The sequence below is a fragment of the Micromonospora endolithica genome, assembly GCF_003626595.1.
Lineage (GTDB): Bacteria > Actinomycetota > Actinomycetes > Mycobacteriales > Micromonosporaceae > Micromonospora > Micromonospora endolithica.
The window spans coordinates 56,906-171,176 of the sequence record NZ_RBAK01000013.1; the positions used below are offsets into that span (position 1 = coordinate 56,906).

Genomic DNA, 114,271 nt, shown 5'->3' on the forward strand with positions numbered 1-114,271 from the left:
GCACCAGAAGGGACACACGACCGGCGAGCTGGTAACCCGCAACTTCGGCATGGCCAGCCCGGCCGGGCACCGCAAGGCGCTGCGACTGATGCGACTGGCCGCACGCCTCGGCCTGCCGGTGGTGACCCTGGTCGACACCCCCGGGGCCGACCCGGGGGTCCGTGCCGAGGAGCAGGGTCAGGCGGCGGCGATCGCGGAGAACATCCTGGCCATGACCGTACTGCCCACCCCGGTGGTCACAGTGGTCACCGGCGAGGGCGGAAGCGGCGGCGCGCTGGCCCTGGCGGTCGCCGACCGGGTGCTGATGCTCCAGCACGCCGTCTACTCGGTGATCAGCCCGGAGGGCTGCGCGGCGATCCTGTGGCCGGACCGTTCGGCGGCTCCGCAGGCGGCTCGCGCACTGCGGCTGACCGCCGGAGACCTGTACCGGCTCGGGATCACCGACGAGGTCGTGCCGGAGCCCGAGCCGGCCGCGCACGCCGATCCGGCGGCGGCGGCCCGCGCGTTGCGGGAGGCGGTCCTGGCGAACCTGCTGCCACTGCTCGACGTACCGCCGGCGACGCTGGTGCGCCGTCGGCGGCAGCGCTTCCGCCGCTTCGGCGCCGCCAATCGGCCAGGTGTCCGGTGAGCGCGAGGAGTGAGCCGGGTTTGCGAGCCCCGCAGTCGCGAACGGAGGGCGGGCCGGTGAGCGCGAGGAGTGAGCCGGGTTTGCGAGCCCCGCAGTCGCGAACGGAGGGCGGGCCGGTGAGCGCGAGGAGTGAGCCGGGTCCGCCTGGCTCCCGCAACGGGTCCGGGCCGGAGGTCGCGGCGGACGACGGGCTGGCCGGGCTGCGCCGGCAGGTCCGACACCTGCTCGCCGAGCTGTCCGGTCCGGTCCGCCGGGTGCGGCTGGCCAGCGGCGACAGCGTACTGGAGGTGGAGTGGGCCGTTCCGTCGGTGCCCGCCGCGCCCGAGCGACCGGCGCCGCCGGCCTCCGTGGCCCACGGCCCGGGCGCGCCGGCGGAGCCGATCGCCGCGCCCCCGGCCGCGCCGGTGCACGCGCTCGCGGTGCGCTCACCCGTCGTCGGCACCTTCTACCGGGCGGCCGAGCCGGGCGCCGCGCCGTTCGTCGCGGTCGGTGACGTGGTCCGGCCCGGGCAGGTCGTCGGGATCGTCGAGGCGATGAAGCTGATGAACGAGGTGACCGCCGACCGGGCCGGCCGGGTCGTCGAGGTACTGGCCGGCGACGGCCAGCCGGTCGAGTACGACCAGCCGCTGCTCGCACTCGACCCGGCCTGAGACGGGGGGCCTGATGTTCGCGAAGGTGCTGATCGCCAACCGGGGAGAGATCGCGCTACGGGTGCTGCGGGCGTGCCGCGAGCTGGGCATCCGTACCGCGGTGGTCTACTCCACCGCGGACGCCGACTCGGCCGCGGTGCGCCTGGCCGACCAGGCCGTCCTGATCGGACCGGCGGCCAGCCGGCGCAGCTATCTGAACGCCGCCGCGATCGTCGAGGCGGCCCGCCTGGTCGGCGCGGAGGCGGTGCACCCCGGGTACGGGTTCCTCTCCGAGGACGCCGACTTCGCCGAGATCTGCGCCGACAACGGCCTGACGTTCATCGGCCCGCCGCCGGAGGTGATGTCGGCGCTGGCCGACAAGTCCTCCGCGCGGGAGCTGATGCGCCGCGCCGGCCTGCCGCTGCCGCCGGGCAGCGTCGCGCCGGTGCCCACCGCCGAGCAGGCGGCGCGGGTCGCCGCCGAGGTCGGCTACCCGGTGATCGTCAAGGCCGCCGCCGGGGGCGGGGGCCGTGGGATGACCGTCGTGCACACCCCGGCGGAGCTACCCCGGGCGTACGCGCGGACGCGGGCCGCCGCGCAGGTCGCCTTCGGCGACGACCGGGTGTACGTCGAGCGTTATCTGACCGATGCCCGGCACGTCGAGGTCCAGGTGCTCTGCGACGGCCACGGCAACGGCGTGCACCTGGGCACCCGGGACTGTTCGGTGCAGCGGCGGCACCAGAAGCTGGTCGAGGAGGCACCGGCGCCCGCCCTGTCGGCCGGCGCGCTGGAGGCGATCTCGGCGTGCGCGCTGCGCGGTGCCCTGGCGGTCGGCTTCACCGGCGCCGGGACGGTGGAGTTCCTGGTCGACGCCGAGGAACGGTTCCACTTCCTGGAGATCAACTGCCGGATCCAGGTGGAGCACCCGGTCACCGAGATGATCACCGGGATCGACCTGGTGCACGAGCAGTTGCACATCGCCGCGGGGGTGCCGCTGCGCTGGCGGCAGGAGGAGATCGTCCCGCACGGGGTGGCCATCGAGTGCCGGGTCAACGTCGAGGACCCGGACCGGGACTTCGCGCCCACGCCGGGCCGGCTGGAGCGGTTCCTGCCACCGGGGGGCCCGTTCACCCGCGTCGACACCCACGGCCGTCCCGGCTACCTGATCGGGCCGCACTACGACTCGTTGCTGGCCAAGGTGGCCGTCTGGGCGCCGGACCGGGAACTGGCGCTCAACCGGCTGGAACGGGCGCTCGAGGAGTTCGACATCGCCGGCCCCGGCATCCGCACCACCATCCCGTTCGTCCGCCGGGTGCTCGACGACGCCGGCTTCCGCAAGGGCCGCTACACGACCGGCCTGGTCGAGCGGCTGCTCGCCGTCCCGACCGACCCACCGCACAGGAGGACCCGATGACCGTCACCCACGGCCGACCACTGACCACCGAGATCACCGACATCCTGGTGACGCACTGCGGTCTCGACCCCGACGCCGCCGCCCGGGCGCCGGCGGCGTCGCTGGAGGAACTCGGCATGGACTCGCTGGCCCTGCTCGAACTGTCCGCCGTGGTGTCCGACCGCTGGCAGGTGCAGATACCCGAGGAGACCGCGCAGCTCAGCATCGCCGGTGTCGCGGACCTGGTCGCCCGCCGCGCCGACCCGCCCGGGCACACCGAGAACAGCGTCCTGATCGCCGCACCGCTGCCGCTGGTGTGGGCGGTCACCAACGACGTCGCCGGGTGGCCCGAGCTGTTCACCGAGTACGCCCGCGCGGAGATCCTGCACCGCGACGGGAACACCGTCCGGTTCCGGCTGACCATGCACCCGGACGAGAACGGCGTCGCCTGGAGCTGGGTCAGCGAGCGGACCGTCGACCCGACCAGCCACGAGGTCCACGCCCGGCGGGTGGAGACCGGCCCGTTCGAGTACATGCGGATCCACTGGCGCTACACCACCGAGCCCGGCGGCACCCGGATGACCTGGGTGCAGGACTTCGCGATGAAGCCGACCGCGCCGATCGACAACGCCGGCATGACCGACCGGATCAACACCAACAGCGCGGTACAGCTCGCGGTGATCCGGGAGAAGATCGAGCGGCTGGCCCGCGAGGGCGGTGCCGGCGATGAGTGAGCGGGCCACGGACGCGGCACGCCGCCCGGTCGCCGCCACCGACGTACCGGCGGACCGCCGGCGCGGTGGCGAACTGCGGGTGCTGCTCGGCCCGCGCACCGTCGGCAGCACCTCCGGCTTCCTGGGCGTGGCCACCCTGCGTCCGGGCGAGCGCATCGCCGAGCACTACCACCCGTACAGCGAGGAGTTCCTGTACGTGGCGCGCGGGGCCATCACCGTCGACCTCGACGACGTGCCGGTGTCGCTGGCCGCGGGCGAGGCGCTCTTCGTCCCGGTGAACGTCCGGCACCGGCTGCGCAACACCGGCGCCGAACCGGCCGAGGTGGTCTTCCACCTCGGACCCCTGGCCCCCCGGCCGGAGCTGGGGCACGTCGACACGGAACTCGTCGAGCAGCGGGGCGGGTCATGAGGGAGCGCCGCACGGTGGTGACCGGGATCGGGGTGGTCGCCCCGGGCGGCGTCAGCCGGGACCGGTTCTGGAAGGCGATCACCGAGGGGCGCACCGCGACCCGTCGGATCACCTTCTTCGACCCCACGCCGTTCCGCTCGCAGATCGCCGCCGAGTGCGACTTCGACCCGGTCGCCGCCGGCCTCACCGACGCCGAGTGCCGCCGCGCCGACCGGTACGTCCAGTTCGCGCTGGCGTGCGCCGCCGAGGCGGTCGCCGACGCCGGGCTGGACCTCACCGACGCCCAGCGCGAGCGCACCGGGGTGGTGCTCGGCACCGCGGTCGGCGGCACCATGGCTCTGGAGCAGGAGTACGTCACGGTGAGCGACGCCGGCCGGCACTGGCTGGTCGACGCGACGCTCGGCGGCCGCTTCCTGTACCAGGCGCTGGTGCCGAGCAGCCTCGCCGCCGACGTGGCCTGCCGGCACCGGCTGCACGGCCCGGCCCAGGTCGTCTCCACGGGCTGCACGTCCGGCATCGACGCCATCGGGTACGCCCACCAGCTCATCGCCGACGACGAGGCGGACGTGGTACTGGCCGGTGCCGCCGACTCCCCGATCTCCCCGGTCACCGTCGCGTCCTTCGACGCGATCAAGGCGACCAGCCCGGACAACGACGATCCGGCGCACGCGTCGCGGCCGTTCGACGCCGACCGGCGGGGATTCGTGCTCGCCGAGGGAGCGGCGGTGCTGGTGCTGGAGGAGGCCGGGCACGCCCGCCGGCGCGGGGCGCACGTCTACTGCGAGGTGGCCGGGTACGCCAGCCGCAGCAACGGCTACCACATGACCGGTCTGCGTCCGGACGGGCTGGAGATGGGGCTGGCGGTCAGCGCCGCGTTGAAGCAGGGCGGGATCGCGCCGGACCAGGTCTCCTACATCAGCGCCCACGGCTCCGGGACCCGGCAGAACGACCGGCACGAGACGGCCGCGTTCAAGCGCGCCCTGGGCCAGGCCGCGTACCGGGTGCCGGTCAGCTCGATCAAGTCGATGGTCGGGCACTCGCTCGGCGCCATCGGCTCCATCGAGATGGCCGCCTGTGCCCTGGCCATCGAGTTCGGGGTGGTGCCGCCGACCGCCAACTGGACCACCCGGGACCCGGAGTGCGACCTGGACTACGTGCCGAACGAGGCCCGCGAGCTGCCGGTGGACGTGGCGCTGTCGGTGGGCAGCGGCTTCGGCGGTTTCCAGTCGGCGATGGTCTTCCGCCGGACGTCGGGGGCGGTGGCGGCGTGACCGCCGGTGGCGATGGTGGCGGCGTGTCCGCCCGGGCCGTGGTCACCGGGATCGGCGTGGTCGCGCCGAGCGGGATCGGCGCCGACGCGCACTGGCGGACGGTGCTCGCCGGCACCCGTCGCACCGGTCCGTTGACCCTGTTCGACCCGTCCGGCTATCCCACCCGCCACGGCGGCGAGGTGCCCGGCTTCGACGCCGCCGGGTACGCCGACAACCGCCGGCTGGTGCAGACCGACCGGTGGACACACCTGGGTTTCGCCGCCACCCGGCTGGCCCTGGCCGACGCCGGCCTGCCCGAGCGCGCCCCCGACCCGTACGGCTACGCGGTCGCCCTGGCCAGCTCGTCCGGCGGCAACCTGTTCGGGCAGCGGGAGCTGCAACGGCTGTGGGGTGGATCGTCGCGCACCGTCGGGGCGTACCAGTCGATCGCCTGGTTCTACGCGGCCAGCGTCGGCCAGCTCTCCATCCACCACCAGTTCAAGGGGCCGTGCGGCGTGCTGGTCGCCGAGGCCGCCGGTGGCCTGGACAGCCTTGCCCACGCCGCCCGCGCGATCCGCAGGGGCACCCCGGTGGTGATCGCCGGGGCGACCGAGTGCCCGCTGAGTCCGTACGCGTTGGCCTGCCAGCTTCGCTCCGGGATGCTCAGCGACGTCGCGGACCCGGAGCGGGCGTACCGGCCGTTCGACGCCGCCGCCAGCGGCTACCTGCCGGCGGAGGGTGGGGCGGTCTTCGTGGTGGAGGAGCTGGCGCACGCGCTGGCCCGCGGTGCCCGTGTCTACGGCGAGGTGGCCGGCTGGGGATCCACCCACGACGCCGTCCACACCGGACCGGACACCGCCGGTGACCCGGTGCAGTACGCCCGGGCCATGCGGCTGGCCCTGGACCGGGCCGGCGTGCCCGCCGAGGCGGTCGACGTGGTGCTGCCCGACGCGCTGGGCGTGGCCCGCTACGACCGCAGTGAGGCGGTGGCGCTGCGCGCCGTGTTCGGCGACCGGTCGCCGCCGGTGACCACCCAGAAGCCGCTGACCGGCCGGGCGCACCAGGGTGGGTCGGCGCTGGACGTGGCGACCGCGCTGCTCGCCTTCGCGCACGACACGCTGCCGGCCTCGGCCGGCCCGGACGAGGTCGCCGACGGCTGCGAGCTGGACTTCCTGCGCGGGCACCGGCGGCCCCGCACCCGGGTCGCGCTGGTCGGCGCCCGGGGCTTCGACGGTTTCAACAGTGCGCTGGTCCTGCGCGGGGCGGCGCCGGTGAGGGGAGTGCACGGATGAGCGAGCAGCGGGCCCGGGTGGTCTTCCTGGTGCGGGTGCCCGAGGAGCGGACGGCGGCGTTCCTGGCCGCGTACGAGGCGGTGCGACACCTGGTCGCCGACGGGGTCCCGGGTCATCTGGTGGACCAGGTGTGCCGCTCGGCGACCGACCCGGAACAGTGGCTGATCACCAGCGAGTGGGCGCGGCTGGCCGACTTCGAGGCGTGGGAGCGCAGCCCGGAGCACCGGGACCTGGTCCGGCCGATGCGGGAGTGCTTCACCGACGCACGGTCGCTGCGGTTCCACATCCACGCCCAGACCCCGGCGCTGACCACCGCCTGAGCTGCTTCCCGGCGGGCCGGGGGCGTCGGTGCGGTGCCGGCCCACCCGGCTGCCGGCGCTTCCCGGGGTGGCGGCGCTTCCCGGGATGGCGCCGCTTCCGGGGTGGCGGCGCTTCCCGGTGGCGGTGGTCGGGCGCGGCATCGTGACGTTGGCCCTTTCGGGCTGATGTCGTGGATGGATCAGCGGTGGTGTCGTAGACGGCTCAGCTCGACAGCGTCACGCCGGCGTGGTTCCGGTCAGCGCCACCCGCGCCCGCGACCCGCCTCCGTGACCGCGACCCGGGCCCGTGATCGCGATCCGGGCCCGCGTTTCGCGTCCAGGCCCGGGTTTCGCGCCCGCGAGCCGCGTCCGTGGCCCGGCCCGGCCCGGCCCGTGACCGTGGCCCGGCCCGTGACCGCGACCCGGGCCCGCGTTTCGCGTCGTGACCGCGACTCGCGCCCCGGCCCGTGCGCCCGCGCCGTCCTTTCGCGAGCGCGAGCGCGGTCGCGCTCGCGGACCTCCACGCCTCGCGTCCGGCACGCTGGCGGCGCCAGTGTGGTCGGACGCCAAGGCCGGCGTGCCCGAGGCCACCGAGCCGTACCGGACCACGCGGTCGGACCACGCGCTCGGACCGAACGGCCGGGTGGGCTGGGCCGGTCGGCGTCCGAGCCGCGCCGGACGTACGAAGGGGTATCCGGCGGTGCCGCGAAGCCGGTGTACGCGCCCGATACTGCCCGCCTGATCGAGCCTCGGCAATACGGCCGGCCGCCATTTCTGATCTAGCCATTTGCACCTAGCAATGGATCTGAGGGCTGTCGTAGGGTTCCCCGCAGCAACCCGAGAAAATTTCTTATGGGCGGATTCGCCCTCTTTCGTGCTGGGCGGTGAACAGTAGTGGTCAGGCCCCCGTCGACCGACGATCCTACGGCGACAGACCCGGGATGGGTTGACGAAGTGCTGTTCGCCGGGCGATCGAGCGACGTATGCCTCAGCTTGCCCGACCCGGTGGACCGGGCCACCCTGCGTCGGCTGGTGACCGCCGCGCAGGAGCGGCTGACCGCCGCCGGACTCCGCTCCGGAGGTGCCGTCGCGCTGCGCCTGCCGCCGTCCCTGGCGTACGTGGTGAACCTCCTGGCGACCTGGCGGGCCGGGGGGCAGGCGATCCTGCTCGACCACCGGCTCACCGACCACGAGGTGGACCGGGCCCTGGAACGCCTCACCCCGCAGGTGGTCGTCGCACCGGTCCGTACCGGTGGCGGTGCGTTGCGTGTGTTCGTCGACGTCACCGAGGGTGTCACCCCGTACGCCGACCGTCCGGCGGTCAGCGGGCACGCCGTCATCCAGCTCAGCTCCGGCTCGACCGGCCCGTCCAAGGTGATCGGCCGGACGGCGGCCGACCTGGTCGCCGAGGTGCACCGCTACACCCGCATCGACGGGGTGGCCCTGCCCGGCGAGCGGATCGTGCTGCTGCCCTCGATGGTGCACGTGCTGGGCCTGGTCGGCGGCCTGCTCTACGGCCTGCACGCCGGTGTCGAACTCGTCCCGCCCCAGCGGCTCAGCGGCGACGCCGTCCTGGCCGCCATCGCCGCCGCCGACAGCCCGGCCACCGTCCTCGGCGTGCCGTTCCACATCGGACTGGTCACCGCCACCCGCCCGGACGGCCCGCTGCCACAGTTCCGGCGGATGACCACCGGCGGCGAGCTGGTCCCGGCCGCCGTCGCCCGGGCCTTCACCGACCGGTTCGGGGTGCCGCTGGGCAACATGTACGGGATGACCGAGGTCGGCGTCATCGGCACCGACCTGCACGGCCGGCACCGCCCGTCGATCACGCCCGCCCCCGGCATCGAGGTGCGCGAGGTCGGCGGCGAGCTGCACGTCAGCTGCCCGGCCTCGCCGTACGTGGGGCTGACCGACCCGACCCGGTGGTCCGCCGGCTGGCTGCACACCCGCGACGCCGGCACCGTCGACCCGGACACCGGCCTGGTGACGGTACGCGGACGGCTCGACTCGCAGGTCTCGGTGGGTGGCATGAAGGTCGATCTCACCGAGGTCGAGACCACCGTCGCCGAACTGACCGGCGTCGCCGCCGCCGTCGTGGTCTGGGACAACGGCATCACCGCGTACGTGCAGCCGGACGGCCCGCTGTCCGAGGAGGCGCTGGACACGCTGCTCGCCGAGCGGCTGGCCGGCTACAAGCGACCGCGCACCCTGCACCTGCTCGATCAGCTGCCCCGGACGACCACCGGGAAACTGGTCCGTTCCGTCGACGCGCTGCGGACGGCGGCCACGCCGTGACCGGACCCCTGCACCACCTCGACGACGACGTCGACCCCGCCCTCCGCACCGACCACCGCGACCGCGAGCACCAGGGGCCCGTCCACCCGGGGATGTCCCACCCGGACGGCCGGCAGGCCGGGCACCGGCCGCAGCACCCCGTCGTCGGGCTCCGGCATCGGCCGACGCAGTCCGCCGGCGCGCAGACCCACGCCGAGCGCCTTGCCGACGGCCTCCTTCGCGGTCCACAACCGCAGGAACCCCGACTCCCGGTCGCCGGCCGGCCGGCCGGCCAGGTGGGCCGCCTCGTCCGGGGCGTACCAACGCCGCGCCAGGGCCACGGCCGGCAGTGGGCGTACCCGCTCCACGTCGACGCCGACCGGCCCGCGCGGACGGGCGGCGACCACCACGATCCCGGCGGTACGACTGACGCTGACCGGCAGCGCGACCGGCCCGACGGGTCGCTCACCGCCGGGCGGATCGGCGACCCGGACCACCGGGGCGCCACCGGGCCGGTGCCCCACCACGACCCGCTCGGCTGGGGCGCCGAGCAGAGCGACACCCACCCGCCGCAGCAGCGGCCCGACCGGAACCGGCCGACCGCCGGCGTCCCGGCCGACCCACACGTACACGGTGTCCCGACCGGGCACCGGTAGCTGGCTCACGGAAAGAGGTTAACCATGAGAGCCGAGGTCCGCGCCTTCGTCATCGAGCAGCTCGCCGACATGAACTACGACGTGGAGGACATCGACGACGACACCACCCTCGGACCCTCCGGGGTGGACCTGGAGTCCCTCGCCCTGGCCGACCTCTCGGTGCGGGTGGAGGACCGGTACGGCCTGACCTTCGCCGACGACGAGTCGGAGAAGCTGGCCCTGATGACGGTCGGCGAGTTCACCACGATGGTGGCCGACCGGGTCGCCGGGGCGACGAGCGACCCCTCCTGATGGCCGGTCAGCCCGACCTGGGGCGAGCTGACCTGGTGACCATGCTCGCCGAACTGCACGCGCGACCCGCCGCCGAGGTGCCCGACCGGATCGGCTCGATGGAGCTGGCCTGGCTGGTGCACCTGGTGGAGCAGCGCTACGACCGGCAGCTCGACCTCACCGACGACCAGCTCGCCGGCATCCGTACCGTCGACGACGCCCTGGTGGTCTTCCGGACCTCCCTGACCGCTCCCGCAGATGGCTGAGCGGGGGGCCGTCCAGCTCACCGGTGTGCACGCGATCAGCGCCCTCGGCAGGGGAGCCGAGGCGCAGCTCGCCGGTGTGCTCGCCGCGACGCCGGCCTTCGCGCCGGTGGGCCGCTTCGACACCGGCCCGCGCCGGGTCGACGCCGCCGCGACGCTGCCCGACGTCGGCCGGCTGCCCGACGAACTGGCCGAGGCGGTCGAGGTCGCCTGCGCCGACGCCGGCCTGAACGCCGCCGGGCGGGCCGGCGCCGCGCTGCTGCTGGCGGTGCACGGCGGTGTCGGGGTGCCGGAGCTGGCCACCGGGCTGGCGCGGCGCACCGGACTGGGCGGGGGCACCCGTGCGTACACCACCGCCTGTGTGTCGGCGACCAGCGCGGTCGCCGCCGGCGCGGCGCTGCTCGCCCGCGGCGACCGCGACGCCGTGGTGGTCGCCGCCGGCTACCTGGTGGAGCCCGACCAGTACGCGCTCTTCGACACCGGTCGCGCGCTGGCCACCGACGGCGCGGTCCGCCCGTTCAGCGCCGGGCGCACCGGTCTGCTGCTCGGTGACGGCGTGGCGGCGGTGGTGCTGCAACGGGCCCGCTCGGCCCGCGACCCGGTGGCCGACCTGCTCGGTTGGGGCCGGACCGGCGACGCGTTCCACCCCTGCCAGCCGGAACCGTCCGGCCGGGGCCTGGCCCGCGCGGCCCGCGCCGCCCTGGACCGGGCCGGGCTGCCGCCGGAGGCGGTCGGGTACGTCAACGCCAACGCCACCGGCACCGCCGGCAGCGACGCGTCCGAGGCGGCCGCGCTGGGCGCCGTGTTCGGTGCCGCCGGCGTGCCGGTCAGCTCCACCAAGGCGGTGCACGGGCACGCCCTGGAGGCGTCCGGGCTGCTCGAACTGGTGGTCACCGTGCAGGTGCTGAGGCACGGCAAGCTGCCGGTCAACGCCGGATGGCGCGGGCCCGACCCGCACTGCCCGGTGGACGTCATCCTCGACGCGCCGCGCCCCGCCGCGACCCGGTACGCGCTGACCCTGAACGCCGCCTTCGGCGGGGCGAACACCGCCCTGCTGGTCGGTGCGGCGTGAGCGGCGGGCCGCCGGTGCGCGCGGAGGCGTCCTGGCCGGAACCCGGTGACGGCGCGCCGCCGCCGGTGCCCGGGTTCGTGCACTCGGACTTCAGCCCGCTGGTCGCGGCCGTGGCCGAGCGGTGCCTGAGCCGGGCGTACGGGCAGCGGCCCGCGCCGGACGGCGGGCGGACCGCGGTCGTGCTGGTCACCGCCGACGGTGACCGGGACAGCGCGGCGCACGTGCGCCGCACGGTGGCCGCCGGCGGGCGACCCGGACCGCTGTTCTTCTTCCAGTCGGTACCCAACAGCGTGGCCGGGCACGTGGCCGCCCGCTGGGGACTGGGCGGGCCGGTGGTCTGCCTCGCGCCGACCGGCGACCCACGACGCGACGGGGCGGCCGAGGCCGACCTGCTGCTGCACGACGGCGACGCCGACGCGGTGTTGCTGGTTCTGATCGAACAGGCGCCCGACGACGGTGGCGCGCGGGACCGGGCCCGAGCCGTCGCGGTGCTGCTGGGGGGAGGAGACAGACCATGAGGACCAGGGGACTGCGCGGCGCACTCGCCGCCGACGACCTGATCGGCGCCGGCAACGTCCTGGCCCGGGTGCTGGCCCACGGGGCCGACCCGGACGCACCCGGACTCACCTTCGACACCGCCGTCGACGGGCACCCCGCCGACCACCCGCTCACCCTCGGCCAGCTCGACGAGCGGGTCGCCGCCCGGGTCGCGTGGCTGCACGAACGCGGGGTGCAGCCACGCGACCCGGTGGCGGTGTGGGCGACCGCCGCCGCCGACATGGTGCTGAGCTTCCTCGCGCTGACCCGGCTGGGCGCGATCCCGGCGCTGATGAACGGCAAGCTGCGCCCGGAGATCGCTGCCGAGTACATCCGCCGCCTGCGTGGCGTGGGCGTGCTCGCCGACGACGCGCACACCGCCCTGCTCGCCGGGCACGACCTCGGCGTACCGGTGCTCGGCACGCCCGCCGAGGCGGGCTCCGGCGACCCGGCCGGGGCTCCCGCGCACTACCGGCACCACCCGGACGACCCGATCGTCATCACCCACACCTCCGGCACCACCGGCGTGCCCAAGGCGGTGCTGCACTCGCACGCCAGCCTCTTCGCCGCGACCCGGCACCTGCTGTCCATGCCGCAGGCGCAGGGCACCACCCGGATCCTCAACGCGCTGCCCGCCCCGCACACCGCCACCGTGCTGATGGTCAACCAGGCGCTGGGCAACTCGGCGGAGATGTTCCTCCTGTCCGACCAGGGCGGGGAGCAGGTGCTGGACGCGATCCAGCGGTGGCGGCCCGACGGGGTGTTCGGTTTCTCCGTCACCTGGGCGGAACTGGCCCGGTTCGACCTGTCCGCGTACGACCTGGACTCGGTGCGCCTGTGGTTCAACACCGGCGACAGCTCGCACGAGCCGCACATCCGGCGCCTGGTCGCGGTCGGTTCCCGGGACGTGGTGACCCGCCAGGGCATCACCCGGGTACCCGGGTCGGTGTTCATCGACGGGCTCGGCTCCAGCGAGATGGGCCACTCGATGTTCCACGTCACGCACACCCGGGACACCGACCGGTACGACCGCTGCATCGGCCGCCCGTACCGGTTCACCTCGGTGGCCGTGCTCGACGCGCACGGCGACCCGGTGCCGGCCGGCGAGGTGGGGTGGCTGGGCATCGACTCGCCGTCGCTGTTCCGGGGCTACTGGAACGACTCGGTGACCACCTACCGGTTCCGTCAGCGCGGCTGGTACCTCACCGGGGACCTGGTGTACGCCGACGACGAGGGCCGGTATTACCACATGGACCGGGCGGTGGACGCGGTCGACGCCGGGGACGGGAAGCGCTTCTACACCGCGCTGTCCGAGGAACGGGTGCTGGCCGCCTGCCCGGACGTCACCGACTGCACGGTGGTGATACTGCGCGAGGGCGACGCGGTGGTCACCGACGTGCTGCTGGAACTGGCGGCCGGCGCGGACGAGGCCGAGGACCGCACCGAGCGGGTGCGTGCCGCGCTCGGCGCCGACGTCGGCGCGACCCTGCGCCGGGTGGTGCCGGTGCGCTCGGACGACATCCCGGTCACCGTGACCGGCAAGGTCCGCAAGGTCGTGCTGCGCGAGCGCTATCTCAGCGAGACGCCGTCATGACCGCGGTGATCACCGGGATGGGGCTGTTCACCCCGGCCGGTCGGGGCGTCGACGCCACGTTCGACGCGCTGTGCGCCGGCAAGTCCGGGCTGGCCCGCCCGCCGGAGGACCACCCGGCCGCCGGTTCGCTGGAGGTCGCCGGGGTGCTGCCGGACGTCGACCCGCGTACGGTCGCCTCCGGCCCGGAGGCCAAGGTGCTGGACCGGATCGTCGTGCTCGCCCTGCACACCGCGGCCGACGCCCTCGCCGACGCCGGCATCGAGGTGGGCCGCGACGTCGACCCGGAGCGGATCGCGGTGGTCGTCGGCGGGGTGGGCGGTATGGCCACCCTGGAACGGCAGGTGCTGGCCCGGGCCGAACGCGGCCGGGCGGCGGTCAACCCGTACCTGCTCACCGGGATCCTGCCGAACATGCCGTCGGCGCGGATCGCCATCCGGTTCGGCATCCGTGGCTACAGCTCCTCGGTCGGCACGGCCTGCGCCTCCGGCGCGCAGGCGGTCGCCGACTCCGTCCGGCTGATCCGGGCCGGCGAGGCCGACGTGGTGCTGTGCGGGGCGAGCGAGGCACCGCTGTTCCCGACCTTCGCCGACACGTTCGGCAACGCCCGGGCCCTCGCCCGTGGCTGGGACGACCCCACCGCGGCGAGCCGGCCGTTCGACCGGCGCCGCAACGGGTTCGTGCTCGCCGAGGGCGCGGCGCTGCTGGTCCTGGAACGCGCCGAGCACGCGGCGGCCCGGGGCGCGACCGGGTACGCCGAGGTCGCCGGGTACGGGGTGACCACCGACGCGTACCACCCGACGGCCCCGCGCCCGGACGGCGCCGGCGCGGCCGGTGCCATGCGCCGCGCCCTCGCCGCCGGTGGGGTGCCCGCCGCCCGGGTCGGCTACGTCAACGCGCACGGCACCGGCACCAAGCTCGGTGACATCGCCGAGACCACCGCGCTGGGCGACGTCTTCGGCGTCGGCGGGGTGCCGGTCAGCTCCACCAAGGCGCTCACCGGCCACCTGCTCGGCGCGTCCGGGGTGCTGGAGGCGGCGGTGACCGCGCTGGCGCTGGGCCGGGGGCTGCTGCCGCCGACGTACAACCTGGACGAGGTGGACCCGGCGTGTCCGGCGGACCACATCCGCGCCGAGCCGCGGCCGACCGACGCGGCGTACGCGCTCACCAACTCCTTCGGGTTCGGCGGCCAGAACGTGAGCCTGCTGCTCGCGCGGGCCGCCCGAGCCCGCGGGTGACGACACCACCGGCAACGACGACCACGGGGGGAACTGTGGGAAGGGCTGGGACATTGGACATCCGTGGGATAGACCACATCGAACTCTACGTGGGGGACGCCCGGCAGGCCGCCTTCTACTTCTGCCGGGCGGTCGGCTTCGGACTGCTCGGGCAGGGCGGACCGGAGACCGGGCTGGCCGGGCAGCGGTCGCTGCTGCTGGGACAGGCCGACATCCGGATGGTGCTGACCTCCGGGCTCAGCGCCGATCACCCGGCGTCGCGCTACGTGCAACGGCACGGCGACGGCATCGCCGTGGTGGCCCTGGAGGTCGACGACGTCGCCGGGGCGTACGCGCGGCTGTGCGACCGGGGGGCGGTCGGGCTGACGCCGCCGACCACCTTCACCGGCGCGGACGCCGAGGTGGTCACCGCCGAGGTGGGGGGCTTCGGCGACGTGGTGCACCGGCTGGTGCAGCGGCGCGGCGACCGGCGCGACTTCCTGCCCGGCGTGATCGAGGCGGTCCCCGCCGACGGTGACGCCGACGGGGTGCTCGCCGAGATCGACCACCTGGCGGTCTGCGTGCCGCCGGGGCAACTGGCGGCCACGGTCCGGCAGTACCGGGAGGTGTTCGGCTTCGCCGAGATCTTCACCGAACGGATCGAGGTCGACGGGCAGGCGATGAACTCGACCGTCGTGCAGAGCCCGTCGGAGCGGGTGACCCTGGTGCTGCTGGAGCCGGATGCCACCGGCCGGGCGGGGCAGATCGACGCGTTCCTCGACCAGCACGCGGGGGCCGGGGTGCAGCACCTGGGCCTGCGTACCGACGACATCGTGACCGCGGTGGAGACGCTCGGCCGGCGCGGGGTGCGCTTCGCCGGCACCCCGGGCAGCTACTACGACGCGCTGGAGGACCGGGTCGGTCGGGTGGACGGGCAGGTGGAGCGGCTGCGTGACCTCGGGGTCCTGGTCGACCGGGACCACGGCGGGCAACTGCTGCAGATCTTCACCGAGTCGATGCACGTGCGCCGGACGCTGTTCCTGGAGCTGATCGAACGCCGTGGGGCGCGGACCTTCGGCAGCGGCAACATCAAGGCGCTGTACGAGGCCAAGGAACGGGAGCTGGCCGCCGCCGCGGCGGTGCCGCAGGGGGTGCCGGCATGACCACGACGGAGTTCTCGCCGACCCTGACCGCCGCGGAGGAGGCGCTGCTGCCCACCGACGCCGACGTGGCGTTCTACGCCGAGCACGGCTGGTACCTGTCGGAGAAGCTGCTCACCGACGACGAGGTGGACGCGCTGGCCGCCGCGGCCGAGCGCTACTACGCCGGCGAGCGGGCCCGCCGGCTGCCGGTACGCCCGCCGAAGCTGGCCTACTGGGAGCCGGAGAAGGGCGACGTGCAGCGGCACAACGACTACGTGCACCACGAGCACGACGGGCTGGCGGCGATCCTGCGCAAGCCGCTGATCGGCGCGGTCGCCGCCCGGCTGGCGAAAGCCACCGAGATCCGGATCTTCCAGTCCACGCTGATCCGCAAGCCGCCGATCTCCGGCGAGCCGTCGAACATCGTGCCCTGGCACTTCGACAAGCACTACTGGGCGTCGTCGTCGTCGGAGGACATGCTCACCGCGTTCATCCCGTTCCACGACTGCGGGGAGGAGATGGGCACGATCACCATGGTCGACGGCTCGCACCGGTGGAGGGAGATCGGCGCGGACGACACCGTGGTGCGGCACTTCGCCGAGCGGGACCGCGACCAGCTGGAGGAGATGCTGGCCGAGAACGCCGCGTACAACGGTGCGTCGATCCGCAAGGTGCCGATGGTCATCCCCAAGGGACACATGAGCTTCCACCACTGCCGCACCTACCACGGCAGCGGCGCGAACGTCAGCGGCCGACCCCGCAACGCGATCTCGCTGCACCTTCAGGACGGCGACAACGCCTGGCGGGAGTACCCGCTCTCCGACGGCACCGTCGCCGCGTACAACCACGACGTGCTGGTCCGCCGCACCCACGACGGGCGGCCGGACTACGCGGACCCCGAATACTGCCCGGTCATCTGGCGCGACCGCGCCCAGCAGGGAGGCTGACATGTCACGGTACGACTGGGGTAAGACCCACCCGGGGATCGAGCGGCTGGAGAAGGCGGTGACCGACCGCCGGGACGTGGTGGTGCGGCACCCGCTCTACGCCAACCTGGACACGCACGAGGCGCTGGTCACGTTCATGGAGCACCACGTCTTCGCGGTCTGGGACTTCATGTCCCTGCTGAAGTCGTTGCAGCGGCAGCTCACCTGCGTCACCGTGCCGTGGATCCCGACCGGACCGACCGGCAGCCGGCGGCTCATCAACGACATCGTGATGGTCGAGGAGAGCGACGAGCTGGGCGAGGGCTACATCAGCCACTTCGAGCTGTACGTGCAGGGCATGACCGAGGCCGGCGCGGACACCACGGCGGTGGAGAAGCTGATCGACCTGCTGCGCGCCGGCCGGCCGGTCACCGACGCGCTGACCGAGGCCGGTGTGCCCGGACCGTCGGCGGCGTTCGCCGCGACCACCTGGCGGATCATCGAGACCACCCCGGTGCACTGCCAGGCCGCCGCGTTCGCGTTCGGCCGGGAGGACCTGATCCCGGACATGTTCACCCAGGTCGTCGCCGTCAACGAGCGCAGCCAGAAGCTGCACAAGTTCGTCGACTACCTGGAGCGGCACATCGAGGTCGACGGCGAGCAGCACACCCCGATGGCGATGCAGATGCTCGCCGACCTCTGCGGCGACGACGACGCCAAGTGGCAGGAGTGCGCGGACACCGTCAACACCGCGCTCGCCGCCCGGGCGAAGCTCTGGGACGACATCCTGGCCGCGATCAAGGGTCGCGGGTGACCGACCCCGAGGAGGTCCGGCTCTACCGGACGGTCCGGCTGATCCGCCGCTTCGAGGAGCGCGCGATCGGCCTGGTCCGTTCCGGGCACATCGTCGGCGGCATCCACCCGTACCTCGGTCAGGAGGGGATCGCCGCCGGCGTGTGCGCCGCGTTGCGCGCCGACGACGTGGTGGCCGGCACCCACCGTGGGCACGGGCACGTGCTCGCCAAGGGTGCCGACCCGGCCCGGATGCTCGCCGAGCTGTGCGGCCGGGAGAACGGGCTGAACCGGGGCCGGGGCGGGTCGATGCACGCCGCCGACTTCGGCGTCGGCGTGCTCGGCGCGAACGCCATCGTCGGCGCCTCCGGGGCGATCATGACCGGTGCGGTGTGGGCGGCCCGCCGCCGCGGCGGCGACGTCGTCGGGGTGAGCTTCTTCGGCGACGGCGCGGTCAACGAGGGCATGCTGCTGGAGGCGTTCAACCTGGCCGCGCTGTGGCGGGTGCCGGTGCTGTTCGTCTGCGAGAACAACGGCTACGCCACCACCATGCCGGTCGACGGCGCGGTGGCCGGCACCATCACCGGCCGGGCCGAGGCGTTCGGCATGCCGGCGTCCGTCGTGGACGGCCAGGACCCCGAGGCGGTACGCGCGGTCACGGCCGCCGCCGTCGCGCGGATGCGCGCCGGCGGCGGCCCGGAGCTGATCGAGGCCCGCACCTACCGCTTCGACGCGCACCACACCTTCGAACACGCGGTACGCCTGGACTACCGCCCGCCGGACGAGGTGGCCCGGGGCCGGTCCCGGGACCCGGTGGAGATCGCCGGGGCGCGGCTGTCCGACGCCGACCGGGCGGCGGTGGACGCCGAGGTCGAGACGACGCTCGACGCGGCGGTGGAGTTCGCCCTGGCCGGGCCGGAGCCGGACCCGGCCGACGCGCTGGCGTACCTCTACGCCAGCGGCCTGACCGCCCGGGGAGGTGGCTGAATGCCGAGGTTGTCCTACCGCAGGGCGCTGACCCGGGCGCTCGCCGACGAGATGACCCGCGACCCCGACGTGTTCCTGCTCGGCGAGGACATCCGGGTCGCCGCGTCCAACGTCACCGCCGGGTTGCTCAAGCGGTTCGGCCCCGACCGGGTTCTGGACACCCCGCTGTCCGAGCAGGCGTTCACCAGCTTCGCCACCGGCGCGGCGCTGCTCGGCACGCGACCGGTGATCGAGTTCCAGATCCCCTCGCTGCTGTTCCTGGTCTTCGAGCAGATCGTCAACCACGCGCACAAGTTCCCGCTGATGACCGGTGGGCAGTGCGCGGTGCCGGTGACCTACCTGGTGCCCGGCTCCGGCTCGCGGACCGGGTGGGCGGGGCAGCACTCCGACCACCCGTACAGCCTCTTCGCCCACGTCGGGGTGACCACCGTGGTGCCGGCCACCCCGGCCGACGCGTACGGGCTGCTGGTGTCGGCGGTGCGCTGCGACGACCCGGTGGTGGTGTTCGCGCCGGCCGGGGCGATGGAGGTCCGCGCCGATGTGGACCTCGCCGCGCTGGTCCCGGTGCCGCTGGGCCGGGGCCGGGTGCACCGGGCCGGCGACGACGTGACCGTGGTCGCCGTCGGCCACCTGGTGCACGACGCCCTCGCCGTCGCCGAGGACATCGCCGACCAGGTGTCGGTGGAGGTGTTCGACCCCCGCACGCTGTACCCGTTCGACTGGGACGGCCTGTGGGAGTCGGTGTCGCGCACCGGCCGGCTGGTGGTGGTGGACGACTCCAACCGTGCCTGCGGCATCGGCGCCGAGGTGATCGCGGGGGTGGTGGAGCGGGTGCGGCTGGTCGCGCCGCCGCGCCGGGTGACCCGCCCGGACGGCGCGGTGCTGCCCTTCGCCCCGGCGCTGGACCGGGCCGTGCAGCCGGGCCGGGAGCAACTGCGTGCGGCCATTCAAAACGTGATGAAGGACGGGTGAGACATGCTCGACGTCGACTACCGCTGGCCGTCGGCCGCGCAGCCCTGGCTCGACCTGCCCGCCGACGTCCGCGCCGACATGGTGGCCGCCGGGGCGCGGTCCTGGCGGGAGGTCTTCGACGGGCGGGCCACGTACAACAAGCAGTGGCGGCTGGCCCGGCCCCCGGTGATGGACGAGACCACGCTCGGCGTGCTCAACGCGGTCTGTGACCGGCTGGCACAACTGATCTTCGAGGCGTGCCGGCGGCGGGCGGGCACGGCGGGGGAGCTGCGGCGACTGCTGCGGGTGCCGGACGGCGAGACCCGGCTGCTGGACGACGACGAGCCGCTGACCGAGGCGCTGCTGGACGCGTTCCGCCCGGACGTGCTGCTCTCCGACGGGGTGCCCAAGGTGGTGGAGTACAACATCGACTCCAGCCTCGGCGGGGCGTTCGACGCGGACACCACCGTGCGCCGGTTCGTCGACGTCTACCGGCGGCACGGCCTCACCGAGCGGATCCGCCTGGCGGCGGCGCCGTCGGCGGTGGACCGGCGGTTCGCCGCGATCCGCGCCGGGCTCGGCCTGCCCGACGGGGCGCGGGTGGCCATGCTGATCGACTTCGACGCCGAGTACCCCGGGCTGGACGACCCGGAGCGCTTCTTCCGGCTGCTCACGCCGGTGGTCGACCGGGCCGCCGTGTTCGGCCTGGACCTGGTCATCGCGCCGGTCTCCCAGGTGACCCTGGACGACCAATCCCGGCTGGTGGTGCGCGGCGGGCCGGTCGACGGGGTGTTCCGGCTGTTCGTGCCCAACCGGGTCACCCCCAGCGCCGGGGTGGACGCCCTGGAGGCGGCGCTGGCCGCCGGCACGGTGCCGATGTGGGTGTCCGCCGCCGCGTGGCTGATCGCGAACAAGGCCGCGTTCGCCTGGCTCTGGGACGACGCCGGCGACCTGCCGGCCGCCGACCGGGACCTGGTGCACCGGTACGTGCCGCAGACCTGGATGTTGACGCCGGACCTGGTGGACCGGGCGATCGTCGAGCAGCGCGACCTGGTGGCGAAACCGTCGGACGGCTCCGCCGGGGTCGACGTGCTGGTCGGCCGGGCGTGCGACGCCGACACGTGGGCCGGCGGGGTGCGGCGGGCCGCCGACCGGGGCGGGTTCATCCTCCAGCGGTACGTGAAGGCCGACGACGTCCCGCTGGACTTCGTGCACATCGAGACCGGCGACACGGTCTCCGCGGACGTCCCCTACAGCATCGCGCCGTACCTGTTCGGCCGCGAACCGGCCGGTGCCTGCATCCGGACCGGCTTCCCCGGCTGCGACGCCGTGCTCAACCTCGCCCGCGGCGTCCTCCTCTCCGGCCTCCTGGTGGTCGACTGACCGACCAGTCCACGGCCTCTCCGGTTGATCATGGATTGGCGGGTGGTTCGGAGATCGAATCACCCGTCAACCTCGTGATCAACGGCGTGGGAGGGGATGCGGTGGGTGGACAGGGCGCGGAGGGTCTGGGCCGTGGCGATGGCGTCGCTGCGGGCGCTGCCGTGACGGCCGTCGCTGCTGTAGATGGACGGGTCGGCGGTGAGTGGGTGGTCGGTCAGGTGCACGTGGACGGTGCCGAGGCGGTCGGCCAGGGCGCGGGTGTGCTCCGCCAGCCGGCGCATCCGCTCGCCGATGCCGGCGCGCAGGTGCTCCGGCACGGCCGGGCTGTGTGACACGTCGAACATGCCCACCGTGATCACGTCCGCGCCGGCCGCCCGCAGCGCCTCGATCATCGAGGTCAGCTCCGCGTCGACCGCGTCGGCGTCGTACGCCGGCCGGAACGCGTCGTTGCCGCCGCACACGACCAGTGCCAGGTCGGGACGGAACTCCCGCGCCGCCGCGAGCTGGGTGGCGCGCACCTCGTGCGCCCGCAACCCCCGCCGGCCCAGGTTCAGGTACGCCAGCTCGGGGCGTACGGCCCGCAGTTCGGCGGCGATCCGGTCGGCCCACTGCACGTCCGGGTAGCCCTCGACCGGTTCGCACAGCCCCTCGGCCACGCTGTCGCCGAGCACCACGAATCGTCGCCACGGGTGGCCACGCAGCAGCTCGGCACTCTCCCCGGGACGCAGGCACCACGGATCCGTAGCTTCGGTCAACGTCGATGGCATGCCCGGCAGGCTACGGCAAGGAAGGGCCCCCCGTTAACGCCTGCGGTAGAGCAAGGGCCCCCGCTTAACACCGCCGCCGGGGCCCGCTCCCGGGGCGGCCCGGTCGACCGGCGGAGTCAGCCCAGGAGCGTCAACAGGTCGCCGGGCTCACTCGCGGTCAGGTCGGCGAGTGCCGTCGGGTCGTACAGGTGACCCCAACCCGCCGCCACGGACAGGGCGCCGGCGCCGCGAGCCGCGCCCAGGTCCAGGGGTGAGTCGCCGACGTACGCGATCTGTCCGGGCTCGACGCCGAGTCGCCGGCAGGCCAGCAGGACGCCCGCGGGGTCCGGCTTGGGCCGGTCCACCTCGTCGCCGCCGACGATCACCGCGACGTGCTCCGCCAGGCCGGTCCGTCCGAGCAGGATCCGGGCGGCCTCCGCGCTGGCACCGGTGAACAGGCCGACCGGCACCCGGCGGGCGGCCTCCGCGAGCAGGTCCGCCACCCCGGGGTAGACGGTCACGCGGTCGGCCGCCGCGGCCAGCTCGTGGTGGTAGCGGGCCATGTCCTCCTCGGTGGCCTGCCGGCCCAGCAGGGCGGAGAGCAGGTCCACCGGCGCGCCGAGCGAATAGCCGGCGATGATCTCCTCGTCGGTGTGCTCCCGACCGCCCCCGGCGAGCACCGTCGCCCGGTACGCCGCCGGCACCGCGGCGTGCGACTCGATCAGTGTGCCGTCCATGTCGAAGACCAGCCCCGTCAGCGGGGCCCCGGGGCATGCCACGGATGGAGCCTAGCCGGCCGGAGGACCGGCGCGGTGGGCGGCGGCGAGACGCTTCGGCGCGCGGGCGTACCAGGCCTCGGTGATCAGCTCGGTCAGCTCGTCGGTGTCGATGCGCGCCAGCCGGACCAGGACGGCCGGGTAGCCGTCGAGGTGCGGGGTGGTGAAGTAGACGGCCGGATCGTCGGCGAGCAGCGCCTCCCGGGCACCCAGGTCGGGCACCCGCGCCCCGAGGATCGGGCCGGCGGGCGCGGCGTCACCGAGGGCTTCGAGGTCGGCGCGGCGCAGCGGTCGTTCCCAGACGAAACCCTTGTCCCGGACCTTCCAGGCGGGCAGCCCGTCGTACGACGGTTTCTCGGTCGTCTCCGGCAGGCTCAGCGCGATCCGCCGCACGTCGTCCCAGGTGGCCACGACCCGACCCTACGCCGACCCGGCGCGCCCGGCGGCCCCCTCGTCGAGCAGGGCGTCCAGCGTCCGCCGCGCCAGGGCTCGGGTGACCGGGGCGGGATCGTCGTACGTGATGAGGGATTTCCACAGTGCCCAGCCCCGACCCCGCGCCCAGGTGGCGTCGTCGACACCGAGCGTCCTGCGGAACGCGGCCCGCGCGGACCCCGCCAGGAACGTCCAGGCGATGACCGTGTCGCACGCCGGGTCGCCCACGCCGCAGCAGCCGAAGTCGATGACGGCGGCGAGCCGGCCGTCGCGGACCAGCAGGTTGCCGGGGGCGACGTCGCCGTGGAACCACACCGGCGGGCCGGTCCACCGCGCGGCGAGGGCGGCCTCCCAGATCGCGAGGACGGCGTCGGAGGGGATCCGGTCGCCGAGCGCGTCCACGGCCCGCCGGGTGTCCTCCTCGTACGAGGTCAGGGGTCCACCACGCCCGGCGCTGTGCGGGCCCGCCCCGGGTCCGTCGGTGGCCTCGACGTCCCGCAGCGCGGTGAGGAATCCGGCGAGCGCGACGGCGAACGCGGTGGTGTCACCGACGCGCCCGACGGCGGCGGTGTCGCCGTCGATCCACCGGCGGACCGACCACGGCCAGGGGTAGTCCTCATCCGGCGCTCCGGCGGCCACCGGGACCGGTACGGGCAGCGGCAGGCGTGACGCGAGGAACGGCAGCCAGCGCTGCTCCTTGCCGACCTGGAGGGCGTAGCCGGCCGCACTGGGCAGCCGGACGGTCAGGTCCGCGCCGAGGTGGAAGGTGCGGTTGTCCCAGCCGCCGTACGCCACCGGCCGGACCGGCAGGTGGGCCCACCGGGGGAACTGCCGGGCGACGAGCCGGCGGACGAGCGCGACGTCGATCTCCATCCGCACCAGCGTGCCGCTCACGGCACTCGCCGACAACCGGTTTCCACCCTCAACCCGGTGGGACCGGGGAGGGGTCGGGGGTGGGAGCGGGCTGGGAGCGCAGGGCGGTCAGCAGCGGGATCGTGGTCACCAGCAGGGCGAAGACGGCTGCCGCCAGCAGGGCGGGGACGAGGCCGTAGGCCGTCACCGTCCAGCCGCCGAGCAGCGCGCCGACCGGCAGCCCCGCGAACGCCAGCGAGCCGGCGAGCCCGATCACCCGGGTCTGCAACTCCGCCGGTACCCGCTCGTACAGCGCCACCCCGAGCAGCGGGTTCACCACCGCGATGCCGATGCCGGACAGGAACGTCACCACCAGCACCAGCGGCAGGTCCTCGCTGAGCGCCAGGACGAGCAGCCGGGGCGCACCGCTGACCGCCGCGCCGACGGCGAAGGTCAGGTCCCGGCGCAGCCGGGGACCGAGCACGGTGAACAGCACGTTGCCGAGCAGCGCGCCGGCGGAGAACGCCCCGAGCACCAGGCCCAGCCCGGCCGGGTTGCCCAGCACGTCGGCCACCCACAGCGGGATGTAGACCGCGATGCTGGCGTTGACCACCATGTTCAGTGCCGAGATGACCAGCAGCATGGTCAGCAACGGGTGGTCCCGGCCCAGGTAGCGGAAGCCGCCGCCGAGCGCCCGCAGATATCCCTGCGGCGCGGCGGGCGCGCCGTCGCCGGCCGCCGCCGGGGCGCGGACCAGCAGCCCGATCAGCGCCGCGCACACCGCGAAGGTGGCGGCGTCGATCAGGATCGCCCAGGTCACCCCGAACCACCAGATGAGCAGCCCGCCCATGCCGGCGCCGATCAGGGTGACCACCCGGCCCAGCCCGTCGTAGACCGAGGTGAGCCGGATCAGCCGTACCCCGGCGGCCTCCGCGACCGGCCGGAACAGCACGTGCTTGACCCGGTCGCCGACCCCGCGCAGCGCGCCCACCACGGCGACCAGCGCCACCAGCGTGCCGAAACCCAGCCACGGGGTGAGCGCCACCGCCACCATCAGCCCGGCGCTGCCGACGTCGGCGAGGATCGAGGAGCGGCGCAACCCGAGCCGGTCCGCCAGCGGGGTGCCCAGCGCGCTGGACAGCAGGTACGGCAGGGTCTCGGCGGCGGCCACCACCCCCATCTTCACCGGGCTGCCGGTGGTCTCCAGCACCAGCCAGGGGATCGCCACCACCGAGATGCGGCTGCCCAGGTTGGACAGCAGGTCGGCGCCGACCAGGGCGACCAGTTGACGCCGGGGCGTCACGCCCGGCTGCCGATCGAGGCCGCGGGATGCTCCACGGCCGACGGGTGGTCGGCGGCGTACCGGGCGCGCAGGGCCCGCTTGTCCACCTTGTTGGCGCGGTTCAGCGGCAGCCGGTCGACGAACTCCACCCCGCCGGGCGCCCACGTGTCGCTCAGCGCGGTGGTCACCGCCGCGACCAGCTCCGCGCCGGTCACCGTCGCGCCGGGAGCGCGCACCACATAGGCGTACGGGAGTTCGCCGGCCACCTCGTCGGGTACGCCGATCACCGCGGCGGCGCGGACCTGCGGGTGCCCGGCCAGCACGTCCTCGATCGGCCGGGAGTAGATCGGCCAGCTGCGCTGCCGGGTCAGGATCCGGTCCTGCGACCGGTCGACCAGGTAGAGGTAGCCGTCGTCGTCGAGGTGCCCGATGTCGCGGGTGCGTACCCAGCCGTCGACCAGCGTCTCGGCGGTCAGCTCCGGCTGGCCGTGATAGCCGGCGAACCGCAGGCCGGTGTGCACCCACACCTCGCCGTCGGCCCCGGTCGGCAGCACGGTGCCGTCCTCGGCACGGATCTCGACCCGCACGTCGCCGTACGGCTTCCCGCAGGACCGGAGCCGCTCCGGGTGCGCCGGGTCGTCGGTCAACCCGGGCAGGGCGGTGATCACCACGGCCTCGCTCAACCCGTACACGATGCGCAGCACCGGGCCGAAACGCGCGATGGCCTGGCGCAGCCGGGCGGGCGCGGCGGGCCCGGCGCCCACGTTGAACATGAACATGGCGGAGAAGTCCGCGCCGTCCAGCGCCGGGTGGTCGAGCACCTCGTAGAGCATCGGCGGGGTGACGAACGTCGAGGTGATCCGCTCGGCGTCGACGGTACGGACGAACGTCTCCGGGTCCCAGCCGTCGCGGGGGAACAGCACGCCGCCGGTGAACAGGTTGAACAGGGTGGTGATCTGGCCGCTGGCCAGCCACATCGGCGAGTACGACAGGTGCCGCAGCAGCGGGAAGCCGGCGTCGCGGAAGGCCGCGGCCAGCGCGAGGACCTGGGTGTAGAAGCTCTCCCGGTGGTGCACCAGTTTCGGGGTGCCGGTGGTGCCCGAGGTCTGCAGGAACGACTCCGGTTCCGGCGCGTCCGGCGCGGAGTCGGGGTCCGGGCCGGCGACGTCGGCGGTGGGGTCCGGGCCGGCGTCCCCGGCGGTGCGGTCCGGGCCGGCGTCCCCGGCGGTGAGGTCCGGGCCGGCCCCGCCCGGGCCGAGGCAGAACACCGGTACGCCGGGCAGGCCGGCGGCCAGGTCCGGTCCCACGCTCGCCGGGTCGCGGGCGTCGTAGAGCAGGGCGTCCGGGCGGGCCAGCGCGACGAAGTCGTCGACCTCCCGCCGGGAGGTGACCGGGGCGACCCACATCGTCCGGCAGCCGAGCAGGTGCAGGGCGAGCTGCACCAGCGGCGCCTCCACCGGGTTGCCGAGGACCACCAGCACCCCGTCCCCCGGCCGCACGCCGTGCCGGCGCAGCGTGGCGGCGAGCCCGCGCACCCGCGCCCGGACGTCGGCGTACGTGAGCCGGCGCCCCCCGCCGACCAGCGCCTCCCGGTCGCCGAACTCCGCGAACAGCGCCAACGCCCGGTGCGCGTAACTCGTCCGGTGGTCTCCTCGGTCGGTCATCGGCGCGGCTCCCCAGCTCGGCGGACAGCGGCCTCCGGGCGGCGCCCGGGGCCGGGCACGGCGGGTCCCGGGGTATCCGGCGACCGCGCCGCCGACTGCGAGCCTAGGCAGCGGCCGGCGACGTGGCACCGGGCCGAACGGTGCCCGGCCCGCCCCGGAGGACATTTGATCACGTCGATCAGGTTGATTGACGCCCGTCAGAGGCGGCGGCTAGTTTCCCGTCCATCGCCCAGGTGATTGCCGTCAGTGGACGGGGCCCTGGGCTGCCCACGATGGAGGTTCAATGACGACCCCGAAGAGATGGCACGTCGTCGCCACCGCGGCGATCCTGCTGATGGCCGGCACCCCGGCGGTGGTGGCCAGCGCCGGCCCGTCCGGTGACGCCGACCGGCGCGACCGGACGACCTGGGCGGCGACCTGGGCCACCGCGGTCACCCGGGGCAACGCGACCGGCCTGACCAACACCGGCCTGAACAACCAGAGTGTCCGGATGGTCGTCCACACGACGGTCGGCGGTCCGGCGCTGCGGGTGCGACTGAGCAACATGTACGGCGAGCAGGCCGTCCAGGTGGGCCGGGCGACCATCGCCCGGCCGAACACCGCCACCCCGGACGACCTGTCCGACATCGACCCGGCGACGCTGCGCGAACTGACGTTCGGCGGCGCCACCACGGCCACCATGAACCGGGGCGCCGAACTGCTCAGCGACCCGCTGGCGTTCCCGGTCGGCGACCAGTCCGACCTGGTGCTGACCCTGCACTTCCCGACGCCGACCGGCCCGGTGACGTTCCACGGGCAGTCCCGGCAGACCAACTTCATCGGCGCCACGGACCTCACCTCCGCCGCCGACGGAGCCGGCTTCACCATCCGTCCGAACTGCTGCTGGTTCTTCCTGTCCGGGATCGACGTGCAGCGCAAGCTCAGCCCCGGCTCGGTGGTCGTCTTCGGCGACTCGATCGCCGACGGCAACGGCAGCACGGTCAACGCCAACAAGCGCTGGCCGGACCTGCTCGCCGACCGGCTCATCGACGCCCGGCCGGACGTGCGTACGCCGGGCGTGCTCAACGCCAGCCTCGCCGGCAACCGGCTCAACCACGAGGGCCCGGAGCCGGGCGCGGGGGGCTTCCCCGGCTACAACGAACTGGGACCGAACGCGGTGGCCCGGCTCGACGAGGACGTGTTCTCCCAGACCGACGCGAAGACTGTGATCACCCACCTGGGCATCAACGACATCTGGATGTCCGGTGACTCCGCCGACGCGATCATCGCCTCGCTGCGGCAGGTCAACCGGCAGGTGCAGGCCCGTGGCCTGCGCAGCCTGGTGGCGACCCTGACGCCGTACGAGGGGCACGGCAACCCGGGCGTGTGGACGCCGGAGAAGGAGGCCGTCCGGCAGGCGGTGAACGCCCACCTGCGCGCCAGCTCCGAGTTCGACGGGCTGCTCGACTTCGACAAGGTGCTGCGTGATCCCGCGCAGCCCAGCCGGCTGCTGCCCGCGTACGACTCGGGGGACCACATCCACCCGAACGACGCCGGCAACCAGGCGATGGCGAACGCCGTACCGCTGCGCCTGCTCGGTCTGTGACATCCGGTGCGGGCGGCGGGTGATCCCCGCCGCCCGCACCACCGATTCCTGGGGAGACCGACGAATGACCGACGTTGCACAGGTGCTGACCCGTCTCTACAGCGACGCGGGTCGGCAGGATCCGTATCCCTGCTACGCCGACCTGCACGCCCTCGGCCCGGTCAGCCCGGTGCCGGCGCGCGCCGAGCACCGGGCGGTCGCCGCGGTCGCCGTCGGCTACGAGCTGGTCGACCGGATCCTGCGGGACCCGCGGTGGTACAAGCAGCCGCCGCCGGGCTGGCAGGACCAGGAGGTGCTGCGCACGTTGCAGACCTCGATGATGTTCGTCAACCCGCCGGACCACACCCGGATGCGGGGCGTGTTCGCCAAGACCTTCACCCCGCGCCGGATGGGCGCCCTGGAGCCGGTCGTGCACCGGGTGGTCGACGGCCTGCTGGACCGGATGGCCGACGCCGGCGATGCCGAGGTCGACTTCGTGGCCGAGTTCGCGTACCCGATGCCCGCCCTGGTGATGGCGGAGTTCATCGGCATCCCCGCGGGTGAGCTGGACTTCTACCGGCAGCGGGTGGAACGGATCGACGAGTTCCTGGACGTGGCCGGCAAGACCCCGGAACGCCTGGCCGCCGCCAACACCGCCGCCGCCGAGCTGCGGGCCTTCTACCGGGACCTGCTGGCCCACCGCCGGCGGACCCCCGGCGAGCACCTGATCAGCGCCCTGGTCGAGGCGGTCGACGCCGGGGACGTGGAGCTGACCGAGGACGAGCTGATCAGCAACCTGGTGGTGCTGTTCAACGCGGCGTTCGTCACCACCGTCTACATGTTCAGCAACGGCCTGCCGCTGCTGCTGGAGCACCCGGAGGTGGCCGCGGCGCTGCCCGGCGACGACGCGCTGACCCGGGGCGCGGTGGACGAGATCCTCCGGCTGGAGGCGCCGGTGCACTTTCTGGCCCGCGCCGCGCCGGAGGACACCGACCTCGACGGGGTGCCGGTCGGGCGGGACGAGAACGTCCTGCTGATGATCGCCGGGGCCAACCGCGACCCGTCCCGCTTCGCCGACCCGGACCGCTTCGACCCGCGCCGCGCCGGCCCGCCGTCGCTGGCGTTCGGCGCCGGTGCGCACTACTGCATCGGGGCGGCGGTCTCCCGGCTGGAGGGCCGGCTGGCGCTGCCCCGGCTGCTCGACCGCTTCCCAGGCCTGGCCGTGTCCGAGGCGCCCACCTTCAGCGGCAGCCTCTTCCTGCGCGGCGTCGACAAACTCCTGGTCAGCACCGGAACGGGGGAGCGGCCGTGACCCTGCACCCGCAGGCGGCGGCGTACCGGGACGCCCGCGCGGCGTCCGGCGTCCCGCCGCTGTACACCCAGACCCTCGCCGAGGCCCGCGCCGCCGACCTCGCCGCGATCCGCGCCGGCGGCGGCGCGGTCGAGCCGGTGCACGAGGTACGCGACACGCACGTCCCCGGTCCGGCCGGCGACCTGCCGGTACGGATCCACCGGCCGGCGGGGCAGGGGCGGCTGCCCACCCTGCTCTACTTCTTCGGCGGGGGCTGGACGCTGGGCAGCGTGGACACCGCCGACGGGATCTGCCGCCGGCTGGCCAACGCGGTGCCCTGCCAGGTGATCACCGTCGGCTACCGGCTCGCCCCCGAGCACCCCTTCCCGGCCGCCGTGCACGACTGCCACGCCGCCGCCCGGTGGATCGCCGCGCACCCGGACGAGTTCGGCGTCGACCCGGAGCGGATCGCGGTCGGCGGGGACAGCGCGGGGGGCAACCTCGCCGCCGCGGTGACCCTGCTGGCCCGGGACACCGGAGCGCCCCGGCTGGCCGCACAACTGCTCGTCTACCCGAACACCGACCAGAGCGCCGAGCCGACCGGCGACGACGACCCGGCGCTGTTCAACCGCCGCTCGGTGGCGTGGTACCGGGGCCACTACCTCGCCGACGCCGCCGACGCCCGGCATCCCCTCGCCTCGCCGCTGCTCGCCACCGACCTGGCCGGCCTGCCCCCGGCGCTGGTGGTCACCGCCGAGCACGACCCGCTGTGCCCGGAGGGGGAGCGGTACGCCCACCGGCTGCGCGACGCCGGCGTGCCGACCGTGCTGAGCCGGTACGCCGGCATGGTGCACGGCTTCTTCGCCATGCCCGGCGTCTTCGACGACGCCCACCGGGCCCAGACCGAGGCCGCCACCTTCCTCCGCGCCCACCTCCACCCCGACCCCGCCCCGCTCGCGGGCGGGCAGGGCGGCGCCGGGGACGGCGGTGCGGTCGGGTTGGCCGACTTCGCGGAGCTGGCGCGGGCCGTGCTTCCCGCGCCGGTGTGGGACTACGTGGCCGGCGGCAGCGGCGCGGAGACCACCCTGGCGGCGAACCGGCGTGCCCTGGACCGGGTCGGTGTGCTGCCCCGGATGCTGCGCGGCGTGCACACCCCGAGCACCGCCGCGCGGCTGCTCGGCGCCAGCCACGCCCTGCCGGTGGCGGTCGCGCCGATGGCGTACCAGCGACTGCTGCACCCCGACGGCGAGCTGGCCCTGGCCGCGGCGGCCGGCGCGGCCGGCGTGCCGTACGTGGCGAGCACGCTGAGCAGCGAACCGATCGAGCGGATCGCCGGAGCCGGCGGCGAGGTGTGGTTCCAGCTCTACTGGCTGCGCGACCGGGGACTGGTCGCCGACCTGCTGGACCGGGCGCACGCGGCCGGCTGCACCGCGCTCACCGTCACCGTGGACGTGCCGGTCCTCGGCCGCCGGCTGCGCGACCTGCGCAACGGCTTCGCCCTTCCCCCGGACGTGCACGCCGCGAACCTGCCGGCCGGACGGGACGATCTCGCGCACCACGGCACCCCCGGGGTGTCCGCCGTCGCCGCGCACACCCACGAGGTCTTCGCCCCGGCACTGACCTGGGCGGACCTGGAGTGGCTGCGGGCGCGTACGCCGCTGCCGCTGGTGGTGAAGGGGGTGCTGGACCCGCGCGACGCGGTCCTCGCGGCGGACGCCGGCGCGGACGCGGTGGTGGTGTCCAACCACGGCGGACGGCAACTCGACGGCGCGCCGCCCGCCGCCGCCGCGCTGCCCGAGGTGGTCGACGCCGTCGGCGACCGGTGCGAGGTGCTGCTGGACAGCGGGATCCGGAGCGGGACCGACGTGCTGCGTGCCCTCGCCCTCGGCGCGCACGGCGTGCTGGTCGGCCGGCCGCTGCTCTTCGCCCTCGCCGTCGGGGGTCGGGCCGGTGCCGACACCGCGCTGGCGCTGCTCGCCGCCGAGCTGACCGACGCGCTCACCCTGGCCGGCTGCGCCGACCCGGCCGCCGCCCGTGACCTGCGCACGGTGCCGGTGGACTGAGGTGACCCCCGACCTGCGCCTGACCGACCTGCACCCGGCGCTGGACGACCCGGCGCTGACCTCGATGAACTTCCTCAACGAGGTGGCACAGCGCTACCCGGACGCGGTGTCGTTGGCCGCCGGCCGCCCGTACGAGGAGTTCTTCGACGTCGCCACCCTGCACCGGCACCTGGACCGGTTCCGGCGGCACCTGGCCGAGGACCTCGGGCAGAGCCCGACGCAGGTGCACCGGACGCTGTTCCAGTACGGCCGGACCAAGGGCATCGTGCACCACCTGGTGACCCGCAACCTGGCCGTGGACGAGGGGATCACCGTCGACGACGAGGCGGTGGTGGTGACCGTCGGCTGCCAGGAGGCGATGTTCCTGGTGCTGCGGGCGCTGCGGGCCACGCCCCGGGACGTGCTGCTCGCCGTCGCCCCCACCTACGTCGGGCTGACCGGCGCGGCCCGGCTGCTGGACCTGCCGGTACGGCCGGTGGCCGGTGGACCGGCCGGCGTCGACCTGGCCGACCTGCGGGTACAGGTGCACCGGGCCCGCGCCGAGGGGCTGCGCCCGCGGGCCTGCTACGTGATGCCGGACTTCGCCAACCCGTCCGGGGCGAGCATCGACGTGGCCGGCCGGCGGCGGCTGCTCGACCTGGCCGCCGAGGAGGACCTGCTGCTGCTGGAGGACAACCCGTACGGCCTCTTCCCGGCCGGCGACGGCGACCGGCCGCCCACCCTCAAGGCGCTGGACACCGCGCGAAGGGTGGTCTACCTCGGGTCGTTCGCCAAGACGGTGCTGCCCGGCGCCCGGGTCGGGTACGTGGTGGCCGACCAGCGGGTGGGTGCCCCGGACGGCACCGTCGGCCTGCTCGCCGACCAGCTCGCGAAGATCAAGAGCATGGTCACGGTGAACACCTCGGCGCTGGCCCAGGCGGTGGTCGGCGGCGCGTTGCTGGAGCACGGGTGCAGCCTGGTCGCCGCCACCGTCCGGGAGCGGGCCGCGTACACCCGGAACCTGCGCCACCTGGTCGCCGGCCTGGCCCGGCGGTTCGGCGACGCCGGGCCGGTGCGGTGGAACGTCCCGGCCGGCGGCTTCTTCGTGGTGGTGACCGTGCCGTTCGGTGTGGACGACGCGCTGCTGGACCGCTCGGCCCGGGAGTACGGGGTGCTGTGGACGCCGATGGCGCACTTCTACGACGACGGGGCCCCGGTCGACGCCCTGCGCCTGTCGGTCAGCGCGGTCACCCCGGCGGAGATCGACAGGGGCCTGGACCGGCTCGCCGCCCTGGTCGCCGACGAACTCACCCGCCGGGTCGGCACGGCCGTGCGATGACACACCGCGTTCACCACACGGCAAAGCGCGACGACCCGGTCGCGAAGGTCCTGGATGGACACCCATAATGGACCGCATGATCGCTTGGGAGTACGCGCTGCTGGTCCGCCGCTACCAGGGACAGGGCCGCAATTTCCACGTCAGCTTCATCTGGTACGGGCCGGAGGGGTCCCGCACCGACATCACCGCGTACGGCGACACCGCGATCGCGCACCTGAACCGGGCCGGGCGCGAGGGCTGGGAGCTGGTCTCCGCCGCCGAGGACGTGAACAACGTCCAGGGCAGCACCGAGGTCCACCGCTACCACCTCAAGCGCCCCCTGGCGTAACCCGCCCCGCCCGGTGCCTGGCCGGCCCGCGTCGATCTGGGACTTGTCGTTGCGGTAGGAGACAAGCCCCCACACGTCCCAGATCGACGCGGTGGTGCGCGCCCCACGCCCGGGGGCGCGGGGTGGGCAGGGTCAGGCCAGGTCGACCGAGGGGTAGAGCGGGTAGCCGGTGAGGAGTTCGCCGGCCTGGCGGCTGACCTTGTCGGCGATGGCCGGGTCCAGCACGTACTTCGCCTTGGAGGGCGTGCCGTCGGCGTTGGCGCCCGGCGCGGTCCGGTCCAGCACGGTGTGGATCAACTCGGCGGTGGTGTCCATCTCGGCGGTGCCGAGGCCCCGGGTGGTCAGGGCCGGCGTGCCGATCCGGATGCCGGAGGTGTACCACGCGCCGTTCGGGTCCTGCGGGACGGCGTTGCGGTTGGTGACGATGCCCGAGTCGAGCAGCGCCTGCTCGGCCTGCCGGCCGGTGAGACCGTACGAGGACACGTCGATGAGCACCAGGTGGTTGTCGGTGCCGCCGGTGACCAGGTTCGCGCCCCGGCGTACCAGCCCCTCGGCGAGGGCCTGGGCGTTGCCGACGATGCGCGACGCGTAGTCGGCGAAGTCGGGCCGGCGGGCCTCGGCGAGGGCGACCGCCTTGGCGGCCATCACGTGCGGCAGCGGACCACCGAGCACCATCGGGCAGCCCCGGTCCACCTGGTCGGCCAGTTCCGGGCCGCAGAGCACCATGCCGCCGCGCGGCCCGCGCAGCGACTTGTGCGTGGTGGTGGTGACGATGTGCGCGTGCGGCACCGGGTCGAAGTCGCCGGTGAAGACCTTGCCCGCGACCAGACCGGCGAAGTGCGCCATGTCGACCATGAACGTCGCGCCGACCGAGTCGGCGATCTCCCGCATGATCCGGAAGTTCACCTTCCGCGGGTACGCCGAGTAGCCGGCGACCAGGATCAGCGGCTTGAACTCCCGGGCCGCCGCCGCGACCTTGTCGTAGTCGATCAGGCCGGTCGCCGGGTCGGTGCCGTAGCTGCGCTGGTCGAACATCTTGCCGGAGATGTTCGGCCGGAAGCCGTGGGTGAGGTGCCCGCCCGCGTCCAGCGACATGCCGAGCATCCGCTGGTCGCCCAGCTCCCGGCGCAGCGTGAACCAGTCCGCCTCGGTGAGGTCGTTGACGTGCCGGGCCTGGGCCCGCTTCAGCGCCGGCGCCTCCACCCGGTCGGCGAGGATCGCCCAGAACGCCACCAGGTTGGCGTCGATGCCCGAGTGCGGCTGCACGTACGCGTGGCTGGCGCCGAACAGCTCCCGGGCGTGCTCGGCGGCGAGCGCCTCGACGGTGTCCACGTTCTGGCAGCCGGCGTAGAACCGGCGGCCGACGGTGCCCTCGGCGTACTTGTCGCTGAACCAGTTGCCCATCGCTAGCAGGGTGGCCGGGGAGGCGTAGTTCTCGCTGGCGATGAGCTTGAGCGACTCGCGCTGGTCGGTCAGCTCGGCGCCGATGGCGTCGGCCACCCGCGGCTCGACGGCGCGGATCACCTCGAGGGCGCTGCGGAAGGCGGTGGATTCGGCGTTGCGCGACATGCGACCTCCTGGTGACGTGCGGAAGGCCCAGGCGCTCGGCATGCGTCCTCGTGACGGGGCCGCTCCCCGATGGTGATCCATCTCCAATGCGCCAGTCACGGCCCGCAGGTGATCCTACCGGGTCGAACGCGCGCGCCGGCCGGGGGTTGAGCGGCCCCGCGCGGGGCGTCAGGACCGGTGGGCCGGCGGCGGTGCGGCGGCCGGCACGACCGACCTGGGGAGACGAGAACGATGACCACACCGAGCACCGACCGGCCGTTCGCCGTGGTGACCGGCGCCTCCAGCGGCATCGGGTACGAGCTGGCGGTGCGGTTCGCTCAAGGCTGAGCAGCACCGCAAGATGGCCGAGCCCGGCTCCGCCTCCTGACTCGTCCCCGTCCCAGGCGGGCGGGGCTAGGGGCGTGGGGGACTCGCGAGTTGGCGGGGCGGGCCTAGGATCGGCGGCATGACGCGGGCGGGTTGGGACGGCAGTCTGCTGGCCATCAGCGACCTGCACGTGGGGCACCGGGACAACCGGCCGATCGTCGAGGCCCTGCGGCCGGAGACCCCGCACGACTGGCTCCTGGTCGCCGGCGACGTGGCCGAGACGGTCGCCGACGTCGAGTGGGCGCTGGGCCTGCTGGCCGACCGGTTCGCCCGGGTGGTCTGGTCGCCGGGCAACCACGAGCTGTGGACCACGCCGGGCGATCAGGTGCGACTGCGCGGCGTGGCGCGCTACCAGCACCTCGTCGAGGTGTGCCGCCGGTTGGGCGTACTCACCCCGGACGACCCGTGGGCGGTGTGGGACGGCCCCGGCGGCCCGGTGACCGTGGCCCCGCTGTTCCTGCTCTACGACCACAGTTGGCGCCCGCCGGGGTGCGACACCCCCGAGGCGGCGCTGGCCGAGGCGTACCGGACCGGGATCGTGTGCACCGACGAGCGGTTGCTGGACCCGGATCCTTACCCGAGCCGTTCGGCGTGGTGCGCGGACCGGGTGGCCGAGACCGCCCGGCGGCTGGACGAGCGCGATCCGGCGCTGCCGACGGTGCTGGTCAACCACTGGCCGCTGGTGCGCGAGCCGACCCGGATCCTGCGTCATCCGATCTTCGCCCAGTGGTGCGGCACCGAGGCCACCGCCGACTGGCACCGCCGCTTCGACGCCGCCGTGATGGTCTACGGCCACCTGCACATCCCCCGCACCACCTGGTACGACGGGGTGCGGTTCGAGGAGGTCTCGCTGGGCTATCCACGGGAGTGGCGGTCGCGCGGCGTACCTCCGGGGCAATTGCGGCGGATCCTGCCGGCGCCCGACGGGGTGCCCCCGACGGCCTGGTGAGACGCGACCGGGCCCGGCCGGTGGCCGGGCCCGACGTGCCGGGGTGGGACGCTCAGGCGGTCATCGCGTCCAACGACTTCTTGATCGCCTTGGGTGCGGTGGGGGTGCGCGGGGCGTCGGCGCGCATGTCGATCATCCGCTGGCCGATCTCCTGGAGCTGGTTGCGGCCCAGGGCGTCGCGCACCTTGGGGAACCACTCCTGCTCCTCCTCCTCGACGTGGTGCTCGACGTTCTCGATGAGCACCGTGGTCTTGGCGTTGAAGCGCTCGTCCGAAGCGTCCATGGTGGCCAGTTCCGCGCAGAGCACGTCGGCCACGTGGTGCTCCTCGTACGACTCGAGGATGTCGTCCTCCAGGTCCGGCAGCAGCTTGCGGACCTCCGGGTACATCACCTCGTTCTCCAGGTAGGTGTGCACCGTCAGGGCCTCCAGGATCTGGTTCACCAGCTCCTGACGCCGCTTGGCGGGGCCCTCCTCCGCCTTCTCGAACTCGCGGAAGAGGCGGCGCATCTCCTTGTGGTCCTCTTTCAACAGGACGATGGCATCGGTGGACACCGGTTGACCTCCTCGACTCGGCTGACGCTTTCTCCCTACCCCGGGGTGAACTGCGAAAACGGACGGGCCCGGCGGAGTTGCCGCCGGGCCCGTCGGTGGTGCCGTCGGGACTACCGCACCACGTTGTACGCGTTCACCATGCCGGCGCCGTAGAAGCCGTTGCGCTTGCCGCCGGAGCAGGTCGCGTCGTAGGCGTTCGGGCCGGTCGGGATCAGCGGCACCGGGTTGTAAACGCCGGTCGGGCAGGCCTTCGCCTCGGCGGTGCGCTCCAGGAAGGAGCCCAGCTGGCCGGGCGTCATGCCCGGGTGCGCGGACAGGGCCAGCGCCGCGACGCCGGCGGCGTGCGGGCCGGCCATCGAGGTGCCCTGCTTGTAGCCCCAGCCGTCGGTGCGCGTCGCCGTGTTGAAGGTGGTCGACAGGATGCCGTCGGTGAGGGTGGAGCGGACGCCCTGGGTGCGGAACCGGGTGTCGCCACCGGGTGCCGTCACGTCGATGACGCCCTGGCCGTACGAGGAGTAGTAGCTCTTGTCCCCGGTCGGGCCGACCGCCGAGACGGTCACCACGCCCGGCACCTCGGCCGGCAGGACGAGGCAGGAGTTGGTGAGGTTCTCCCGCACCTCCGGCTCGTCGGTGTTGTTCGGGCTGCCGGTGTCGGTGATCTTGTGCGCGAGGTCCCAGTTGGAGTTGCCCGCCGAGACGACGTGCAGCACGCCCTTGCTCTGCGAGTACCGGATCGCGCGCTGCACGGCCTGCCACACCGGGCGCTGGCGGGCGTCGTTGCGGCAGTTGAGCTGCCACGGGTCGATGTAGTAGCTGTTGTTGGTCAGCTGCATGCCGTGCTCGGCGGCCCACATGAACCCGCAGACCGCGGCCTCCGGGAAGATGTAGCCGTCGTCGTTGACCACCTTCACCGCGGCGACCTTGACGCCGGGCGCGACGCCGGTCACGCCGACGCCGTTGACGGCGGCGGCGATGGTGCCGGCCACGTGGGTGCCGTGGTCGGAGGTGGTCGGGTTCCAGGCCGCCTCGGTGGTGTCGGTGACACCGCCGAGGCAGGAGGTGCTCTTGTCCCGGGCGATCTGCGTCGCCAGGTCGGGGTGGGTGGAGGAGATGCCGCTGTCCAGCACGCCCACCAGCACGTCGGGGCTGCCGGCGTTGACCGCGTGGGCCTGCGGGACGTCGATCATCGGCATGTCCCACTGCTGGCCGAAGAGCGGCTCGGCGGTCGGGTCGGCGGTGGCGGCCACGGCCTGCGCCGCGGACACCTCCACCGTCTCGCCCTCGTCGAGGGCGGAGCCCAGGCCGGCGGTGGACGCGACCGACTCGACGCCCGCGCCGGCCACCGCGGTGGTGAAGGACGGGTTGGTCGAGCGGACGACGAGCACGCCGATCCGGTCGTAGGTGGCCACCACGGTGCCGGCGGCGGCGGCCACCCGGGCGGCCGCCTTGTCGGTCGTGGCGCCCTGCGGGGCGAGCACCAGATAGGTGGTGTCCGGTCCGGCGGCGGACGCCGCCGGGGCCAGGCCGCCGGTGACGGCGAGGCCGACACCGAGCGACACGGCGGACGCGGCCGCCAGTGTCTTGCGACGGAGGTTCTGCACACAGACTCCCAGGGGCTGTCGTCGACCGGTCCGCCCATGCGGGGAGCGGACCGGCGGGAGGCGGGCGGATCGCCGGCCTCCGAACGGACAGCGCCGGGGTGGGGTGTGGCGTTACACACACCCCGCCCGGCGGGACATATGGTGTCAGACGGTGGCGAGGGTGTGCGGGATCTCGTCGAGCAGCTCCCGGGCCAGGAAACCGATCCGCCCGTACTGCGGGACCAGCCGCTGGCCACTGACCGCGTGGGCGAACGCCGCCCAGCAGGCGGCCTGTGCCGGCTCCGCCCCGCGGGACAGCAGCCCGGCGAGCAGCCCGGCGCGTACGTCGCCGCTGCCCGACGTGCCGAGTCCCGCGTCGCCGCTCTCCTCCCGCCAGCCGCGGCCGTCCGGCGCGGCGACGTGACCGTAGAGGGAGACCACCGCGTCGTACCGGTCGGCCAGCTCGATCGCCTCGGCGTCCAGGTCGTCGCCCGGCTCCCGGCCGAGCAGGTGGCGCGCCTCGACCAGGTTGGGCGTGAGGACCGCCGGCCGGCCCGCGCCGGCCAGCAGTTCCGGGGAGTGGCTGAGCGCCCCGAGGGCGTACGCGTCGAGCACCAGCGCGGTCTCCGGGCCGGCCGCGTCGAGGACCAGCCGCAGCAGCTCGCCGGTCTCGTCGATGCCGGTCAGGCCCGGTCCGACGGTCACCACGTCGGCGGCGGCCACCAGTTCGGTCAACCGGTCGCCGGACCGTCCGGCCACCGCGCCGTCGGGCGTCTCCGGCAGACCCACGACGAGGGCCTCAGGCACCTGGATGCTGAGCGCGGCGGCGGTGGACTCGGCGGCGGCGAGCTGGAGCACGCCCGCGCCGGCCCGCAGCGCGGCCACCCCGGCCAGCAGCACCGCACCGGGGGTGAACCGGGAGCCGCCGACCACCAGGACGGTGCCCCGGGACTCCTTGCCGCCGGAGGGCACCGGCAGCGCCCAGCGGCGCAGCAGCGCGGGCGTGATGACCTTCGTGTCAGACCGGTTCGGCATGGACCTCGTCCTCCCTGGTCGGCCGCGCGCCCTGGGCGTGCAGGTGACCGACGTCGTTGAACACGTCGGGACGCAGCCGCCCGTCGGCGTCGGCGGACCAGCCGGTCACCGAGCAGTTGGCGATGACGTACCGGCGGGTCAACGCCATCAGCTCCTCCTCGGTGAGCCCCTCCACCAGGTAACGCGTCAGGAAGACCAGGGCGTCGTGGCCGAACAGCAGCACCCGCCGGCCCTCGTGGTCACGGCGCAGGTCACCGAGCAGCGCGCGCAGCCGCAGCGCCACGTCGGTCCACGCCTCGCCGCCGGGCGGCCGGTAGTAGAACTTGCCGAGCCGGTCCCGCCGCGCGGCCTCGTCGGGGTACCGGCGGCGCACGCCGTGGGCGGTCAACCCGTCCAGGATCCCCAGCTCCCGGTCGCGCAGCCGTTCGTCGCGGCTGACCGGGATGCCGGTGCCGTCCAGGGCCAGGTCGGCGGTCTGCACCGCACGCAGGTACGGCGACACCACCGCCACGTCCGGCCGGCGGTCCTCGGGCAGCCCGGCCAACCACCGGGCGGTGGCCTGCGCCTGCTCCCGCCCGGTGTCGCTGAGCGGCACGTCGGCGTCCCGGTGGCTCAGGTCGATCAACTCCGACCCGGCCGCCTCGGCCGCCGAGGCCGCCACGTTCGCCGTGCTCTCGCCGTGCCGGACGATCCAGAGCGTCGCCATTTCCGCCATGCGGCACCTGCTACCCGGGTGCCGCCGCCGGTAACCACACCACCCGGTGCTCCCCGGCCCGGCCCGCGCGCTTGCCCGCGCCGCCGCTCCCGGCCCGCTACCGTGTGGGCGTGGCGACGCCGGCGGAGGAGATTCGGGTGGGAGACCGGCTGGTCCGTGTCTCCAGCCCGGACAAGCCCTACTTCCCGGAGCGCGGCCTGACCAAGATCGACGTGGTGCGCTACTTCCTGGCCGTCGGCGACGGCATCCTGCGTGCCCTGCGGGACCGGCCGACGATGCTGGAGCGGTGGCCGCGCGGGGTGTTCGAGGGCGCGAAGATCGGCACCCGGCAGGACAACCGGGGGGACGCCTTCTACCAGAAGCGGCTGCCGGCGGGCGCGCCCGAGTGGGTACGCACCGCGCACATCACCTTTCCCAGCGGACGGACCGCCGACGAGGTCGCGCCGAGCGAGCTGGCCGTGGTCGCCTGGGCGGCCAACCTGGGCACCCTGCGGTTCCACCCCTGGCCGGTGACCGCCGCCGACGTGGAGCGGCCGGACCAGCTGCGCATCGACCTGGACCCGATGCCCGGCGTCGGCTTCGACCAGGTGGTGCCGGTGGCGCACGAGGTCCGCGCCTTCCTCGACGAGCAGGGCCTGACCGGCTACCCGAAGACGACCGGGGGGCGCGGCCTGCACGTCTACCTGTCGATCGAGCCGCGGTGGAGCTTCGGTGACTGCCGGCGGGCGGTGCTGGCACTGGGCCGCGAGATGCGGCGGCGCCGCCCGGACCTGGTCACCACGACGTGGTGGCGGGACCAGCGGGACCGCCCGGTCTTCGTCGACTACAACCAGATGGCCCGCGACCACACCATGACCTCGGCGTACTCGATCCGGCCGACCCCGGCCGCGCTGGTGTCCGCGCCGCTGGACTGGGCGGAGCTGGACGACGTACGACCGGAGGACTTCGACGTCACCACGATGCCCGCGCGGTTCGCCGAGCGCGGTGACCCGCACGCCGGCCTGGACGACCGGCGCTTCTCCCTGGAGCCGCTGCTCGCGCTGGCCGACCGGGAGGGCCTGGAGGCTCCGCCGGAGCGGTGAGTCACCGTTCGCCGTCGGTGGCGCCGAGTGCCCGGCGGAGCATGGTGACCAGTTCCTCGGCGGCGTGGGCGGTGTCGAACCCGGGGTCGGTGAGGCTCTCCGCCACGATGGCGTCCACCGCCCCGTTCACGATCACCGCGGTGGCCCGCGGGTCGACGTCGGGGCGGTAGTCGCCGCTCGCCCGTGCCGCGTCGATCAGGCCGGCGACCGAGTCCCGCCGGCTGGCCGCGTGGGGTGTGTCGTCGACCCCGGTCTCCCCGGCGATCGCCTCGACGATCATGCGGGTGTGCGCGGGGTGGTGGCGGGTGTACGCCACCAGGGAGCGGATGTACGCCTCGATCGCCGCCGCGCCGGATCGCGCGCCGACCTCGGCGCCGACGTACGCGGTGAGGGACTCCAGGACCGAGCCGTAGGCGGCCCGCACCACCGCGTCCTTGGACGGGAAGTGGTAGAGCACAGCGGCCTTGGAGATGCCGGCCGCCTCGGCGATACGGGCCAGTGACGTGCCCGGGTAGCCGTGCTCGGCCACCAGGTCGATGGTCACGCCGATCAGCTGCGCGCGGCGCGCCTGCTCGGTGATGGTGAGCGGCCGGCCGACCGGGACCTGGGCGGACATGGCTTCCTCGGGTGGCACCCGCCCACCGTACCGGGTGATCTCCGCGGCACCGGCCAACCTCGCGGTTGAATTTTTTACCGCACGGTTAGTAATCTGACCGCATGGTAGTCAACCTCTTCGGCAAGCTCGGCAACTGGCTACGTCGCCGCCGCCGCCCGCTGGTCCGGGTCGCCGTGGTGCTCACGGTGATCGCGGTGGCGGTCGCGTACCTGCTGAAGGACCCGGCGCCCGTGGGCTACTTCACCTCGACGGCCGCGCAGGACCGCTTCCGCGCGGCGTACCGGGAGGCGATGACGGACCTGCCGCCGCCGGACCGCACGCTGGACGTACGGACCGGTTACGGCGTGGTGCGGCTCTACCACTTCCGTGGTGGCACCGACCCGGCCGCGGCACCCCTGCTGCTGCTGCCCGGCCGGGCGTCGGCGTCCCCGGTCTGGGCGGACAACCTGCCGTCGCTGCTGCGGCTGCGCAGCGTCTACACAGTCGACCTGCTGGGCGAGCCGGGCATGAGCATCCAGTCGCGGGCGATCGACGACGCGACCGACCACGCCCGCTGGTTGTCCGAGGTCCTGCACGCGCTGCCCGAACCGCGGATCCACCTGCTCGGGGTGTCCTTCGGCGGCTGGACGGCGATGAACCTGGCGGTGCACCGCCCGGAGAAGGTGGCCGGCGTGGTGCTGCTCGACCCGGTGCTGGTCTTCGCCGACCTGTCGCTGGAGGTGATCCTGCGCTCCATCCCGGTGAGCTTCCGCTGGGCGCCCCGGTCGTGGCGGGACAGCTTCGCCAGCTGGACGGCGAACGGCGCGCCGGTGACCGACGTGCCGGTGGCCCGGATGATCGAGGCCGGCCTGCAGGCGTACGTGGTGAAGCTGTCCGCGCCGGCCCGGCCGTCGGCCGACCAGCTCGCCGCGGTCGACGTGCCGGTGCTGGTCCTGATGGCCGGCAGCTCCCGGCTGCACGACTCCGGCGAGGCCGCCGACACGGCGCGGCGGACCCTGGCCCGGGGCAGCGTGAAGACCTACCCGGAGGCGTCGCACGCCATCAACGGGGAGTACCCGGACCGGATCGCCGCCGACGTCGCCGCGTTCCTGGCCGGAGCGTGAGGACGCCTCACGGCCAGGGGCTCTGCTCGCCGTCGAACTCCTCGAAGACCAGCCAGGTCCGGGTGGACAGCACCCCGGCGATGCCCTGCACCCGGCCCAGCACCACGTCGCGCAGCGTGGCGTTGTCCGGCGCCCGGACCAGGGCCAGCACGTCGTGCTCGCCGCTGAGCAGGGCGGCGTGCTCGATGTAGCGCACCCGCGCCAGCTCGGCGGACACCTCCCGCCAGGTGTTCTGCTGGATGGTCAGGGAGATGTAGGCCGACGTGCCCAACCCGGCCGGCTCCGGCGCGACCTGGGCGCGGAACCCGGTGATCACCCCGTCCCGCAGCAGCCGCTCCACCCGCGCGTACGCGTTGGTGCGTGAGACGTGCACCCGTTCGGCGAGCGTACGGATGGAGAGTCGCCCGTCGCGGACCAGTTCGTCCAGGATGCGCCGGTCGACCTCGTCCAGCGGCCCGACCGAACGTCCCGTCGCACCCGTCCCGCCCGGCGGCGGCGTGGTCTGCTGGCTCATCGGCACCTCCCGACGGGACCATCCGTCCCGCCTTCTTCGCGGATATTGAGTCAATCATCCGTTGGCAGGAGCATAGGTCCACCACACGTCCAGGAGGTCCCCGCCGTGACGACCACACCCCAGGCGGTCCGCAGGGCATCCCCGCGCACCCGCCGGCCGGCCACCCCGGCCGCCACCGACCCGGCCGCCGGCCTGCTCCCGCAGACCGAACCGGTCCGGCTGCTCGACCCGGACGGCACGCCGCTGCCGGCGCGCGACGACTACCCCGAGCCGCCGATCGAGGCACTGCGCGAGATGTACCGGCGGATGGTCGTCGGCCGGCGCTTCGACACCCAGGCCACCGCGCTGACCAAGCAGGGCCGCCTCGCGGTCTACCCGTCCTCGCGCGGCCAGGAAGCCTGCCAGGTCGGCGCGGTCCTCGCGCTGCGCGACGACGACTGGGTGTTCCCCACCTACCGGGAGTCGATGGCCCTGGTCTCCCGGGGCATCGACCCGGTGGAGGTGCTCACCCTGCTGCGCGGCGACTGGCACTGCGGGTACGACCCCGCCGCCCGGCGCACCGCCCCGCAGTGCACCCCGCTGGCCACCCAGTGCGTGCACGCCGCCGGTCTCGCCTACGGCGAGTCCTACCAGGGGCGGGACACGGTCGCGCTGGCGTTCATCGGCGACGGCGCCACCAGCGAGGGCGACTTCCACGAGGGCGTGAACTTCGCCGCCGTGTTCAAGGCCCCGGTCGTCTACTTCGTGCAGAACAACAAGTACGCGATCAGCGTCCCGCTGTCCCGGCAGACCGCCGCGCCGAGCCTGGCCTACAAGGGCGTCGGCTACGGCGTGCCCAGCGAGCAGGTCGACGGCAACGACCCGGTGGCCGTGCTGGCGGTGCTCACCCGCGCGGTCGCGCACGCCCGCGCGGGCCACGGCCCCTACCTGGTCGAGGCGCACACCTACCGGATGGAGCCGCACACCAACGCCGACGACGCGACCCGCTACCGGGACGCCGACGAGGTCGAGGCGTGGCGCGACCGGGACCCGGTGGCCCGGCTGGAGACCTACCTGCGGGCCCGGGGCGCGCTCGACGACGCCGCCGTCGCCGAGATCGCCGGACAGGCCGAGGCGTACGCCGCCGACCTGCGGGAGCGGATGAACGCGCAGCCCACGGTCGACCCGATGAGCCTCTTCGACCACGTCTACGCCGAGCCGACCCCGCAGCTGGTCGAGCAGCGCGAACAGGTCCGGGCCGAGCTGGCCGCCGCCGCGGAGGGGGACGCCTGATGGCCACCATGACCATGGCGAAGGCGCTCAACGCGGCGCTCGCCGACGCGCTGCTCGAGGACGACCGGGTGCTCGTCTTCGGCGAGGACGTCGGCCAGCTCGGCGGCGTCTTCCGGATCACCGACGGCCTCCAGGCCCGGTTCGGCGACAAGCGCTGCTTCGACACCCCGCTCGCCGAGGCCGGCATCGTCGGCTTCGCGGTCGGCCTGGCCATGTCCGGCCTGCGCCCGGTGGTGGAGATGCAGTTCGACGCGTTCGCGTACCCGGCGTTCGAGCAGATCGCCTCGCACGTGGCGAAGCTGCGCAACCGCACCCGGGGCAAGCTGAGCGTGCCGATGGTCATCCGGGTGCCGTACGCCGGCGGCATCGGCGGCGTCGAGCACCACTGTGACTCCTCCGAGGCGTACTACGCGCACACCCCGGGCCTGAAGGTGGTCACCCCGGCCACCGTGTCCGACGCGTACTCGCTGCTGCGCGAGGCCATCGACGACCCGGACCCGGTGGTGTTCCTGGAGCCGAAGAAGCTCTACTTCGCCAGCGGCGAGGCGCAGCTTCCGGCCCGCACCGAGCCGTTCGGCCGGGCCGTGGTGCGCCGCGCCGGCACCGACGCCACCCTGGTCGCGTACGGGCCGGCGGTCCCGGTCGCGCTGGAGGCCGCCGAGGCCGCCCGCGAGGAGGGCTGGGACCTGGAGGTGGTCGACGTCCGCACCCTGGTGCCGTTCGACGACGGCACGATCGCCGACTCGGTGCGCCGGACCGGCCGGTGCGTGGTGATCTCCGAGGCGCAGGGCTTCGCCGGGGTCGGCGCGGAGATCGCCGCCCGGGTGCAGGAGCGCTGCTTCCACGCCCTGCACGCCCCGGTGCTGCGGGTGTCCGGCCTGGACATCCCGTACCCCGCGCCGATGCTGGAGCACACCCACCTGCCGTCGGTGGACCGGATCCTGGACACGGTCGCCCGGTTGCAGTGGGACGACCAGCCCGACCCCCGCTGGCTGACCCAGGGGAGCGCGGCATGACCACCGCCACCGGAAACCGGGACTTCCTCCTGCCCGACCTGGGCGAGGGGCTGAGCGAGGCGGAGATCGTGCAGTGGCGGGTCGCCGTCGGCGACGTGGTCACCGTCGACCAGACCGTCGTCGAGGTGGAGACCGCCAAGGCGGTCGTCGACGTGCCCTGCCCGTACGCCGGCCGGGTGGTGGCCCTGCACGGCGCGGAGGGCGAGACGCGCCCGGTCGGCCAGCCGCTGATCACCGTCGCGCCGCTGGACGGCGGCGACGGCGACGAACCGGCGGGGCACGCCACCTACCGCGAGGAGGAGCGGGCCGGCTCCGGCAACGTGCTCATCGGCTACGGCACCGACCACGGCGGGGCCCGGCGACGACGCCGCCCCCGGCCGGTGGTGGCGCCGTCACCGCGTACCCCCGAGCCCACGCCGACCGCCGCCGCGCCGGCGGCCGCAACCGAGCCCGTCGCGGCGCTGGTCATCTCCCCGATCGTGCGGCGGCTGGCCCGCGAGCACGGGATCGATCCGGCCACCCTGCGCGGCACCGGCCCGGGCGGCGTGGTCCGGCGGGCCGACGTCGAGGCTGCCGCGACCGCCACGGTCGGGGCCGCCGCCCCGGTGGACGCGGCCGAACCGGCGGCGCCCGCGGTGCCGGATCTGCCCGCCGACGCCGAGGACCGGATCATCCCGCTGACCGGCGTGCGCAAGGTGATCGCCGACAAGCTCTCCCGCAGCCGGCGGGAGATCCCGGAGGTGACCATCTGGGTCGACGTGGACGCCACCGGCCTGCTGGAGACCCGGGCCGCGATCAACGCGGCCACCCCGGACGCGCCGGTGAGCATCCTCGCCCTGCTGGCCCGGATCTGCCTGTCCGGGCTGCGGCGGTACCCCCAGCTCAACGCCAGGGTGGACACCGAGGGCCAGCGGATCGTCCAGTCCGCCGGGGTGCACCTGGGCATCGCCGCGCAGACCGACCGGGGCCTGGTCGTCCCGGTGCTGCGCGACGCCCAGCGGCTGACCACCGCCGAACTGGCCGCCGCCCTCACCGCGACCACGGCGGCGGCACGCGCCGGCACGCTCCCGCCGGCCCGACTCACCGGCGGCACGTTCACCCTGAACAACTACGGCGTGTTCGGCGTCGACGGCTCCACCCCGATCATCAACCACCCGGAGGCGGCGCTGCTCGGCGTGGGCCGGATCGTGGACAAGCCGTGGGTGGTCGACGGGCAGCTCGCGGTCCGCAAGGTCACCCAGATCAGCCTCACCTTCGACCACCGGGTGTGCGACGGCGGGGTGGCCGGCGGTTTCCTGCGGCATGTCGCGGACTGCGTCGAGCGACCGGCGCTGCTCATCGCCAACGTCTGAGCGGGCCACGTCGGGTCCCGGCGCTCCGACCGGGGCGCCGGGACCCGACGGGTTTCTTCTCCCGCCGGCCGGGAAACCGGCCGCTGCGAGCACCGCCGACGGGAGGAGCAGGCGTGGCGTACCCGGACCTGCCCACCACCGCCACCGGGGTACGGACGCACGCCGTCGCCGGTGCGCCGCTGCTCTGCGACGCCCGCGAGCACGGGCTGACCGGCGACGGCACCACCAACGACCAACCGGCGCTGGCCGCCCTGGTGGACCGGCTCGGTGACGCGCACGACGCCGACGGGCGGGCCCGGATCATCTACTGCCCGCCGGGGGTGTACTCGATCCAGGACGCCAGCACGGTCTGGCGGACCGGGGTGTCCCTGGTCGGCGCGGGGCCGGGCGCGACCCGCTTCGTGCTGAGCAACTCCGGCGACCGGGCCGAGCCCACCCCGCTGGCCTTCTACACCGCCCAGCAGCACGGCGCCGGGCCGGACCGACCGCTGGCCGACTGCACCTTCGCCGACTTCGAGATCGACGGCTCCGGGGTCGCCTCGGCCGACTACAACCCGCTGGCCAAGGGGCTGGGCCTGCAGTACGTGACCCGGGGTGTGTTCCGCAACCTCTACATCCACCACACCGCCGCGACCGGCCTGGGCTGCGACTTCCTGCAGGACTGCCTGATCGACGGCATCCTGGTGGCCGGATGCGGTCGGCAGGACAACGGCACCCAGATGGGCGGCGCCGGCATCGGGATCGGCATCGGGGGTTGGGGCAGCGTCGAGCGGTTGAACATCGTCAACTGCTCCGCGGTGGCAACGCCACCAACGGCATCTTCGTGGAACTCCAGGACGTCGCGGAACTGCGCCCACGCGGCATCCGGATCATCGGCTGCCACGCCCAGGGCAACCGGTTCGGCATCTCCGACTGGGGTGCCAACGGCCTGATCGTGTCGTCCTGCACGATGACCGGCAACCTGGAGGCCGGCTTCCACGTGTCGGCGAAGGGCACCACGAACACCGCCGGTCGGGGTGGGCTGGTCAGCGACTGCGTGATCGACGGCAACGTCCGCGACGGGATCAGCATCGGCAACACCCCCGGCCCGTACACGGTGCGCGGCAACCGGATCAGCGGCAACGGGCGGCACGGTTACCACCAGAGCGTCCTGGGCGGCACCGAGAATCCGGTCGCCGAGGAGATCGTGGTGGAGTCCAACGACATCTACGGCAACAGCGGCGACGGGATCCGCATCGACCGGCCGGTGCGGGACCTGTTCCTGGTCGGCAACCGGATCCGCAACAACGGCCGGCAGTGGGCGCCCGCCACGACCGGGCACGGCAGCTCGGTGCGCTACGGCGAGACGACCCTGGTGGACCAGCGCGCGACCTGGCCGCACGACGGCCACCGGGGCAAGGTGCTGCGGGTCGGCCGGACGATCGCGGTGGTCGCGGCCAACGACGAGACCACGCTGACCCTCGCCCCGATCCGGCCCGGGTCGCACGTCGCCTGGAGCGGCGCGGTGCCGGAACCGGCGAGCGCGTACGAGCTGCCGCCGAGCCCGCCGGTGCGCGCCGGGATCACCATCGACGCGGCGGTCGACTTCGCGACGATCCGGGGCAACCGGGTCTGGGACAACCGCGCCCCGAGCACCCAGGACCACGGCCTGTGGATCACCGAACAGGGCAGCTGCGTGGACTGCCGGGTGGAGGACAACGACTTCGCGGGCAACGCCGGTCCCGCGATCCTGCTGGACACCCCGCCGGTGGGCGGACGGTGGGACCGCAACCACGGCGACGACCCCGACTGACCGGTGCCGGCCCCGATGACCGGGGGCCGGCACCGGTCGCGCGTCAGACCGCCGGCGTCGTCGGCACCAGGACCACCGTCGCGGTCCCGGTCTGCGGCGGTACGCCCGGCTCGGTCGGCGCGTCGGTGTACTCGGCGACGAACACCCCGGTCAGGTTGTCGGCGCCACCGTGGCCGCCGTCGACGAACGTGGTGATCGTGCCGCTGCACCCGGACGCCGAGGAGAGCGGGTGCCCGTGCTCGTCGTGCCCGAGGATGTAGGTGACCTTCACCCGCGCGCAGTCCACCGGCAGGTCGTCGGTGACCGTCACCTCGTACGCCACCGGCTGGCCGAACTGGAACGGCTGGCCGGCCACCGGGGCGACGAACTCGACGATCGGCGCGCGCGGGCCGACCAGCAGCGGCAGGGTCGCCGCGGCCGACCGGCCGGTGCGGTCGGTGACCTTCACCGTGGGCTGGTACGACCCGTTGGACTGGAAGGTCCACGTCGGGTTCGGGTCGGTGGAGTCGACCGAGCCGTCGGCGTCGAAGTCCCAGGCGTAGCTGAGCCGGTCACCGTCCGGGTCCACCGTGCCGGCGCTGGAGAAGGTCACCGTCAGCGGGGCCTGACCGGCGATCGGTTCGGCACTGATCTTGGGAATCGGCGTGCGGTTGCCCCGGACGAAGTCGATCCGGGACAGCTGGGCGTCCGGGTTCTCGGCGAAGTAGCCGTCACCGTACTCCAGCAGGTACAACGCGCCGTCCGGGCCGAACTCCATGTCCATCGGGTTGTCCACCACCAGCGACGGCGTCACCGGGCGGATGTCGGCCACGTCCCCGTCGGCGTCCAGGCGGAACTCCTTGATGTAGTCGCGGGTCCACTCGTAGAACAGCGGCGCCCCGTCGTAGTAGGCCGGCCACCGGGTCCGCGAGGTGCTCCGCCCGTCGTAGTCGTACGCCGGGCCGGCCATCGGGCCGACCCCGCCGGTGCCGAGCTGCGGGAACTCCCCGGAGGCGGCGGACGGGTACCAGACCTCCGGCGCCTGCACCGCCGGCAGGCGACGCAGGCCGGTGTTGCGCGGCGAGTCGTTGACCGGGCGGGCGCAGTTGAACCTCCGCCCCGACTCACCGGTGGCGAAGTCGTGGTCGACGTACGCCAGACTCGGCGTCACGCAGTACGGCCAGCCGTAGTTCGCCGGCTCGTCGACCCGCATCCACCGACCGTGTCCGGCCGGCCCGCGGTCCGGGTCGCCGGTGGACGCGTCCGGTGAGTAGTCGGCGAGGTAGACCTCGTCGGTGCGCCGGTCGACGGCGAACCGGAACGGGTTGCGCAGGCCCATCGCGTAGATCTCCGGACGGGTCTTCGCGGTCCCCGGCCGGAACAGGTTGCCCGCCGGCACCCGGTAGCCACCGCCCGGCTTGACCCGGATCCGCAGCAGCTTGCCCCGCAGGTCGTTGGTGTTCGCCGAGGTCCGCTGCGCGTCGAAGGCCGGGTTCCGGTCGGCCCGCTCGTCGATCGGCGTGTAGCCGTCGGAGAAGAACGGGTTGGTGTCGTCCCCGGTGGACAGGTAGAGGTTGCCCTCGCTGTCGAAATCGATCTGCCCGCCGACGTGGCAGCAGATGCCCCGGTCGGTCGGCACGTCGATGATCTGCTGCTCGGTGCGCAGGTCGAGGGTCTGCCCGGTGAGCGTGAACCGGGACAGCCGCAGCACACCCCGGAACCGCGCCCAGTCGGCCTCGGTGCCGACCAGCGGCGCGTCCCCCTCGTTGACGTCCGGGGTGGCCGGGTCGTCGACCGGGGTGTCCAGCGGCGGTGAGTAGTACAGGTACACCCACCTGTTGGTGGCGAAGTCGGGGTCGATCGCGATGCCCTGCAACCCCTCCTCGTCGTGCTCGTACACGGGCACCTCGGCGGCCAGGGTGTTCAGGCCGGTACGCGGGTCGTGCAGGCGTACCTCACCGGTGCGGGAGGTGTGCAGCACCCGCTGGTCCGGCAGCACGGCGAGGCTGACCGGCTCGCCCGGGAAGTCGTTGAGGGTGACCTTCTGGAAGCTGCTGTCCGGCGGCGGTGCGGCCGGGGCGGCGGTGACCGGCGCGGACGGCACGGCCAGGGCCGTACCCACCAGCGCCAGGGCGGACAGCAGGGCGGTTCGTCTCATCATCGTGCGGATCCCCCGATGGTGTCGGCGGTCAGTAGCGGAGCGAGGCGAGGTACGCGTAGCCGACCCGGGCGGTCTCCAGCGCGTCGGCGGGGGAGCGGGGCGGGGTGCCGGCGTCGTCGCGCTCGACGATGTACTCCTCGATCCCGGCCTCCCGGGACCGGTCGAAGATCCGGCCGAAGTCGATCAGGCCGTCGCCGAGGTCGGCGAAGCTGGCGTTGGTGTCCATGTCCTTGACGTGCACCTGGCGGATCCGGCCCCGGTGCTCCCGGATCACGTCGACCGGGTCCTGTGCGCCGCGCCAGGTCCAGAACAGGTCCAGTTCGAAGTGGACGTACCGGGGGTCGGTCTCGTCGGCCAGGATGTCGAAGCCGCGACGCCCGTCGGTCAGCGGCACGAACTCCAGCTGGTGGTTGTGGTAACCGAACTGGATGCCCGCGCGCGCGGCCATCCGGCCGGCCCGGTTGAGGTCCCGGGCCAGCGCGCGGTAGCGGCCCGGGTCGCGGATCGGCTGGCCGTCCTCGCCGATGCCGAAGAACGGGTGCGCGAGGTAGGTGCAGCCGACCGTGTTGGCGTCGGCCAGCACCTGCTCCCAGGCGTCGGCGTCGAACGGCTGCGGGACGCCGGCGTGGCCGGAGGTCGCCCGCAGCCCGGCCGCGTCCAGCGCCGCCCGGAACTGGGCGGCGGTGCGCCCGACGAAGCCCGCGTGCTCCACCCGGCGGTACCCGATCTCGCGGAGCGCGGCGAGCGTGCCGGGCAGGTCGGCGGCGAGCTGGTCGCGCAACGTGTAGAGCTGGATGCTGATCCGGTCGGCCGGTACCCGGCGCCGGCCGGGCCGGCCGTGGGTGGCGGCGGTGTCGGCGGCGGCGGCCGGGCCGGCCAGCAGCCCGGCGGTGCCCACAGCCGCGGCGGACACGGTGGCGGCGCGGAGGATCCCGCGCCGGGTGAGGGGGTCGAGCCCTTCGGTCGGGGTGTGGCGGTCACGTTGATCCACAGGTGGTCCCTTCCTGCCGGACGGTGACGTCCGGACGGTCGCTGGTCGAACCGACCCGGATCCGGGCACGACGGACCGGCCGGACGGGGGTCCGGCGTCGACGGTCGCGGCGGGTACGGGCGGACGGGCGCCGAGGGGCGCCGGGCCGGGTCTCGGGATCGTCCCGAAAATCGACCAATGGACAACTTTGTATCTCGATCGGACCGTACCCTTACCGCGTCGTGAAGGCAAAGGTCTGCCGACAAGAGCGAAACTTCCGCTCTCGGCGACGAAAGTCGCCGGGCCGGGCGTGGGTCGACGCCCATCGCCGGTGGGTGTCCGAAAGCGATCGCGCTGTTCGCCGCGCGGGCGCGGGCCGGGGCGGGCCGCGGTGGTGGTACGGGAAATCCGGCCCTGGCCGGCGGGAAACGGACGGAAGGCGCCAGGCGGGTCCGGCCGGTCCCAGGCTGGTCGGGAGGCGCCGACGGCGGACGAGCGACCCATTGTGTGGCGCATCGGAAATCGTGCACGTCATTGTCCCGGCGATTCCGTGAAAATTGCGCGGATAACTGCGCGAGTGGAGAGGATGAGCCGAGGGACAACAAATACGGGGGGACGCATCATGGATCTGAGGCGGCGATTCGCGCTGTTGGCGGTGACCGTCGCGGCCACGCCTCTGGCCCTCGGCGGCTGCACCGCCGAGGAACGCTCGGCCGACCGGCCGGCGCAGGGCCGGGCCGCGCCACCCGAGCTGACCGTCACACCGACCGACCGCACCCGGAACGTACCGCTCTCCGCCGAGGTGGGCACCGCTGTCCGGGGCGGCCGGGTCACCGCCGTGCGGTTCACCGACGACCGGGGTGCCGAGGTCAGGGGTGAACCCCGCGAGGACGGTTCGTCCTGGGTGCCGGCCGCGCCGTTGAAGCCGGAGCGCACCTACACGGCCGAGGTGACCGCGACCGGCGACTCCGGCGCGACCACCACCCGGAGGACGACCTTCACCACGATGCCGGCACCGACCAAGCCGGCGGTCACCAGCACTCTCTATTTCGCCGGTAACCGGACGTACGGCACCGCCATGCCGGTCACCGTCGCATTCGACCCGCCTATTCCGAAAGAGGCTCGCGACGACGTCCAACGACGATTGTTCGTGAAGACCGATCCGCCGCAGCCGGGGGCCTGGTCGTGGGTGTCCGACGGCAGCCAGGTCTACTACCGGGCGCCCGACTTCTGGCGGCCGGGCACCACGATCACCGTCCGCGCCGGCCTGGCGGGCCTGCCGATCGGCAAGGACCAGGTCGGCGACGACGACCGTACCGCCACCTCGAAGATCGGCCGGCAGGTCGCCCTGGAAATCGACAACGCCAGCAAGCAGATGTCGGTGGTCCGCGACGGCAAGGTGGTACGCCGGATCCCGGTGAGCCTCGGCAAGCCGAGCACGCCGACCTCCAGCGGCAAGATGGTGATCATGGAGAAGCACCAGCAGACGACCTTCGACACCCGGGGATCGGCCGACCCCTACGTGGTCGACGTCGAGGACGCCCAGCGCCTCACCTGGGGCGGCGAGTTCATCCACGGCGCGCCGTGGTCGGAGGGGGACCAGGGCAGCACCAACGTCTCGCACGGCTGCACCAACGTCTCCGCCGCCGCCGCGGACTGGCTGATGGGCGTCACCCAGGTCGGCGACCTGGTGACGGTCAAGGGCACCGAGGTCGAGCTGACCGAGGGCAACGGCTGGACCGCGTGGAACGTCAGCTGGGACCAGTTCGTCAAGGGCAGCGCCCTGCCGGTGCCGTCCGGGCTGCGACCCAGCCCGACGACGCCGGCGCACCCGGGTGCCGTGGCCGGCGGATCGCCGGCGCCCGCGCCGTCGGTCAGCGGCGGCTGACCACGGGGTACGCACCGACGCGCCCGGCCCGCCCGCACGGTGGGCCGGGCGTTCAGGTCAGGGGCACCCGGCCGATGCCGGGACCGGTCAGGCTGCCCAGCCAGAGCCGGTCGCCGTCCTGCCGCACCCCGGTGATCATGTCGTACGCCCCGGCCGGCCCGTGCAGGGTGCGCAGCACCCGCCCGTCGGCGTCGACCAGCGCGACCAGGCCGTAGCGCAACGGCTTCGGCTGCACGGCGGCCGGCAGCACCGCCACCACCTGCCGCAGCCGCGGGTGCGGCAGCAGCCGTTCGACCACCGGCACCCGCGGGCTGGGCAGCGCGATCCAGTACGTGCCGTCGCCCACCGGGGTCAGGTTGTCCGGATATGCCGGCAGGTCGGCCAGCTCGGTCACCGTGCCGTCCGGCAGGCTCACCCGGACCAGCCGGTGGGTGGACGTCTCCACCAGCATCAGCGCCGACTCGTCCGGGGTCAGCGCGATCCCGTTCGGGAAGTAGAGCCCGGCGCAGACCACCTCGGTGCGCCCGCTCCCGGGGTGGTACGCGAGCACCCGCCCGTTCGGCCGGTGCTCCAGCAGGTCCCGCTTCCAGTGCGAGACCGGGAACCGGTAGGACGAATCGGTGAAGTAGACCGTGCCGTCCCGGGCGATCGTGGCGTTGTCGGCCAGGTGCGGCGTCTCCCCGTTGCCGCTCAGGTCCCGGATCACCCCGTCCCCGGTGATCCGCAGCAACCCCCGGTACGCGTCGCACACGACGAGGCTGCCGTCGCGGGGGTCCACCTCCAGCCCGAGCGGCCGGCCCCCGGTGTCGGCGAGCAACTCCGGCCGGGTACCGGCCGGCGCGTCGGCCGGCCACCACCAGATCCGGCCGTCCTCGGCCCCGCTGACCACCCGCCCGGCCGGGTCGACGACCACGTCCTCCGGACCGGCGGAACCCGCCGGCAGCGGCAGCAGCTCGACCGCGTCGAGCCGGGTGTCGGTCGGCGCCCACGGCCCGTCCAGCGGCGGTGGGACGGTGGCCGGCTCGCGGACGGGCCGGATCAGCAACGGTACGCGGGTGCGGGGAGCGACCATCCGCCCATTCTCACCCGCCACCGTCGGGACGGACAGCCCCCGCGGCGGCCGCGCACGGTCCGGTCGGGCTGCCCAGGGGGGCGCACGGCCCGGCGGTGACGCGGTCCCACCAGCCCGGACGTCGTCCTCCCGGGGGATCGGGGATGCCCCGGGGTCCGACCCTGGATGTACCCGGATCCCCCTCTCCCGAGGGGCGGAAATGTCGGTGCCGGGGGCTAGATTCGGTGACATGGGGCAGCACGAAGAGCGGTTCCACGTGGAGGTCGGCGTGGGTGACCAGGTGGTGGACGTGCGAGCGATCGGTGAGGTCGACGTGGCGACGGTCGCCGCGTTCCGCGCCGCGCTGTGGGCGGCGCCGGCGGGGTCGGTGGTCCGCCTCGACGTGTCCGGTGTCCGGGTTCTCTCCGCCGCCGGAGTCCGGGCCCTGCTGGCGGCGCACCGACGCATCCGCGCGCGCGGCGGCGAGCTGGTGCTGGTCGGTCCCGACCCGGTCGTGTCCCGGGTGCTGCGGGTGACCGGCCTGCACCGGATCATCCCGGTGGTGGACACGCGACTCGACCGTGGCGCCGACGGCGTGGCCCGCGCCGGCGACCGGGAGCTGGTGGCCTGCTGATCCGCCGCCCCGGTCGGGTGCCGCCGGCGGGCGACACCCGACCGGCGGGTCTCAGCGGACGTCGAGCAGGTCGACCACGAAGACCAGGGTCTCGCCGGGCTTGATCACGCCGCCCGCGCCCCGGTCGCCGTAGCCGAGGTGCGGCGGGATGGTGAGCTTGCGCCGGCCCCCCACGCGCATGCCGACCACGCCCCGGTCCCAGCCGGCGATGACCTGTCCGCCGCCCAGCGGGAACTCGAAGGTCTCGCTCCGGTTCCAGGACGAGTCGAACTCGCGCCCGCTGGAGTGCGAGACACCCACGTAGTGGACGCTGACCAGCTGACCCGGCTGGGCCTCCGGCCCGTCGCCGACGGTGATGTCCTCGGTCACGAGGTCGGCGGGCGGCGCGCCCTCGATCGGACCCACCTCGGGCTTGCCCGAACGGGCGCCTGCTGCCTGGTTCATGCGGGAATCTCCTGCCGTTTCGGTCCGGTTGTCCGGTCACCGTTGATCCTGCCGGATCGCGTCCCACCGATGCCCGGCGGTCCCGACCGGGGCCCCGGTCGGGACGACCGTGGGCACCCGGACACGGATCGGCGGGCGTCACCGGTGGGTGACGCCCGCTCTCCGGTGGTGCCGGGTCGGCTCAGCGGAGCCAGGGGAACCGCTGGACCAGGGGGAGCTTGGCCCAGGTCCGGCCGAGGCCGAGGGTGTCGCCGGCGCCGACCAGGGCGAGGGCGGCGAGGATGGCGGCGCTGATCAGGTGGTCGTCCATGAACGGGTTGTTCTCGGGAGGCAGCACGACCGTCCACATCAGCACGTAGAGCAGACCCCCGGCGACGGCGGCGACGCGCATCCCGATGCCGAGGAGCAGCGCCACGCCGATGCCCGCCAGGCCGATCATGAACAGCCAGTCGGCCCAGGCGGCGCCGGCGATGTCGTTGTAGAGGCCCTTGAACGGGCCGGCGGCGCCGAAGGTCAGGAAACCCTTGGTCGGGCTGCCGCCCTCGATCCAGGCGTTCTTCGCCTCGGTGGCGAATCCCAGACCGAAGACCTTGTCCAGGAACGCCCAGAGGAAGGTCCAGCCGAGAGCGATCCGGATGCCGGCGAAGACGTACCGGGTGGCGCGCTCACGGGGGGTCTCGGCCGCCGGAGCGATGGTGGCGGCGGTGTTCCGCTCGATTGTCGCGGTCATGGTCTCCACGTCCCTTCAGGTGTCGCACCGCGCTTCCCGGTGGCATCTCCATTGGACGCTCGTGGGCGGCGCGGCAGCAGGGCCGACCGGGCCCTGCCGGACCGGGTCCTTCGACCCCTCCCGGACCGGTCCGCCCGGCACCGGCGGCCCGGTCGCGGGACCCTGCCGCCCGGCCCGGCGCGTCCGTAGCGTCGGTGTGGAGAAGAGGCAGGGAGGCCGTGATGAGGACCTGGCAGGTGGGCGACGTGATGACGCGGGACGTCGCGACGGTGGGGGAGGAGGCACCGTACCGGGCGGTCGTCGACATCCTGGTCCGGCGTGGGATCAGTGGCGTGCCGGTGGTGGACGGCTTCCGCCGCGTGCTCGGGGTGGTGTCCGAGTCGGATCTGCTGCACAAGATCGAGCGGTCCGGCGAGCCGGAGCAACGGCGCATCTTCCAGGGGCGGCGGCACCGCAGCGCCCGGGAGAAGGCCGACGCGCTGCTGGCCCGGGACCTGATGACCGCGCCGCCGGTGACGACCGGGCCGCAGGCTCCGATCTCCGCCGCCGCGCGGCAGTTGGACCGGGAGGGGGTCAAGCGGCTGCCGGTGCTCGACGACCTCGGTCGGCTGGTCGGCATCGTCACCCGCGGTGACCTGCTGCGGGTGCACCTGCGGACCGACGCGGAGATCCGCGAGGACGTGGTCCAGGAGGTGCTGCGCGGGGTGCTCGCCGTCCGGGACGGCCTGGTGACCGTGCGGGTCCGCGACGGAGAGGTGGTCCTGGACGGCCGGCTCGACCGGCGCAGCGCCGCCGACCTGGCCGCCCGGCTCGCCGGCCAGGTCAGCGGTGTGGTGCGGGTGACCAGCACGGTCGCGTACGACGTCGACGACACGCCGCGCGACCGGCAACCGGGGCGGGTGACCCCGGTCGCCTGACTCCCGTGGTGGACGCGCCGCCGCTGGGGCGGCCGGCCGGGGCGGGAGTGGTGCGCGGCGGCGGGTCGGTCACCCCGGGCCGGTCACGGGCCGGCGGGACCGACGACCGGATTGGCCAGCTGCGCGGCCAGCAGGGCGGGCGCGTCGGCGAGGGAGGGGCCGTACCAGGTGAGGTGCCGGCCGGAGACCAGGGCGCAGGGCGTGCCGGCGAAGGCGTCGGGGCCGTCGGTGGCGGTGAAGCGGTACGGCTCGTCCGGCAGCACCACCACGTCGGGTGTGTGCCCGCGCAGCTCGTCCAGCTCCGGTCGGGGATACCGCTCGGGGTGCTCGGCGTACACGTTGCGTACGCCGAGCCGGCGCAGCACGTCGCCGGCGAACGTGTCACCGCCCAGCACGACCCAGGGGCGCCGCCACACCGGCACCACGGCGCGCCGGGGCGCGAGCGCGGGCGGCGCGGCCCACGCCTTCCGGGCGGCGGTCAGCCAGTCCGGCTCGACCGTGGCACCGAGTTCGCCGAGCAGCTCACCGAGTTCGGCCAGCGCCCCGGCCACGGTCCGGGGATAGGTCACCCGGGTCGGTACGCCGGCCGCGGCCAGCGCGTCCGCGTCGGCCCGGCGGTTCTCCTCCACGTTGAGCAGCACCAGGTCGGGCCGCAGCGCGCGGATCGCGTCGAGGTCCGGGTACTTGCTGCCGCCGACCCGCGCCACGTCCAGCCCGGCCGGGTGGGTGCACCAGTCGGTCGCCCCGACCAGCAGGCCCGGCAGGGTGGCGGCCACCGCCTCGGTCAGCGACGGCACCAGCGACACCACGCGCATCGGTCGTACCCCTCCCGCCCGGTGCCGGCGGCGGGTCCGCCGGCGGCGTACGCCGATCATGCCCGCCTCCGGTGGCCGCCGCCGCCGCGGGAGCCGAGAATGGCCGGATGCCTCCCGACCTGCCGGCCACGCCGCCGGCCACCCGGACCCTGCCCGACTACGGCGTGCCGGCGGGGCAGGCGCTGCCCCGGGTGCGGGCCTTCGCCGACGCGTTGACGCTGCGCCGGACGGTACGCGAGTTCAGCGATCGGCCGATCCCGGACGGGGTGCTGCGGGAGGCGCTGCGGGCCGCCGCGAGCGCGCCCAGCGGGGCCAACCGGCAGCCGTGGCGGTTCGTCGTGGTGACCGACCCGGAGCTGAAGCGCCGGCTGCGGGTGGCCGCCGAGGCCGAGGAGCGGGTCTTCTACGAGCGGCGGGCGCCGGAGGAGTGGCTGGCCGCGCTCGCGCCACTGGGCACCGACGCCAGCAAGCCGTTCCTGGACACCGCGCCGGCGGTGATCGTGGTCTTCGAGGTGCACCGGGGGCCGCGCAGCCCGCGCCCCTACTACGTCAAGGAGTCCGTCGGCATCGCGGTGGGGTTCCTGCTCGCCGCGCTGCACCAGGCCGGCCTGGCCACCCTGACGCACACGCCCAGCCCGATGCGGTTCCTCAACGAGCTGCTGGACCGTCCGCCCGAGGAGCGGGGCAACCTGATCATCCCGGTCGGCTACCCGGCCGTGGGCGCCCGGGTGCCGGCCATCGACCGCAAATCCCCCGATGAGGTGGTCGTCTGGCGCTGACCACCCCCGAGGCCCCCTTGCCACGTCTCTACAACGTTGTAATACTCGCCTGACCACCAGCAGGGGAGGTCCGATGTCCGATGTCCGCAGCGCGCCGCCCGCCCCGACCGAGGTACCGGTCGAGGCGCTCGGCGACCTGTACCGCGACGGGATCACCGCGCGCCGGGGCGCCTTCGGCGTGGACTGGGTGCGGCGGATGGCCGAGGACGTCGAGGCGGCCTTCCAAGAGGCCCGCGCCCGCCCCGACGGCGCGGTCGGCCGCGGCCCGCAACGGTGGTACGTGGAGATCCACCCGGAACAGTTGCGCGGCTTCGTCGACCTGGTCACCCACCCGTGGGTGGTGGCGGTCTGCCGGGCGGTGCTCGGCCCCCGTTACGAGATCGTCGAACTGGGCTTCGACATCCCGTTCCCCGGCGCGGCGATGCAGCCGTGGCACCGGGACTTCCCGATGCCGCCGGACACCCGGGACCAGCGGCGGCTGACCTCCCTCGCGTTCAACCTGACCACGGTGGACACGGTCGAGGAGATGGGGCCGTTCGAGATCGCGCCGGGCACCCAGTGGGACGAGGGCGACGACTTCGACCACGGGATGTTCCCGCCGAAGGAGCGCTACCCGCGCTACGCCGCACGGGCGGTGCGCAAGTTCCCCCGGCGCGGCGACATCTCCGCCCGGTCGGCGCTCACCGTCCACCGCGGCACCCCGAACGTCTCGACCCGGGCCCGTCCGGTGCTGGTCCTCGGCGTGGACGCCCCCGGCGCGGGCAACGCCGCGCACCACGACATGGCGGTCACCCGCGGCTACCGGGACAGCCTGCCCGCGTCGGTGCGCGCGCACCTGCCCTGCCCGGTGGTCGACGCGCTGACGCCGATCCGTCAGAAGCACACCATCGAAGGGCTGGTGATGGGCGCGGAGTGAGCCCGCCGGAGTCGGGTGTGCCCGCTCAGCCGACCGGCACGTGCTCCGGCGCGACGGTCGCCACCGGGACCCCCTCGCCGACCGCCCAGGACAGGGCGTGCCGGACCGCCGCGACGGGCAGCGGCCGCCGGCTGGTCACACAGACCGCGGCGTGCACCGCGTACGAGACGAAGGGGTACGACCGAGCCAGCCCGGCGACCGACTCGCGCACCCGGTCGGCCGTCGCCACCGCCTGCTCCTCGGTGAGCGACGGCAGCACCAGCAGGTACTCGCCACCGGTGAGGCGGGCCGCCCGGTCGACCGGGCGCAACGGCGCGGTGAGCGCGGCGAGCACGGCCTGCGCCTCCCGGGCGGCGCTGCGCCGGCCGAACCGCTCCGGCGTGCCGGGCGGCTCGTCCACCCGGATGCCGACCACGGCCAGCGGCAGGGTGCCCGAGGCGGTCACGCCGTCCAGGCCGGTCCACCGCCGCAACCCCGGCTCGTCGAGCAGCGTGGCGGACCCGTCACCGGCCACCGGGGGCTGCGGCGCGTGGCCGGCCCGCCGGGCCCGCTCGGTGCGGTCGACCAGCAGCCGGATGGCCGCCTCGCCGCGCGCCTCACCCGGGGTCGCCGGCAGTTCCCGGACCCGACCCAGAACCTCGTCGAGCACCGCGCGGGCCGACTCCGGCAGCCGCGCGGTGAGCCGGTCGCGCAGCCGCAGCGCCTCGTGCAGCGCCGCGTCGCGCCGGAAGGTCCAGCCGCCGTCGAAGAGCCGGCCCGACTCCAGCGTCGGCGCGTCCGGGTCCACCTCGGCCCGGTCGTACGCCACCAGGGCCGCACCGAAGCGCGGGGTCAGCGCGACCACCGACCACTCCCGGGCCAGTTCCTCGTCCTCGGCCAGCACCACGCCGTACGCCCCGGTCGGCAGCGTCTCCGGCGCCGCGTCCACCACCCCGACCACGGTGGCCGCCGCGGTGCGGACGATCCGCTCGTAGAGGGCCCGTTCCCGCTCGAAGTACGGGATCCGCTGGAACAGCGCCAGGACGATCAGCGGGCCGTCCTCGGCGGTGGCCAGGGCGGCCCGTTCGATGGCGTGCGAGACGGTGACGAGTTCGCGTTTGGTCAGTCGCTCCGGTACGCGTCCGCTGTGCAGCACGCCGCGAGCCTAGCCGCGCCCCGGGCCGGTGTCGCGGCGGAGCCGGGTCCCGCCCGGCCGGTCGTACCCCGGCCCCAGGCCGCACCGCCGAGGCGACCGCCATGATCCACGCCGTACACTCGCCCGGTCGGCGGGCGGACCGTCGGCGCGACGGCGAACGGATCGGGCGATGACGGGCAGCGGTGACGGGACCGGCTCCGGGCTGCGTACGCTCCCCGTGCCCGCCGGTCGCGCGCCGCTGGCCACCCGGGGCGGTCTCGTCGTGCACGGCGCGCACCGGCTGGGGGACCTGGTGCGCCGGCGACCGGCCGGCATCACCGGTAACCAGTGGGGTTCGGCGATCCGCGAGAGCTACGACCTGGTGGTCGCCGACGCCGACGGGCGGCTCCAGCTCGCCGCCGAGATCGGCCCGGAACCGGGCGCCGGGCAGCGTGCGGAGCGGACGAAGACCGCGGTCGCCGGGGCCGCCGGCCTGCCGGTGCTGCGGATCGGCTCGGCCACGCTGACCGCCGCCGAGCACGGCCGGACCGTCGTCGGGTACGTGCTCGACGCGGCCGCCTATGCCGAGCGGGTCGCCGGGATCGAGCCGGGTGACGACCCGCCGGTCGGGTTCCGGGACATCCCGGGCCGGTTGCCGGACGGGCGTACCGGCCCGGTCAACGACCTGGGCGCGCTGGCCCGGGCGGGGGCGGTCGAGGCGTACGTCGAGGGGCGGCTGGTCGATCCGATCCTGCGCGGCCTGCACGTGCGCTGGACCGGCGGGCCCGCCGAGGGCTGGGCCTGGGTCGAGGTACGCCCCGGCGGTTTCCTGGTGGAGCGGGTGACCGTCGCGGAGCACCGGTTCTCCGCCGGCCTGGACCCGGCCCGGTTCGCCGAGGACCTGGCCGCGCTGGCGGTCGGGGCACGGCTGCGTACGCCGGAGCCGGGTGGGCCCACGCTTGTCGACCGCGCGGTGCTGCGGACCCGTATCCGGGGCCTGGCCGCCCGGCGCGACGAGATGGTCGCCGGTTTCGCGTTCGACCACCTCTGCGCGGACTGATCCCCGCCGCCACCCTGGCCCGAAGGGGCCCGCGGAAAAGATCCGCAGATTCCTCCGATCCGGGTTGAACCATCGCCACAGCCGCCCCGTACTCCTGCGCGAATGGACAGGATCTCCTCGACCGCGCCACCCGGGCGTGGAAGACGGTGCGGAAAGGGCATCGTCGGTCATCGACGTGCCCCCGGCCGTGTCCGGCGGGATTCCGGTGGGCACGCCACACGATTTTCGTCGGTCCGCCGAGGTCTGCCACCAACTACCGGATCTTGAAGGAGAACAATTCGATGCGCAGGTCCACACGGGCGCGCCGGTCACCCGGTATCGCGCGGAGCAAGCGGCTGCTGGCCGTGGTCGGCACGCTCGCGGTCTTCGGCGGCATTGTCGCCGTGACCCAGATCTCGTCGGCCGGGGACCGGCCGTCCAACCGGGCCCGCCCGGCGTCCGCGGCCTGTGTGGAGCCCAGCCCCGGCGCGACCGCGCCGAGCGGCCGGGACAACACCTCCCGTACCTGGCAGAACGGCCGGTGGGTGCGCAACCACTGGGGTGACGGCCAGCAGACGGTACGCGAGTGCCAGGAGACCCGCGACGGCGGCAGCCCGGTCAGCAACGGCGGCTCGGCGGTTGCCTGCCCGGACGTGGCGAGCAGACTTCCGCAGATCCCGGAGCGGGCGCGGGCCGAGGTCGACCGCAACCTCGCCCTGTTGCAGACCCAGATCACCGAGGCCGACCGGCGGCTCGCCGCCGAGGGCAACAGGGGCGACGCCTTCATCCGCAACGCGATCCTCGGGCCACTGGCCGCAAAGCGGAAGGCCACGCTGGACCGGATCACCACGGCGATCGACCGGGCCGGGCCCCGGCCGCGCGGTCTCGCCCAGCTCGCCACCTGCCAGGTCGCCCCGACCGGAAACCCGAGCAACGGCGGGAACGACGGCGGCGGCGACAACAATGGCGGCGGCAACAATGGCGGCGGTGACAACGGCGGCAACAACGGCGGCAACAACGGCGCCCCGGGCGCCGGGCTGGGCGTGCTCGCCAACAACTGCGACAACACCGAGCTGGAGGCGCACGACGGTTTCCAGAACGGCAACCGCTGCGTCAGCACCGCGTTCGGTGAGGTCGGCGCCGACGCCAACAACCCGTCCCTGCTGATCACCGACTTCCCCCAGCAGGTGGGCGCCAACCAGCCCTTCACGCTCCAGGTCTCCACCAAGAACCTGGTCCGGGACCGCTTCCTCGCCGCCGGCCAGGGTGGCTACTACGTGGAGAGTTCGCTGCTCAACGAGCAGGGCCTGGTGCGGGGCCACTTCCACACCGCCTGCCGGATGCTGTCGGGCACCGACGAGGCTCCCGGCAACCCGGAGGCGGTGCCGGCGTTCTTCGTGGCCACCGAGGACGGCGGCGGCGGCGCCGACGCCGACCAGGTGACCATCCAGGTCCCCGGGCTGCCGCAGTCCGGCACCGCGCAGTGCGCGGTCTGGGCCGGCGACGGGTCGCACCGCATCCCGATGATGGCGCGGGCCAACCAGACCCCAGCCTTCGACGCGGTGCGGATCGAGGTCAACTGATCCAGCGGGGCGACCCGGGGGTCGCCGGTGGGGAGGTTCCCACCGGCGGCCCCCGGTTCTGTTTCCGGGGCCCCGTGCGGCGGTGTCCCGGCGACGGCACCCGACCGAAAAGGCGGCGGGGCCACGCCGACCGGCATGGCCCCGCAGGTGTGGAGAGCGTCCTTCGCGGACGCGTGCTCACCGGTTCTTGTACGCCTCGACGACCTCGACCGGGATCCGGCCCCGCTCGGAGATCTTGAAGCCGTTCTTGACGGCCCATTCCCGAACGGCCCGGTTCTGCTCCCGGTCCATTCCCGAGGTGCCCGAACCGGCCGGCCGGCGCGGGGCGCGCCCGCTGTCGGCCGTGCCCCGACCGATGCGTCGACCGGCATTGATGTAAGGGTCGAGCGCCTTCCGCAGGACGCCCGCGTTCTCGTCGGAGACGTCGATGGTGTAGGCCACGCCGTCCAAGCTGAACTCGACGGTCCGGTCGGCCTTTCCGCCGTCCAGATCGTCGGTCAGAACAGTGATTACTTTCCTTGCCATCGCCGATTACTCCCTGTGTGGGGCGGGGTGTGCCCAAAGTTTGACGTATCCCACGGCGAAAATGCAACAAAGCGCGTCCTCCTCATTTCGGCGGGTCGCGATATCGGGCCGAAAATCGCGGAACGCGCCGGTAAAGGGGCGGTCCGCGGGACGTCAGCGGCGGTCTGCCCCTGCCCACCCCCGTGGCCAACGCCGTCGGCCAGGACGGCGACGCGCTGATCCCACTGGCGGCCCTGCGCCGGCAGTCCGCCGCCGTGACCACCGTGATCACCACCAATCCCGGCCGCCGCGGTGGGCGCCGCCCTGCTCCTGCTGCTCTGAACCGGGAGGACGTGACCGTGTCGCCCCCGATCGCCCGTACCCGGCGCAAGCTGGTCGCCTTCGCCGTCCTCACCGTCGTGGCGTCGCTCGTCGGTCTGCCCGGCGCGACGGTCGTCGCCCTGGCCGCCGTCAGCGTCGCCATCCCGGTCGCCGTGGCCTGTGCCGGCGGCGGTGCCCTCCTGCGTGACCTGCTCGTTCCCGGCGACCGCCGGCGACGCGGCGGTGGCCTGGGTCACACGACGGAACAAGGGGAACGTTTTGTTACTTGAGTTGGACACGCTCAACTCAACGCGATAGCAGGTGTTCGATGGCAACTCTTCCGGTACTTCCCCTGACCGACGCCGTGCTGCTGCCCGGCATGGTCATCCCGGTGACCCTCGACCCGACCACCCAGGCCGCCGTCGACGCGGCCCGCGCCAGCGGCGACGGCACGCTGCTCGCCGTGCCCCGCCTCGACGGCGAGTACGGCCCGGTGGGCACCGTGGCCACCATCGAGAAGGTCGGCCGGCTGCCCGACGGTGAACCCGCCGCGGTCGTCCGCGGCCTGTCCCGCGCCCGGATCGGCTCCGGCGTGCCCGGACCCGGTGCGGCCCTCTGGGTCGAGGCGACCGCACTGCGCGAGCCCGCCCCCGCCGGCCGGGCCCGCGAGCTGGCCCGCGAGTACCGCGCCCTGATGACCTCGGTCCTCCAGCAGCGCGGGGCCTGGCAGGTCATCGACGCTATCGAGCGGATGACCGACCTGTCCGAGCTGGCCGACTCCGCCGGGTACGTGTCCTGGCTGACCCTGGCCCAGAAGACCGAACTGCTCGCCGCGCCGGACGTCACCGCCCGGCTGGAACTGCTCGTCGGCTGGGTGAAGGACCACCTCGCCGAGCAGGAGGTCACCGAGCGGATCAACACCGACGTACGGGAGGGGCTGGAGAAGTCCCAGCGGGAGTTCCTGCTCCGCCAGCAGCTCGCCGCGATCCGCAAGGAACTCGGCGAGGACGAGCCCGACGGCTCGGCCGACTACCGGGCCCGCGTCGAGGCCGCCGACCTGCCGGCGAAGGTCCGCGAGGCCGCCCTGCGCGAGGTCGGCAAACTGGAGAGGTCCAGCGACGCCTCCCCGGAGGCGGGCTGGATCCGGACCTGGCTGGACACCGTGCTGGAGATGCCCTGGGGCACGCGTACCGAGGACAACACCGACCTCGGCGCGGCCCGCGCGGTGCTCGACGCCGACCACGCCGGCCTGACCGACGTCAAGGACCGGATCCTGGAGTACCTCGCGGTGCGCAACCGCCGCGCCGAGCGCAACCTCGGCGTGGTCGGCGGGCGCGGCTCCGGCGCGGTGCTCGCCCTCGCCGGCCCGCCCGGCGTCGGCAAGACCAGCCTCGGCGAGTCCGTCGCCCGCGCCCTCGGGCGGAACTTCGTCCGGGTCTCCCTCGGCGGGGTCCGCGACGAGGCGGAGATCCGCGGCCACCGGCGCACCTACGTCGGCGCGCTGCCCGGACGCATCGTCCGCGCGCTGCGCGAGGCCGGCTCGACGAACCCGGTGATCCTCCTGGACGAGGTCGACAAGCTGGCCGCCGGCTACGCCGGCGACCCGGCCGCGGCCCTGCTGGAGGTGCTGGACCCGGCGCAGAACCACACCTTCCGGGACCACTACCTGGAGGTCGACCTCGACCTGTCCGACGTGCTCTTCCTGGCCACCGCCAACGTGGTCGAGTCGATCCCCGGCCCGCTGCTGGACCGGATGGAGCTGGTCACCCTGGACGGCTACACCGAGGACGAGAAGGTCGCCATCGGCCGCGACCACCTGCTGCCCCGGCAGCTCCAGCGGGCCGGTCTGACCGCCGACGAGGTCACCGTCGCCGACGACGCGCTGGCCCGGATCGCCGGGGAGTACACCCGGGAGGCCGGCGTACGGCAGCTGGAACGCGCCCTGGCGAAGATCCTGCGCAAGGTCGCGGTCGAGCTGGCCACCGACCCGGCGCCGGTCGCGGTGGACACCGGCAATCTGGCCCGCTACCTGGGCCGGCCGAAGTTCACCCCGGAGTCGGCCGAGCGGACCGCGGTGCCCGGCGTGGCCACCGGCCTGGCCGTCACCGGCGCCGGCGGGGACGTGCTCTTCATCGAGGCCACCAGCATGGAGGGCGAGCCGGGGCTGACCCTGACCGGCCAGCTCGGTGACGTGATGAAGGAGTCCGCGCACATCGCCCTGTCCTACCTGCGCTCCAACGGGCGCCGGCTCGGACTGGACCCGAACGCCCTCGCCGGGCGGCGGATCCACCTGCACGTGCCGGCGGGCGCGGTGCCCAAGGACGGCCCGAGCGCCGGCATCACCATGGTCACCGCCCTGGCGTCGCTGGTCAGCGGCCGACCGGTCCGGCCGGAGTTCGGCATGACCGGTGAGGTCACCCTCTCCGGTCGGGTGCTGCCGATCGGCGGGGTGAAGCAGAAGCTGCTCGCCGCGCACCGGGCCGGTCTGACCGAGGTGATCATCCCGAAGCGCAACGAGCCGGACCTGGACGACCTGCCGGCCGAGGTTCGCGACGCACTGACCGTGCACACCCTGGCCGACGTCGCCGACGTGCTCGCCCTGGCGCTGCGCCCGGCCGACGTCGACGCCGGCTCGCTCGACGGCGAAGCCCTCACCACCGCCTGAGGTGTAAGGAAGGGCCCCCTGTTAACGCCTCGTGCATAGCAGGGGGCCCTTCTTAACGGGCTGCGGTGGGTGCCGCGCGGCTCCGGGAAGTGCCGCCGGGCGGCGATGTTAATAGGGGGCCCTTCCTCTGCCGCAGGCGTTAACAAGGGGCCCTTCCTTACACCTCAGCGGCGGTCGCGCCGCTCGCGCCGGTCACCGCCGTCGAAGCGGCGCTCGTCGCCGCTCCCGTCGCCGTCCCGGTCCCGGCGTACGGTGGCCTTGCGGCCCTTGATGGTGCTGCCGCGCAGGCCGGCGATCACGTCGTCGGCGACCGAGTGCGGGACCTCGACCAGCGAGAACCGGTCGGCGATCTCGATCGAGCCGATGTCCCGGCCGTTGATGCCCGTCTCGCCGGTGATCGCGCCGACCAGGTCCTGCGGGCGGACACCGGCCCGCCGGCCCAGCCCGATGAAGACCTGGGTGGTGCCGCCGGTACGCGGCCGGCCGGGACGGCGGTCGCCCCGGCCCTCGGGCCGCCCCTCGCGCGGGCCCCGGACCGGCACCTGCGGGATCTCCTCATCGTCGTCGGAGCCCGGCGAGGTCGCCTCGTGCGCCAGCCGCACCGCCGCCAGGGCCACCTCGACCAGGTCGAACTCGTCGGTCAGTGACTCGACGATCGCCCGGTACGGGTCGAGGTCGTCCTCCAGCAGGCTCTCCCGCACCGCCGCCTGGGTCAGCTCCAGTCGCCGGGTCCGCATGTCGGCCACCGTCGGGATCTTGTCGATCGCGATCCGCTGGCCGGTGACCCGCTCGATGGTCTTGAGCATCCGGTGCTCGCGCGGCTCGGCGAGCGTGATGGCCACGCCCTCCCGTCCGGCCCGGCCGACCCGGCCGATCCGGTGCACGTACGACTCCGGGGCCGACGGCACGTCGTAGTTGACCACGTGGGTGAGCTGCTCGACGTCCAGGCCACGGGCCGCCACGTCGGTGGCGACCAGCAGGTCGGCGGTGCCGCCGCGGAGCCGACCCATCACCCGGTCCCGCTGTTCCTGGCTCATTCCGCCGTGCAGCGCCTCGGCCCGGTAGCCCCGCCCGTTCATCGTCTCGGTGAGCCGGTCGACCTCCTCCCGGCTGCGGCAGAACACGATCGCCGCGGTGGGCGACTCCACGTCCAGCACGCGGCCGAGGGCGGCCGGCTTGTGCGCCCGCGCCACGATGTACGCGCTCTGCCGCACCCGCGGCGCCTCGCCGGCCACCTGCTGCTCGCGGGCGATGAGGATCCGCACCGGGTCGGTCAGGTGCTTGCGGGCCAGCCCGTCGATGCGGGATGGCATGGTGGCCGAGAACAGGACCGTCTGCCGCTGCCGCGGCGCGTGCTCCAGGATCGCCTCGATGTCCTCGGCGAAGCCCATGTCGAGCATCTCGTCGGCCTCGTCCAGCACCACCGTGGCGAGCCCGCCCAGGTTCAGCGTGCCCCGGGCGATGTGGTCCAGCGCCCGGCCGGGCGTGGCCACCACCACGTCGACGCCGGCGTCCAGCGCCCGCAGCTGCCGGCCGATCGGTTGGCCGCCGTAGATCGGCAGCACCCGGGCGCCGAGGTCCTTGCCGTACCGGTGGAACGCCTCGGAGACCTGCACCGCGAGTTCCCGGGTCGGCACCAGCACCAACGCCACCGGGTCGCCGGTCGGACGGTCGTCGGGCATCCGCTGCAACAGCGGCAGCGCGAACGCGGCGGTCTTGCCGGTGCCGGTGGCGGCCTGGCCCAGCAGGTCCCGCCCGGACAACAGCAGCGGGATGGTCTCCCGCTGGATCGGGGTGGGCTCCTCGTAACCGAGGGCGGAGAGCGCGGCGAGCAGTTCGTCGCGCAGGCCGAGGTCGGTGAACGCGGTCGCCTCCTCGGGGCCGTCCGGGGCGGGCGGTTCGGTGGGCGGGTCGTGCCGTACGGGTGCGGAACTCATGCGTCAAGCCTTTCATCACCGCCGCGCGCCCGTTCCGCCGACCGGCACATCACGCCGAGCGGGCACCCGCAGCCCCGTGCCGGCGGGTGCCCGCTCGCGCCGTCGACCCGGTGTCGCCGACCCCGGGCGTCAGGGCGTGGTGAGGAGGAACAGGATCATCGTGACGCCCAGGACCGTGTCCAGGACGGCGCACCACTCGGCGTAGCCGCGCGGCACCACCTCGTCGCGCCGGTGGTGGACCGCGTCCCAGACCGCGTGGGCGAGCCAGCCCACGGCCACCAGCCAGCCGGCGGCGTCCCCGCCGAGGGCGAGCGCGGCCACCGCCAGCCCTGTCCACCCGAGCAGGCCGGCCAGCTGTACGGCGCGGACCCGGCGGTCGCCCAGCCGGCCCCGCCACGCCCCGACGAGCGGGTAGCTGACGGCGAGGCCGAGCAGGGTCCACGGCGGGAGGACCGCCGGGGTGAACCAGTTGTCGAAGCTCATCAGCAGGGCGAGCCCGGTCGGCCAGCGGTGCGCCAGCACCCGCACCAGCGGACGCGCGTCCGCCGCGGGCCGGGCGGCGTGGTGGTGGGCGTACTCGGCGCGGCGCCACAGCATCGCGCCGACCATCGCCGGAATCATCAGCAGGTGACCGCCGGTCAGCAGGGCGTCGGCGCCGAGCAGCCCGACCGCGTACGGCGGGAGCAACAGCAGCACCGGCAGGTACATGGCGGCGGTCATCTCGCCGATCGCCGGGGCGGAGTGCCCCCGGTACCACATCCACACCGCCATGCCGACACTCATGTCGGTCGCCATCAGCAGCGCGGCGACACCGGGCGTGGCCGGGGCCAGCCCGAGCGCGCCGGCCAGCGCACCGCGGGCCGGCCCCAGCAGCAGCATCCCGGCCAGCATGGCCAGCACCATCGCCAGCAGATGCCGGGCCAGGGCCCGTCGCCGGGCGCGGCCCGCGGCCCCGGCCGCGCGGTCTCCGGCGGTCGTGTCGTACGTCAGCTCGGTCATGGGGTCGACCCTGCCGGCGGTGTGCGCCGCGAACCATCCGCGTGGTGTCACCGGTCGACCGGGCGGAACGCACGGGTACGCGGTGCGTCGGCGCGTTCTACCCTTCAGACCGTGGTGGCGGACACGGCGATGCCGGGCGGCGGCCGGACCCTGTCCCGCGCCCGGGCGGCCGTCCTGGTCTCGCTCACCGCCGGCATGTCCGCCACCCTGCTCATGCCGGCGGTCGGGCTGGCCCGGGAACCCGACCGGTGGCGGGTGGCCGGCGGCGGCGTCGGGCTCGCGGCGTTCGCGGTGGTGCTGGTGGTGGCGCTGCGTACGGCGGTGACGCCGGTCCGTTCCGGCCGGTCGCGCCGGTGGCTGCGGATCGCGTACGCCGTCGTGGCGGTGCTCGGCGTCCCGCTCGTCGCGCCGGTGGCCGTGGGCGAATGGCCCACCGGGGCCTGGTGGGGCGCGGCCGTCGTCGGCGCGGCGCCGCTGGTGGGATCGTGGCGACTGGTGCCACCGACGCTCGTCGCCGCGCTCGCGGTCGCCGGGGCGGTGGCTCTGGCCAACGGCACGTCGGCAGCGCGGTCGCTGCTGGTCACCGCCGTGGTCGGGGTCAGCATCGCCGCCGTGAACGGCTTCCAGGTGTGGTTCTGGGAGTTGCTGGTGCGGGCCGAGCGGGGTCAGGCGGCACAGGCCCGGCTGGCCGCCGCGCAGGAGCGGCTGCGCTTCGCCGCGGACGTGCACGACCTGCTCGGGCACCACCTGACCGTGATCGCGTTGAAGGCCGAGCTGGCCGCCCGCCTCGCGCCCACCGACGCCGGCCGGGCCGGCCGGGAGGCCGCCGAGGCGCAGCGGCTGGCCGCCTCGGCGCTGGTCGAGCTGCGCCGGACGGTGCACGGCTACCGCCGGGTGGACCTCGGCGAACAGCTCACCGCGATGGGCGAGGTGCTCCGCTCGTCCGGGGTGCGCTGCACGGTGGTGCGGCCGCCCGACGCGCTGCCGCCGGAGGCGGCGGCCCAGCTCGCGGCGGTGCTCCGCGAGGCGGGCACCAACGTGCTGCGGCACAGTCGGGCCGGCTGGTGCCGGATCGAGATCGACCAGGAGGACGACGTGGCGCGGATGACCGTGACCAACGACGGGGCGCGGGCCGAGCCGACACCGGACCGGCACAGCCATGGGCTGCGCGGCCTGGCCGAACGCCTCGCGGCGGCCGGCGGAACGCTGCGCACCGGCTGCGCCGACGGCGTCTTCACCGTCGAGGCGACCGTGTCGACCGGGTCGACCGCCGCATGATCCGGGTCCTGCTCGCCGACGACGAGGAGCTGATCCGTACCGCCCTGGCCGCCCTGCTGGACCTGGAGGACGACCTGGCGGTGGTCGCCCAGGCGGCCGACGGGGAGGCGGCGGTCACCGCGGCCCTCGCGCACCGGCCCGATGTGGCGGTGGTCGACCTGGCCATGCCCCGACGGGACGGCTTCGCGGTCGCCGCCGAACTGGCCCGCGCGCTGCCGGCCTGCGCGGTGGTCATCCTCACCGGCCAGGGACGCCCGCCGCACCTGCGGGGCGCGCTCACCGCCGGGGCCCGGGGTTTCCTGCCCAAGGGCGCGCCGGGCGGGGCGCTGGCCGACGTGATCCGCCGGGTGCACGCCGGCGGCCGGTACGTCGACCCGGCGCTGGCCGCCGACGCGCTGCTGATTCCGCCGTGCCCGCTGACGCCACGGGAGCTGGAGACGTTGCGGCTGGCCCAGGACGGGTCACCGGTGGCCGTGGTCGCCCGTCGCGCGCACCTGTCCGCCGGTACGGTGCGCAACTACCTGGCGGCGGCGGTGCAGAAGCTCGGCGCGACCAGCCGGGCCGACGCGGTCCGCGCCGCCCGGGACCACGGCTGGCTCTAGCTCCAGCCCACCGGGCGCAGCGGCGAGGTCTAGCCTGGCGGACGTGCGTACGGTCGAACTGGTCTGCTCGCCGGAACTGGACGCGGCGGTGCGCGCCGGGTGGCAGCGACTGGCCGCGGCCGGGCTGCCCAGCCTGGCCCGCAACACCCATCCCACGAACCGTCCCCACCTGACCCTCGCGGCGGTGGACGACTTCCCGCCGGGTGCGGCGGCGCGGCTCGGCGCCCTGTTCGCCGAGGTGCTGCCCCTGCCGGTCCGGCTGGACGACATCCAGGTGCTGGACGGCAGCGCGCCCCTGGTGTGGTCGATCCACCCCGATGCGTCGCTGACCGCCCTGCACGCCGCGGTGTGGGACGTGCTGCGCGACGCCGACGGGCACCATCCGTGGCACGCGCCCGGCCGGTGGCGGCCGCACCTCAGCCTGGCGTTGCGCTTCCGGGACGCGGACGCGGCACTGGCCCGGGCCGTGCTCGGCCCGCAGGGCCCGGCGGGCAGCTTCGTGGCGGGCCGCAGCTACCACAGCGCGGACCGCTCGGTGACCCCGCTGGGCTGAACCGGCATCCGAAGACGTGACCGATTCGATCTGTTGCAACGGCGTTCCGCGATGTTTAATGCTCGGTAACTTGTGGCGCCCGTCACAAGGGAGGAGCCGCCGGCGATGCTGCGGGTGCGGAATCTCGAGGTCGTCTACGACGACGTGATGCTGGTCCTGCGCGGCCTGAGCATCACCGTCCCGCCGGGCGGGATCGTCGCGCTGCTCGGCGCGAACGGCGCCGGCAAGACCACGCTGCTGCGGGCCCTCACCGGGCTGCTCGACATCCACCACGGCGCGGTGGTCCGGGGCGAGGTCACCCTGGACGACGAACCGGTGCACCGGCTCAGGCCGGCCGCGATCGTCCGCCGGGGCGTGGCCCAGGTGATGGAGGGACGGCGGATCTTCGGTGAGCTGACCGTGGAGGAGAACCTGCGCCTGGGCGGGCACACCGACCCGCGCCGGATCACCGGTCGCCTGAGCGAGGTGTACGACCTGTTCCCGGTGCTCGCCGACCGGCGCCGGCGCACCGCCGGTTACCTGTCCGGCGGGGAGCAGCAGATGCTGGCGATGGGCCGGGCGCTGATGGCCGGCCCGCGCTACCTGCTGCTGGACGAGCCGAGCCTCGGCCTGGCCCCGCGCCTGGTCGAGCAGATCCGGGAGCTGATCGTGGCGATCAACGCCGCCGGCACCGCCGTGCTGCTGGTCGAGCAGAACGCCACCATGGCGCTGTCCGTCGCGGCGCACGGCTACGTGCTGGAGACCGGCCGGGTGGTGCTGGACAAGCCGGCCGCGCAGCTGCTCGCCGACGACGACGTCCGCGAGTTCTACCTGGGGCTGCACGCCGGCGAGGGGCACACCCGGCGGTCGTTCCGGGACGTCAAGCACTACCGGCGACGGAAGCGGTGGTTGTCATGACCGGGATCCTGCGCTTCGACGACGTACGGCTGGCCTTCGCCGGGGTCCGGGCCATCGACGGGGTGAGCTTCACCGTCGGCGCCGACGAGCTGTTCGCCGTGATCGGCCCGAACGGCGCCGGCAAGACCTCCATCTTCAACGTGCTCTCCGGGGTCTACCGGCCGCAGTCCGGGCGGGTCGTCTTCGACGGCGTCGATCTGCTCGGCCGCCGCCCGCACGAGATCGCCGCGCTCGGGCTGGCCCGTACCTTCCAGAACGTCGAGCTGTTCGCCAACCTCACCGTGCTGGAGAACCTGCTGCTCGGCCGGCACCACCACCTGCGCTACGGGCCCCTGGCGGCGGTGCTGTGGCGGGGCCGGGCCCGCCGGGAGGAACTGGCCGCGCGGGCGGCGGTGGAGCGGATCGTGGACTTCCTGGAGCTGGAGCAGTGGCGGCGGATGCCGGTCGGGCTGCTGCCGTACGGGGTGCAGAAACGGGTGGAGCTGGGTCGGGCCCTGGCGATGGAGCCGAAACTGCTGCTGCTCGACGAGCCGGTCGGCGGAATGAACCTCGAGGAGACCGAGGACATGGCCCGCTACATCCTCGACGTCCGGGAGGAACTCGGCATCCCGATGGTGCTGGTCGAGCACGACATGGGCCTGGTGATGGACCTGGCCGACCGGGTGCTGGTGGTCGACTTCGGGCAGCCGGTGGCCACCGGCACGCCGGCGGAGATCCAGACCAACCCCGACGTTCTCCGCGCCTATCTGGGTGAGGTGACCACGACATGACCTCCGCCGCGCCGTCGGGCGCGACCACCGCCGCGGCCGCGGGCGCCGCCGCCACGACGATCGCCTCCCGGGTACGCGGACACGCGCTGGCCACCCCCGCCAGGATCGCGATGCGGGAGAAGGTGCACGGCATCTGGGCCGAGGTGACCTGGGAGTCCTCCTGGGACACCACGCTGACCGTGGCGCACGGGCTGCTGGCCCTCGGCATCGAAGCCGGCGACCGGGTCGCGGTCCTGGCCGAGAACCGCCGCGAGTGGCTGTGGACCGACGTGGCCACTGTCGCCGTCCGGGCGACCACCGTCGGGCTCTACCCGACCAACCCGGCCGAGGAGGTCGGCTACCTGCTGGCCCACTCCGGCGCGCGGGTGCTGATCGCCGAGGACCAGGAGCAGGTCGACAAGGCCCTGGCGGTGCTGGACGACTGCCCGCACCTGGAGAAGGTCGTCTACCTCGAACCACGCGGGGTGCGCGGCCGCTACCGCCATCCGGCACTGCTGGCGTGGGACGACCTGCTGGCACTCGGCACCGCGCACCGGGTCGCCCACCCCGGCGCGGTGGAGGCGCTGATGGCCGCCGCCGAGGACCGGGACCTGGCCACCATCGTCTACACCTCGGGCACCACCGGCCGCCCGAAGGGCGCGATGCTGACCAACGCCAACGTGGACTTCGCGGTGCGCACGGTCACCGAGGGCGGTGGGCTGGCCGACCCGCCGCCCGGTCCGGACGACCTGATCCTGTCGTACCTGCCGCTGTGCCACGTGGCCGAGCGGGTGTTCACCACCTGGAGCAACGCCGGCGCGGGCGTGCAGGTCACCTTCGCCGAGTCGATCGCCACCGTGCCGGCGAACCTGCGCGAGGTGCAGCCCACCCTGCTGTTCGGGGTGCCCCGGATCTGGGAGAAGATCCTCGCCACGGTCACCACCCGGGTGGCGGCGGCGTCGCCGCTGAAGCGGACGGTGACCCGGTTCTGGCTGCGGGTGTCCGACCGGATCGGTGCCCGGCTGGTGGCCACCGGCGGCCGGCACACCCCGGCGACCCGGCTGGCGTACGCCCTGGGGTGGATCTTCTGCTACCGCGCGCTGCGCGAGCGGATCGGGGTGGGCAAGGTCCGCTACGCCGCCTCCGGCGCGGCCCCGATCGCCCCCGAGGTGCTGCGGTTCTTCATGGGCATCGGGGTGCCGATGCACGAGGTGTACGGCATGACGGAGAACTCGGCCATCGCCACCGGCAACCGGCCGGGCCGGGTGCGGCTGGGCACGGTGGGCGAGCCGCAGTCCGGTGTGGAGCTGCGCATCGACGAGGCCACCGGCGAGATCCTCACCCGCCACCCGGGGGTGTTCGCCGGCTACCGGGACGACCCGGCGGCCACCGCCGCCGTCCTGGAACCCGACGGCTGGCTGCACACCGGCGACGTGGGGGAGTGGGTCGACGGCACCCACGTGCGGATCACCGGCCGGGCCAGGGACATCATGATCACCGCCGGGGGCAAGAACATCGGCCCGGCCGGCATCGAGAACGAGCTGAAGGCATCCCCGTACGTCAAGGAGGCGGTGCTGGTCGGTGACCGGCGCCCGTACCTGGTGGCGTTGATCGGCGTCGAGGCCGACACGGTCGGGCAGTGGGCGCAGGACCGGCGGCTGCCCTACACCACCTACCGCGACCTGACCACCAAGCCGGAGGTGGTCGAGCTGGTCCGCGCGGTGGTCGACGAGGTCAACCGCCGGCACCCACCGGTGGAGCAGGTCAGGCGGTTCCGGCTGCTGCCCCGCGAGCTGGACCAGGACGACGGCGAGCTGACCGCCACCCAGAAGGTACGCCGGGAGGCCGTCGCCCGGGCCTTCGCCGACCTGGTCGACGACCTGTACGCCCCCGGCGGTGACCGGTGACCGAGCTGATCGAGAGCCTGCTGCGCGGGCTCGGCACCGGCAGCGTCTACGCCCTGCTCGCCCTCGGCTTCGTCATCATCTACAAGGCCACCCGGGTGATCAGCTTCGCCCAGCCGGCGTTCATGCTGGCCGGGGTCGTCGCGGTCACCTACCTCACCCCGACGGTCGGCTTCTGGGCGGCGGTGCCGCTGGCGGCTGCCGGCACCGGCCTGCTCGCCCTCGGCGTGGAGCGCACCGCGGTCCGCCCGATGGTCGGCCGGCCGGCGTTCGTGGTCGCCATCATCACCCTCGGCGTGGACGTCGCGGTGCGGGTCGTGGTCAACGCGTTCATCGGCCTGGACGTCCGGCACGTCGGCGACCCGTGGGGGCTGCGCACCCTCGCCGTCGGCCCGGTGGAGATGCAGCAACGGCACCTCGCCGCCGTGGTGGCCGCCGCGCTGCTGGTCGCCGGGCTGTTCGCGTTCTTCCGGTACACCCGTACCGGCCTGGCGATGCGTGCCGCCGCGCTGGACCAGGAGGCGGCGCTGGCCCACGGCGTCTCGGTCGGCGCGGTCTTCGCGGTCAGCTGGGCCCTCGCCGGCGGCCTCGCCGCGGTCGCCGGCACCTTCGCCGCGGCCGGCGGCAGCGTCGACGGCGCGCTGTGGCTGATCGCGCTGACCGCCCTGCCGGTGATCATCCTCGGTGGACTGGACTCGCTGCCCGGTGCGGTGGTCGGCGGGCTGGCGGTGGGCGTGCTCCAGGAGCTGACCGCCACCTACGCCAACGATGTCGCCTGGCTCGGCGGCAACGTCTCGGTCATCACCCCGTACGTGCTGATGCTGGTCGTGCTGCTGGTCCGCCCGTACGGGCTGTTCGGCACCCGGGAGGTGGAGCGGGTATGATCAACTCCCGGCCCCGCGGCAGGCCGCTGCTGCGCACGTCGTACGCGCAGGACCTCGCCCTGCTGGACACCCCGGCGAAACGGTGGTGGACGGCGGCGCTGCTGGTACTGGCGTTCGCGCTGCCGTTCCTGCTCACCGACGACCTGCTGCAACTGCTCGCGGTGGGCTGCGTGGCCGCGATCGGCGCGATCGGTCTCGGCCTGGTCACCGGCTACGCCGGGCAGGTCTCACTGGGCCACGCGTTCTTCCTCGGCATCGGGGCGTACACCGCCGCGGCGCTCAGCGGCGATCCGGACGGGCGGGTCATCGGGTTCGGGGTCACCGACATCGCCCTGTGGCTGCCCGCCGCGGGCCTGGTCGCGGCGCTGGCCGGGGTGCTGGTCGCGCCGCTGGCCACCCGGCTGCGCGGGCTCTACCTGGCCATCGTCACCCTCGGTCTGGTCTTCATCGGCCAGCACGTCTTCAACGAGTGGTCCGCGCTGACCGGCGGCGCCGGGGTCGGCCGGCCGGCGGCCACCCTGGAGTTCCTCGGCCGGCCCCTCGCGGTCACCGACGGGCTCGGCACCCGCGACCAGAAGCTGTTCTGGCTGATGCTGGTCCTGCTGGTGGTCTTCGCGGTGGCCGCCCGCAACCTGGCCCGGTCCCGGATCGGCCGGGCGTTCACCGCCATCCGGGACCGGGACATCGCCGCCGGGGTGATCGGGGTGAACCTGCCCCGTTACAAGACGCTCGCGTTCGCCGTGTCGTCGTTCTACGCCGGCTGCGCGGGCGCGCTGCTCTACACCGTGACCGGGTTCTTCGACCCGGGCTCGTTCAGCCTGCTGCTGTCGGTGCAGTACATCGCCATGGTGCTCATCGGCGGCGCGGGCACCATCTCCGGCGCCGTCGCCGGAGCGTTCTTCATCACCCTGCTGCCCCGGCTCACCCGGGAGATGCAGGCGTGGGTGCCGTTCATCAGCACCCAGCCGAACGAGGTACCCAACGTCTTCCAGGTGGAGACGATCCTCTACGGCGTACTCATCATCGTCTTCCTCATCTTCGAACCGCGCGGGCTGTTCGGGCTCTGGGTCCGGGCCCGGGCCTACTGGAAGGCGTGGCCGTTCTCCTACTGACCAAGCGAGGAAGCATGGGAAGAGCTACGTCGCGGATCGCCCTGGGGGCGGCCGTGGTTCTGCTGGCCGGCACGGTCACCGCCTGCCGGGGCGGTGACACCGAAACCGACGCCTCCGGCCTGAAGACCGACGTGGGAGTGACCTCCGAACCCTGCCCGGAGGCGGTCGACAAGGAGAAGGGCTGCATCTACCTGGGCATCATCTCCGACCTCACCGAGGGGCCGTTCCGGGCCCTGGCGGTGCCGATCACCGACGCGCAGAAGGCCTTCTGGAAGCGGGTCAACACCGGCGGCGGGATCGGCGACTACGAGGTGGACGTGACCCGCCACGTGCGGGACAACAAGTACAACCCGCAGACCCACAACCAGGTGTACCAGGAGATCAAGCCCAACGTGCTCGCGCTCGCGCAGAGCCTCGGCTCGCCCACCACCGGCGCGATCCTGGCCGACATGAAGTCCAGCAACGTGATCGCCGCGCCGGCCGCGTGGACCTCCGGCTACGCGTTCGAGGACGTGATCGTCGAGTCCGGCGCGAACTACTGCATCGAGTCGATGAACGCCCTCGACTACGCCCGCGAGGCGTACGCGCCGAAGTCGGTGATGGCGGTGCACCTGGCCGGCGACTACGGCGACGACGCGGCGGCCGGCGTGAAGCTGGGCGCGCAGGCGCTCGGCCTGAACTTCAGCGCGGTGAAGACCGACTCCGGCGCGGACAAGCAGGCCGGCGCGATCCAGGCCATCCTCGCCGGCAAGCCGGACCTGGTGGTGCTCACCATGGGCCCGGCGGACGCGGCCACCATCGTCGGCCAGGCCGTTGCGCGCGGCTTCGCCGGCCGGTTCATCGGCACCAGCCCCACCTGGAACCCGGCGCTGCTGCAGAGCCCGGCCGCGCCGGCGCTGGTGGCGAAGTACGAGCAGACCGCGCCGTGGAACACCTGGACCACCGACACCCCGGGGCACCGGGCGCTGCGCGAGGCGCTGCCCGGGGTCACCCCGAACGACGGCTACACCTCCGGCTGGGTGTGGTCGTACCCGCTGAAGGCGGCGCTGGCCAAGGCGGTCGCCGACGGTGACCTCACCCGGGCCGGACTGGTGAAGGCGGTGAAGTCGCTGACCAGCGTGGACTACGAGGGGATGCTGCCGACCGGCGCCGGTAACTTCGCCGCCGGGCCGAACGACGGCGCCGTCCGGGTGACCGCCATCTACAAGCCGGACGCGGCGTCGCCGACCGGGGTGAGCCAGGTGCGGGATCTGTTCACCGGTCCCACCGCCCAGGCGTACACCCTGGACGGCCCCTGCTACGAGAAGCTCTGACCGGACCACCCACCCGTTCCCGGTCCGTCGGCCGGTCCGGGAACGGGTACGGTCCAGCGGTGACGGTCGACTGGCAGCGCCTCCGGACGTGGTCCGGCAACGGTGCCCGGCTGCCGGAGGTGATCCGGCGGCTGGGTGCCGGAGACGAGTCGGCCCGGCAACGGGCGTATCGCTTCCTGGTGGGGGAGACCGTTTCCGACGGAACGGTGCTGTCCGAGGCCGCTCCGTACGTGGCGGCCGAGGTGCTCGGCGTACTGGGGGACTGGGCCGGGCCGAACCTGGCCCTGGGCCTGGCCCTCCTGGGCGACGTCGACCGCGCGGAGGCCGTGCCCGGCCTGACGGTGGCCGTGGGCACGGTCCGCGGTGATCTCCAGTCGGTGGCCCGGCGGGTCGTCGAGGACGCCCACCCGGTGTACGCGGGTCTCCTGGACCACCCCGATCCCGAGGTCCGCGTGGCGGCTCGCGAAGTGCTGTCGGGGTTCACCCTTCGGCGCGACGACGCCGAACGGGCCCTGCGGGAAGCAGCGGAACGAACCGACGACGCCGAGGAGCGTGCGGCGCTGCGAACCGCGCTGCGGGATCTCGACGAGTGGAACGTCCTGTCCCGCGCGGAGTCGGTGGAGCCGGGACCCGTCGCCTCGCTCCGGAAAGAGCGGATAGACCGGCGACGACGCCCGTCACACGGGTACCTGTCACCGCCTGTCACCCGCCCGCGTCCCGGCCCGTTGTGGCGGACGCGCCACCGCCTCGTCGGGGTTCTGACCCGGTGGATGCACGGGCGGCCCTGTTAGCCCTCGTCGTTTCGCATCGGAGCCCCGCTACACGTTAGGAAGGGCCCCTTCCTATGCACCAGGCGTTAAGAAGGGGCCCTTCCTTTCACCTCAGCGGGTGAAGCGGAGGTAGTCGAACTCGGCGGTCACGGCGGGCTCGGCGCCGCCGTGCGCGACCAGGCCGATCCGGGGCGTGGTGCCGGCCGGGAAGGTCCACACCCCGCCCCACGTCCAGTTCCGGCCGTCCCGGCTGGAGCCGGCCCGGAACTCGTGCTCCCCGTTCACCGGGTCCACCCGGTGCGCCAGCCGCAACCAGGTGGTGGTGGCCGGGGTGCCGACGATGGTGCCGCCGTACACCGGCTGGCCGGCGAAGGGCAGCTCGTAGCCGTACTCGACCTGGCGGGTGTTCCAGATGGCGACCTGGGCCAGCCGGGCGAACCGGTCGTCGTCCACGTAGGCCACCAGCCCGGCCTGCTGGTAGTTGCGGACCGTCTCCTCGCCCAGGTCCAGGGTCACCTTGGTCTCCACCACGTAGTCGCCGGTGGGGGCGTCACGCAGCAGCACCCCGGCGGTGTTGCCGGTGCCGGTCAGGTCGGCGCCCTGCACCGGCCAGCGCAGCGACCCGCCGGACACGGTGGCCGCCGGGTCCTCGCGGACCCAGGTCCAGCCCGCGTCGAGACCGTCGGCGAACTCGTCGGAGTACCCCCGCAGCGGCGCGCCGACCCGGGGCTCGGGCACCGCCCGCCGGGCCTCCTGGTACAGCCGGGCCAGGCTGACGTTGTCGAACTCGGCGTCGCCGCCGGTCGCGGTCAGCGCCAGCCGACCGGCCACCGGCCGGGCCAGCCGCAGCGACACCACGGCCAACTGGTCACCGAGCCGGGCCGGGCTCAGCTGCGCGGTCAGCGCCCGCCCGCGTACCTCGACGGCGAGGTTGACCGGGTCGGTGGGGTCGTACCCGGCGGGCAGCGGCGCGGACGCGGTGCGCGCGCCGTCCCGGGCGACCAGGCGCCCGGCGGCGACGTCGACGCGGACCTGGACCCGTCCGCCGAGGTCGATCCCGGCGCTGCTCGCGGCGCCGGGCCGCAGGTCGGTCTCGGCCCGCACGTCGCCACCGAGGGCGGTACGCGCGTGCAGCGTCCCGTCGCCGACCAGCCGCCCGTCGGTGACCCGCCAGTCGCCGGCGTCGCGCCACCGGTCGAGCCGGCCGGTGAACCGCTCGTCGACCCGCCCCGTGGTGACCGGGGCCCGGCGGGCGCCCTCGGACGGGCCGGCGCCGGCGTTCACCGTCGGCCAGCCGTCGATCCAGTCGAGGCGGTCCAGCAGCATCGGTCGCTCGTTGACGCCGAACGGCTCGTCCAGGTACGGGTCGGCCCGGTCGATGCCGTGGTAGACGATCCAGTCCTGGCCGGACAGGTCGGTCACGAACCCGTTGTGGCCGACGCCGATCCAGCGGTTGCCGTTCTGGGTGAGCACCGGGGTGCCGCCGGCCCGGGACGCGGTCAGGCCGATGCCGTCGCGGTCGACGAACGGTCCCTTCGGGCTGCGCGAGCGGCCGACCTGGACGGAGTAGCCGGTGGCCGGGCCGGCGCAGCAGTTCGCGGTGGACGCGAACAGGTAGTACCAGCCATCGCGGCGCAGCACGTAGCTGCCCTCGAACTTGTTGTCGATCGCCACCAGCGTCGACTCGCCGGTCGCGCGCAGCCCGTCCGGGGTCAGGGCGGTCACCGAGATGCCGCCGTAGTAGCTGCCGTAGTACAGGTAGTTGGTGCCGTCGACGTCGGTGAACTGGGTCGGGTCGATCGTCCACAGCCAGCCGCCGCCACCGCCGGGGCGGGGCGCCACCACCGGTTCGTCGGCGAAGGTCCACGGACCGGTGGGGGAGGGGGCGGTGGCCGCGCCGACGGCGAAGTCGCTGCCCTCCGGGGAGACGGTGGTGTCGGTGACCGTCACGTACATGACCCACCGGTCGCCGATCCGGCGCACGTCGGGCGCCCAGAAGGCGGCCCCCTCGGCGGCGTACGGCGGGCGCTGGTCGGGGCCGAAGGCGTCCCCGACGTAGGTCCAGTCGACCAGGTCGGCCGAGCGGGCGGTGGGCACGCGGTGGAACACGCCCTCGCCCTCGCGCAGCGGGTCGGTGGTGCCGTACGCGTACCAGAAGCCGTCCTCGCCGCGCACGATCACCGGATCGGCGAAGGTGTCGGCGAAGCCGGCCGAGACGGGGTTGCGGTAGCGGGGGTCTCCGGTGGCGGCGGCCGGCGCGGACGCCGTCCCCGCCAGGAGCAGACCGAGGACGGCGGCGAGCGCGCCGGCGCGGCGGAGGTGTCGCATCTGACCTGCCTTGGGTGGTGGACGGTCGACGGGGAACACTGCGTCCGTTTCTACAACGTTGGATACAACGATGTAAAGACCATCGACCTCTCGGGTTCTCCTGGCCCGGGCCGACGGGTGACCGGTCCGCCCGCTTTCCGCGACGTCGGGGTGTCCCGCGCCCCGGGACACCCCGAGGTCACCGAAGGCGAGCTGATCACGGGCCGACCTTTCGGCCGGCGCCGACACGTGGGCGTGTCAGCATGGGCGGATGACGAGTCCTGCCGGCGGTGGGCCGGCGCTGGCCCGGCTGGCCGGCCTGCTCGCCGACGACACCCGGGCCCGGATCTGCCTGACCCTGCTCGACGGTCGGGCCTGGACCGTCGGGGAGTTGGCCCGGCTGGCCGGCGTCGCCCCGTCCACCGCGAGCGAGCACGTCAGCCGTCTGGTCCGGGGCGGGCTGCTGACCGAGCAACGGCAGGGCCGGCACCGTTACCTGCGGCTGGCCGGCCCGTCGGTGGCGCAGCTGATCGAGGACCTCGCCGGGTACGCGCCCCCGCCGCCCCCGCCGGTCCGCTCGCTGCGCGCCGCACGGGCCGACGCCGCGCTCGCGTACGCCCGCACCTGCTACGACCACCTGGCCGGGCGGCTCGGCGTGCGGGTACGCGACGCGATGCTCGCCCGGCGGTTCCTGGACGACGCCGCCGGCCCCGCACTGACCCCGGCCGGCCCCGTACTGACCCCGGCCGGCCAGGAATGGCTCACCGCGCTGGCCGTGCCGCTCGACGCGCCGCGGGGTCGCCGGCCGCTGGTGCGCGACTGTCTGGACTGGACCGAACGCCGGCCGCACCTGGCCGGCGCCCTCGCCGCCGGCCTCCTGCGTCGGCTGTACGACCTCGGCTGGCTCGTCCCCGGCGTCGGCCGGGCGGTCCGGCTGACCCCGGCCGGCCGGCCGGCGCTGGCCGCCGCGCTCGGGCTGGACCCCGCGGACCTGGCACCGCCGTCGGTATCGGATATCGGCGGGGGCCGCGCCTGACGTGGCGAGTGACCGGCAGGGTGCCGACCACGGCGGCTATTCGGACTTCGGTCGGGCCAGCCGGTCGGAGATCTCGCGGATCGCGGCCGACGCGCCGATCCGGGTGGCGACCGCGAGCGCGCGTCGCCAGGTGGTCCGGGCGTCCGCCGGGCGGGCGAGTCGTTCCTCGGCCCGGGCCAGGTCGGAGAGGGCCGCCAGCTGGAGCGGCGGGTTGGCCGCCAGGTCGTCGACGACCTGCTCGATCTCCGTCCGCGCCCGGCCCGGTTCGCCGGCCAGCAGGTGCAGGCGTCCCCGGGCGTACCGGGCGTGGGCCAGGTAGGACGGCACATTCGCCTCCCGCGCCAGCGTCACCGCCAGCCGGACGTAGTCCGCCGCCTCGGTCAGCCGCCCGTGTCCACCGAGCATCGTGGCCAGATCGCTGAGCAACACGATCTCGCCCAGCCGGTCGCGGTGCCGCCGCACCAGCCCGAGCCCCTCCAGACAGGCCGCCCGGGCCTGCTCCTTCTCGCCCCGGTGGTCGTGCCAGCGCGCCAGTCCGCGCAGACCGAGCGCGAGTGGCCGGCTGGCGCCGGCGGTGCGGAGCAGGGTCACGCCACGGGCGAGCGTCGCCCCGGCGCTCGGATCGCCCTCCTGCATCTGGAGTTCGCCGAGCCGAGCGAGTTTGATGCCGGTCGCCGTCTCGTCCCCGGCCTCGATGTACAGGCCGATCGACCGGAGCAGGGCCGCGCGTTTCGCGGCGGTGTTTCCCATCGAATCGTGCACCTGCTGCTCCACCCCGGCGATCTCCGCGCGCAGCCACGGGTCCACCAGGGCACCGCCGGCTTCGGTGGCGACCCGGATGTGCCGAAGAGCGCTGGCCGGGTCGTTCCGGATCACCGCGGCGAACGCGACGCACAGCCGCATCCGGGCGATCCCCTCGCGGTGGTTCCGGCGCTCCGCGGCCGCCAGGCCCACCTCCGTCACCCGGGTCAGCTCGTCCAGTCGCGCGTCCAGATGCAGGTAGTAGTCGCAGTGCCAGGCCAGCGCCCAGGCGTAGTTCTCCAGCCCCGGCGTGGCGGCGGCCTGGCCGATGGACGCGACCAGTGAGCCGCGCTCGGCCGCGAACCAGGCCTGTGGATCCCCGCGGTAAACATCGGTGACCGTCGGCAACCGCGGCAGGTCGGCGATGATCCGGGACTGGGGCTCCTCGCTGAACTCCACCCGGGCCTGCTCGGTCAGCGCCAGCCAGGTGCCGAAGACCCGACTCAGCAGCCGTACCCGCTCGTCCGGCGGCTCCTCCTCCGCCGCCCGTTCCCGGGCGAAGGCCCGGACCAGGTCGTGAATCCGGTACCGGGGTTGGCCGATGCCGTCGGGTCCGGTCACCTCGACGAGATTCGCCTCGACCAGGCCGCCCAGCGCGGCCTCGGCGGCCTGCTCGTCTCCGAGCAGCACGGTGACCAGCCAGGGCGGCGCGTCATCGAGGTCCAGCACGGCGAGCCGGCGCAGCGCCCGGCGGGCCGGCTCGTCCAGGGCGACGTACGCCGAGTGGAACGCCGCCCGGACGCTGCGATCGTCGCGCGTGAGGTGGTCGAGCCGGTGGGACAGCTCGTCGAGTTGGGCGGCCGCCTCGCGGAGCGTCCGGAGATCCGGCACGGCGAGCCGAGCCCCGACCATCCGTACCGCCAGCGGCAGCAGCCCGCAGTGGTCGACGATGGCCAGCGCCGAGTCGGGTTCGGCGGTCACCCGCTGCTCGCCGACGATGCCGGCGAGCAGCCTCAGCGCCTCGTGCCGGGGCAACGGACGCAACCGCAACTGGTGTGCGCCGTCGAGGTCGACGAGCGCCCGCCGGCTCGTGACGAGGACGACCGCGTCGGTCCCGGGCAGCAGCGGGCGCACCTGCGCGGCACTCGCGGCATTGTCCAGCACCAGCAGGCACGGTCGGCCGGCCACCGCTGCCCGGAACAGCGCGGCCCGCTCGTCCAGGGACGCCGGCAGTTCGGCACCCGGCATCCCGAGCGCGTGCAGGAAACGTCCGAGCACCTCCACCGGGGCCAGCGGCTGGTCGTGCCCACTCAGGTCGACGTACAGCTGCGGCCCGGGGTGCCGCGCGCCGAGACGGTGCGCGATGTGCACGGCCAGCGAGGTCTTCCCGATCCCGGGCAGGCCGCTGATCGCCACCACCCCGACCTTCGGCCGGGCCGGCAGCCGCTCGACCACCGCGGTGATCTCCGACTGGCGGCCCACGAAGTCGGTCAGCTCGGCCGGCAGCATCCGAGGTGGAGGGTGCCGCGCCCGCTCCCTGAGCGGGTACGGCGTGGCGGTGTCGGCGGTCGCGCCGGGGCCGGCCGTCGCGGCCGGAAACTCCGGCCGGTCCCCCCGGGGCGGGCCGGCTGTCGGGGCCGGATCGACGGCCAACCCGCCACCGGCGGGCGGACCGGGCTCGGCGAGCAGGCCGGGATCGTTACGCAGGATCAGGTCGCGCAGCAGGACCAGTTCCGGCGAGGGATCGACCCCGAGCTCGTCCGCCAGCCGCAGGCGGAGCTGGTCGAACCGCTGCAGGGCCTCGTACTGGCGGTTCGCCAGGTACAGGGCACGCATCAGCCGGCCGACCAGCGGTTCGCGCCACGGGTACGCCTCGACGAGTTCCAGCAGGCTGCCGATCACCTCGTCGTACCGGCGCAGACCCAACTCCAGGTCCAGGCACCGCTCCAGGACGGCCATCCGGCGTTCGTCGAGGCGCGCGGCGGCGGCCGCCAGCGCGGGCGTGTGCAGGCCGTCCAGCGCCGGTCCGCGCCACAGCGCCAGCGCCTCCCGCAGGCTGGCCACCGCCGCCTCCGGCGCGCCCCCGCCCACGTGCTCGTCGGCCCGGCGCACCCGCGCTTCGAAGACGTCGAGATCAAGCTGACCGTCGGCGACCCGCAGCAGGTATCCGGAGCCCCGGGTGTCGATCACGTCGTCCGGTGACCCGGCCTCCCGCATCGCCCGGCGGACCGCGGCGACGCGGTTGCGGACCTGGACGTCCGCGCTGGACGGTGGATGCTCGCCCCAGGTGGCCTCCACCAGCCGGGAGACCGGCACGAGCCGGTTGGGCTCCAGCAGCAGCGCGGCCACCATCGACTGACCGCGCGGACCGCCCGTCCGCACCGCCTGACCGGCGACCCGGACCTCGATCGGACCGAGCAGCCCGAACCTCACAACTGGCACATGCTCCCCCGCGAGTGCCGAGCCGGGCGACCGCGATCAACAGACCTCGGCCACCATGTGGGATCGACAATAGGCGAGGGCGGCGATTTCGGCCGCCCGCCGGGTGGCGTGACCCGTACCCGGGGGGCCGCCGGCAGCTAGCCGGCCGGCACCGGACCGGCCGGGGTGACGCTGGTCGGCGCGGTCGTCGGTCGACGCCGCCGGCCGTACCGGCGGTAGAGCGTGAGCAGGAAAATCGTCTGCAGGGTGCCCTCGACGACAAGGACGAGGGCACCGTCGACCGCCGCCAGGAGACTGCCACCGGTGGCGCCGGCCACCACCGCGGAGCCGGCCTGGAATGCCCCGTGCAGGAGGATCGGGAGCCCGAATCCGGCGAAGCTGGTGAGCGCGACCATACTGCCGATCACCACCGCCGCCGCGTAGACGCGGACCGCCCGGCGCTCGTGCGACGGCAGCACGGCGCTCGGGTCGTCCCCGGCGGCCGCGATCCGGGCGGGCAGCACCGAATGACCGAAGCGACGTAGCAGGTGGCGGGCGTAGGCGAGCCCGTCGTGGAACAGGTTGCGGCACCGCAGCACGTCGAGCAGGACGAAGTAGAAGTCGGTACGCATGTAGACGTGCAGTTGCAGCGCCATCGACATGACCAGCACGAGCACGAGAGCGGCCAGCAACGCCGCGACCACCGGGTGCGGCGTGGTGTGACCGAGCACCAGCAGCGCGACGCAGACGACGGCGAGATCCCAGAACAGGCCGCTGAGGTAGACCCGGTAGCGGTACCGGCGGGGCACGGACCAGATCGCGGTCACGTCGGTCTCCAGCACCAGGTGGTGCAGCCGGGTCGCGAATCGGATCCGGGCCGGTGCCCCGAGTGAGCGGGCCGCGACCAGGTGGCTCAGCTCGTGCATCGTCGCCGAGAGCGAGAAGAGTCCGGTGTTGACGAGCACGGCCAGGCCGACGTAGTCGGTCCAGAAGAAGTCCCTGAACGTCGGCAGCAGCTCGGGGCGGCGTACGACCGTCACCAGGGTCGCCGCCACCAGCGCCAGGTAGACCAGCTTCGCCACCGGACCGAACAGCCAGCTCACGTGCCGGGCGCGCAACCCGGGCAGGTGCGGTCGGACCTGGCGGTGCGGACCGGCCAGCGGCTGGCCGTCGATCTGGTCGACGAGGCCGGCCTCCCGGAGCGCCTCCACCAGGTCGACGAGGTCGACCTCGATGTCGTGCTCGGCGGCGAGCTGACGCTCGGCCGTGCCGATCGTGGCCCCGGCGTCGAGCAGCTCGATGGCGCGGGCGCCGACCGCCGGCAGCTCCACGAACTGCCCGATCTCCGGCCGTCCCACCACGACCTCGTCGGGATCGTCGTCGGACGGTCGGACCTGGACCGGATGGAACCGGACCAGACTGTCGGTCGTCACCACGACCCGCGTCGTCGCCGCCGCTGTCTCCGTCACCGCCGCCTCCCCGCCTTCAGCCCCGGCTCTGCGACTGCGCGCCGCAGGAGGGACAGTCCGGGTCGTGCGGAACGTCCACGAAGTACTGGTGGTCCCATCGGGCGACGCTCTGGTGGAACACCCGTCCGGCCACCTGCTGGGGCAGCCCGGCCAGGTGATAGAGCACCTCCAGCGCGCACAGGTGGCCGGTGATGTTGGCGTTTGCCGCGATGACCGCGTTCGGCCGGGGCAGGTTGGTCAGCGACGTGCCGTGGGTGTGCATCTCGTGCTTGTCCGGGCGGCGCTGCAGACAGGTGTAGCAGCCGGTCCGGTACGGCAGGAAGGAGCCGACCACCGCCATCGGACCGGTGTAGAGAGCCATGAACCACGGCACACCGGTCCGCAGCGCGGCCTCGTTGCTCCAGGTCTGGATGAGCCGCTCGGGCTTGTCCGCGCAGAGCACCAGGGCGTCGAAGCCGGCCATCAGCTCGGCGATGTCGTCGGCGGAGCGCACCTGGCGCTCCTCCCCGGTGACGGCGACACCGGAGTTCATCGCCCGCAACCGCTCCACCGCGACCTTGACCTTCGGCTGACCCACGTCGCTCTCGGTGTAGAGCAGTTGCCGGGTCAGGTTGGGTTCGTCGACCACGTCGAAGTCGGCGCAGTGCAGGCGGCCGACGCCGCTGGCGACCAGGCTGGCGGCGACGGCGGTGCCGGTGCCGCCGAGGCCGAGCACCGCCACCCGGCCGCGACCGATCCGCGCCTGTGCGTCGTACGGCGACTCACGCGGCTTGTCGTCGATCCAGGAGAAGAAGTGCCGCGCCCGGTCGTACCGCGCGGCGGCCTCCGGGGTGACCCCGTCCGGCAGCGGCGCCGCCGCGTCCTCGATGAACCCCTGCTCGGCCAGCTGGTCCACCACCTCGCGGACGCTCTCGTCGGACAGGCCGGGGTGGGTGGCGGCGAGATCGTGGCAGACCTCGGTCAGGTCCCGGGTGCCGTCCAGCAACGTCAGGAGCCGGGCGATGGTGCCGTCCTCGTCGTCCTGGATCTCGGCGGCGACGCCGTACTGCATCAGTCCGATCATCAGCCGATTCCGCGGCAGGAGGTACGGCTCGTGGACACTCTTGACGCGTGGTCGGACCATGTTCATCCGCGACCTCACAACTGCTCGACGGGGAAGGACGGGTGCACCGGACCGGAGCCGACCGGGTGTGGTCGGCGGCGGGCGGCATGCGCGCGGCACCGCGTCCCGGCCCGGACCGGGCATCCGCCTCGCGCGCCGCCGAGGACGCACTCTGGTCGCCGCCCCGGTGCGGGCGACGACCAGAGTGCCGGGGCCCTGGTCAGGCGCCGTTGCCCTCGCGGATGACCGTCGTCTCCAGCTTCTCCAGCTTGCGGACCTTCAGCGAGAGCTTCTTGCCGGTCTGCTCGACCTTTGCCTTCTCCATGTGCTGCCTCCTCGGATGGCATGGCTTCCGGTCACCCGGATGTGATCCCCACCCTGTCGCCCGCCGGCATCGTCCCGTCACAACTTGATCATCAATCTCTCCCGGGGACCCGACAGTGGGCCGTCGCGGCGACTGCGCCGGTCGACGTGTCGGCGGCCGCCGACACGATCCGGTCCTACCGTCGGGCGGTGACCCCTGATGTCCGTACTCCGCCCACGTTCGCCCGGGCCGACCGCCGCGCGGCCTTCCACGCCCTGCACCACGGCGACCGGCCGCTGCTGCTGCCCAACGCCTGGGATCACGCGAGCGCCGCCGCGTTCGCCGCCCGTGGCCACCCGGCGGTCGGTACGACCAGCCTCGGCGTCGCCGCGGCGGCCGGGCTGCCCGACGCGGCCGGTGTGCTGCGCGCGGCGAACCTCCGGCTGGCCCGGCTGCTGCGACCGCTGCCGGTGCTGCTCACCGTCGACGTGGAGGGTGGCTGCTCCGACGATCCGGCAGAGGTCGCCGACCTGGTCGCCGAACTGGCCGACCTGGGCGTGGTCGGGGTGAACGTCGAGGACGGGCGGCCCGACGGCACGTTGGCCCCGGTGGCGGTGACGGCGGCGAAGGTCGCCTCGGTCCGCGCGGCGGTGCCGGGGCTGTTCGTCAACGCGCGTACCGACGCGTGGTGGCTCGGCACCTCGGACCCGTTGCCGGAGGCGCTGCGCCGGGCGCGTGCGTACGCCGACGCGGGGGCGGACGGCGTCTTCGTTCCCGGCGCGCCCGACGCGACCGCCGTCGCCGCCGTGGTGGACGCGGTCGCCGTGCCGGTGAACGTGCTGCACCGGCCCGGTGGGCTCACCCTGCCCGAGCTGGCGGGCCTCGGCGTGGCGCGGGTGAGCACCGGTTCGCTGCTCTACCGGGCCGCGCTCGGCGCCGCCCTGGCGGCCCTCGACGCCGCCGCCGGCTCGCCGCGCGCGGACGTCGATCCCCCCTCGTACGCCGAGGTGCAGGCCCTGAGCGCGCCGCCCGGATCGCCGGCACGCTGACACCTCGCGCGCCATTCGGGGGAGATAGGAGGATTGTTCGGACTCATCCCGGCTCGCGTGTTTACCGTGTCGACAGGGCGATGCACACCGTGACGTCGTGACGGGAGAGAGGACCCGAGCCATGCGAGTGCCCAGTCGAAGCCCGGGACAACCGGGTCCTGGTATCTCCCCGGCGGCGCCGGCCCGGCGCCGTGCGCCGTCCGCCCTGCCCCGCCGGTCCGCGACCCCCGCGCCGGACCTGGACGCCTACCGGGCCGCCGTGGCCGACCTGCTCGTCGAGGTCGGCGCCCTGGCCGGAGCGCCCGGCCCGGTGGCCCGGCAGATGCTGGTCGACGCCCGGCTGCGCGACCCGGCGATCGCCGCCGTCCTGGACGCCACCCCGCAGGGGCTCGTCGGCGCCCGGGAGACCCTGTTGCTGGAGATGGCCCGCTACCAACCCAACGCGCGCAGCTCGGCGGCCGACCTCACCGCGCTGGTCCGGATCTACCTGCTCTCCCGCATCGACGTGATGTGGTGGCGGGACACGCCCACCTTCCGCACCGACGACCAGGTACACGCCAGCTCGGACCTGGTCGACCTGGAGTGGCTGCGCCGCCGCGACCTGCTGCGCTTCCGGTACACCGAACAGCCGACAACCGTGCTCGGGCGCGGCCTGCGGGCGGTGCACCGCCGGCTGCGTCCCGACGCCACCCCCCGCACCGCCGGCCTGCTGTTCCGCCGGACCCGCCGGGAGGTGGTGGCGCTGCTCAACGACATCGCCCGGGAGTTCGCCGCGGCCACCCCGCCGGCCACCCCGCCGCTCTGGGTGACCAGCCTGGTCCGCAGCGCCGAGCACCAGCACCGGCTGCGCCGTCTCGGGTACGCGGCGATGGTCCCCAGCGGACACTGCCTGGGCTGGGCGGTGGACGTGGAGATGGCGTGGTTCACCCGGTTCGGCGTCGGCGACACCCTCGCCGAGTTGCTGCTGGCCCGCCAGCGGGCGGGCGAGGTCAACGTCGTCGACGAGGGCCAGGCGTGGCACCTCTGCGTCGCGCCGGGCGCCCGCCGGCGGCTGCGGCGCGCGTACGAAGCCGAGATGGGGGTCTGAGCACATGTGCGGCATCGCCGTGAGCCTCGGCCCGGAGGCCGACCCGGTGGTCTTCCGGCGGATGCTCGCCACCCTCTCCCCGCGCGGCGAGGTGACCGAGACCCGGTACGAGAACGGCCTGCTCGCCGGCGTACGCCGGCTTCCGGTGGTGGACCGCGACCGCGCGGTGCAGCCCTGGGTCTCCGCCGACGAACGCTGGTTGCTCTGCTACAACGGCGAGGTCTTCAACCACCACGAGCTGCGGGCGGAGCTGACCCGGCTCGGGCACCGCTTCCGCACCGTCAGCGACACCGAGGTGGTGCTCGCCGCCTACCTGCGGTGGGGCGAGGACATGGTCACCCGGCTACGCGGCGAGTACGCGTTCGCGGTGGTGGAGCGGGCCACCGGCCGGGCCTACCTGGTCCGCGACCCGCTCGGCGTCAAGCCGCTGTACTGGGCCCGCACGCCCGGCTGCCTGCACCTGGCCAGTGAGGTCAAGGCGCTGGTGGGCTACGGCGCGCCGGTCGCCGAGGTGCCGCCGGGGCACCACGGCTGGGCCGAGGCGGACGGGCCGGTCCGGCTGCGCCCGTACGTCGACCTGCTCACCCTCGGCGCGGGGCTGCCGGTGGTGGACGACCCGGACGAGGCCGCCCTGCTCGTCCGTGCCGCCCTCACCGACAGCATCCGGATGCGGGTGGACACCGACCTGACCGTCGGTGTGGTGCTCTCCGGCGGTCTGGACAGCTCCCTGGCGATGCTGCACGTCAGCGAGATGCACCCGGACTGCGTCGCGGTCACCGTCGGGGTGCCGGACAGCCCGGACGTCGCCTACGCGCGGCGGCTGGCCCGGGACCTCGGCGTGCCGCACGAGGTGGTGGAGCTGCGCCCGCGCGACATCCGGCTGGCCGACGTCCGGGAGGCCATCCGGATCTCCGAGCTGACCGAGTACGGCGACATCATCAACGCGGTGGTCTCGGTGCCGATCTTCCGCCGGCTGCGCGAGCTGGGCGTCAGGGTGGTGCTCACCGGGGACGGCTCGGACGAGCTGTTCGGCGGCTACCCGATGTATCACCAGGTCGGCCCGGAGGCGTCCCGCCGGCTGTTCCTGCACCGGATCCGCAACCTGTGCCGCACCGAGTTGCAGCGGGTCGACCGGGCCAGCATGGCGTACGGGGTGGAGGCCCGGGTGCCGTTCCTCGACCTCAGCGTGGTGGAGCTGGCGATGCGGTTGCCGATCGGGCTCAAGATGCGCGCCGGTCAGGAGAAGTGGATCGTGCGGCACGCCTTCGCCGACGTGCTCCCTTCCTACGTGCGACGCCGGCCGAAGAACCCGATGTCGTACTCCTCCGGGCTGCACGAGCGGGCCCGGCTCTACAAGCCGCTGTTCGCCCGGCTGCACCGCTCCTTCGGCTACGACCTGCTGGAACCGGTGCGCCGGGACTTCGACACCGTGCTCACCCGCTGCGGCAACGACCTGGACGCCGCGCTGGCCGCCGGCCGGGCCCGACCGGACTACACCGTGCTGGAGCACGCCCGGGACCTGGTCGGCGCGGCGAAGTGGAACGCCGCCCCGGTGGTCCGCCGCCTGGTCACCCCGCGCCGCACCCCGTAACCCCGTCGCGCCGGTCGGGGGCGGTGGCGGCGTGGATGCGGGCGACGAGCTGTTCCAGGGCGCTCACCTCGGCGCGCAGCGCGGCGCGGCCGGCCCGGGTCAGTTTGAGCCAGGTGCACGGTCGGCGACCCTCGTAGCCCTTGGTCACCTGGAGCAGTCCGGCGTCCTCCAGGATCCGCAGGTGCCGGTTGAGGTTGCCGTCGGTGAGGCCCAGCTCGTCGCGGAGCGTGGCGAACCGGCACTCGGGGATCTCACTGAGCACGGTGAGGATGCCGAGGCGTACCCGCTGGTGCACCACGTCGTCCAGCGCGGTGGCCGGGTGTGGCGGCGGGTCGGTCATGCCCCGGGCCGGCGGGTCGACACCAGGCGGGCGGCGGCGACGGCGAGCAGCGGCAGTGCCATCAGGACAAGGTAGTGGCCCGGCCGCCAGGCCAACTGACCCGGAGCCGGTCCACCGCCGATCAACCAGCCGGGTACCGTGCCGAGCGGGAAGACGGTGCACAGCCACGCGCTCAGCGCCACGATCCAGACCCCGGCGACCACCAGACCCCGGCTGCGTTCCACCCAGCCCAGCGCGACGGCCATCGCGGCCGGCGCCAGCAACGGGGTCAGCAGGCCGGGCCAGAAGGGACCCTCGATCAGGACGAGGGTGTCCGGTGGCGGCGAGGTGGGCACGGCGGCGATGACCGCGAGCAGGAGCAGCACCCCCAGCCCGGTGGCGGCGAACGCCGGCCACGGCGTCCGCACCCCGAGTCGGCGCGCCCGGCGCCGGTACCACCAGGCGCTGCCGGCGAGCAGCAGCGGAACGCCGAGGAACCAGAACAGGTACGACGCGACGGGGGAGCGCTGCTGGTCGGGCAGCCCGGCCCAGTAGGGGTGCTCACCCTCAATGGCGTAGAGCTGGCCGAACGGTGCCTGGTAGAGGGCGGAGCTGGCCAGCAGCAGCACCGCGATGCCGAGCGCGGGCAGCCAGGCGCCGCCCCGGGCGCGGCGGGCGCTGCGGTCGCGGAGCCGGTCGAGCTGGGCGAGGGTCCGTTCGGCCTCGGTGGTGCGGTCCGGTTCCATCGGCAGCTCCCGACTCTGAAACAACGAGTACTTTGCAATGCAGAGCCTAGGCGTCCGGCGGGCGCTCCACAAGGGTCCGGCGGACCGGGGCGGGGGCATGCCGCAGGGCAGCTCCCGCCCCGGCCCGCGCGGTGGCGGCGGCTCGCGGTCTCAGTGGGTGAAGCGCCCGGCGCGCCGGCCGTCCAGCCGGCCCGCCGGCAACCGGCGTCCGCACAGCACGAGCAGCAGGTCCTGCGCCGACCCCCGGACCGGGTCGCCGGTGCCGTACGACCAGTCGAGATCGGTCGCGCGCAACTCGACGCCGGTCAGGTCGGTGCCGAAGAACGCGAGGTTCCTCGGCCGCATCCCGGCCAGGACCAGGGCGACCCGTTCGGGGGGAACCCGCCGGTCCAGTCCGAGGCCCACGGTGATGTCGAGTCCGTGGATCACGTCGTGCGCGAGGGCACCGTGCGGACCGCCGCCCGGTGGCGTCCACGGATGCGTGGCGTTGTCCCGCAGTGCGGCGAGCAACTGTGCGGATGTCAACGCGGCCGCGTCCCGGCGCGCGCTCCGGTCCGCCATCCGGTTGACGTCGCCCCGGGCCTTCACCAGGTCGAGAACCGTCCGCGCCAGGGATGCCCGGAACGGCAGGGTGGTGTGGGCGACGACCTCCCGTACCCGCCAGCCGTCGCACAGGGTGGGCGCGTCCCACTGCCCCGGTCGCAGGCCGGCGAGCACGTCGGCCTGCTCGCGGCGTTCGGCGGCCACCGCCGCCCGTACGTCCTCGGTCATGTTCGTTCCTCCTGCCGGTGGGCGCGGCGTCTCCGCGCTCCCGGAGGGGATACGAGCCGGCGGCGGCGAACCCATCGGTCCACCGGCGGTGCGTATGGTCGGGCGGTGACCGCGACGTCGACCGACGAGGCAGCCTCCCGACTGGAGCCGTTCCGGATCGAGCTGACCGGCTACTGCTACCGCATGCTCGGCTCGGGCTTCGAGGCCGAGGACGCGGTCCAGGAGACGCTGCTGCGGGCGTGGCGGTCGTACGACCGCTACGACGCGGGCCGGGCGTCGTTGCGCACCTGGCTGTACCGGATCGCGACGAACGTCTGCCTGGACCTGCTCCGCGGCGCCCGGCGTCGGGCCCTGCCGGTGGACCTCGGCGCACCGGCGTTCGCCGGCCCGGGGCTCGGCGAACCGGCGTCGGAGCGGGTCTTCGTCCAGCCGGTACCCGAGTCGCTGGTGCTGCCCACCGCCGTCGACCCGGCGGAGCAGGCGATCCGGCGGGAGACGATCCGCCTCGCGTTCGTCGCGGCCCTGCAGCACCTGCCACCCCGGCAGCGGGCGGTGCTGATCCTGCGCGACGTGCTCTGCTGGAGCACCGAGGAGGTGGCCGACCTGCTGGACACGAGCGTCCCGGCGGTCACCAGTGTCCTGCAACGCGCCCGGTCCACCCTCCGGGCGGTGGACGTCCCGGCCGGCGAACCGTGGCGGCCGTCCGACCCGGCCCAGCGCGACCTGCTCGCGCGCTACTGCGCGGCGTTCGAGCGGCACGACGTGGCCGCCCTGGTGGCCCTGCTGCACGAGGACGCGACGATGTCGATGCCGCCGATGCGGTGGTGGATCCGCGGCCGGGACCGGATCCGGGCGGCGCTGTCGGCGCCCGACGCCCCCTGCGCCGGCGCGCGGCTGGTGCCGGTGGCCGCCAACGGGACTCCGGCGTTCTGGCAGACCCGACCCGGCCCGGACGGCGTGCACCTCCCGTTCGGGCTGGTCGTCCTGGACCTGCACGACGGCCTGGTCACCGGCATCACCACCCACCTCGACGTGGATCGGCTCGTCGCGCTCTTCACCCCGGTGGTCCTGGACGGATCCGCGGCGCGGACCTGACCCGACGCCGCCGCGGCACGGCCGCCGCGACCCGGTCGTGGTCCGGACGCGACCGGACCCGGCCCCCGCGGGCGGGGACCGGGTCCGGTGTGGTGCGACGGCGTTACCAGCTCAGGTAGCGCGGCTGGGTCTGCACGTTCAGCTCGTCGTAGCGGATGAAGTTCGCCAACCAGGTGCGCCAGTCGGTGAGCTTCAGGACATCGAGGCCCTTGACCATGTCGTTGGAGTAGATGTAGCCGTTGTACCAGTACGCCGACCAGCTGCCGCCGCCGACCAGGCGGTCCACCGAGAGCGGGCCGCGCTCCCAGAACGCGATCTCCTTCGGGTTGGCCGAGTCGGTGAAGTCCCACACCGAGATGCCGCCCTGGTACCACGCCTGGACCATGATGTCCCGACCGGGGACCGGGATCAGCGAACCGTTGTGTGCGACGCAGGTCTCGGTCTCCGCGTTGTAGCGGGGGATCTTGTAGTAGCTGCGGAAGACCAGGGTGCGGGCGTCACCGCGCCCGGTGATGTCGTAGACCGCGTCCGCGCCCCGGTTCGGGCCGATGGCCTCGGTGCAGGTCGCCGCGCCGCCGCCGCCCAGCTCGTCGGTGAAGACCACCTTGGTGCCGGCGTTGTTGAACGTGGCCGAGTGCCAGAACGCGAAGTTCTCGGTGTCCCGCACCCGGTTGATCACCCGGGGGGCCTCCCGGTCGCGGATGTCCAGCAGGATGCCGTCGCCCATGCAGGCGCCGGCGGCCAGGTCCTTCTCCGGGTACGCGGTGATGTCGTGGCAACCGCTGGTCGCCGACTTGGCGCCCGGCACACCCGGGAACCCGCCGTCCGGGAACAGGTTCGGGGTGGCCACCACGGCCGCGTCGGTGGGCTTCTTCACCGGCACCTTGACGATCGAGATCGAGTCGTGCGGCGGCGGGCAACCCACGTACGCGTCGGACGGCCCGTACGACGACACGTACAGGTAGACCGACCGGCGGTCCTTCGCCGGGACCAGGGTGTGGGTGTGCGAGCCGCAGGCGGTCTGCACGCTCTTGACGTAGCGCGGGTTGGCCTTGTCGCTGATGTCGAAGATCCGGATGCCCTCCCACCGCGTCTCGCTCGACGGCACCTGCGTGCTGGAACAGGAGTCGTCGCTGCGGGGCGAGTCGGTGGACAGGAAGAGCAGGTTGCCGCGGACCGAGATGTCGTTCTGCGACCCCGGGCAGAGCACCGAGGCCACCACCGTCGGCGCGGTGGGCCGGGAGATGTCGTAGACGACGAAGCCGTTGTAGTTGCCGGCGAACGCGTAGCGGCCCTGGAAGGCGAGGTCGCTGTTGGTGGCGTCGAGCGGCGCGACCTTCGGCAGGTTGGCGACCTGCTTGAGGTTGGGGCTGCTCACGATCTCGTCGATGCCCGGGATGGTGTTGGCGGCACCTGACGGCGCCGAGCGGACGGCCACGTCGGCGCTGCCCGGTGGGGCGGCGGCGACGCTGGCGAGGAGGAGGCCGGCCGCGGCCAGGCCGACGGTGGCGAGCCGGCGGGACCGCGGCAGGGAGGATCTGAGCATCTGCGGCGCCCTTCGCAAGGGGTAGTCGATGCCCGAAACCCTAGCAATCGGTGACGCTCATCGATGTGACCCGGATCACATTTAAGGCGGTTCATCAATGGATAAGATCGCCATGACCTCTACCGAGGGAGATTCGCCCATGACCGTACGACGCGTACGGACCCTGGCCGTCGTCACATCGGTCCTCCTGCTCGCCGGCGTCGTGGTGGCCGTCCTGCTCGGCTCGCGCGGCGCCGCCCCCGGCCCCGCCGCCGCACCGGCCGCCGGGACCGCCACCGCACCGACCGCCGACGCCGGACCGGCCGCGCCGGGCGGACCCGCGGTGATCGTTCCCGGCCGGCCGGGGGAGACCGCCGCCACCCGCCCCGCCGAGGACCTCGCCGGGGCCGCCGCTCCCCGTCCGCACAACGCGATGGACACCTGGTTCGTCCGGATGATGATCCCGCACCACGCGCAGGCGCTGGAGATGGCCACGCTGGCGCCGGAGCGCGCGGCCGACCCCGACGTACGCGCCCTGGCCGACCGGATCCGCGCCAGCCAGGGACCGGAGATCGGCATGATGCGGGGCTGGCTCCAGGCCCGCGGCCTGGCCGAGAACGTCGCCGGGCACGACCACGGCAGCATGAAGGGCATGCAGTCGCCGGAGGCGATGCGCCGGCTCGCCGACACCCGGGGGGCCGCCTTCGACCGGCTCTTCGTCGAGATGATGACCGCGCACCACGCCGGTGCCGTCGAGATGGCCACCGACCTGCTCCGGGTCGGCGCGGACCTCACCCTGTCCGAGTTCGCCAACGCCGTGGCCACCGAGCAGGCCGTCGAGATCGACCGGATGCGGACTCTGCTGGCCTCCTGACCCCGGTGTGGGCCGGCACGTACGCTGGGTGACCGTGAACCGCACCGTGTTCGGCCGCCCGCTGCGCAGCGTCGCCTTCGACGTGTGCGTCGCCCTCGGCGTGGTGCTGGTCGGACTGGCCGGGGCGGGCAACCAGCCCGGTGGCTGGCTGGCCGTCCTGCTGGGGGCCGCCATGGCGGTGGCACTGCTGTTCCGCCGGGTCCGGCCCAGCGCCGTCGCGGCGGTGGTGGCCGTCCTCGCGCTGGTCCAGGTCGCCGCCGGCTGGGGCCCGCTGGCCTTCGACGTCGCCGTCCTGGTCGCGCTCTACAGCGTGGTCAAGTACGCCGAACGCCTGCGCGACGGCGTCCTGGCCGGCGTCGTCGCCGCCGTCGGAGTGGTGCTGGCCGCCGTCCAGACGCCGGGCGAGGCGCCCTGGTGGGCCACCACCATCTACTTCGGACTGATCACCGGCGGCGTCTTCCTGGCCGCGCTGAACGTCCGGACCCGCCGGCTCTACGTGCTCAGCCTGGAGGAACGGGCCGCGACCCTGGAGCGGGAACGCGAGGCCGAGGCGCGGGCCGCCGTCGCCGAGGAGCGCACCCGCATCGCCCGGGAACTGCACGACGTCGTCGCGCACAGTTTGGCGGTGATGATCGTGCAGGCCGACGGGGCCCGGTTCACCCTCGACCGGGATCCGGAGACCGCCCGGGCGGCGGTCAAGGTGGTGGCCGACACCGGCCGGGTCGCCCTGGAGGAGATGCGGCGGCTGGTCGGCGTACTCCGCGAACCGAGCCCGCCGGAGACGGCGGTCGCGCCCGCCGCGAACGGTGCGCCGGACGCGCCGGGGGTCGCCGCCGAGCCGGCGCACCGCCGGCCGGCGCTGGCCGAACTGCCCGCCCTGCTGGACCGCTTCCGCGACGCCGGCCTGCGGGTCCGCTGGTCGGCCGCCGACGACCCTCCGGCGCTGCCGCCGGGGCTGGAGCTGACCCTCTACCGGGTGGTGCAGGAGGGGCTGACCAACGCGCTCAAGCACGCCGGGGTCGGTGCCGGCGTCGAGGTGGGCCTGGACCGGCCCGAAGGCGCCGTCGTGGTTCGGGTGGTCGACGACGGGCGCGGCCGACCGCCGGTCCGGCCGGCGCCGTCCGGCGGTCACGGTCTGTTGGGCATGCGCGAGCGGGTCGGCGTGTACGACGGCAGCCTCACCGCCGGACCCCGACCGGGCGGGGGCTGGCGGGTCGAGGCGCGGCTGCCGCTACCCTCGACGCCCGGAGCGGAGGTGGTCGCGGCGTGACCGTGCGGGTGGTGATCGTGGACGACCAGGCGCTGGTGCGCGCCGGGTTCCGGATGGTGCTGGACTCCCAGCCCGACCTGGAGGTAGTCGGCGAGGCGATCGACGGCGCCGACGCGCTGCGCGTCCTGGCCCGCGTCGAGGCCGACGTGGTGGTGATGGACGTGCGGATGCCGGCCATGGACGGCGTCGAGGCGACCCGCCGGATCTGCGCCGCCCGTCCGCCCGGCCCGCCCCGGGTGCTGGTGTTGACCACGTTCGACACCGAGGCGGACGCGTTCGCCGCGCTGCGGGCCGGTGCCAGCGGCTTCCTGCTCAAGAACGTGCCCCCGGAGGAGCTGCTGGCCGCGATCCGGGTGGTCGCGCAGGGCGACTCGGTGGTGGCCCCGTCGATCACCCGCCGGCTGCTCGACCGCTTCGCCGGCCAGCTCGGTCCCGGCCCCGCCGCGGACCCCCGCCTGGCCCAGCTCACCGAGCGGGAGCGGGAGATCCTGCTGCTCGTCGCGCAGGGACTGGCCAACGCCGAGATCGCCGCCCGGTTGCACGTCGCCGAGGCGACGGTCAAGACGCACGTCGGGCGGATACTGGCCAAACTCCAGCTCCGCGACCGGGTGCAGGCGGTGGTCCTGGCGTACGAGAGCGGCCTGGTGACTCCCGGCGGCTGACCCCGCGTACACCCCGGGTCGTACCCACCGGCGGGGCCGACCACCCCGTGGTCGTACAGCCGTCGAGCGTGCCGGTGGACGCGGGCCGGCCGGTGCCCTCCCTAGCGTCGGAGACGTCCTGGCCACGATCTCCACGGGGAGCACCATGATCCGGTCGACCCTGCGCTCGGTGCGCGCCGACGCGCGGCACCTGTTCCTGTCCGCCCTGGCCGTCGTCATCGGTGTCGCCTTCGTCGCCGGCACCCTGATCGTCGTGGACGGCATGCGTGCCGGCGCGTACGACCGGGCCGGGGCCTTCGACCGGCACACCGACCTGGCCGTGCACCCGATCGGGCGGGAGTCCCTGCCGGCCGGGCTCGTCGACCGGGTCCGCGCCGTCGACGGGGTGGCCGCCGCCGCGGGGGAACTCGTGACCACCGCCGGGATCGTCGGCGCCGACGGCCGCCCGGTGCTGGGCTACACCGTCCTGGCCGCGATCCCCACCGACCGGGCGCTGCGCTCGTACGACCTGGTGTCCGGACGGTTGCCGGACCGACCCGGTGAGGTGGTGCTCGACGCGCCGACCGCGGCCGAGCAGGACCTCGCCGTCGGTGATCCGGTCCGGGTCGGCGGCGACGGGGGACCGGCCCGCGCGTACACCCTGGTCGGGACCGTCGACGTGGCCGGCACCACCCGCGACGTCGGCGGGCCGTTCGTCGGCCTGGTCGGCGTCGACGCGCTCGCCGTCTCCGGGCGTCCCGGCTACGACCGGGTCATGGTCGCCGCCGCGCCCGGCGCCGCGGACGCCGGGCTGGTCGCGGCGGTGGCCGCGGTGGCCGGCCCGGGCGCCACGGTCAAGACCCGCCAGCGGATCCTCGACGACGCGGTCACCGACGCCGTCCGCGACCTGGACCAGTTCAACCTGGCGCTGCTGACGTTCGCCGGGGTGGCGGTCGTGGTGGCCGGCTTCGTGATCGCCAACACCTTCGCCATCGTGGCCGCCCAGCGCACCCGGCGCACCGCGCTGCTGCGCGTGGTCGGCGCGACCCGGGGGCAGTTGTTCCGCGCCGCCGTCGCCGAGGCGGCCGTGGTCGGTGTGGTCGCCTCCGCGGCCGGCGTGCTGCTCGGGATCGCGCTGGCCGCCGGCCTGGACGCCCTGCTCGGCCGAGCCGACCTCCCGGTCTCCGGGCGGCTCGTGGTCACCGTGCCGGCGGTGGCGGCCAGCCTGGCCGTGGGTACCGTCGTCACGGTCGGCGCCGCGCTGGTGCCGGCGTGGAAGGGCACCCGGGTGGCCCCGGTGGCCGCCCTCGCCGACGCCGTCGTGGCACCCGCCCGACGACCGGGCCCGGTCCGGTCGACCGTCGGCGCCCTGGTCCTCACCGCCGGCGTCGCCGCCCTGGTAGCCGCCCCGTACGCCATGCTGATCCCGCTGGTCGCCGCCGGTGGGACGCTGGCCTTCCTCGGTCTCGTCCTGCTCGGGCCGGTGCTGGTGCCGGCCCTGGTGCGGGTCCTCGGCGCGCCGGTGCGGCGGTTGCTCGGGGTGCCCGGTGACCTGGCCGTCGCCAACGCGGTCCGCAACCCCCGGCGGGTCGCCGCGACCGCCACCGCGCTGGTGATCGGCATCGGACTGGTGTCCGCCTTCGTGGTCGGTGCGCACAGCACGCGGATCGGCATCGAACGCAGCGTGGACGCCGAGATCGGGGTCGACTGGCTGGTCACCGGGGTCGGCGGAAACCTGCCCGCGCCGCTGGCCGCGGAGCTGCGGGCCCGGGACGAGCTGGCGGTCGTGCACGAGTGGCGCGCCGTGGTCGACTCCGGGACGGAGGTGCGTGCCTCCCACCCCGCCCTGGTGCGACGAACGCTGACCGGGGTGGTCGCCGGCGAACCGGGCCGCCTCGGACCCGGCCGGGCGCTGGTCGGTGCGGAACTGGCGGCGTCGCGGGGCTGGGGGGTGGGCGCCACCGTCACCGTTGCCGGTCGCCCGTTCCGGGTGGTCGCCGTGGTTACCGACGACCGGCCGCCCCCGGCCGGCGGACCGGTGCCGCCCGGTCACGTGGTGCATCTGGTCGACGAGGACTTCGCCGTGCTCTACCCCGCCGAGCGGGGGCACCTGGCCGAGATCGAACCGGCCGCCGGTGTCTCCGCCGGGCGGGCCCGGTCGGCGATCGAGTCGGTGGTGGCCCGCTATCCGACGGTCAACCTGCTCGACCAGGGCGCCTACAAGAAGATGCTGACCGGCACGGTGGACATGCTGCTCGCGTTCGTCACCGCGCTGCTCGGGCTGGCGGTGGTCATCGCGTTGGTCGGGGTGGCCAACACGCTGGGCCTGTCGGTGCTGGAGCGGACCCGGGAGAACGCGGTGCTGCGGGCGGTCGGGCTGAGCCGGGGCGGGATGCGGGCGATGCTCGCGGTCGAGGCGGTCCTGACCGCCGGCGTGGGTGTGGTGCTCGGCATCGCGCTGGGCACCGGGGTGAGCGCCGCGGCGATGGCGTTGCTCGGCCGGATCAGCGGGGACTTCACCGTGGCGCTGCCGCTCGGGCGGCTCGGTCTGATCGTCGGCGTCGCGGTGGCCGCCGCGCTCGTCGCCTCGGTGCTGCCGGCCCGCCGGGCGCTGGCCCGGCCGGTGGTGGAGGCCCTCGGCGACCAGTGACCGGTCACTGGTCGCCGGGCGGGACCTCGGGCTCGGTGGTGGGCGCCGCCGTCGTCGGCGGTGGTGGGGGTGGCGGCTCCGTGGTGGGCTCCGGGGCGGGGGTGGTGGCCGGCGCGCTGCTCGGCGGAGGCGCGGCCGTGGTGGGCGCGGTCGTCGGCCGGGTGGTGACCGGGCTGGTCGGCGGCGCGGACGCGGTCGAGGTGGGCGACGCGGAAGGCCGGCTGGTCGAGCCCAACGGCACGTACGGCTGGTCGTCGACGGGCGCCGCGGGCACCTCGGGCGCCCCCGGTGTCGCCTCGCCGCCGGTGGGCTCTGCCGCCGGTGCGGAGGTCGTGGGCAGCTTCACCCCGTCCGGCGCGTTGGCCGCGCCGGTGACGCCGAGCGCGGTGGCCAGCCCGGCCAGTCCCACCAGGACCGCCGCCGCCGCACCGACCAACGGGCCGCGACCGCGGCGGGCGGCACCGGCCGGCGGGACGGCCCGGGCGTCGGCGCGGGTGCTCGGGCCGGCGGCGCGCAGCGCGCCGACCCCGGCGGCGGCGACCGTCGCGGTGGCCGCCGTCGGGTCCGAGACGGCAGCCCGTGCCGCCTCCGCCATCGCCGCGCCGCTGCTGAACCGGTCCGCCGGGTCCTTGGCCAACGCGCGGGACACCAGGGCCCGCACCGCCTCCGGGATGTCGTGGGACAGCTCCGGCGGCTCGTCGTCGAGGTGCCGGACGGCGACCTGGAGCGGGTTGTCGCCGGTGAACGGCGGGCTCCCGCTCAGGCAGCAGTACGCCACCGCGCCCAGGGCGTAGATGTCCGTCGCGCCGGACACCGGGCGCCCGGCGGCCTGCTCGGGCGCCATGTAGAGGGCGGTGCCGGGCACCGCGTTGGTGCTGGTGATGCTGGTGACGTTGGTGGAACGGGCCACCCCGAAGTCGACGAGTACGACGGTGCCGTCCTCCTGCACCAGCAGGTTGCTCGGCTTGACGTCGCGGTGCACGATGCCGCCCTTGTGCGCGGCGTGCAGCGCCTGCGCCGCCTGCGCGACGATGGACATCGTCTCGGCCACGTCCAGCCGGCCGGCGGCTTCGATCCGCCGGGACAGCGGCTCGCCGGTGACGAACTCCATCACCAGGTAGTCGGCGCGCCCGCCGTCGGGCAGGTCGTCCTCGCCGCAGTCGTAGACCTGGACGATGCCGGGGTGACGCAGGGCGGCCATGATCCGTGCCTCAGCCCGGAACCGGGCGATGAAGTCCGGGTCGGAGACCAGTGCCGGCAGCAGGACCTTGACCGCGACCTGCCGGCCGAGGACCAGGTCCGTGGCACGCCAGACGTCGCCCATGCCGCCGGTGGCGACACGTTCGTCCAGGCGGTACCGACCGCTGAGCACGACTTCCGAAGACAGCACGACACCACCGTACCCAGACCGGCCGACGCCGTCGCGCCCGCGCCCGCGCCGGTGCCGGTGCCGGTGGGGGTCGGCGGGCCGTCCGCGCTCCCCGTCCACCCGGTACGCTGTCACCTCTTCCGGACGCTGCGTGACGAAGCGGGTCACCCGGAGCGCGGTACGCTGGGAATTCGGTCCGATTCCGTCCCGGGAGCGTCCAACCGGCCCACCGCGTTACCTCGACGCGCCGTCCGAACGGTTTGATAATTCTCACTCTCCCGCCGAGCGGGACCGACTTGTCGGTTCGGGTCGCTGCTCCTACCGTTAGCGCGACTCGGGCCCACCCGACGGTGTCGGTCCGGCCCGCGTGCCGCCGGCCGAGCCGCCGAATCACCGTGGGGAGAGTCCGGACGTGCCGCCCGAGTCGCCACGCCGGGTGCGCAAATGGTCAGCGGGGGGCTGAGGGTGGTGCGGGAGCAGGTCCGGGTCGGCGTCGCGTACGCCCGGTCCGCCGCGTCCCGCCCGGGGGCGCCCGCCGGGCGGGGGACGGCCGCGTGACGGCCGAACTCGACGCCGCGGTGCGCGGCGCCCAGGCCGGCGACGAGGACGCGTTCCGGTTCCTCTACCGCAGCCTGCAGCCCGGCCTGCTGCGCTACCTCACCGCCCTGGTCGGCGCGGACGCCGAGGACGTGGCCTCCGAGGCGTGGTTGCAGATCTCCCGTGACCTGCCCACCTTCACCGGCGGCGAGTTCCGGGCCTGGGCGGTCACGATCGCCCGCAACCGGGCCATGGACCACCTGCGCCGGCAGCGCCGCCGGCCCTCGCTTCCGGTACCGGTGCAGGCGCTCAGCGAGCTGGCCGGTGACGCGGACACCGCCGAGCGCGCCGGCGAGACGATCGGGACCGAGGCGGCGCTCGCGCTGATCGCCACGCTGCCGCCCCGGGAGGCCGAGGCGGTCCTGCTGCGGGCCGTCATCGGGCTGGACGCCGAGACCGCCGGCCAGGTGCTGGGCCGGCGGCCCGGCGCGGTGCGCACGGCCGCCCACCGCGGGCTGCGTCGGCTCGCCGCTCTGATGGAGCGGCACGACGCGGGCCAGCCGTCGGCGGCCCCCGCGGGGGGCACCCCGCCTCGTCCCCGGGACGCGCGCCGCCAGCAGGCGTCGCACGCCGAGCCGGCGGACGGCTGACATGAGGTACTCGCGATGATCTTCCGCCGTGCCGGTCGGCCCCACGACCGCGACGCCGCCGACCGCCTGCTCGACGCGGCCGGGTCGACGCCCGTCGATCCGGGGGCCGACCCGCTCACCCACCTGCTCGCCGCCGCCAACGCCCCCGCCCGACCCACCGAACTGGCCGGGGAGCAGGCCGCGCTGGCCGCCTTCCGGGCGGCCCGGGCCGGCACCTCGGTGCCGGACGCGCCCGCCCCCCGGGGTCGCCGCCGGTTCACCGCGGGCGCCGTCGCCTGGGCCGCCGGCGTCGCGGTCACCGCCACCGCCGGTGCCGCCGTAGCCGCGGTCGCGCTGGACCGTGCCGGCGACCCGGAGCCACCGCGCCGCCCGGCGACCACGAGCCCCGCCGGTACGCCCGCGGAGAGCACCCCCACCCGACCCACCCGTACCGGCACGGTCCCGCCCACCGGCACGGCCCTGCCCACCGGCACGCGGTCCGCCGAGGCGCCGAGCACCCCCGCCGTCGCGCCGAGCACCCCCGAGGACCGGCGGACGGTCACCGCCCCGAGCCACAAGCTGGCCGGCTCGTGCAAGGCCTACCTGGCCAAGTCACCGGCCCAGCGGGCCAAGGCACTCGAGAAACCCGGCTTCGCCGACCTCGCGGCGGCGGTCGACGACCCCGCGCGGGCGGAGGACTTCTGCCGGCAACTGCTGGGTGACGACGACCGGAGCGACGTCGACGGCGACGCCGACGAGGGCGAGGGCGACGCCGACGAGGGCGACGCCGACTAGGTACCCGCGCGCCGGTCGCCCCGTTCGCCGCCGTCGCCGTTTCCCGCCGGACGGTCTCTGTCTCCCGCGGGTGGTCGCCGTTCCCGCCGGGTGCCGGGAGATCGTCTGCTAGACAGAAAACGGTGCGGCCGCCGACGCGCCCGCCGATGTCGGTGGGTCGGGTTACGGTGGCGGAGACCGGACCACGGCGTCGTGTGAGGGGGACCCATTCGTGGTGACGTCACCTGAGCTGGACCACCCGACGGTGCTCACCTCGTCGCGCGCGGCGGGCGGGCACCTGGCCCGGATCTGCTTCAAGACCGGCCCCCCGACCCACACCGGGGTCGAGTTGGAATGGACGGTCCACGACGCCGCCGATCCCGCCCGCCCGGTCGAGGGCGAGCGGCTACGGGTGGCTCTCGGGCGGCACTGCCCGCCCACCCTCGACGGCACGAGCCCCGCCACGCCGTTGCGGCACGGCAGCACGGTCACCGTGGAGCCGGGCGGACAGGTGGAGATATCCACCGCCCCACGCACCTCCGTCGGCGCGCTGATCCAGGCGACCCGCGACGACGTCACCGAACTCACCGGTCTGTTGGAGGCCGCCGGGCTGGTGCTCGGCCGCAGCGGCATCGACCCGCACCGCCCACCGCTACCGGTGGTGCACACCCCTCGCTACCGCGCCATGCGGCGGGTGTTCGACGGTCGCGGACCGGCCGGCCGCACGATGATGTACAGCACCGCCGGGCTCCAGGTCTGCCTCGACGCCGGTGAGACGGCGCAGGTGCCCGCCCGCTGGGCGACGGCGCACGCGGTCGGCCCGCCGCTGCTGGCCGCGTTCGCCACGGCCGACCGGCACGCCGGCCGGCCGACCGGCTGGGCGTCGGCCCGGATGGCCGCCTGGCTGCGCATCGACCCGGCGCGGACCCGCCCGGTCTGGACGCCGCAGCGGGCCGACCAGGACCCGGTGACCGACTGGACGGCGTACGTGCTGGATGCCCCGCTGCTCTGCCTGCGCCGCGGCGGACCCGACTGGACCCCGCCGGCCGGGGTCACCTTCGCCGACTGGCTGGACGGGGCGCTGCCGCGCCCGCCCACCACCGACGACCTCGACTACCACGTGAGCACCCTGTTCCCGCCGGTACGCCCGCGCGGCTACCTGGAGGTGCGCTACCTCGACGCGCAGCCCGGCCGGGAGTGGACGCTGCCGTTGGCGGTGCTCAGCGCGCTGCTCGCCGATGCCGGCACCACCCGGCGGGCCTACGCGGTGGCCGCGCCGCAGGCGCACCGCTGGGTGGCCGCGGCCCGGCACGGCCTGCGCGATCCCGCTCTCGCCGACACGGCCGTCGAGTTGTTCGACCTGGCCCGGACCGCTTTGCCCGGGCTGGGGCTGCCGCCGGACCTGCACGAGGAGATCGACCGAGGCGTACGGCGGCGACGCGCCGTCGCGGGGAGGAGGAACCGGTGACGGACACGACGACCGGCCCGGGTGCGGAGGAACTGCGCGCCCGCATCGCCGAGGAACTGGAACGCACCCGGGCCCGCACCGCGCTGCTCACCGGGGTGGTGGACGACGCGGACCTGACCCGGCAGCACTCGCCGCTGATGTCGCCACTGGTCTGGGACCTCGCCCACGTCGGCAACCAGGAGGAGCTGTGGTTGGTCCGCGACGTCGGCGGGCGCCCGGCGGTCCGGCGGGACATCGACGACCTGTACGACGCGTTCAAGCAGCCCCGGCGGGACCGCCCGTCGCTGCCGCTGCTGCCGCCGGCGGAGGCCCGCGCGTACGTCGCCACGGTCCGGGACAAGGTGTACGACCTGCTGGACCGGATCGCGTTCACCGACCGGCCACTGGTCGCCGACGGGTTCGCCTTCGGCATGATCGTCCAGCACGAGCAGCAGCACGACGAGACGATGCTCGCCACCCACCAGTTGCGCGACGGCCCGCCGGCGCTGGCCGCCCCGCCGCCGCCGGAGCCGCGTACCGCGGTCGGCGGGGAGGTGCTGGTGCCGGCCGGTGAGTTCACCATGGGCACCGACACCGACCCGTGGGCGCTGGACAACGAACGTCCCGCGCACCGGGTGCACCTGCCGGCCTACGTGATCGACGCCGCGCCGGTCACCAACGGGCGTTACCGGGAGTTCATCGCCGACGGCGGCTACCACGACCAGCGCTGGTGGAGTGCGGCGGGCTGGCGGCACCGGCAGGAGGAGGGGCTGGACGCGCCGCTGCACTGGCGGCGCGACGGTGACGGCTGGGCATACCGGCGCTTCGGCCGGTGGTCGGCGGTGCGCGACGACGAACCGGTGGTGCACGTCTGCTGGTACGAGGCGCAGGCGTACGCGGCGTGGGCCGGCAAGCGCCTGCCCACCGAGGCGGAGTGGGAGAAGGCCGCCCGGTGGGATCCGGCCACCGGTCGGTCCCGCCGTCATCCGTGGGGGGACGACGACCCGACCGGCGAGCACGCCAACCTGGGCCAGCGACACCTGTGGCCGGCACCGGTCGGCGCCTACCCGGCGGGCGCGTCTCCGCTGGGCGTGCACCAGCTGATCGGCGACGTGTGGGAGTGGACCTCCAGCACCTTCCGGGGATATCCGGGCTTCACCGCCTTCCCGTACCGGGAATACTCGGAGGTCTTCTTCGGCGACGAGCACCGGGTGCTGCGCGGCGGGTCCTTCGGCACCGACCGGTCGGCCTGCCGGGGCACCTTCCGCAACTGGGACTACCCGATCCGCCGGCAGATCTTCAGCGGTTTCCGCTGCGCCCGGGACGCCCGCCCCGAGGAGGCGTACCGGTGACCGCGCCGGTGACGCTCCGGCCGGGTCCGGCCGGCGGTGCCCGCTGATGTGTCGCCACCTGGCCTACCTGGGGCCGCCGGTCAGCCTGCGTGAGCTGCTGTTCGACCCGCCGTACTCGCTGCTGCGCCAGTCCTGGGCGCCGCGCGACATGCGCGGCGGCGGGACGATCAACGCCGACGGGTTCGGCATCGGCTGGTACCCCGGCGACGGCGAGCCGGTGCGGTACCGGCGGGCCCAGCCGATCTGGACCGACCCGACGATCGCGCAGGTGGCCGCGGTCACCTCGGCCGGCGCGGTGCTCGCGGCGGTCCGCTCGGCGACCGTCGGCATGGCGGTACGCGACGAGGCCGCCGCGCCGTTCGCCGAGGGGCGGTGGCTGTTCAGCCACAACGGCGTGGTGCGTGGCTGGCCGGACTCGGTGGTGCCGCTGGCCGGCGCGCTGCCGGTGCGGGACCTGTTGACCCTCGACGCCGTCACCGACTCGGCGCTGCTGTGGGCGCTGGTCCGGCACCGGCTGCGGGCCGGGGTGAAACCGGCCCGGGCGGTCGCCGAGACGGTCACCGCGGTGGCGGCGGCGGCTCCCGGGTCGCGACTGAACCTGCTGCTCACCGACGGCCGCACGGTGGTGGCCAGCGTGGCCGGGCACGCGCTGTCGGTGCGCGCCACCCCGGCGTCGGTCCTGCTGGCGTCGGAGCCGCACGACGACGACCCGGGCTGGCGGCCGGTGCCGGACCGGCACCTGGTGGAGGCGACCGCCACCGAGGTGCGGGTACGCGCCCTGGTCGAGACCTGAGCACCGCCGCCGTCCGGGCGACCGGCGGCGCGACGTACACGTACATCCGAGTCGGACGGAGGGAAAGAGATGGGTGCGGAGCCGTTGGAGATCCACCTCGACGAGCAGGACGTGGGGCGCGGCCTGCGCGACGACGTCCGCGGTGGCCTCACCGCCCGGCCCCGGTGGCTGCCGCCGAAGTGGTTCTACGACGCCCGGGGGAGTGCGCTGTTCGACGAGATCACCCGGCTTCCGGAGTACTACCCCACCCGGGCCGAGCGGGCCGTGCTGGCCGACCGGGCCACCGAGATCGCGGCGGTGACCGGGGCGAAGACCCTCATCGAACTCGGCTCCGGCTCGTCGGAGAAGACCCGCCTGCTGCTGGACGCCTTCACCCGCCGGGGTGGCCTGGGCACCTTCGTGCCGCTGGACGTGTCGGTCAGCGCGCTGCGCCGGTCCACCGAGCAGATCGCCGTCGACTACCCCGGGCTGCGGGTACGGGGGATCGTCGGCGACTTCACCCGCCATCTCGACCGGCTGCCCACCGGGGGCCGTCGGTTGGTGGTGTTCCTGGGCGGCACGATCGGTAACCTGCTCCCGGCCGAGCGGGCGGAGTTCCTGTCCGCGATGCGGGCGGCCCTGGAGCCCGGCGACTGGTTCCTGGTCGGCACCGACCTGGTCAAGGACCCGTCGGTGGTGGTGCCGGCGTACGACGACGCGGCCGGGGTCACCGCCGAGTTCAACCGCAACGTGCTGCGGGTGGTCAACCGGGAGCTGGGGGCGGACTTCGACCCGGAGGCGTTCGCGCACGTCGCGCTCTGGGACCCGGAGCGGGAGTGGATCGAGATGCGGCTGCGGGCGTCGCGTCCGATGCGGGTGCGGGTACTCGACCTGACGGTCGACTTCGCCCGGGGGGAGGAGCTACGCACCGAGGTGTCGGCGAAGTTCCGCCCGGAGGGGATCGCGGCCGAGCTGGCGGCGGCCGGGTTCACCGCCCACCGGTTCTGGACCGACCCCGGTGGTCTGTTCGGGGTCACCCTGGCCCGGGCGGACCGACCGGCCGCCGGATAGCCGCCGCCGGGCGGGGCAGCCGCCGGCCGGGTGGCGGCCCGGCCGGTCGGCGGGCCCGGTGTCCACCCGGTGCCGGCCGGCCGGTCGGTGATCGGCTACGCTGGTCGCGCGAAGGGGAGTAGCCCCCAATGTCGTGGTCGACACACTGGCGCGTTCCGCGCCCGGCCACGCGGCCCCGGCCCCCGGGGCGGGCGAGACCTTCGACCCAGGCTGTGGAAGCCGGGTCGAGGGCGCCCCATACCTCCTCCCGGCCTGATCCGGAAGGTTGTCATGGAAGGTTTCCTCGTCGCGCTGGTGGTCAGCTTCGGCGTCATCTTCGTCGCCGAGCTCGGTGACAAGTCCCAGTTGATGGCACTGACCTTCGCCACCCGTTTCAAGACGGTGCCGGTGCTGATCGGCATCACCATCGCCACCGCCGTCGTGCACCTCGCCTCGGTGGCGATCGGGTACGGCCTCGGCGCGGCCCTGCCCACCGAATGGATCTCCCTGGTCGCCGGGGTGGCCTTCCTCGGATTCGGCGCCTGGACCCTGCGCGGGGACTCGCTGACCGAGGAGGAGCGGCGCAAGGCCGAGAGGTCCAACAAGTCGGCGATCCTCGCGGTGTCCGTGGCGTTCTTCCTCGCCGAGTTGGGCGACAAGACCATGCTCGCCACGATCACCCTGGCCACCCAGTACGGCTGGTTCGGCACCTGGCTCGGCTCGACGGTCGGCATGGTCGCCGCGGACGCCCTGGCGATCCTGGTCGGCCGGATGCTCGGCCGGAAACTGCCGGAGAAGACCATCAAGTACGGCGCGGCGATCCTCTTCGCCATCTGCGGTCTCTGGTTGATCCTGGAGGCGGTCAGTCAGCTCACCTGAACGCCGACTACCGGCCGGCGGGCCGGGTAACGCCTGCGGGTGAACCCGGGGGATGTCCTACGACTCGGCCACGAGGCACTCGTCCTGGCGGTGGAGACCGTCGGCGCCGTGGTCATCGTCGTCGGCGCGTTCTGGGCGGCGCTGCGGTTCGTGGTCGAGGGGCTGCGGCACCGCGGCGCCGCCGCGTTCACCACGATCCGGCTGTCCCTCGGCCGGTTCCTCGTCCTCGGGCTGGAGTTCCAGCTCGCCGCGGACATCCTGCGTACCGCCTTCTCCCCGACGTTCACCCAGATCGGCCAGCTCGCCGCGGTCGCGGCCATCCGGACCGCCCTCAACTACGTGTTGGGCCACGAGATCCGTCAGGAGCAGCGGCAGGTCGCCGAGGAGGGTGACCCGCGGTGATCGCGGCGATGGTCGCGTTCGTCCCCGTCCTCGCCGTCGTCGTAGCCGGCGTGGTGCTGCTCACCGTGCGGTCCTGGCGCGCGGCGCTGCGGGTGCTGCTGGATCTGCTGACCGCCGCGGGTCTGCTGCGGCTGGCCGGCGACCTGGCCTGGACGGATCTGGCCGCGGCGGCGGCGATCATCGTGCTGCGCCGGATGTTGTGGGGCGCGCTCGCCGCCGACGACCCGGCGCGACTATCCCCAGCCCCCGGCGGGCAGAAGGATCGCCACCTACCGTTGCCGGTAGGAGGCGATAACGGAAAAAACGGGAGGACGGTCAGATGAGCAAGCACGACGAGCCGAACGAGTACGGGTTCGCCGGCGGCGCCACCGCACCGCAGCCGCCCGCCGCCGGGCGGGTCGACGAGCAGGACCGGGCCGAGGAGGTGGCGGTGCCGGGCGACGATCTGCTGGAGCCGGCGAGCGACGCGGTCGCCGACGAGCAGGAGGAGCGGCGTACCGACCGCCGTTCCTGATCCCACGGCGTGGGCCGACGGGCACCCGTCGGCCCACGCCGCCGCACCACCGCATCCTCCGCCGCCCGCACGCCCGCACGCCCGCACGCCCGCACGCCCGCACGCCCGCACGCCCGCACGCCCGCACGCCCGCACGCCCGCACGCCCGGTCGCCCACGGCCCGGTTCGGCGGAAACCCGGTCGATTCAATTTCCGCGTTCCCGACACTCCACGCAGCCCTCGGGGGTTGGTAATGCGGAGCGTGGCCCTTGCCGAAAATGCATAACTCCGGACATATGGCGCATGAGACGCTTTAATGGTTTCACGAGATTTAGTCGACCTTGGGGGTTTTCGTGAAGTTCTTTGGCGTTACCGGCCTGGTACGGAGGCGCGCCTGATGGACCTGTTCCGCCAACTCCGCCTGGTACGTCGCCACTGGTGGATCGTGCTCCTCACCGTCATGGTCGCCCTCGGGGTGACCACCCTGGTCACGGTCCGGGCCCAGCCCCGGTACGTCGCCTCGGTGACGTTCTTCGTCACCACCCCGAGCCAGGGCGTCTCCGACGCCTACCAGGGCGGCATGTTCCTCCAGCAGCGCGTCAAGTCGTACGCACAGTTGCTGACCAGCGACCGGCTGGCGCAGAGCGTGGTCGCCGAGAACCCGGTCGGGCTCACCGCCGAGCAGGTCCAGCGAAGCGTCGCCACCACCACCGAGACCGGCACGGTCCTGCTGCGCGCGACGGTGACCGACACCGACCAGAACCGCGCCCTGCGGGTGACCGAGACCCTCTCGGCGAAGTTCGTCGAGCTGGTCGGGAAGGTCGAGACCAAGCCGGACGGGAACGCCGGACCGATCCGGATCGAGGTGGTCAGCGGCCCACGGGTCAGCTCCGCCCCGGTGTCGCCGCAACCGGTCCGCAACTTCGCCCTCGGTGGGCTGCTCGGCGTGCTCGCCGGCATCGGACTGGCGATCCTGCGCGGCCTCGCCGACGTGCGGATGCGGGACGCGGCCGGCCTCCAGCGCACCACCGGCAGCCCGCTGCTGGGCGAGATCCCCTTCGAGAGCGGCGCGAAGGCGTCCCCGCTGATCATCGGCGACGCGGCGACCTCGGCCCGCGCCGAGGCGGTCCGCAAGCTGCGGACCAACCTGCGCTTCGTCGACGTGCACGAGCCAGCCCGGGTCATCGCGGTCACCAGCGCCCTCCAGGGCGAGGGAAAGACCACCCTGTCCTGCAATCTGGCCATCGCGCTGGCCGAGGCCGGCTGGCGGGTACTGCTGGTCGACGCGGACCTGCGCCGCCCCAAGGTCGGCGACTATCTCGGGCTGGACGCCGGGGTCGGCCTGACCGACGTGCTGGTCGGCGACGTCGGGGTCGGCGACGTGGTCCAGCGCTGGGGCGACAAGTCCCTGCTGGTGCTGCCCAGCGGCTCGGCCCCGCCGAACCCGAGCGAGTTGCTCGGCTCCAAGGCGATGGCGGACCTGCTGCTGGCCCTGCGTGAGTCGGCCGACATCGTGATCATCGACACGGCGCCGCT

104 protein-coding genes, 2 pseudogenes and 1 riboswitch (2 of these 107 cut by a window edge) are annotated in these 114,271 nt (G+C 74.3%); of the genes and pseudogenes, 73 read left to right on the forward strand and 33 right to left on the reverse strand.

The annotated features are described in order from the left end of the window. The 9 genes from D7223_RS25970 to D7223_RS26010 form a co-directional block, all read left to right on the forward strand. A protein-coding gene (locus D7223_RS25970; protein WP_120731075.1) for an acetyl-CoA carboxylase carboxyltransferase subunit alpha crosses the window boundary here: on the forward strand, positions 1 to 628 show its end. It extends 1,082 nt beyond the left edge of the window; the window shows 628 of its 1,710 coding nt (coding positions 1,083-1,710); its start codon lies off the left edge, out of view; its stop codon occupies positions 626 to 628. Positions 629 to 684: 56 nt separating this feature from the next. After that, positions 685 to 1,278 carry an acetyl-CoA carboxylase biotin carboxyl carrier protein gene (gene accB / locus D7223_RS25975; protein ID WP_420330347.1) on the forward strand — a complete coding sequence of 198 codons (594 nt, stop codon included), beginning with the start codon at positions 685 to 687 and terminating at the stop codon, positions 1,276 to 1,278. A 13-nt stretch (positions 1,279 to 1,291) separates the two neighbouring features. Then, positions 1,292 to 2,671 carry an acetyl-CoA carboxylase biotin carboxylase subunit gene (locus D7223_RS25980; RefSeq protein WP_120731077.1) on the forward strand — a complete coding sequence of 460 codons (1,380 nt, stop codon included), beginning with the start codon at positions 1,292 to 1,294 and terminating at the stop codon, positions 2,669 to 2,671. Then, positions 2,668 to 3,384 (forward strand): SRPBCC family protein, encoded by a 717-nt coding sequence (locus D7223_RS25985; protein ID WP_120731078.1) that lies wholly within the window; start codon positions 2,668 to 2,670, stop codon positions 3,382 to 3,384. Before D7223_RS25980 ends, D7223_RS25985 begins: the two co-directional genes overlap by 4 nt. Continuing rightward, complete coding sequence (locus D7223_RS25990; protein ID WP_120731079.1) at positions 3,377 to 3,793, forward strand: cupin domain-containing protein; 417 nt, start codon at positions 3,377 to 3,379, stop codon at positions 3,791 to 3,793. The genes D7223_RS25985 and D7223_RS25990 overlap by 8 nt, the downstream gene beginning before the upstream one ends. Then, the gene (locus D7223_RS25995; protein WP_120731080.1) at positions 3,790 to 5,064 is read left to right on the forward strand and encodes a beta-ketoacyl-[acyl-carrier-protein] synthase family protein; all 1,275 of its coding nucleotides are present in this window, start codon (positions 3,790 to 3,792) and stop codon (positions 5,062 to 5,064) included. The genes D7223_RS25990 and D7223_RS25995 overlap by 4 nt, the downstream gene beginning before the upstream one ends. 23 nt (positions 5,065 to 5,087) lie before the next feature. Next, complete coding sequence (locus tag D7223_RS26000; protein ID WP_120731262.1) at positions 5,088 to 6,335, forward strand: beta-ketoacyl synthase N-terminal-like domain-containing protein; 1,248 nt, start codon at positions 5,088 to 5,090, stop codon at positions 6,333 to 6,335. Further along, positions 6,332 to 6,655: an antibiotic biosynthesis monooxygenase family protein gene (locus D7223_RS26005; RefSeq protein WP_120731081.1), complete on the forward strand. Its 324-nt coding sequence runs from the start codon at positions 6,332 to 6,334 to the stop codon at positions 6,653 to 6,655. Before D7223_RS26000 ends, D7223_RS26005 begins: the two co-directional genes overlap by 4 nt. Positions 6,656 to 7,528: 873 nt before the next feature. Then, positions 7,529 to 8,929 carry a class I adenylate-forming enzyme family protein gene (locus tag D7223_RS26010; RefSeq protein ID WP_120731082.1) on the forward strand — a complete coding sequence of 467 codons (1,401 nt, stop codon included), beginning with the start codon at positions 7,529 to 7,531 and terminating at the stop codon, positions 8,927 to 8,929. Here D7223_RS26010 and D7223_RS26015 read toward each other — a convergent pair. Then, positions 8,857 to 9,573, reverse strand: coding sequence for a 4'-phosphopantetheinyl transferase family protein (locus D7223_RS26015; protein ID WP_120731083.1), 717 nt, complete (start codon positions 9,571 to 9,573; stop codon positions 8,857 to 8,859). The two genes, D7223_RS26010 and D7223_RS26015, sit on opposite strands and share 73 nt — an antisense overlap. Before the next feature lie 15 nt (positions 9,574 to 9,588). Here D7223_RS26015 and D7223_RS26020 point away from each other — a divergent pair, with 15 nt between their 5' ends. Genes D7223_RS26020 through D7223_RS26075 form a run of 12 tightly spaced genes read left to right on the forward strand, consistent with a single transcriptional unit; the run spans position 9,589 to position 20,695 of the window. Continuing rightward, a complete protein-coding gene (locus D7223_RS26020; RefSeq protein ID WP_120731084.1) occupies positions 9,589 to 9,855 on the forward strand; it encodes an acyl carrier protein in 267 nt (88 codons plus the stop codon). Next, positions 9,855 to 10,100: an acyl carrier protein gene (locus tag D7223_RS26025; RefSeq protein WP_120731085.1), complete on the forward strand. Its 246-nt coding sequence runs from the start codon at positions 9,855 to 9,857 to the stop codon at positions 10,098 to 10,100. Before D7223_RS26020 ends, D7223_RS26025 begins: the two co-directional genes overlap by 1 nt. Further along, positions 10,093 to 11,169 (forward strand): beta-ketoacyl synthase N-terminal-like domain-containing protein, encoded by a 1,077-nt coding sequence (locus D7223_RS26030; protein WP_120731086.1) that lies wholly within the window; start codon positions 10,093 to 10,095, stop codon positions 11,167 to 11,169. Before D7223_RS26025 ends, D7223_RS26030 begins: the two co-directional genes overlap by 8 nt. Then, the gene (locus D7223_RS26035) at positions 11,166 to 11,687 is read left to right on the forward strand and encodes a beta-ketoacyl synthase chain length factor (protein ID WP_120731087.1); all 522 of its coding nucleotides are present in this window, start codon (positions 11,166 to 11,168) and stop codon (positions 11,685 to 11,687) included. The genes D7223_RS26030 and D7223_RS26035 overlap by 4 nt, the downstream gene beginning before the upstream one ends. Next, the gene (locus tag D7223_RS26040; RefSeq protein WP_120731088.1) at positions 11,684 to 13,300 is read left to right on the forward strand and encodes a class I adenylate-forming enzyme family protein; all 1,617 of its coding nucleotides are present in this window, start codon (positions 11,684 to 11,686) and stop codon (positions 13,298 to 13,300) included. The genes D7223_RS26035 and D7223_RS26040 overlap by 4 nt, the downstream gene beginning before the upstream one ends. Next, positions 13,297 to 14,535 carry a beta-ketoacyl-[acyl-carrier-protein] synthase family protein gene (locus tag D7223_RS26045; protein ID WP_120731089.1) on the forward strand — a complete coding sequence of 413 codons (1,239 nt, stop codon included), beginning with the start codon at positions 13,297 to 13,299 and terminating at the stop codon, positions 14,533 to 14,535. Before D7223_RS26040 ends, D7223_RS26045 begins: the two co-directional genes overlap by 4 nt. 53 nt (positions 14,536 to 14,588) lie before the next feature. Then, positions 14,589 to 15,677 (forward strand): 4-hydroxyphenylpyruvate dioxygenase, encoded by a 1,089-nt coding sequence (gene hppD, locus D7223_RS26050; protein ID WP_120731090.1) that lies wholly within the window; start codon positions 14,589 to 14,591, stop codon positions 15,675 to 15,677. Next, a complete protein-coding gene (locus D7223_RS26055; protein WP_120731091.1) occupies positions 15,674 to 16,603 on the forward strand; it encodes a phytanoyl-CoA dioxygenase family protein in 930 nt (309 codons plus the stop codon). The genes hppD and D7223_RS26055 overlap by 4 nt, the downstream gene beginning before the upstream one ends. 1 nt (position 16,604) lies before the next feature. After that, on the forward strand, positions 16,605 to 17,396 hold the full coding sequence (locus D7223_RS26060) for a DUF3050 domain-containing protein (protein ID WP_120731092.1): 792 nt from the start codon (positions 16,605 to 16,607) through the stop codon (positions 17,394 to 17,396). Beyond that, a complete protein-coding gene (locus D7223_RS26065) occupies positions 17,393 to 18,361 on the forward strand; it encodes a thiamine pyrophosphate-dependent dehydrogenase E1 component subunit alpha (RefSeq protein ID WP_120731093.1) in 969 nt (322 codons plus the stop codon). The genes D7223_RS26060 and D7223_RS26065 overlap by 4 nt, the downstream gene beginning before the upstream one ends. Beyond that, the gene (locus D7223_RS26070) at positions 18,362 to 19,333 is read left to right on the forward strand and encodes an alpha-ketoacid dehydrogenase subunit beta (RefSeq protein WP_120731094.1); all 972 of its coding nucleotides are present in this window, start codon (positions 18,362 to 18,364) and stop codon (positions 19,331 to 19,333) included. A 3-nt stretch (positions 19,334 to 19,336) separates the two neighbouring features. Next, on the forward strand, positions 19,337 to 20,695 hold the full coding sequence (locus tag D7223_RS26075; protein WP_120731095.1) for an ATP-grasp domain-containing protein: 1,359 nt from the start codon (positions 19,337 to 19,339) through the stop codon (positions 20,693 to 20,695). 59 nt (positions 20,696 to 20,754) lie between these two features. On the opposite strand, the gene D7223_RS26080 is transcribed toward D7223_RS26075, so the two are convergent. The 6 genes from D7223_RS26080 to D7223_RS26105 form a co-directional block, all read right to left on the reverse strand. Further along, positions 20,755 to 21,462, reverse strand: a complete 708-nt coding sequence (locus D7223_RS26080; RefSeq protein WP_120731096.1) for an SGNH/GDSL hydrolase family protein — start codon at positions 21,460 to 21,462, stop codon at positions 20,755 to 20,757. 116 nt (positions 21,463 to 21,578) lie between these two features. Beyond that, positions 21,579 to 22,220: an HAD family hydrolase gene (locus tag D7223_RS26085; protein WP_238162230.1), complete on the reverse strand. Its 642-nt coding sequence runs from the start codon at positions 22,218 to 22,220 to the stop codon at positions 21,579 to 21,581. A gap of 9 nt (positions 22,221 to 22,229) precedes the next feature. Then, entirely contained in the window at positions 22,230 to 22,628 is a 399-nt protein-coding gene (locus D7223_RS26090) for an MmcQ/YjbR family DNA-binding protein (RefSeq protein ID WP_120731098.1), read from the reverse strand. Positions 22,629 to 22,637: 9 nt separating this feature from the next. Continuing rightward, a complete protein-coding gene (locus tag D7223_RS26095; protein ID WP_120731264.1) occupies positions 22,638 to 23,522 on the reverse strand; it encodes an aminoglycoside phosphotransferase family protein in 885 nt (294 codons plus the stop codon). Between the two features lie 49 nt (positions 23,523 to 23,571). Continuing rightward, positions 23,572 to 24,804, reverse strand: coding sequence for an MFS transporter (locus tag D7223_RS26100; protein WP_120731099.1), 1,233 nt, complete (start codon positions 24,802 to 24,804; stop codon positions 23,572 to 23,574). After that, positions 24,801 to 26,447, reverse strand: coding sequence for a class I adenylate-forming enzyme family protein (locus D7223_RS26105; protein WP_120731100.1), 1,647 nt, complete (start codon positions 26,445 to 26,447; stop codon positions 24,801 to 24,803). Before D7223_RS26105 ends, D7223_RS26100 begins: the two co-directional genes overlap by 4 nt. A gap of 283 nt (positions 26,448 to 26,730) precedes the next feature. Between D7223_RS26105 and D7223_RS26110 the strand changes: the two genes are divergently transcribed. From D7223_RS26110 to D7223_RS26130, 6 genes and pseudogenes are all read left to right on the forward strand, one after another. Then, the gene (locus D7223_RS26110) at positions 26,731 to 28,032 is read left to right on the forward strand and encodes an SGNH/GDSL hydrolase family protein (RefSeq protein ID WP_120731101.1); all 1,302 of its coding nucleotides are present in this window, start codon (positions 26,731 to 26,733) and stop codon (positions 28,030 to 28,032) included. Between the two features lie 64 nt (positions 28,033 to 28,096). Further along, positions 28,097 to 29,323 carry a cytochrome P450 gene (locus tag D7223_RS26115; protein WP_120731102.1) on the forward strand — a complete coding sequence of 409 codons (1,227 nt, stop codon included), beginning with the start codon at positions 28,097 to 28,099 and terminating at the stop codon, positions 29,321 to 29,323. After that, a pseudogene (locus tag D7223_RS33745) lies at positions 29,320 to 30,228 on the forward strand (alpha/beta hydrolase); the annotation flags it as partial. The gene D7223_RS26115 and the pseudogene D7223_RS33745, both read left to right, overlap by 4 nt. Positions 30,229 to 30,300: 72 nt before the next feature. Beyond that, positions 30,301 to 31,365, forward strand: coding sequence for an alpha-hydroxy acid oxidase (locus tag D7223_RS26120; protein WP_238162242.1), 1,065 nt, complete (start codon positions 30,301 to 30,303; stop codon positions 31,363 to 31,365). Between the two features lies 1 nt (position 31,366). Continuing rightward, positions 31,367 to 32,683 carry an aminotransferase-like domain-containing protein gene (locus D7223_RS26125; RefSeq protein WP_120731103.1) on the forward strand — a complete coding sequence of 439 codons (1,317 nt, stop codon included), beginning with the start codon at positions 31,367 to 31,369 and terminating at the stop codon, positions 32,681 to 32,683. A gap of 67 nt (positions 32,684 to 32,750) precedes the next feature. Further along, positions 32,751 to 33,011: a hypothetical protein gene (locus D7223_RS26130; protein ID WP_120731104.1), complete on the forward strand. Its 261-nt coding sequence runs from the start codon at positions 32,751 to 32,753 to the stop codon at positions 33,009 to 33,011. Between the two features lie 132 nt (positions 33,012 to 33,143). Here the strand turns inward: D7223_RS26130 and D7223_RS26135 are convergent, their stop codons facing one another. Further along, positions 33,144 to 34,580: a glycine hydroxymethyltransferase gene (locus D7223_RS26135; RefSeq protein ID WP_120731105.1), complete on the reverse strand. Its 1,437-nt coding sequence runs from the start codon at positions 34,578 to 34,580 to the stop codon at positions 33,144 to 33,146. 18 nt (positions 34,581 to 34,598) lie between these two features. After that, a riboswitch (ZMP/ZTP riboswitch) is annotated at positions 34,599 to 34,689 on the reverse strand. A 336-nt stretch (positions 34,690 to 35,025) separates the two neighbouring features. Here D7223_RS26135 and D7223_RS26145 point away from each other — a divergent pair. Beyond that, positions 35,026 to 35,895: a metallophosphoesterase family protein gene (locus D7223_RS26145; RefSeq protein ID WP_120731106.1), complete on the forward strand. Its 870-nt coding sequence runs from the start codon at positions 35,026 to 35,028 to the stop codon at positions 35,893 to 35,895. Between the two features lie 52 nt (positions 35,896 to 35,947). Here D7223_RS26145 and D7223_RS26150 read toward each other — a convergent pair whose 3' ends face one another. From D7223_RS26150 to D7223_RS26165, 4 genes are all read right to left on the reverse strand, one after another. Continuing rightward, positions 35,948 to 36,448, reverse strand: coding sequence for a hemerythrin domain-containing protein (locus D7223_RS26150; protein WP_120731108.1), 501 nt, complete (start codon positions 36,446 to 36,448; stop codon positions 35,948 to 35,950). A 110-nt stretch (positions 36,449 to 36,558) separates the two neighbouring features. Next, positions 36,559 to 38,049, reverse strand: coding sequence for a S8 family peptidase (locus tag D7223_RS26155; protein ID WP_120731110.1), 1,491 nt, complete (start codon positions 38,047 to 38,049; stop codon positions 36,559 to 36,561). Between the two features lie 144 nt (positions 38,050 to 38,193). After that, on the reverse strand, positions 38,194 to 39,063 hold the full coding sequence (locus D7223_RS26160) for an NAD(P)H-hydrate dehydratase (protein WP_120731112.1): 870 nt from the start codon (positions 39,061 to 39,063) through the stop codon (positions 38,194 to 38,196). Beyond that, complete coding sequence (locus tag D7223_RS26165) at positions 39,047 to 39,778, reverse strand: histidine phosphatase family protein (protein ID WP_120731114.1); 732 nt, start codon at positions 39,776 to 39,778, stop codon at positions 39,047 to 39,049. The genes D7223_RS26160 and D7223_RS26165 overlap by 17 nt, the downstream gene beginning before the upstream one ends. 110 nt (positions 39,779 to 39,888) lie before the next feature. On the opposite strand from D7223_RS26165, the gene D7223_RS26170 reads away from it, so the two are divergent. Continuing rightward, positions 39,889 to 40,860 (forward strand): DNA polymerase domain-containing protein, encoded by a 972-nt coding sequence (locus tag D7223_RS26170; protein ID WP_120731116.1) that lies wholly within the window; start codon positions 39,889 to 39,891, stop codon positions 40,858 to 40,860. 1 nt (position 40,861) lies between these two features. Here the strand turns inward: D7223_RS26170 and D7223_RS26175 are convergent, their stop codons facing one another. Next, positions 40,862 to 41,494, reverse strand: a complete 633-nt coding sequence (locus D7223_RS26175; RefSeq protein WP_238162231.1) for a TetR/AcrR family transcriptional regulator — start codon at positions 41,492 to 41,494, stop codon at positions 40,862 to 40,864. Between the two features lie 83 nt (positions 41,495 to 41,577). On the opposite strand from D7223_RS26175, the gene D7223_RS26180 reads away from it, so the two are divergent. Continuing rightward, positions 41,578 to 42,579 (forward strand): alpha/beta fold hydrolase, encoded by a 1,002-nt coding sequence (locus D7223_RS26180; protein ID WP_120731118.1) that lies wholly within the window; start codon positions 41,578 to 41,580, stop codon positions 42,577 to 42,579. A gap of 7 nt (positions 42,580 to 42,586) precedes the next feature. Here the strand turns inward: D7223_RS26180 and D7223_RS26185 are convergent, their stop codons facing one another. Further along, positions 42,587 to 43,093, reverse strand: coding sequence for an Lrp/AsnC family transcriptional regulator (locus D7223_RS26185; protein ID WP_120731120.1), 507 nt, complete (start codon positions 43,091 to 43,093; stop codon positions 42,587 to 42,589). Positions 43,094 to 43,165: 72 nt separating this feature from the next. On the opposite strand from D7223_RS26185, the gene pdhA reads away from it, so the two are divergent. The 4 genes and pseudogenes from pdhA to D7223_RS34155 all read left to right on the forward strand — a co-directional run bounded on the left by pdhA (position 43,166) and on the right by D7223_RS34155 (position 48,525). Beyond that, positions 43,166 to 44,365 (forward strand): pyruvate dehydrogenase (acetyl-transferring) E1 component subunit alpha, encoded by a 1,200-nt coding sequence (pdhA, locus tag D7223_RS26190; RefSeq protein ID WP_186832387.1) that lies wholly within the window; start codon positions 43,166 to 43,168, stop codon positions 44,363 to 44,365. Beyond that, positions 44,365 to 45,381 (forward strand): alpha-ketoacid dehydrogenase subunit beta, encoded by a 1,017-nt coding sequence (locus tag D7223_RS26195; protein ID WP_120731124.1) that lies wholly within the window; start codon positions 44,365 to 44,367, stop codon positions 45,379 to 45,381. The genes pdhA and D7223_RS26195 overlap by 1 nt, the downstream gene beginning before the upstream one ends. Further along, positions 45,378 to 46,733: a dihydrolipoamide acetyltransferase family protein gene (locus D7223_RS26200; RefSeq protein ID WP_120731126.1), complete on the forward strand. Its 1,356-nt coding sequence runs from the start codon at positions 45,378 to 45,380 to the stop codon at positions 46,731 to 46,733. Before D7223_RS26195 ends, D7223_RS26200 begins: the two co-directional genes overlap by 4 nt. Before the next feature lie 113 nt (positions 46,734 to 46,846). Further along, a pseudogene (locus tag D7223_RS34155) lies at positions 46,847 to 48,525 on the forward strand (right-handed parallel beta-helix repeat-containing protein). Between the two features lie 43 nt (positions 48,526 to 48,568). Here D7223_RS34155 and D7223_RS26210 read toward each other — a convergent pair. Next, complete coding sequence (locus tag D7223_RS26210) at positions 48,569 to 50,665, reverse strand: PQQ-dependent sugar dehydrogenase (protein ID WP_120731128.1); 2,097 nt, start codon at positions 50,663 to 50,665, stop codon at positions 48,569 to 48,571. Positions 50,666 to 50,693: 28 nt separating this feature from the next. After that, positions 50,694 to 51,656, reverse strand: coding sequence for a sugar phosphate isomerase/epimerase family protein (locus tag D7223_RS26215; protein WP_238162234.1), 963 nt, complete (start codon positions 51,654 to 51,656; stop codon positions 50,694 to 50,696). 601 nt (positions 51,657 to 52,257) lie between these two features. Here D7223_RS26215 and D7223_RS26220 point away from each other — a divergent pair. After that, positions 52,258 to 53,523, forward strand: a complete 1,266-nt coding sequence (locus D7223_RS26220) for a L,D-transpeptidase (protein WP_120731131.1) — start codon at positions 52,258 to 52,260, stop codon at positions 53,521 to 53,523. Positions 53,524 to 53,575: 52 nt separating this feature from the next. Here the strand turns inward: D7223_RS26220 and D7223_RS26225 are convergent, their stop codons facing one another. After that, positions 53,576 to 54,595 (reverse strand): SMP-30/gluconolactonase/LRE family protein, encoded by a 1,020-nt coding sequence (locus tag D7223_RS26225; RefSeq protein WP_120731133.1) that lies wholly within the window; start codon positions 54,593 to 54,595, stop codon positions 53,576 to 53,578. A 229-nt stretch (positions 54,596 to 54,824) separates the two neighbouring features. Between D7223_RS26225 and D7223_RS26230 the strand changes: the two genes are divergently transcribed. Beyond that, positions 54,825 to 55,208, forward strand: coding sequence for an STAS domain-containing protein (locus tag D7223_RS26230; RefSeq protein ID WP_120731135.1), 384 nt, complete (start codon positions 54,825 to 54,827; stop codon positions 55,206 to 55,208). A gap of 51 nt (positions 55,209 to 55,259) precedes the next feature. Here D7223_RS26230 and D7223_RS26235 read toward each other — a convergent pair whose 3' ends face one another. Continuing rightward, the gene (locus D7223_RS26235; protein WP_120731137.1) at positions 55,260 to 55,652 is read right to left on the reverse strand and encodes an FKBP-type peptidyl-prolyl cis-trans isomerase; all 393 of its coding nucleotides are present in this window, start codon (positions 55,650 to 55,652) and stop codon (positions 55,260 to 55,262) included. A gap of 181 nt (positions 55,653 to 55,833) precedes the next feature. Next, entirely contained in the window at positions 55,834 to 56,391 is a 558-nt protein-coding gene (locus tag D7223_RS26240) for a DoxX family membrane protein (RefSeq protein WP_186832214.1), read from the reverse strand. 212 nt (positions 56,392 to 56,603) lie between these two features. Between D7223_RS26240 and D7223_RS26245 the strand changes: the two genes are divergently transcribed. Continuing rightward, positions 56,604 to 57,299, forward strand: a complete 696-nt coding sequence (locus tag D7223_RS26245; protein WP_120731141.1) for a CBS domain-containing protein — start codon at positions 56,604 to 56,606, stop codon at positions 57,297 to 57,299. 83 nt (positions 57,300 to 57,382) lie between these two features. Here D7223_RS26245 and D7223_RS26250 read toward each other — a convergent pair whose 3' ends face one another. Beyond that, entirely contained in the window at positions 57,383 to 58,114 is a 732-nt protein-coding gene (locus D7223_RS26250; RefSeq protein WP_120731272.1) for a helical backbone metal receptor, read from the reverse strand. A 107-nt stretch (positions 58,115 to 58,221) separates the two neighbouring features. Between D7223_RS26250 and D7223_RS26255 the strand changes: the two genes are divergently transcribed. Together D7223_RS26255 and D7223_RS26260 are read left to right on the forward strand one after the other, a co-directional pair. Then, a complete protein-coding gene (locus tag D7223_RS26255) occupies positions 58,222 to 58,893 on the forward strand; it encodes a nitroreductase family protein (RefSeq protein WP_120731270.1) in 672 nt (223 codons plus the stop codon). 73 nt (positions 58,894 to 58,966) lie between these two features. Continuing rightward, positions 58,967 to 59,809 carry a phytanoyl-CoA dioxygenase family protein gene (locus D7223_RS26260; RefSeq protein ID WP_120731143.1) on the forward strand — a complete coding sequence of 281 codons (843 nt, stop codon included), beginning with the start codon at positions 58,967 to 58,969 and terminating at the stop codon, positions 59,807 to 59,809. A 25-nt stretch (positions 59,810 to 59,834) separates the two neighbouring features. On the opposite strand, the gene D7223_RS26265 is transcribed toward D7223_RS26260, so the two are convergent. Next, a complete protein-coding gene (locus tag D7223_RS26265; RefSeq protein WP_238162235.1) occupies positions 59,835 to 60,944 on the reverse strand; it encodes a DICT sensory domain-containing protein in 1,110 nt (369 codons plus the stop codon). A 169-nt stretch (positions 60,945 to 61,113) separates the two neighbouring features. Between D7223_RS26265 and D7223_RS26270 the strand changes: the two genes are divergently transcribed. After that, positions 61,114 to 61,983 carry a hypothetical protein gene (locus tag D7223_RS26270; protein ID WP_120731145.1) on the forward strand — a complete coding sequence of 290 codons (870 nt, stop codon included), beginning with the start codon at positions 61,114 to 61,116 and terminating at the stop codon, positions 61,981 to 61,983. A 281-nt stretch (positions 61,984 to 62,264) separates the two neighbouring features. Continuing rightward, positions 62,265 to 63,545 (forward strand): hypothetical protein, encoded by a 1,281-nt coding sequence (locus tag D7223_RS26275; RefSeq protein WP_120731147.1) that lies wholly within the window; start codon positions 62,265 to 62,267, stop codon positions 63,543 to 63,545. A 177-nt stretch (positions 63,546 to 63,722) separates the two neighbouring features. Here D7223_RS26275 and D7223_RS26280 read toward each other — a convergent pair whose 3' ends face one another. Then, complete coding sequence (locus tag D7223_RS26280; RefSeq protein WP_120731149.1) at positions 63,723 to 64,070, reverse strand: histone-like nucleoid-structuring protein Lsr2; 348 nt, start codon at positions 64,068 to 64,070, stop codon at positions 63,723 to 63,725. A 182-nt stretch (positions 64,071 to 64,252) separates the two neighbouring features. Here D7223_RS26280 and D7223_RS26285 point away from each other — a divergent pair, with 182 nt between their 5' ends. Together D7223_RS26285 and lon are read left to right on the forward strand one after the other, a co-directional pair. Beyond that, positions 64,253 to 64,660: a hypothetical protein gene (locus D7223_RS26285; RefSeq protein WP_120731151.1), complete on the forward strand. Its 408-nt coding sequence runs from the start codon at positions 64,253 to 64,255 to the stop codon at positions 64,658 to 64,660. A gap of 38 nt (positions 64,661 to 64,698) precedes the next feature. Next, entirely contained in the window at positions 64,699 to 67,035 is a 2,337-nt protein-coding gene (gene lon, locus D7223_RS26290) for an endopeptidase La (protein ID WP_120731153.1), read from the forward strand. 164 nt (positions 67,036 to 67,199) lie between these two features. On the opposite strand, the gene D7223_RS26295 is transcribed toward lon, so the two are convergent. Both D7223_RS26295 and D7223_RS26300 read right to left on the reverse strand, forming a co-directional pair. After that, positions 67,200 to 68,972, reverse strand: a complete 1,773-nt coding sequence (locus tag D7223_RS26295; protein ID WP_120731155.1) for a DEAD/DEAH box helicase — start codon at positions 68,970 to 68,972, stop codon at positions 67,200 to 67,202. Between the two features lie 129 nt (positions 68,973 to 69,101). After that, entirely contained in the window at positions 69,102 to 69,971 is an 870-nt protein-coding gene (locus D7223_RS26300; RefSeq protein ID WP_238162236.1) for a hypothetical protein, read from the reverse strand. 111 nt (positions 69,972 to 70,082) lie between these two features. On the opposite strand from D7223_RS26300, the gene D7223_RS26305 reads away from it, so the two are divergent. The 10 genes from D7223_RS26305 (at position 70,083) to D7223_RS32880 (ending at position 80,054) form a co-directional block, all read left to right on the forward strand. After that, entirely contained in the window at positions 70,083 to 71,249 is a 1,167-nt protein-coding gene (locus D7223_RS26305) for a sensor histidine kinase (protein WP_238162237.1), read from the forward strand. Next, on the forward strand, positions 71,246 to 71,851 hold the full coding sequence (locus D7223_RS26310) for a response regulator transcription factor (RefSeq protein WP_120731159.1): 606 nt from the start codon (positions 71,246 to 71,248) through the stop codon (positions 71,849 to 71,851). The genes D7223_RS26305 and D7223_RS26310 overlap by 4 nt, the downstream gene beginning before the upstream one ends. Positions 71,852 to 71,894: 43 nt before the next feature. Next, entirely contained in the window at positions 71,895 to 72,404 is a 510-nt protein-coding gene (locus D7223_RS26315; RefSeq protein WP_120731161.1) for a 2'-5' RNA ligase family protein, read from the forward strand. Positions 72,405 to 72,509: 105 nt separating this feature from the next. Then, positions 72,510 to 73,301 carry an ABC transporter ATP-binding protein gene (locus tag D7223_RS26320; RefSeq protein WP_120731163.1) on the forward strand — a complete coding sequence of 264 codons (792 nt, stop codon included), beginning with the start codon at positions 72,510 to 72,512 and terminating at the stop codon, positions 73,299 to 73,301. Beyond that, positions 73,298 to 74,071 (forward strand): ABC transporter ATP-binding protein, encoded by a 774-nt coding sequence (locus D7223_RS26325; protein WP_120731165.1) that lies wholly within the window; start codon positions 73,298 to 73,300, stop codon positions 74,069 to 74,071. Before D7223_RS26320 ends, D7223_RS26325 begins: the two co-directional genes overlap by 4 nt. Then, positions 74,068 to 75,957: an AMP-dependent synthetase/ligase gene (locus D7223_RS26330; RefSeq protein ID WP_120731166.1), complete on the forward strand. Its 1,890-nt coding sequence runs from the start codon at positions 74,068 to 74,070 to the stop codon at positions 75,955 to 75,957. The genes D7223_RS26325 and D7223_RS26330 overlap by 4 nt, the downstream gene beginning before the upstream one ends. Then, positions 75,954 to 76,838, forward strand: a complete 885-nt coding sequence (locus D7223_RS26335) for a branched-chain amino acid ABC transporter permease (protein ID WP_120731168.1) — start codon at positions 75,954 to 75,956, stop codon at positions 76,836 to 76,838. The genes D7223_RS26330 and D7223_RS26335 overlap by 4 nt, the downstream gene beginning before the upstream one ends. Continuing rightward, positions 76,835 to 77,950 (forward strand): branched-chain amino acid ABC transporter permease, encoded by a 1,116-nt coding sequence (locus D7223_RS26340; RefSeq protein ID WP_120731170.1) that lies wholly within the window; start codon positions 76,835 to 76,837, stop codon positions 77,948 to 77,950. Before D7223_RS26335 ends, D7223_RS26340 begins: the two co-directional genes overlap by 4 nt. 14 nt (positions 77,951 to 77,964) lie before the next feature. After that, on the forward strand, positions 77,965 to 79,263 hold the full coding sequence (locus tag D7223_RS26345; protein ID WP_120731172.1) for an ABC transporter substrate-binding protein: 1,299 nt from the start codon (positions 77,965 to 77,967) through the stop codon (positions 79,261 to 79,263). A gap of 59 nt (positions 79,264 to 79,322) precedes the next feature. Beyond that, positions 79,323 to 80,054: a HEAT repeat domain-containing protein gene (locus D7223_RS32880; protein WP_158610936.1), complete on the forward strand. Its 732-nt coding sequence runs from the start codon at positions 79,323 to 79,325 to the stop codon at positions 80,052 to 80,054. Between the two features lie 90 nt (positions 80,055 to 80,144). On the opposite strand, the gene D7223_RS26360 is transcribed toward D7223_RS32880, so the two are convergent. Continuing rightward, entirely contained in the window at positions 80,145 to 82,361 is a 2,217-nt protein-coding gene (locus D7223_RS26360) for a family 43 glycosylhydrolase (protein ID WP_120731178.1), read from the reverse strand. Between the two features lie 250 nt (positions 82,362 to 82,611). Here D7223_RS26360 and D7223_RS26365 point away from each other — a divergent pair, with 250 nt between their 5' ends. Then, entirely contained in the window at positions 82,612 to 83,376 is a 765-nt protein-coding gene (locus tag D7223_RS26365; protein WP_120731180.1) for an ArsR/SmtB family transcription factor, read from the forward strand. A gap of 36 nt (positions 83,377 to 83,412) precedes the next feature. Here D7223_RS26365 and D7223_RS26370 read toward each other — a convergent pair whose 3' ends face one another. The 3 genes from D7223_RS26370 to D7223_RS26380 form a co-directional block, all read right to left on the reverse strand. Further along, positions 83,413 to 86,559 carry an AfsR/SARP family transcriptional regulator gene (locus D7223_RS26370; RefSeq protein ID WP_147252513.1) on the reverse strand — a complete coding sequence of 1,049 codons (3,147 nt, stop codon included), beginning with the start codon at positions 86,557 to 86,559 and terminating at the stop codon, positions 83,413 to 83,415. 137 nt (positions 86,560 to 86,696) lie between these two features. Continuing rightward, positions 86,697 to 88,007 carry a PqqD family protein gene (locus D7223_RS26375; RefSeq protein ID WP_147252514.1) on the reverse strand — a complete coding sequence of 437 codons (1,311 nt, stop codon included), beginning with the start codon at positions 88,005 to 88,007 and terminating at the stop codon, positions 86,697 to 86,699. Positions 88,008 to 88,023: 16 nt separating this feature from the next. Then, complete coding sequence (locus D7223_RS26380; RefSeq protein WP_158610937.1) at positions 88,024 to 89,070, reverse strand: TOMM precursor leader peptide-binding protein; 1,047 nt, start codon at positions 89,068 to 89,070, stop codon at positions 88,024 to 88,026. Between the two features lie 552 nt (positions 89,071 to 89,622). Between D7223_RS26380 and D7223_RS26385 the strand changes: the two genes are divergently transcribed. The 3 genes from D7223_RS26385 to D7223_RS26395 all read left to right on the forward strand — a co-directional run bounded on the left by D7223_RS26385 (position 89,623) and on the right by D7223_RS26395 (position 93,140). Continuing rightward, positions 89,623 to 90,462 (forward strand): isocitrate lyase/phosphoenolpyruvate mutase family protein, encoded by an 840-nt coding sequence (locus D7223_RS26385; RefSeq protein WP_238162238.1) that lies wholly within the window; start codon positions 89,623 to 89,625, stop codon positions 90,460 to 90,462. A gap of 121 nt (positions 90,463 to 90,583) precedes the next feature. Then, complete coding sequence (locus D7223_RS26390) at positions 90,584 to 91,549, forward strand: DUF5715 family protein (protein ID WP_120731190.1); 966 nt, start codon at positions 90,584 to 90,586, stop codon at positions 91,547 to 91,549. A 4-nt stretch (positions 91,550 to 91,553) separates the two neighbouring features. Next, on the forward strand, positions 91,554 to 93,140 hold the full coding sequence (locus D7223_RS26395) for an asparagine synthetase B family protein (protein ID WP_120731192.1): 1,587 nt from the start codon (positions 91,554 to 91,556) through the stop codon (positions 93,138 to 93,140). Here the strand turns inward: D7223_RS26395 and D7223_RS26400 are convergent. The 3 genes from D7223_RS26400 to D7223_RS26410 all read right to left on the reverse strand — a co-directional run bounded on the left by D7223_RS26400 (position 93,118) and on the right by D7223_RS26410 (position 94,976). Then, the gene (locus D7223_RS26400; RefSeq protein WP_120731194.1) at positions 93,118 to 93,480 is read right to left on the reverse strand and encodes a winged helix-turn-helix domain-containing protein; all 363 of its coding nucleotides are present in this window, start codon (positions 93,478 to 93,480) and stop codon (positions 93,118 to 93,120) included. The two genes, D7223_RS26395 and D7223_RS26400, sit on opposite strands and share 23 nt — an antisense overlap. Further along, entirely contained in the window at positions 93,477 to 94,205 is a 729-nt protein-coding gene (locus D7223_RS26405) for a hypothetical protein (RefSeq protein WP_120731195.1), read from the reverse strand. The genes D7223_RS26400 and D7223_RS26405 overlap by 4 nt, the downstream gene beginning before the upstream one ends. Positions 94,206 to 94,355: 150 nt before the next feature. Further along, positions 94,356 to 94,976, reverse strand: coding sequence for a maleylpyruvate isomerase family mycothiol-dependent enzyme (locus D7223_RS26410; RefSeq protein ID WP_120731197.1), 621 nt, complete (start codon positions 94,974 to 94,976; stop codon positions 94,356 to 94,358). 105 nt (positions 94,977 to 95,081) lie between these two features. Here D7223_RS26410 and D7223_RS26415 point away from each other — a divergent pair, with 105 nt between their 5' ends. Beyond that, on the forward strand, positions 95,082 to 96,071 hold the full coding sequence (locus tag D7223_RS26415) for a sigma-70 family RNA polymerase sigma factor (RefSeq protein WP_120731199.1): 990 nt from the start codon (positions 95,082 to 95,084) through the stop codon (positions 96,069 to 96,071). A 103-nt stretch (positions 96,072 to 96,174) separates the two neighbouring features. Here the strand turns inward: D7223_RS26415 and D7223_RS26420 are convergent, their stop codons facing one another. After that, a complete protein-coding gene (locus tag D7223_RS26420) occupies positions 96,175 to 97,617 on the reverse strand; it encodes an LVIVD repeat-containing protein (RefSeq protein ID WP_120731202.1) in 1,443 nt (480 codons plus the stop codon). Positions 97,618 to 97,756: 139 nt separating this feature from the next. On the opposite strand from D7223_RS26420, the gene D7223_RS26425 reads away from it, so the two are divergent. From D7223_RS26425 to D7223_RS26440, 4 genes are all read left to right on the forward strand, one after another. Beyond that, entirely contained in the window at positions 97,757 to 98,470 is a 714-nt protein-coding gene (locus tag D7223_RS26425; RefSeq protein WP_120731203.1) for a DUF305 domain-containing protein, read from the forward strand. 28 nt (positions 98,471 to 98,498) lie between these two features. Further along, the gene (locus D7223_RS26430) at positions 98,499 to 99,740 is read left to right on the forward strand and encodes a sensor histidine kinase (protein ID WP_120731277.1); all 1,242 of its coding nucleotides are present in this window, start codon (positions 98,499 to 98,501) and stop codon (positions 99,738 to 99,740) included. After that, entirely contained in the window at positions 99,737 to 100,402 is a 666-nt protein-coding gene (locus tag D7223_RS26435; RefSeq protein ID WP_120731205.1) for a response regulator, read from the forward strand. The genes D7223_RS26430 and D7223_RS26435 overlap by 4 nt, the downstream gene beginning before the upstream one ends. A 145-nt stretch (positions 100,403 to 100,547) precedes the next feature. Beyond that, positions 100,548 to 103,031, forward strand: a complete 2,484-nt coding sequence (locus tag D7223_RS26440) for an FtsX-like permease family protein (protein WP_120731207.1) — start codon at positions 100,548 to 100,550, stop codon at positions 103,029 to 103,031. A gap of 4 nt (positions 103,032 to 103,035) precedes the next feature. On the opposite strand, the gene D7223_RS26445 is transcribed toward D7223_RS26440, so the two are convergent. Continuing rightward, a complete protein-coding gene (locus D7223_RS26445; protein WP_120731279.1) occupies positions 103,036 to 104,421 on the reverse strand; it encodes a serine/threonine-protein kinase in 1,386 nt (461 codons plus the stop codon). A 533-nt stretch (positions 104,422 to 104,954) separates the two neighbouring features. Here D7223_RS26445 and D7223_RS26450 point away from each other — a divergent pair. The 11 genes from D7223_RS26450 to D7223_RS26500 all read left to right on the forward strand — a co-directional run. Then, complete coding sequence (locus D7223_RS26450) at positions 104,955 to 105,587, forward strand: RNA polymerase sigma factor (RefSeq protein ID WP_120731208.1); 633 nt, start codon at positions 104,955 to 104,957, stop codon at positions 105,585 to 105,587. Between the two features lie 15 nt (positions 105,588 to 105,602). After that, a complete protein-coding gene (locus tag D7223_RS34035) occupies positions 105,603 to 106,361 on the forward strand; it encodes a hypothetical protein (protein WP_120731210.1) in 759 nt (252 codons plus the stop codon). A gap of 211 nt (positions 106,362 to 106,572) precedes the next feature. Beyond that, a complete protein-coding gene (locus D7223_RS26460) occupies positions 106,573 to 107,808 on the forward strand; it encodes a glutamate-cysteine ligase family protein (protein WP_120731212.1) in 1,236 nt (411 codons plus the stop codon). Beyond that, a complete protein-coding gene (gene egtB, locus D7223_RS26465) occupies positions 107,805 to 109,139 on the forward strand; it encodes an ergothioneine biosynthesis protein EgtB (protein ID WP_120731215.1) in 1,335 nt (444 codons plus the stop codon). Before D7223_RS26460 ends, egtB begins: the two co-directional genes overlap by 4 nt. Before the next feature lie 46 nt (positions 109,140 to 109,185). Beyond that, a complete protein-coding gene (egtC, locus tag D7223_RS26470) occupies positions 109,186 to 109,932 on the forward strand; it encodes an ergothioneine biosynthesis protein EgtC (RefSeq protein WP_120731217.1) in 747 nt (248 codons plus the stop codon). Between the two features lie 69 nt (positions 109,933 to 110,001). Next, a complete protein-coding gene (gene egtD / locus D7223_RS26475) occupies positions 110,002 to 110,982 on the forward strand; it encodes an L-histidine N(alpha)-methyltransferase (protein WP_120731219.1) in 981 nt (326 codons plus the stop codon). A 270-nt stretch (positions 110,983 to 111,252) separates the two neighbouring features. Continuing rightward, positions 111,253 to 111,840 (forward strand): TMEM165/GDT1 family protein, encoded by a 588-nt coding sequence (locus tag D7223_RS26480; RefSeq protein WP_120731221.1) that lies wholly within the window; start codon positions 111,253 to 111,255, stop codon positions 111,838 to 111,840. A gap of 39 nt (positions 111,841 to 111,879) precedes the next feature. Further along, complete coding sequence (locus D7223_RS26485) at positions 111,880 to 112,242, forward strand: DUF1622 domain-containing protein (protein ID WP_120731223.1); 363 nt, start codon at positions 111,880 to 111,882, stop codon at positions 112,240 to 112,242. Next, entirely contained in the window at positions 112,239 to 112,565 is a 327-nt protein-coding gene (locus D7223_RS26490) for a hypothetical protein (protein WP_186832215.1), read from the forward strand. Before D7223_RS26485 ends, D7223_RS26490 begins: the two co-directional genes overlap by 4 nt. After that, a complete protein-coding gene (locus D7223_RS26495) occupies positions 112,562 to 112,756 on the forward strand; it encodes a hypothetical protein (protein WP_120731225.1) in 195 nt (64 codons plus the stop codon). Before D7223_RS26490 ends, D7223_RS26495 begins: the two co-directional genes overlap by 4 nt. Positions 112,757 to 113,132: 376 nt before the next feature. Continuing rightward, positions 113,133 to 114,271: the 5' portion of a tyrosine-protein kinase domain-containing protein gene (locus tag D7223_RS26500; protein WP_120731227.1), read on the forward strand. 325 nt of this gene lie beyond the right edge of the window; 1,139 of the gene's 1,464 nt are visible here — the first part of the coding sequence; its start codon is at positions 113,133 to 113,135; its stop codon lies beyond the right edge, outside the window.

Coding starts and splice junctions, on each gene's coding strand:
- D7223_RS25980 (WP_120731077.1), top strand. CDS start 1,292: ATGTTCGCGAAGGTGCTGATCGCCAACCGGGGAGAGATCGCGCTACGG.
- D7223_RS25985 (WP_120731078.1), top strand. CDS start 2,668: ATGACCGTCACCCACGGCCGACCACTGACCACCGAGATCACCGACATC.
- D7223_RS25990 (WP_120731079.1), top strand. CDS start 3,377: ATGAGTGAGCGGGCCACGGACGCGGCACGCCGCCCGGTCGCCGCCACC.
- D7223_RS25995 (WP_120731080.1), top strand. CDS start 3,790: ATGAGGGAGCGCCGCACGGTGGTGACCGGGATCGGGGTGGTCGCCCCG.
- D7223_RS26005 (WP_120731081.1), top strand. CDS start 6,332: ATGAGCGAGCAGCGGGCCCGGGTGGTCTTCCTGGTGCGGGTGCCCGAG.
- D7223_RS26020 (WP_120731084.1), top strand. CDS start 9,589: ATGAGAGCCGAGGTCCGCGCCTTCGTCATCGAGCAGCTCGCCGACATG.
- D7223_RS26025 (WP_120731085.1), top strand. CDS start 9,855: ATGGCCGGTCAGCCCGACCTGGGGCGAGCTGACCTGGTGACCATGCTC.
- D7223_RS26030 (WP_120731086.1), top strand. CDS start 10,093: ATGGCTGAGCGGGGGGCCGTCCAGCTCACCGGTGTGCACGCGATCAGC.
- D7223_RS26040 (WP_120731088.1), top strand. CDS start 11,684: ATGAGGACCAGGGGACTGCGCGGCGCACTCGCCGCCGACGACCTGATC.
- D7223_RS26045 (WP_120731089.1), top strand. CDS start 13,297: ATGACCGCGGTGATCACCGGGATGGGGCTGTTCACCCCGGCCGGTCGG.
- D7223_RS26055 (WP_120731091.1), top strand. CDS start 15,674: ATGACCACGACGGAGTTCTCGCCGACCCTGACCGCCGCGGAGGAGGCG.
- D7223_RS26060 (WP_120731092.1), top strand. CDS start 16,605: ATGTCACGGTACGACTGGGGTAAGACCCACCCGGGGATCGAGCGGCTG.
- D7223_RS26070 (WP_120731094.1), top strand. CDS start 18,362: ATGCCGAGGTTGTCCTACCGCAGGGCGCTGACCCGGGCGCTCGCCGAC.
- D7223_RS26075 (WP_120731095.1), top strand. CDS start 19,337: ATGCTCGACGTCGACTACCGCTGGCCGTCGGCCGCGCAGCCCTGGCTC.
- D7223_RS26080 (WP_120731096.1), bottom strand. CDS start 21,462: ATGCCATCGACGTTGACCGAAGCTACGGATCCGTGGTGCCTGCGTCCC.
- D7223_RS26095 (WP_120731264.1), bottom strand. CDS start 23,522: ATGGAGATCGACGTCGCGCTCGTCCGCCGGCTCGTCGCCCGGCAGTTC.
- D7223_RS26105 (WP_120731100.1), bottom strand. CDS start 26,447: ATGACCGACCGAGGAGACCACCGGACGAGTTACGCGCACCGGGCGTTG.
- D7223_RS26110 (WP_120731101.1), top strand. CDS start 26,731: ATGACGACCCCGAAGAGATGGCACGTCGTCGCCACCGCGGCGATCCTG.
- D7223_RS26115 (WP_120731102.1), top strand. CDS start 28,097: ATGACCGACGTTGCACAGGTGCTGACCCGTCTCTACAGCGACGCGGGT.
- D7223_RS26130 (WP_120731104.1), top strand. CDS start 32,751: ATGGACCGCATGATCGCTTGGGAGTACGCGCTGCTGGTCCGCCGCTAC.
- D7223_RS26135 (WP_120731105.1), bottom strand. CDS start 34,580: ATGTCGCGCAACGCCGAATCCACCGCCTTCCGCAGCGCCCTCGAGGTG.
- D7223_RS26145 (WP_120731106.1), top strand. CDS start 35,026: ATGACGCGGGCGGGTTGGGACGGCAGTCTGCTGGCCATCAGCGACCTG.
- D7223_RS26160 (WP_120731112.1), bottom strand. CDS start 39,063: ATGCCGAACCGGTCTGACACGAAGGTCATCACGCCCGCGCTGCTGCGC.
- D7223_RS26165 (WP_120731114.1), bottom strand. CDS start 39,778: ATGGCGGAAATGGCGACGCTCTGGATCGTCCGGCACGGCGAGAGCACG.
- D7223_RS26180 (WP_120731118.1), top strand. CDS start 41,578: ATGGTAGTCAACCTCTTCGGCAAGCTCGGCAACTGGCTACGTCGCCGC.
- D7223_RS26185 (WP_120731120.1), bottom strand. CDS start 43,093: ATGAGCCAGCAGACCACGCCGCCGCCGGGCGGGACGGGTGCGACGGGA.
- D7223_RS26195 (WP_120731124.1), top strand. CDS start 44,365: ATGGCCACCATGACCATGGCGAAGGCGCTCAACGCGGCGCTCGCCGAC.
- D7223_RS26200 (WP_120731126.1), top strand. CDS start 45,378: ATGACCACCGCCACCGGAAACCGGGACTTCCTCCTGCCCGACCTGGGC.
- D7223_RS26210 (WP_120731128.1), bottom strand. CDS start 50,665: ATGATGAGACGAACCGCCCTGCTGTCCGCCCTGGCGCTGGTGGGTACG.
- D7223_RS26220 (WP_120731131.1), top strand. CDS start 52,258: ATGGATCTGAGGCGGCGATTCGCGCTGTTGGCGGTGACCGTCGCGGCC.
- D7223_RS26225 (WP_120731133.1), bottom strand. CDS start 54,595: ATGGTCGCTCCCCGCACCCGCGTACCGTTGCTGATCCGGCCCGTCCGC.
- D7223_RS26230 (WP_120731135.1), top strand. CDS start 54,825: ATGGGGCAGCACGAAGAGCGGTTCCACGTGGAGGTCGGCGTGGGTGAC.
- D7223_RS26235 (WP_120731137.1), bottom strand. CDS start 55,652: ATGAACCAGGCAGCAGGCGCCCGTTCGGGCAAGCCCGAGGTGGGTCCG.
- D7223_RS26245 (WP_120731141.1), top strand. CDS start 56,604: ATGAGGACCTGGCAGGTGGGCGACGTGATGACGCGGGACGTCGCGACG.
- D7223_RS26250 (WP_120731272.1), bottom strand. CDS start 58,114: ATGCGCGTGGTGTCGCTGGTGCCGTCGCTGACCGAGGCGGTGGCCGCC.
- D7223_RS26255 (WP_120731270.1), top strand. CDS start 58,222: ATGCCTCCCGACCTGCCGGCCACGCCGCCGGCCACCCGGACCCTGCCC.
- D7223_RS26260 (WP_120731143.1), top strand. CDS start 58,967: ATGTCCGATGTCCGCAGCGCGCCGCCCGCCCCGACCGAGGTACCGGTC.
- D7223_RS26270 (WP_120731145.1), top strand. CDS start 61,114: ATGACGGGCAGCGGTGACGGGACCGGCTCCGGGCTGCGTACGCTCCCC.
- D7223_RS26275 (WP_120731147.1), top strand. CDS start 62,265: ATGCGCAGGTCCACACGGGCGCGCCGGTCACCCGGTATCGCGCGGAGC.
- D7223_RS26280 (WP_120731149.1), bottom strand. CDS start 64,070: ATGGCAAGGAAAGTAATCACTGTTCTGACCGACGATCTGGACGGCGGA.
- lon (WP_120731153.1), top strand. CDS start 64,699: ATGGCAACTCTTCCGGTACTTCCCCTGACCGACGCCGTGCTGCTGCCC.
- D7223_RS26295 (WP_120731155.1), bottom strand. CDS start 68,972: ATGAGTTCCGCACCCGTACGGCACGACCCGCCCACCGAACCGCCCGCC.
- D7223_RS26300 (WP_238162236.1), bottom strand. CDS start 69,971: ATGACCGAGCTGACGTACGACACGACCGCCGGAGACCGCGCGGCCGGG.
- D7223_RS26310 (WP_120731159.1), top strand. CDS start 71,246: ATGATCCGGGTCCTGCTCGCCGACGACGAGGAGCTGATCCGTACCGCC.
- D7223_RS26320 (WP_120731163.1), top strand. CDS start 72,510: ATGCTGCGGGTGCGGAATCTCGAGGTCGTCTACGACGACGTGATGCTG.
- D7223_RS26325 (WP_120731165.1), top strand. CDS start 73,298: ATGACCGGGATCCTGCGCTTCGACGACGTACGGCTGGCCTTCGCCGGG.
- D7223_RS26330 (WP_120731166.1), top strand. CDS start 74,068: ATGACCTCCGCCGCGCCGTCGGGCGCGACCACCGCCGCGGCCGCGGGC.
- D7223_RS26340 (WP_120731170.1), top strand. CDS start 76,835: ATGATCAACTCCCGGCCCCGCGGCAGGCCGCTGCTGCGCACGTCGTAC.
- D7223_RS26345 (WP_120731172.1), top strand. CDS start 77,965: ATGGGAAGAGCTACGTCGCGGATCGCCCTGGGGGCGGCCGTGGTTCTG.
- D7223_RS26360 (WP_120731178.1), bottom strand. CDS start 82,361: ATGCGACACCTCCGCCGCGCCGGCGCGCTCGCCGCCGTCCTCGGTCTG.
- D7223_RS26365 (WP_120731180.1), top strand. CDS start 82,612: ATGACGAGTCCTGCCGGCGGTGGGCCGGCGCTGGCCCGGCTGGCCGGC.
- D7223_RS26380 (WP_158610937.1), bottom strand. CDS start 89,070: ATGATCGGACTGATGCAGTACGGCGTCGCCGCCGAGATCCAGGACGAC.
- D7223_RS26390 (WP_120731190.1), top strand. CDS start 90,584: ATGCGAGTGCCCAGTCGAAGCCCGGGACAACCGGGTCCTGGTATCTCC.
- D7223_RS26395 (WP_120731192.1), top strand. CDS start 91,554: ATGTGCGGCATCGCCGTGAGCCTCGGCCCGGAGGCCGACCCGGTGGTC.
- D7223_RS26400 (WP_120731194.1), bottom strand. CDS start 93,480: ATGACCGACCCGCCGCCACACCCGGCCACCGCGCTGGACGACGTGGTG.
- D7223_RS26405 (WP_120731195.1), bottom strand. CDS start 94,205: ATGGAACCGGACCGCACCACCGAGGCCGAACGGACCCTCGCCCAGCTC.
- D7223_RS26410 (WP_120731197.1), bottom strand. CDS start 94,976: ATGACCGAGGACGTACGGGCGGCGGTGGCCGCCGAACGCCGCGAGCAG.
- D7223_RS26420 (WP_120731202.1), bottom strand. CDS start 97,617: ATGCTCAGATCCTCCCTGCCGCGGTCCCGCCGGCTCGCCACCGTCGGC.
- D7223_RS26425 (WP_120731203.1), top strand. CDS start 97,757: ATGACCGTACGACGCGTACGGACCCTGGCCGTCGTCACATCGGTCCTC.
- D7223_RS26440 (WP_120731207.1), top strand. CDS start 100,548: ATGATCCGGTCGACCCTGCGCTCGGTGCGCGCCGACGCGCGGCACCTG.
- D7223_RS34035 (WP_120731210.1), top strand. CDS start 105,603: ATGATCTTCCGCCGTGCCGGTCGGCCCCACGACCGCGACGCCGCCGAC.
- egtC (WP_120731217.1), top strand. CDS start 109,186: ATGTGTCGCCACCTGGCCTACCTGGGGCCGCCGGTCAGCCTGCGTGAG.
- egtD (WP_120731219.1), top strand. CDS start 110,002: ATGGGTGCGGAGCCGTTGGAGATCCACCTCGACGAGCAGGACGTGGGG.
- D7223_RS26480 (WP_120731221.1), top strand. CDS start 111,253: ATGGAAGGTTTCCTCGTCGCGCTGGTGGTCAGCTTCGGCGTCATCTTC.
- D7223_RS26495 (WP_120731225.1), top strand. CDS start 112,562: ATGAGCAAGCACGACGAGCCGAACGAGTACGGGTTCGCCGGCGGCGCC.